The 115,343-nt window shown below is 71.4% G+C and carries 84 protein-coding genes and 1 riboswitch (1 of these 85 only partly in view); of the genes, 24 read left to right on the top strand and 60 right to left on the bottom strand.

Translation table 11 applies throughout. From position 1 onward, the window contains the following. From ABT170_RS22220 to ABT170_RS22250, 7 genes are all read right to left on the bottom strand, one after another. Positions 1 to 280, bottom strand: partial view of a potassium-transporting ATPase subunit C gene (locus ABT170_RS22220; RefSeq protein WP_329946896.1) — the start only. 389 nt of this gene lie to the left of the window's left edge; only the first 280 of its 669 coding nucleotides appear in the window; it begins with the start codon at positions 278 to 280; the stop codon falls past the left edge of the window. Positions 281 to 286: 6 nt separating this feature from the next. Next, a complete protein-coding gene (gene kdpB, locus ABT170_RS22225) occupies positions 287 to 2,389 on the bottom strand; it encodes a potassium-transporting ATPase subunit KdpB (RefSeq protein ID WP_351870191.1) in 2,103 nt (700 codons plus the stop codon). A 35-nt stretch (positions 2,390 to 2,424) separates the two neighbouring features. Continuing rightward, entirely contained in the window at positions 2,425 to 4,089 is a 1,665-nt protein-coding gene (gene kdpA / locus ABT170_RS22230) for a potassium-transporting ATPase subunit KdpA (protein ID WP_329946895.1), read from the bottom strand. Between the two features lie 7 nt (positions 4,090 to 4,096). Then, positions 4,097 to 4,186, bottom strand: a complete 90-nt coding sequence (gene kdpF / locus ABT170_RS22235; RefSeq protein ID WP_037823947.1) for a K(+)-transporting ATPase subunit F — start codon at positions 4,184 to 4,186, stop codon at positions 4,097 to 4,099. 433 nt (positions 4,187 to 4,619) lie between these two features. Beyond that, positions 4,620 to 5,393 carry a DUF3710 domain-containing protein gene (locus ABT170_RS22240; RefSeq protein WP_266924704.1) on the bottom strand — a complete coding sequence of 258 codons (774 nt, stop codon included), beginning with the start codon at positions 5,391 to 5,393 and terminating at the stop codon, positions 4,620 to 4,622. A 1-nt stretch (position 5,394) separates the two neighbouring features. Continuing rightward, a complete protein-coding gene (gene dut, locus ABT170_RS22245; protein ID WP_266924702.1) occupies positions 5,395 to 5,922 on the bottom strand; it encodes a dUTP diphosphatase in 528 nt (175 codons plus the stop codon). After that, entirely contained in the window at positions 5,922 to 6,506 is a 585-nt protein-coding gene (locus tag ABT170_RS22250) for a PaaI family thioesterase (RefSeq protein ID WP_329946894.1), read from the bottom strand. Before ABT170_RS22250 ends, dut begins: the two co-directional genes overlap by 1 nt. A 58-nt stretch (positions 6,507 to 6,564) precedes the next feature. Between ABT170_RS22250 and ABT170_RS22255 the strand changes: the two genes are divergently transcribed. Further along, positions 6,565 to 7,023 (top strand): DUF3093 domain-containing protein, encoded by a 459-nt coding sequence (locus ABT170_RS22255; RefSeq protein ID WP_329946893.1) that lies wholly within the window; start codon positions 6,565 to 6,567, stop codon positions 7,021 to 7,023. A 212-nt stretch (positions 7,024 to 7,235) separates the two neighbouring features. Here the strand turns inward: ABT170_RS22255 and ABT170_RS22260 are convergent, their stop codons facing one another. From ABT170_RS22260 to ABT170_RS22275, 4 genes are all read right to left on the bottom strand, one after another. After that, positions 7,236 to 8,180, bottom strand: a complete 945-nt coding sequence (locus tag ABT170_RS22260) for a hypothetical protein (protein ID WP_329946892.1) — start codon at positions 8,178 to 8,180, stop codon at positions 7,236 to 7,238. Between the two features lie 13 nt (positions 8,181 to 8,193). After that, the gene (locus ABT170_RS22265; protein WP_003965732.1) at positions 8,194 to 8,490 is read right to left on the bottom strand and encodes a DUF4193 domain-containing protein; all 297 of its coding nucleotides are present in this window, start codon (positions 8,488 to 8,490) and stop codon (positions 8,194 to 8,196) included. A gap of 405 nt (positions 8,491 to 8,895) precedes the next feature. After that, complete coding sequence (locus ABT170_RS22270; protein WP_266924695.1) at positions 8,896 to 10,140, bottom strand: sensor histidine kinase; 1,245 nt, start codon at positions 10,138 to 10,140, stop codon at positions 8,896 to 8,898. A 5-nt stretch (positions 10,141 to 10,145) separates the two neighbouring features. Next, complete coding sequence (locus ABT170_RS22275; RefSeq protein WP_073721987.1) at positions 10,146 to 10,799, bottom strand: response regulator transcription factor; 654 nt, start codon at positions 10,797 to 10,799, stop codon at positions 10,146 to 10,148. A 373-nt stretch (positions 10,800 to 11,172) separates the two neighbouring features. Here ABT170_RS22275 and fliE point away from each other — a divergent pair, with 373 nt between their 5' ends. Beyond that, entirely contained in the window at positions 11,173 to 11,346 is a 174-nt protein-coding gene (gene fliE, locus ABT170_RS22280) for a flagellar hook-basal body complex protein FliE (RefSeq protein WP_176740391.1), read from the top strand. Positions 11,347 to 11,447: 101 nt separating this feature from the next. Here fliE and ABT170_RS22285 read toward each other — a convergent pair whose 3' ends face one another. Then, positions 11,448 to 12,266, bottom strand: a complete 819-nt coding sequence (locus ABT170_RS22285) for an inositol monophosphatase family protein (RefSeq protein WP_329946891.1) — start codon at positions 12,264 to 12,266, stop codon at positions 11,448 to 11,450. A 118-nt stretch (positions 12,267 to 12,384) separates the two neighbouring features. Next, positions 12,385 to 13,512, bottom strand: coding sequence for a ferrochelatase (locus tag ABT170_RS22290; RefSeq protein WP_329946890.1), 1,128 nt, complete (start codon positions 13,510 to 13,512; stop codon positions 12,385 to 12,387). A gap of 137 nt (positions 13,513 to 13,649) precedes the next feature. On the opposite strand from ABT170_RS22290, the gene ABT170_RS22295 reads away from it, so the two are divergent. Beyond that, positions 13,650 to 14,897, top strand: coding sequence for an MFS transporter (locus ABT170_RS22295; protein ID WP_329946889.1), 1,248 nt, complete (start codon positions 13,650 to 13,652; stop codon positions 14,895 to 14,897). Further along, entirely contained in the window at positions 14,854 to 16,176 is a 1,323-nt protein-coding gene (locus ABT170_RS22300) for a D-arabinono-1,4-lactone oxidase (protein WP_329946888.1), read from the top strand. The genes ABT170_RS22295 and ABT170_RS22300 overlap by 44 nt, the downstream gene beginning before the upstream one ends. Before the next feature lie 82 nt (positions 16,177 to 16,258). On the opposite strand, the gene ABT170_RS22305 is transcribed toward ABT170_RS22300, so the two are convergent. Further along, entirely contained in the window at positions 16,259 to 17,422 is a 1,164-nt protein-coding gene (locus tag ABT170_RS22305; RefSeq protein ID WP_351870064.1) for a hypothetical protein, read from the bottom strand. A 495-nt stretch (positions 17,423 to 17,917) separates the two neighbouring features. Between ABT170_RS22305 and sepH the strand changes: the two genes are divergently transcribed. Beyond that, a complete protein-coding gene (sepH, locus tag ABT170_RS22310; RefSeq protein WP_329946886.1) occupies positions 17,918 to 18,982 on the top strand; it encodes a septation protein SepH in 1,065 nt (354 codons plus the stop codon). Positions 18,983 to 19,055: 73 nt separating this feature from the next. Here sepH and ABT170_RS22315 read toward each other — a convergent pair whose 3' ends face one another. Beyond that, positions 19,056 to 19,886, bottom strand: coding sequence for a sulfurtransferase (locus tag ABT170_RS22315; RefSeq protein WP_329946885.1), 831 nt, complete (start codon positions 19,884 to 19,886; stop codon positions 19,056 to 19,058). Between the two features lie 238 nt (positions 19,887 to 20,124). Between ABT170_RS22315 and ABT170_RS22320 the strand changes: the two genes are divergently transcribed. Next, on the top strand, positions 20,125 to 20,901 hold the full coding sequence (locus ABT170_RS22320; protein ID WP_329946884.1) for a VOC family protein: 777 nt from the start codon (positions 20,125 to 20,127) through the stop codon (positions 20,899 to 20,901). A gap of 244 nt (positions 20,902 to 21,145) precedes the next feature. Then, positions 21,146 to 22,444 (top strand): erythromycin esterase family protein, encoded by a 1,299-nt coding sequence (locus ABT170_RS22325; protein WP_351870069.1) that lies wholly within the window; start codon positions 21,146 to 21,148, stop codon positions 22,442 to 22,444. A gap of 30 nt (positions 22,445 to 22,474) precedes the next feature. Here ABT170_RS22325 and ABT170_RS22330 read toward each other — a convergent pair whose 3' ends face one another. The 4 genes from ABT170_RS22330 to ABT170_RS22345 form a co-directional block, all read right to left on the bottom strand. Then, positions 22,475 to 23,125 carry a thymidine kinase gene (locus ABT170_RS22330; RefSeq protein ID WP_329946882.1) on the bottom strand — a complete coding sequence of 217 codons (651 nt, stop codon included), beginning with the start codon at positions 23,123 to 23,125 and terminating at the stop codon, positions 22,475 to 22,477. Between the two features lie 68 nt (positions 23,126 to 23,193). Beyond that, positions 23,194 to 24,381: an alkaline phosphatase family protein gene (locus ABT170_RS22335; RefSeq protein ID WP_329946881.1), complete on the bottom strand. Its 1,188-nt coding sequence runs from the start codon at positions 24,379 to 24,381 to the stop codon at positions 23,194 to 23,196. Continuing rightward, positions 24,381 to 24,977: a DUF5998 family protein gene (locus ABT170_RS22340; protein ID WP_266924671.1), complete on the bottom strand. Its 597-nt coding sequence runs from the start codon at positions 24,975 to 24,977 to the stop codon at positions 24,381 to 24,383. Before ABT170_RS22340 ends, ABT170_RS22335 begins: the two co-directional genes overlap by 1 nt. Positions 24,978 to 25,071: 94 nt before the next feature. Further along, complete coding sequence (locus tag ABT170_RS22345) at positions 25,072 to 28,062, bottom strand: bifunctional acetate--CoA ligase family protein/GNAT family N-acetyltransferase (protein WP_351870073.1); 2,991 nt, start codon at positions 28,060 to 28,062, stop codon at positions 25,072 to 25,074. Positions 28,063 to 28,222: 160 nt separating this feature from the next. Here ABT170_RS22345 and ABT170_RS22350 point away from each other — a divergent pair, with 160 nt between their 5' ends. Continuing rightward, positions 28,223 to 28,504 carry an HPr family phosphocarrier protein gene (locus tag ABT170_RS22350; RefSeq protein ID WP_329946879.1) on the top strand — a complete coding sequence of 94 codons (282 nt, stop codon included), beginning with the start codon at positions 28,223 to 28,225 and terminating at the stop codon, positions 28,502 to 28,504. A gap of 179 nt (positions 28,505 to 28,683) precedes the next feature. On the opposite strand, the gene ABT170_RS22355 is transcribed toward ABT170_RS22350, so the two are convergent. The 4 genes from ABT170_RS22355 to ABT170_RS22370 form a co-directional block, all read right to left on the bottom strand. Further along, a complete protein-coding gene (locus ABT170_RS22355) occupies positions 28,684 to 29,391 on the bottom strand; it encodes a GntR family transcriptional regulator (RefSeq protein ID WP_351870076.1) in 708 nt (235 codons plus the stop codon). A 240-nt stretch (positions 29,392 to 29,631) separates the two neighbouring features. Beyond that, positions 29,632 to 30,450 carry a M23 family metallopeptidase gene (locus tag ABT170_RS22360; RefSeq protein ID WP_329946877.1) on the bottom strand — a complete coding sequence of 273 codons (819 nt, stop codon included), beginning with the start codon at positions 30,448 to 30,450 and terminating at the stop codon, positions 29,632 to 29,634. Positions 30,451 to 30,463: 13 nt separating this feature from the next. Further along, positions 30,464 to 30,631, bottom strand: a riboswitch (cyclic di-AMP (ydaO/yuaA leader). A gap of 246 nt (positions 30,632 to 30,877) precedes the next feature. Next, complete coding sequence (locus tag ABT170_RS22365) at positions 30,878 to 32,260, bottom strand: M16 family metallopeptidase (protein WP_329946917.1); 1,383 nt, start codon at positions 32,258 to 32,260, stop codon at positions 30,878 to 30,880. A 26-nt stretch (positions 32,261 to 32,286) separates the two neighbouring features. Continuing rightward, positions 32,287 to 33,654 (bottom strand): M16 family metallopeptidase, encoded by a 1,368-nt coding sequence (locus tag ABT170_RS22370; protein ID WP_329946876.1) that lies wholly within the window; start codon positions 33,652 to 33,654, stop codon positions 32,287 to 32,289. A 259-nt stretch (positions 33,655 to 33,913) separates the two neighbouring features. Here ABT170_RS22370 and ABT170_RS22375 point away from each other — a divergent pair, with 259 nt between their 5' ends. Next, positions 33,914 to 36,364, top strand: coding sequence for a DNA gyrase/topoisomerase IV subunit A (locus ABT170_RS22375; protein ID WP_351870080.1), 2,451 nt, complete (start codon positions 33,914 to 33,916; stop codon positions 36,362 to 36,364). Between the two features lie 72 nt (positions 36,365 to 36,436). Here ABT170_RS22375 and ABT170_RS22380 read toward each other — a convergent pair whose 3' ends face one another. After that, a complete protein-coding gene (locus ABT170_RS22380) occupies positions 36,437 to 37,645 on the bottom strand; it encodes a CobW family GTP-binding protein (protein WP_351870083.1) in 1,209 nt (402 codons plus the stop codon). Positions 37,646 to 37,668: 23 nt separating this feature from the next. Further along, on the bottom strand, positions 37,669 to 38,823 hold the full coding sequence (locus ABT170_RS22385; protein WP_502970554.1) for a citrate synthase/methylcitrate synthase: 1,155 nt from the start codon (positions 38,821 to 38,823) through the stop codon (positions 37,669 to 37,671). 225 nt (positions 38,824 to 39,048) lie between these two features. Here ABT170_RS22385 and ABT170_RS22390 point away from each other — a divergent pair, with 225 nt between their 5' ends. The 3 genes from ABT170_RS22390 to ABT170_RS22400 all read left to right on the top strand — a co-directional run bounded on the left by ABT170_RS22390 (position 39,049) and on the right by ABT170_RS22400 (position 43,980). After that, positions 39,049 to 40,395, top strand: a complete 1,347-nt coding sequence (locus ABT170_RS22390; protein ID WP_351870194.1) for a citrate/2-methylcitrate synthase — start codon at positions 39,049 to 39,051, stop codon at positions 40,393 to 40,395. Between the two features lie 194 nt (positions 40,396 to 40,589). Next, on the top strand, positions 40,590 to 42,263 hold the full coding sequence (locus ABT170_RS22395) for a sensor histidine kinase (protein ID WP_329946872.1): 1,674 nt from the start codon (positions 40,590 to 40,592) through the stop codon (positions 42,261 to 42,263). Between the two features lie 214 nt (positions 42,264 to 42,477). Next, positions 42,478 to 43,980 (top strand): alpha/beta hydrolase, encoded by a 1,503-nt coding sequence (locus tag ABT170_RS22400; protein WP_329946871.1) that lies wholly within the window; start codon positions 42,478 to 42,480, stop codon positions 43,978 to 43,980. Positions 43,981 to 44,139: 159 nt separating this feature from the next. Here the strand turns inward: ABT170_RS22400 and ABT170_RS22405 are convergent, their stop codons facing one another. Further along, a complete protein-coding gene (locus ABT170_RS22405) occupies positions 44,140 to 46,272 on the bottom strand; it encodes a DNA gyrase/topoisomerase IV subunit B (protein ID WP_266924651.1) in 2,133 nt (710 codons plus the stop codon). A 443-nt stretch (positions 46,273 to 46,715) separates the two neighbouring features. Between ABT170_RS22405 and ABT170_RS22410 the strand changes: the two genes are divergently transcribed. Next, a complete protein-coding gene (locus ABT170_RS22410) occupies positions 46,716 to 46,949 on the top strand; it encodes a DUF7455 domain-containing protein (RefSeq protein ID WP_073721947.1) in 234 nt (77 codons plus the stop codon). 105 nt (positions 46,950 to 47,054) lie between these two features. Here ABT170_RS22410 and ABT170_RS22415 read toward each other — a convergent pair whose 3' ends face one another. The 6 genes from ABT170_RS22415 to ABT170_RS22440 form a co-directional block, all read right to left on the bottom strand. Next, the gene (locus ABT170_RS22415; RefSeq protein WP_329946870.1) at positions 47,055 to 47,885 is read right to left on the bottom strand and encodes a serine protease; all 831 of its coding nucleotides are present in this window, start codon (positions 47,883 to 47,885) and stop codon (positions 47,055 to 47,057) included. Between the two features lie 144 nt (positions 47,886 to 48,029). Next, complete coding sequence (locus tag ABT170_RS22420) at positions 48,030 to 49,577, bottom strand: RNA polymerase sigma factor (protein ID WP_329946869.1); 1,548 nt, start codon at positions 49,575 to 49,577, stop codon at positions 48,030 to 48,032. 323 nt (positions 49,578 to 49,900) lie between these two features. Next, positions 49,901 to 50,788 carry a FadR/GntR family transcriptional regulator gene (locus ABT170_RS22425; RefSeq protein ID WP_329946868.1) on the bottom strand — a complete coding sequence of 296 codons (888 nt, stop codon included), beginning with the start codon at positions 50,786 to 50,788 and terminating at the stop codon, positions 49,901 to 49,903. A gap of 160 nt (positions 50,789 to 50,948) precedes the next feature. Then, complete coding sequence (locus tag ABT170_RS22430) at positions 50,949 to 52,685, bottom strand: ATP-binding cassette domain-containing protein (protein WP_351870094.1); 1,737 nt, start codon at positions 52,683 to 52,685, stop codon at positions 50,949 to 50,951. 238 nt (positions 52,686 to 52,923) lie between these two features. Then, positions 52,924 to 53,697 carry an NUDIX hydrolase gene (locus ABT170_RS22435; protein ID WP_351870097.1) on the bottom strand — a complete coding sequence of 258 codons (774 nt, stop codon included), beginning with the start codon at positions 53,695 to 53,697 and terminating at the stop codon, positions 52,924 to 52,926. Positions 53,698 to 53,838: 141 nt separating this feature from the next. Next, positions 53,839 to 55,281, bottom strand: coding sequence for a DUF4192 domain-containing protein (locus tag ABT170_RS22440; RefSeq protein ID WP_351870100.1), 1,443 nt, complete (start codon positions 55,279 to 55,281; stop codon positions 53,839 to 53,841). Positions 55,282 to 55,570: 289 nt separating this feature from the next. Between ABT170_RS22440 and ABT170_RS22445 the strand changes: the two genes are divergently transcribed. Further along, positions 55,571 to 56,227: an isochorismatase family protein gene (locus ABT170_RS22445; RefSeq protein ID WP_351870103.1), complete on the top strand. Its 657-nt coding sequence runs from the start codon at positions 55,571 to 55,573 to the stop codon at positions 56,225 to 56,227. A 118-nt stretch (positions 56,228 to 56,345) separates the two neighbouring features. Then, positions 56,346 to 57,263, top strand: a complete 918-nt coding sequence (argB, locus tag ABT170_RS22450; RefSeq protein WP_329946863.1) for an acetylglutamate kinase — start codon at positions 56,346 to 56,348, stop codon at positions 57,261 to 57,263. A 245-nt stretch (positions 57,264 to 57,508) separates the two neighbouring features. On the opposite strand, the gene ABT170_RS22455 is transcribed toward argB, so the two are convergent. Beyond that, a complete protein-coding gene (locus ABT170_RS22455; RefSeq protein WP_329946862.1) occupies positions 57,509 to 58,030 on the bottom strand; it encodes a GNAT family N-acetyltransferase in 522 nt (173 codons plus the stop codon). A 375-nt stretch (positions 58,031 to 58,405) separates the two neighbouring features. Between ABT170_RS22455 and ABT170_RS22460 the strand changes: the two genes are divergently transcribed. Beyond that, positions 58,406 to 58,858, top strand: coding sequence for a hypothetical protein (locus tag ABT170_RS22460; RefSeq protein ID WP_329946861.1), 453 nt, complete (start codon positions 58,406 to 58,408; stop codon positions 58,856 to 58,858). Between the two features lie 243 nt (positions 58,859 to 59,101). On the opposite strand, the gene ABT170_RS22465 is transcribed toward ABT170_RS22460, so the two are convergent. Together ABT170_RS22465 and ABT170_RS22470 are read right to left on the bottom strand one after the other, a co-directional pair. Beyond that, positions 59,102 to 60,670 (bottom strand): amidohydrolase, encoded by a 1,569-nt coding sequence (locus ABT170_RS22465; RefSeq protein ID WP_329946860.1) that lies wholly within the window; start codon positions 60,668 to 60,670, stop codon positions 59,102 to 59,104. 139 nt (positions 60,671 to 60,809) lie between these two features. Further along, positions 60,810 to 61,022, bottom strand: coding sequence for an MbtH family protein (locus tag ABT170_RS22470; protein ID WP_329946859.1), 213 nt, complete (start codon positions 61,020 to 61,022; stop codon positions 60,810 to 60,812). A gap of 266 nt (positions 61,023 to 61,288) precedes the next feature. Between ABT170_RS22470 and ABT170_RS22475 the strand changes: the two genes are divergently transcribed. After that, a complete protein-coding gene (locus tag ABT170_RS22475) occupies positions 61,289 to 62,407 on the top strand; it encodes an alpha/beta hydrolase-fold protein (protein ID WP_351870109.1) in 1,119 nt (372 codons plus the stop codon). Positions 62,408 to 62,553: 146 nt separating this feature from the next. Here ABT170_RS22475 and ABT170_RS22480 read toward each other — a convergent pair whose 3' ends face one another. The 8 genes from ABT170_RS22480 to ABT170_RS22515 form a co-directional block, all read right to left on the bottom strand. After that, complete coding sequence (locus ABT170_RS22480) at positions 62,554 to 64,254, bottom strand: ABC transporter ATP-binding protein (protein WP_351870112.1); 1,701 nt, start codon at positions 64,252 to 64,254, stop codon at positions 62,554 to 62,556. Then, positions 64,241 to 75,196, bottom strand: a complete 10,956-nt coding sequence (locus ABT170_RS22485) for a non-ribosomal peptide synthetase (RefSeq protein ID WP_351870115.1) — start codon at positions 75,194 to 75,196, stop codon at positions 64,241 to 64,243. The genes ABT170_RS22480 and ABT170_RS22485 overlap by 14 nt, the downstream gene beginning before the upstream one ends. 58 nt (positions 75,197 to 75,254) lie before the next feature. Beyond that, a complete protein-coding gene (locus ABT170_RS22490) occupies positions 75,255 to 77,042 on the bottom strand; it encodes an ABC transporter ATP-binding protein (RefSeq protein WP_351870118.1) in 1,788 nt (595 codons plus the stop codon). Between the two features lie 97 nt (positions 77,043 to 77,139). Next, positions 77,140 to 78,189 (bottom strand): iron-siderophore ABC transporter substrate-binding protein, encoded by a 1,050-nt coding sequence (locus ABT170_RS22495; RefSeq protein WP_329946854.1) that lies wholly within the window; start codon positions 78,187 to 78,189, stop codon positions 77,140 to 77,142. A gap of 224 nt (positions 78,190 to 78,413) precedes the next feature. Beyond that, positions 78,414 to 79,277, bottom strand: coding sequence for an ABC transporter ATP-binding protein (locus ABT170_RS22500; RefSeq protein WP_351870121.1), 864 nt, complete (start codon positions 79,275 to 79,277; stop codon positions 78,414 to 78,416). A 38-nt stretch (positions 79,278 to 79,315) separates the two neighbouring features. Then, entirely contained in the window at positions 79,316 to 80,350 is a 1,035-nt protein-coding gene (locus tag ABT170_RS22505) for a FecCD family ABC transporter permease (protein ID WP_329946852.1), read from the bottom strand. Between the two features lie 203 nt (positions 80,351 to 80,553). Beyond that, positions 80,554 to 81,612, bottom strand: coding sequence for a FecCD family ABC transporter permease (locus tag ABT170_RS22510; protein WP_329946851.1), 1,059 nt, complete (start codon positions 81,610 to 81,612; stop codon positions 80,554 to 80,556). Positions 81,613 to 81,712: 100 nt separating this feature from the next. Then, positions 81,713 to 83,059, bottom strand: a complete 1,347-nt coding sequence (locus ABT170_RS22515) for a lysine N(6)-hydroxylase/L-ornithine N(5)-oxygenase family protein (protein WP_351870126.1) — start codon at positions 83,057 to 83,059, stop codon at positions 81,713 to 81,715. Positions 83,060 to 83,319: 260 nt separating this feature from the next. On the opposite strand from ABT170_RS22515, the gene ABT170_RS22520 reads away from it, so the two are divergent. Continuing rightward, positions 83,320 to 84,270 carry a methionyl-tRNA formyltransferase gene (locus ABT170_RS22520; protein ID WP_351870129.1) on the top strand — a complete coding sequence of 317 codons (951 nt, stop codon included), beginning with the start codon at positions 83,320 to 83,322 and terminating at the stop codon, positions 84,268 to 84,270. A gap of 201 nt (positions 84,271 to 84,471) precedes the next feature. Here ABT170_RS22520 and ABT170_RS22525 read toward each other — a convergent pair whose 3' ends face one another. Beyond that, entirely contained in the window at positions 84,472 to 86,631 is a 2,160-nt protein-coding gene (locus ABT170_RS22525; RefSeq protein WP_329946848.1) for a RecQ family ATP-dependent DNA helicase, read from the bottom strand. Positions 86,632 to 86,945: 314 nt separating this feature from the next. On the opposite strand from ABT170_RS22525, the gene ABT170_RS22530 reads away from it, so the two are divergent. Next, positions 86,946 to 87,587, top strand: coding sequence for a hypothetical protein (locus ABT170_RS22530; protein WP_329946847.1), 642 nt, complete (start codon positions 86,946 to 86,948; stop codon positions 87,585 to 87,587). A gap of 67 nt (positions 87,588 to 87,654) precedes the next feature. On the opposite strand, the gene ABT170_RS22535 is transcribed toward ABT170_RS22530, so the two are convergent. From ABT170_RS22535 to ABT170_RS22560, 6 genes are all read right to left on the bottom strand, one after another. Beyond that, positions 87,655 to 88,287: a hypothetical protein gene (locus ABT170_RS22535; RefSeq protein ID WP_329946846.1), complete on the bottom strand. Its 633-nt coding sequence runs from the start codon at positions 88,285 to 88,287 to the stop codon at positions 87,655 to 87,657. Positions 88,288 to 88,345: 58 nt separating this feature from the next. Further along, positions 88,346 to 89,056, bottom strand: a complete 711-nt coding sequence (gene rnhB, locus ABT170_RS22540; RefSeq protein WP_266924604.1) for a ribonuclease HII — start codon at positions 89,054 to 89,056, stop codon at positions 88,346 to 88,348. Between the two features lie 253 nt (positions 89,057 to 89,309). Further along, positions 89,310 to 90,977 carry a DUF4153 domain-containing protein gene (locus tag ABT170_RS22545; RefSeq protein WP_351870133.1) on the bottom strand — a complete coding sequence of 556 codons (1,668 nt, stop codon included), beginning with the start codon at positions 90,975 to 90,977 and terminating at the stop codon, positions 89,310 to 89,312. Between the two features lie 375 nt (positions 90,978 to 91,352). Further along, positions 91,353 to 92,276, bottom strand: coding sequence for an ADP-ribosylglycohydrolase family protein (locus ABT170_RS22550; protein WP_351870136.1), 924 nt, complete (start codon positions 92,274 to 92,276; stop codon positions 91,353 to 91,355). Positions 92,277 to 92,288: 12 nt separating this feature from the next. Beyond that, positions 92,289 to 92,948 (bottom strand): histidine phosphatase family protein, encoded by a 660-nt coding sequence (locus tag ABT170_RS22555; protein WP_266924598.1) that lies wholly within the window; start codon positions 92,946 to 92,948, stop codon positions 92,289 to 92,291. Next, positions 92,887 to 94,584: an ABC-F family ATP-binding cassette domain-containing protein gene (locus tag ABT170_RS22560; protein WP_351870139.1), complete on the bottom strand. Its 1,698-nt coding sequence runs from the start codon at positions 94,582 to 94,584 to the stop codon at positions 92,887 to 92,889. The genes ABT170_RS22555 and ABT170_RS22560 overlap by 62 nt, the downstream gene beginning before the upstream one ends. Positions 94,585 to 94,672: 88 nt before the next feature. On the opposite strand from ABT170_RS22560, the gene ABT170_RS22565 reads away from it, so the two are divergent. After that, positions 94,673 to 95,353, top strand: a complete 681-nt coding sequence (locus ABT170_RS22565) for a TetR/AcrR family transcriptional regulator (protein ID WP_351870142.1) — start codon at positions 94,673 to 94,675, stop codon at positions 95,351 to 95,353. Between the two features lie 57 nt (positions 95,354 to 95,410). On the opposite strand, the gene ABT170_RS22570 is transcribed toward ABT170_RS22565, so the two are convergent. Further along, on the bottom strand, positions 95,411 to 96,016 hold the full coding sequence (locus ABT170_RS22570; RefSeq protein WP_351870145.1) for a YdbC family protein: 606 nt from the start codon (positions 96,014 to 96,016) through the stop codon (positions 95,411 to 95,413). 234 nt (positions 96,017 to 96,250) lie between these two features. On the opposite strand from ABT170_RS22570, the gene ABT170_RS22575 reads away from it, so the two are divergent. Both ABT170_RS22575 and ABT170_RS22580 read left to right on the top strand, forming a co-directional pair. After that, on the top strand, positions 96,251 to 96,787 hold the full coding sequence (locus ABT170_RS22575; protein WP_329946839.1) for a TerD family protein: 537 nt from the start codon (positions 96,251 to 96,253) through the stop codon (positions 96,785 to 96,787). A gap of 45 nt (positions 96,788 to 96,832) precedes the next feature. Beyond that, positions 96,833 to 97,396: a dihydrofolate reductase family protein gene (locus ABT170_RS22580; protein WP_329946838.1), complete on the top strand. Its 564-nt coding sequence runs from the start codon at positions 96,833 to 96,835 to the stop codon at positions 97,394 to 97,396. Positions 97,397 to 97,454: 58 nt separating this feature from the next. Here ABT170_RS22580 and ABT170_RS22585 read toward each other — a convergent pair whose 3' ends face one another. Together ABT170_RS22585 and nrdR are read right to left on the bottom strand one after the other, a co-directional pair. Next, a complete protein-coding gene (locus ABT170_RS22585; RefSeq protein ID WP_351870149.1) occupies positions 97,455 to 100,352 on the bottom strand; it encodes a vitamin B12-dependent ribonucleotide reductase in 2,898 nt (965 codons plus the stop codon). 165 nt (positions 100,353 to 100,517) lie between these two features. Beyond that, positions 100,518 to 101,030, bottom strand: a complete 513-nt coding sequence (nrdR, locus tag ABT170_RS22590) for a transcriptional regulator NrdR (protein ID WP_329946836.1) — start codon at positions 101,028 to 101,030, stop codon at positions 100,518 to 100,520. Positions 101,031 to 101,530: 500 nt separating this feature from the next. Between nrdR and lexA the strand changes: the two genes are divergently transcribed. After that, a complete protein-coding gene (gene lexA, locus ABT170_RS22595) occupies positions 101,531 to 102,328 on the top strand; it encodes a transcriptional repressor LexA (protein WP_266924586.1) in 798 nt (265 codons plus the stop codon). Between the two features lie 76 nt (positions 102,329 to 102,404). On the opposite strand, the gene ABT170_RS22600 is transcribed toward lexA, so the two are convergent. From ABT170_RS22600 to ABT170_RS22620, 5 genes are all read right to left on the bottom strand, one after another. Then, positions 102,405 to 104,375: an ATP-dependent DNA helicase gene (locus ABT170_RS22600; RefSeq protein ID WP_329946835.1), complete on the bottom strand. Its 1,971-nt coding sequence runs from the start codon at positions 104,373 to 104,375 to the stop codon at positions 102,405 to 102,407. 38 nt (positions 104,376 to 104,413) lie between these two features. Beyond that, positions 104,414 to 106,285 (bottom strand): IucA/IucC family protein, encoded by a 1,872-nt coding sequence (locus ABT170_RS22605; protein ID WP_329946834.1) that lies wholly within the window; start codon positions 106,283 to 106,285, stop codon positions 104,414 to 104,416. Positions 106,286 to 106,345: 60 nt separating this feature from the next. Then, complete coding sequence (locus tag ABT170_RS22610; protein ID WP_351870153.1) at positions 106,346 to 107,035, bottom strand: GNAT family N-acetyltransferase; 690 nt, start codon at positions 107,033 to 107,035, stop codon at positions 106,346 to 106,348. Between the two features lie 82 nt (positions 107,036 to 107,117). After that, complete coding sequence (locus ABT170_RS22615; RefSeq protein ID WP_329946832.1) at positions 107,118 to 109,007, bottom strand: IucA/IucC family protein; 1,890 nt, start codon at positions 109,005 to 109,007, stop codon at positions 107,118 to 107,120. A 29-nt stretch (positions 109,008 to 109,036) separates the two neighbouring features. After that, positions 109,037 to 110,428 carry a diaminobutyrate--2-oxoglutarate transaminase family protein gene (locus ABT170_RS22620; protein ID WP_351870156.1) on the bottom strand — a complete coding sequence of 464 codons (1,392 nt, stop codon included), beginning with the start codon at positions 110,426 to 110,428 and terminating at the stop codon, positions 109,037 to 109,039. Between the two features lie 325 nt (positions 110,429 to 110,753). Between ABT170_RS22620 and ABT170_RS22625 the strand changes: the two genes are divergently transcribed. After that, a complete protein-coding gene (locus tag ABT170_RS22625) occupies positions 110,754 to 111,974 on the top strand; it encodes a trypsin-like serine peptidase (protein ID WP_329946829.1) in 1,221 nt (406 codons plus the stop codon). Positions 111,975 to 112,148: 174 nt separating this feature from the next. Here ABT170_RS22625 and hflX read toward each other — a convergent pair whose 3' ends face one another. After that, positions 112,149 to 113,669: a GTPase HflX gene (gene hflX / locus ABT170_RS22630; RefSeq protein WP_329946828.1), complete on the bottom strand. Its 1,521-nt coding sequence runs from the start codon at positions 113,667 to 113,669 to the stop codon at positions 112,149 to 112,151. A 171-nt stretch (positions 113,670 to 113,840) separates the two neighbouring features. Continuing rightward, on the bottom strand, positions 113,841 to 115,292 hold the full coding sequence (locus ABT170_RS22635) for a M1 family metallopeptidase (protein WP_351870160.1): 1,452 nt from the start codon (positions 115,290 to 115,292) through the stop codon (positions 113,841 to 113,843). Positions 115,293 to 115,343: the final 51 nt, after the last annotated feature.

Below are 115,343 nucleotides of genomic sequence, written 5' to 3' on the forward strand. Positions count from 1 at the left end.
CCAGGCCGTTGGAGGGGCGGGGCTGGAACCAGGTGAGGTCGGGTGCGGGGGTCTCCTGTCCGTCCTTGAGGGGGAGGTCGTAGCGCTGGCCGATGAGGGCCGAGCCGACGACCTTGCCGTCCGCGGTGATCTCGGAGCCGTTGGCCTTGGCGGGGAAGAGGGCCTGGGCGGCGCCGGTGACGGCGAGGGGGTAGAGGACGCCGCAGACCAGGGTGAGGACGAGGAGTGCGCGCAGTCCGGCCCAGAGGTGCCGGGCGGTGTTTCCTGCGGTGCTGTTCATGGCGGTTCAGCCGATTCCGGGGATGAGGGAGAGGAGCAGGTCGATGATCTTGATGCCGATGAACGGGGCGATCAGTCCGCCGAGTCCGTAGATCCCGAGGTTGCGGCGGAGCATGCTGTCGGCGCTGGAGGGCCGGTAGCTGACGCCCTTCAGGGCGAGCGGGACCAGCGCGATGATGATCAGCGCGTTGAAGATCACGGCGGACAGGATCGCGGACCTCGGGGAGGAGAGGTCCATGATGTTGAGCTTGTCCAGGCCGGGATAGACGACGGCGAACATGGCCGGGATGATCGCGAAGTACTTCGCGACGTCGTTGGCGATGGAGAACGTGGTGAGCGCGCCGCGGGTGATCAGGAGCTGCTTCCCGATCTCGACGATCTCGATCAGTTTGGTGGGGTTGGAGTCCAGGTCCACCATGTTCCCGGCCTCCTTCGCGGCCGAGGTCCCGGTGTTCATCGCGACGCCGACGTCGGCCTGGGCGAGGGCGGGGGCGTCGTTCGTCCCGTCCCCGGTCATCGCGACGAGTTTGCCGCCGGCCTGTTCCCGTTTGATGAGGGCCATCTTGTCCTCGGGGGTGGCCTCGGCGAGGAAGTCGTCGACCCCGGCCTCCTGGGCGATGGCCTTCGCGGTCAGCGGGTTGTCGCCCGTGATCATGACCGTACGGATGCCCATCCGGCGCAGCTCGTCGAACCGCTCCCGCATGCCCTCCTTGACGACGTCCTTGAGGTGGATGACACCCAGCACCCGGGCACCGTCGGTGTCCTCCCGAGCCACCAGCAGCGGCGTGCCACCGGCCTGGGAGATCCGGTCGGTGAGTGCCTGCGTGTCCTGCGGGACACTGCCGCCGCGCTCCTTCACCCAGGCCAGGACCGAACCGGTCGCGCCCTTGCGTACCTTGCGCCCGTCGACATCGACCCCGGACATGCGGGTCTGGGCGGTGAAGGCGACCCATTGGGCGTGGGCGAGTTCGCCCTGGTGGCGTTCGCGGAGCCCGTACTTCTCCTTGGCGAGGACGACGACGGAGCGGCCCTCGGGGGTTTCGTCGGCCAGGGAGGAGAGCTGTGCGGCGTCGGCGAGTTCGGCCTCCGTGACACCCTTGACGGGGACGAACTCGGCGGCCTGCCGGTTGCCCAAGGTGATCGTGCCGGTCTTGTCCAGGAGCAGGGTCGACACATCGCCGGCCGCCTCGACCGCCCGCCCGGACATCGCGAGGACATTGCGCTGGACCAGGCGGTCCATGCCCGCGATCCCGATCGCGGAGAGCAGCGCCCCGATCGTGGTCGGGATGAGGCAGACCAGCAGCGCGGCCAGCACGATCATCGACTGCTCGCTGCCCGCGTAGATCGCGAACGGCTGGAGCGTCACCACGGCCAGCAGGAACACGATGGTCAGGGAGGCGAGGAGGATGTTGAGGGCGATCTCGTTGGGTGTCTTCTGCCGGGCCGCCCCTTCGACCAGGGCGATCATCCGGTCGATGAACGTCTCACCGGGTTTGGTGGTGATCTTCACGACGATCCGGTCGGAGAGCACCTTCGTGCCACCGGTCACCGCACTGCGGTCACCGCCGGACTCCCGGATGACCGGGGCCGACTCGCCCGTGATCGCGGACTCGTCGACCGAGGCGACACCTTCGACGACGTCGCCGTCGCCGGGGATGATGTCACCTGCCTCGCAGACCACCAGGTCACCGATACGCAGCTCGGTCCCGGGGACCCGCTCCTCGTTCGTTCCGATGACCCGCCGGGCGACCGTGTCGGTCTTCGCCCGGCGCAGCGTGTCGGCCTGCGCCTTCCCACGCCCCTCCGCGACCGCTTCGGCCAGGTTCGCGAAGACGGTCGTGAGCCACAGCCACACGGTGATGGCCCAGCCGAACCAGTCCGTCGGGTCCAGCACCGCGAGCACGGTGGTCAGCACCGAACCGATCAGCACCACGAACATCACCGGGGACTTCACCATCACCCGGGGATCCAGTTTCCGCACCGCGTCGGGGAAGGACCTGAGGAGCTGCTTGGGGTCGAACAGGCCCCCGCCGACACGCCCTTCGGGCCGGTGCCCGGTCGGCACGTCGCTGTGGGGCGCACGGTCGGGACCGGCGTTGACGGTGGACATGGAGCGGTGCTCCTCGGGCTTCTTCACATTGATGTTCATGACGCCAGCCCCTCGGCGAGCGGACCCAGCGCCAGGGCCGGGAAGTAGGTCAGTCCGGTGATGATCAGGATCGTGCCGACCAGCAGACCGCTGAACATCGGCTTGTGCGTGCCGAGCGTCCCCACGGTCGCCGGGACGGGCTTCTGCTCGGCCAGCGAACCGGCCAGGGCCAGGACGAAGACCATCGGCAGGAACCGGCCCAGCAGCATCGCGATCCCGATCGTGCTGTTGAACCACTGCGTGTCCGCGTTCAGCCCGGCGAACGCCGAACCGTTGTTGTTCGCACCCGAGGTGTAGGCGTACAGAATCTCCGAGAAACCGTGCGCCCCCGAGTTCGTCATCGAATTCCCCGGCGTCGGCAGAGCCATCGCGACGGCGGTGAAACCCAGCACGAGCGCCGGAGTGATCAGGATGTAACAGGCCGCCAGCTTGATCTGACGCGTCCCGATCTTCTTGCCCAGATACTCCGGCGTACGGCCGACCATCAGACCCGCGATGAACACCGCGATGACCGCCATGACCAGCATGCCGTAGAGCCCCGAACCGACACCGCCGGGCGCGATCTCACCCAGCTGCATGCCCAGCATCGTGATCCCGCCGCCGAACCCCGTGTACGAGGAATGGAACGAGTTCACCGCACCCGTCGACGTCAACGTGGTGGCGACCGCGAAGAGCGACGAACCGCCGATTCCGAACCGGTTCTCCTTGCCCTCCATCGCCCCGCCGGCGATATCGAACGCCGGCCCGTTGTGGGCGAACTCGGTCCACATCATCAGACCGCTGAAACCGAGCCAGATGACACCCATCGTGGCGAGGATCGCGTATCCCTGCTTCACACTCCCGACCATCCTGCCGAACGTCCGCGTCAAGGCGAACGGGATCACCAGGATCAGGAAGATCTCGAAGAGGTTCGACACCGGGCTGGGGTTCTCGAAGGGATGGGACGAGTTCGCGTTGAAGTAACCGCCACCGTTCGTGCCCAGCTCCTTGATGACCTCCTGCGAGGCCACCGCCCCGCCGTTCCACTCCTGCGACCCGCCCATGAACTGGCCGACCTCATGAATGCCGGAGAAGTTCTGGATCGCACCACAGGCGACCAGCACCAGCGCACCCACCACCGCGACCGGGACCAGGATCCGCACCGTGCCACGCACCAGATCGGACCAGAAATTGCCCAGCTCCCCCGTCCGGACACGGGCGAAACCCCGCACGAGCGCCACCGCGACGGCCATACCGACCGCCGCCGACACGAAGTTCTGCACCGCCAGACCACCGGTCTGCACGACATGGCCCATGGCCTGCTCGCCGTAGTACGACTGCCAGTTGGTATTCGCGACGAACGACGCCGCCGTATTGAACGCCTGATCCGGATCGATCGAAGAGAATCCCAGCGAACCGGGCAGGGACCCCTGCACCCGCTGCATCAGGTACAGGAAGAGAACACTCACCGCCGAGAACGCCAGAACTCCGCGCAGATACGCCGGCCAGCGCATCTCGGTGGTGGGATCGGCACCGATGACCCTGTATATCCACCTCTCCACCCGCAGATGCTTCGGAGAGGAATACACACGGGCCATGTGGTCACCGAGCGGACGGTACGCCAGGCCCAGCGCCACAACGAGCGCGAGCAACTGGAGCACACCAGAAAGAACGGGGCTCATACCGGGCTCAGAACCTCTCCGGATACAGAAGGGCGAGGACGAGATAGCCCAGCAGGGCGACGGCCACGATCAGACCGACAACATTCTCGGCAGTCACAGCTTCGTCACCCCCCGCGCGACCAGAGCCACCAACGCGAACACCGCGATCGTGGTGACGACGAAGGCCACATCGGCCATCGTGTGCTCCTAGATGAGGTACGGATTTTCGGACCTCTTGAGCAAACATCCGCCAGGAGCCCCCGCCGCCTGCGTTGATGCCTTCCTTACGGGAAGACGCACGCCCTTGATGCCGCTCATACGTGCCCGATACGCGCCCCATACGCGCGCCCCTCGGACACGGGCCGACCGCGTGGATCCGGCACGGCCGAAGCCCGGCCGAAACCCGCCCCAGGCCCGGCGGGAGCGCGGCGGAAGAGGTACAGGGGCGCGCCGGGACAGGCCGGGGCGCGGCAGAGGCAGCGAAAAGGCCGGTGGGCCGCACCCGGAAAAGGGGTGCGGCCCACCGGCCGGTGTCTGCTGCGAGCGCTTCTCTAGCGGACCTCGGTGATCTCGGGTCCACGCTGGAGCTGGCCCATACCGCCGGAGAACTTCGAGTTCTCCTGCTCCTCCTGCTGGACGCCCTCGGGCACCATCTGGGCGTCGTTGGGGAGCTTGAGGACGATGGGGTCGCGCGGGGCCATCGGGCCCTCCCCGCGGACGACCACGGTGTCCCGGAAGATCGTCTCCAGCAGCCCGGCGGCCTCCGGCTGCACGGCGCCCTGGCCGGAGATCACACCGCGCAGGAACCAGCGGGGTCCGTCGACGCCGACGAAGCGCACCAGCTGCACGCCGTTCGTCCCGTCCGGGAGCTGTACGGGGACCTGGGCGCGCAGCTCCCAGCCCAGCGGGCCCTCGACCTCGTCGATGATCCCGCCCTGCTGGGTGATGCCCGAGGCGATCTCCTCGCGGACCTCGCCCCAGATGCCCTCCTTCTTGGGGGCGGCGAAGGCCTGCAGCTGGACCGCGCTGTCGCGCAGGACGACGGTGGCGGCGACGATCGCGTCCCCGGCCACCTCGACCCGCAGCTCCATGCCCTCGACACCGGGGACGAAGATGCCGCCCAGGTCGACCCGGCCCTCGCCGGGCTGGGAGACCTCCTCGATGTCCCACGGCCCGTCCGGCCTGGGGGCCGGCGGAAGGTTCGTCCGGCGAGCACCGGTCGTGGCCTCATCGGCACCGTCGAGCTCGTCGGCGACCTGTCCGGCCTCGCGCGCTTCGTCCGCCGTGTCCTCGGCGGAACCACTCTTCTTGCGACGTCCGAACACGTCAATGTCCTTCCCGGTCGGATACGACCGATGCGTAGCTGTTCCCACCGTGGGTGATGTCGCCCCTGACGCCGTCCACAGCGGCGTGACCGCCGGTGGACCCGAAGCCCCCTTCGGCCCGCGCCGATCCGGGAAGCTCCGCCACCTCGTGGAAGCGCACCTTCTCGACCTGCTGGACGACCAGTTGGGCAATCCGGTCGAAGCGCTCGAACCGCACCGTCTCGCGCGGGTCGAGATTGACCACGATCACCTTGATCTCCCCACGGTACCCGGCATCAACCGTCCCTGGGGCATTCACCAGAGCTACTCCGCAGCGGGCCGCGAGGCCCGAGCGGGGGTGGACGAACGCGGCGTACCCGTCGGGCAGGGCGATCGACACTCCGGTGGGCAGCACGGTCCGCTCGCCGGGGGCGAGTTCCGCGGCCTCGGTGGTGACCAGATCGGCCCCCGCGTCGCCCGGATGTCCGTACGACGGAAGGGGCACGTCCGGGTCGACCCGGCGGATGAGTACGTCGACGGGGTGCCGCATCAGGGGTTCACCTCGAAGGCCCGTACGCGCCTGACCTGGTCGGGGTCGTCCATCGCCGCGCGGATCTCGGCCGGACGGCCGTTCTCGATGAAGTGGTCGACCTTGACCTCGATGAACAGGGCGTCGGCACGGACCGCGACGGGCCCGTCCGGGCCGCCGATCCGGCCGGTGGCGCTGGAGTAGATCTTCCGGCCGTGCACGGCGGTGATCCGGGCGTCGAGGTGCAGCACGGTGCCCACCGGGACCGGCCGCACGAAGTCGGTCTCCAGCCGTCCGGTCACCGCGATCACCCGCAGGAGCCAGTTCAGCGAGCCGAGGGTCTCGTCCAGCGCCGTGGTCAGGATGCCGCCGTGCGCGAGGCCAGGAGCTCCCTGGTGGGCCGCCTGCACGGTGAACTCCGCGGTCACGCTCACACCGTCGCCGGCCCGTGCCTGGAGGTGCAGGCCGTGCGGCTGTCCCCCGCCGCAGCCGAAACAGTGTTCGTAGTGCGCGCCGAGGAGCTCGCCGGGGGCGGGCGCGTCGGGGTGCCGGACCGGCGCCACCGCGTCGGCCGGGGGTGTCAGAGCTGCAGATGTTCCACTCACAGGCGCAGACCTTACCCGCGCGGACTGTCCCGGGTCGCGCCGTGCCAAGCTTGGCTTCATGCAGCCTTCCGCACCGCCCTTCGACGAACGTCTCACCGCTCCCCGTTCCTGGTGGTTCATCGCCTTCGGCGTCGGGATCGCCTGTGCGCTGATGCTCCTGCCGCTCGGCACCCTGCCCCTGCTCGGCGGTCTGGTCGGCGGCACCGCCGCCACGGCGGTCGTGGTGAGTTCGTACGGTTCCGTACGGATCCGCGTGGTGGCGGGTGCCCTGGTCGCGGGCGACGCCCGGATCCCGCTGTCGGCGCTCGGCGAGCCCGAGGTGCTGGACGCGGAGGAGGCGCGCGCCTGGCGCACGCACAAGGCGGACGCGCGGGCGTTCATGCTGCTGCGCAGCTATGTCCCGACGGCTGTACGGGTGGAGGTCACGGACCCGGCCGACCCGACCCCGTACGTGTACGTCTCCACCCGGGACCCGCGCGGCCTGGCGGCGGCGCTCACGGCGGTACGGGCGGGCTGAGCGCCCCTCGCCGGGGGCCGGTCCTCGACTCCCCGGGGCTTCGGGGGCCCAAGGGCTGTCCCGCAATTCCTGGTGGATCAGCGCGCGGCGTCGGATGCGGTGCATCGCAAGGCGGAGAGGCGCCCGCATACTGAATGTATTCGGGCGTTTCGACAACGCGGCGAGGTGCCGTGGCTGTCGTCGTGCGCCCGCCAGGAATTGCGGGACAGCCCTTAGCCCTCGATCTCCTTGGGCAGCACGGCCGGGATCGCGGGCTGCTCCAGAGGGGGCAGCCCGGTGAGCCGGTCCCAGGCGACCTGGTCCTTGCGCAGGTCGTTCCTGACCCGCTCGGCGAGCTTCCTGGTGTCGCGGCGGTTCATCACGGCACCGACCGCGGCGCCGATCATGAACGGAATCAGGTTCGGCAGATCGCGTGCCATGCGCTTCATGATCTGCTGGCGCAGCTCGCGCTTCATCTGGCCGCCCAGCGCGGCGTTGAGGGTGGTGGGCCGGGAGACGTCGATGCCGCGCTCCTCCGTCCAGGACGTGAGGTAGGCGGTGGAGCGCTGGGCGAGATTGCCCTGCGGGCGCCTGCCGTAGACCTCGTGGAGCTCGGCGACGAGCTTCATCTCGATCGCGGCGACGCCGGTGATCTCCGCGGCCAGCTCGGCCAGCATGGCGGGCGGTACGGGCAGCATGGCCGCCGCCCCGATGCCCGCGCCGACGGTCGCGGTGGCCCTGCTGGCGCCCGCGATGAGCTTGTCCGCGAGCTCCTCGGGACCCAGGCCCGGGAATTGTCCGCGCAAGGTGGCGAGGTCGCGCACCGGAACGCGGGGAGCCGTGTCGATGATCCGGTCGGCCAGCATGCCGGCCGCGGCCCTGGCTCTCTCCCCGCCCTTTCGTACGCCCCGTTTCAGTGTGTTCAGACGGCCTGCCCCGGTCGTGGGCTCCGCCCCTCCCGCCTGCTCGCCGCTGTCCGGCACACCTGCCGCCCCTGCCGCTTCGAGCGAGGCCGAACGGCCCCGCTCGTCGTCGGAGGTGCCGGAATGGTCCGGCAGGGCGGCGGAACGCTCGGCAGACGCGTGAACGCCTTCTGCCGGGCCTGTGCCGCCCTGTTCCGTCTCCGGACCGTGCCCGCGCCTCAGGCGCCGCTTCCGGAACGGTGTGTCGCCTGCCACGGCCGACGCGACCTCAGTCGCAGTCGCGGCAGATCGGCTGGCCGTTCTTCTCGCGGGCCAGCTGACTCCGGTGGTGCACGAGGAAGCAGCTCATGCACGTGAACTCGTCGGCCTGCTTGGGCAGGACCCGCACGGCCAGTTCCTCGTTGGAGAGGTCCGCGCCGGGCAGCTCCAGTCCTTCTGCGGCGTCGAACTCGTCGACGTCGACGGCGGATGCCGTCTTGTCGCTCCGACGAGCCTTGAGCTCTTCGAGGCTGTCCTGGTCCACGTCGTCGTCGGTCTTGCGTGGGGTGTCGTAATCCGTTGCCATGTCGCTCTCCCCCTCATGGGTGTCTGCGGTGTCTCAGCGCACGTAACGCGTGAGAGGCCGGACTTGTGCCCGACCTGAGGCGGAGATTTTGCCTCACATCAAGGTCTGTTACTCAATCGACACCCAACCGGACGCCTCGGCGGCGGTCGGCTTGGGTGGCGATGGGGACCGTACACGGTCCACATGGTGCAGTTCACGGGCGCCACCCCGTGTACTTCCCGTGATATCGGCCCCCGAAAACCCGGACGATTACCGGCTTTCCGGAGGAGGCCTGATCACGGAGAGTTGATGGCTTGAAATTCGCTCCTGTGATCGATCACACACGGATCGACCAGGAACGGGTCCTGAAAATTCCGCCCAAAGCGAACATGGAGATTCGGTGCGGGCGTCACACCGTGCAGCCTTTCAGACCGGCAGGGTGACGCGCATCACGAGACCGCCGCCCTCGCGGGGCTCCGCGATGATACGGCCTCCGTGGGCCCGAGCGACGCTCCTGGCGATCGACAGGCCGAGACCGACCCCCTTGTCGCTGCCCGTGCGCTCCGTACGCAGCCGCCTGAAGGGCTCGAAGAGGTTGTCGATCTCGTAGGCCGGCACCACAGGACCTGTGTTCGAGACGACCAGGAGAGCCTGTCCGGGCTGGAGCTCGGTGGTGACCTCCACCCAGCCCTCCTCGGCCACGTTGTAGCGCACGGCGTTCTGGACGAGGTTCAGCGCGATCCGCTCCAGCAGGACGCCATTGCCCTGGACGACGGCCTCGGCCCGCTCCCCGCGGATCGTCACGCCCTTCGCGGCGGCCTCCGCACGCGCCTGGTCGATGGCCCGCTCGGCGACCTCCGCGAGGTCGACCGGTTTGCGCTCGACGATCTGGTTGTCGCTGCGGGCGAGCAGCAGCAGTCCCTCGACCAGCTGCTCACTGCGTTCGTTGGTGGCCAGGAGCGTCTTGCCCAGCTGCTGGAGCTCCGGCGGGGCCTCCGGGTCGGAGAGATGGACCTCCAGCAGCGTGCGGTTGATCGCCAGCGGCGTGCGCAGCTCGTGCGAGGCGTTGCCGACGAACCGCTGCTGGGCGGTGAAGGCCCGCTCCAGGCGGTCCAGCATGTCGTCGAAGGTGTCGGCGAGCTCCTTGAGCTCGTCGTCCGGGCCGTCGAGCTCGATCCGGCGGGACAGGTCCGTGCCCGCCACCCTGCGGGCGGTACGGGTGATCCGGCCCAGCGGGGACAGGACGCGGCCGGCCATGGCGTAACCGAAGGCGAACGCGATGACGCTCAGGCCGACCAGAGTCAGCAGCGAACGGTTGAGCAGGGTGTCCAGCGCCTGCTGGCGCTGCTCCACGTTGCACGCCTTGAGCGCGGCGTTGGCCTGGTCGGCGGAGAGTCCCGGGGTGAGCGCCGGGCAGGCGTTGTTGGTCAGCTGGATCTTGCTGTCGGGCAGCAGCTTGAAGGGCAGCTCGGTGCCCACGTGCAGGGCCTGCGCGGCCAGCATGTAGATGATCGACAGCAGCAGGATGCCCGCGATCAGGAACATTCCGCCGTACAGCAGGGTGAGCCGTATCCGGATGGTCGGGCGCAGCCACGGGTACGGGGGCTCCTGCTGCTTGGGCTCCCAGGTGGGCTTCGGAGGCGCCGTGAGCGGCGCCGGGGAGGCGGCCACGGCCCTCAGATCCGGTATCCGGAGCCGGGCACCGTGACGATGACGGGCGGCTCGCCGAGCTTGCGCCGCAGGGTCATGACGGTCACCCGCACCACGTTGGTGAACGGGTCGGTGTTCTCGTCCCAGGCCTTCTCCAGCAGCTGCTCGGCCGAGACGACGGCGCCCTCGCTGCGCATCAGGACCTCCAGCACCGCGAACTCCTTCGGGGCCAGCTGGATCTCCTGCTCGTCCCGGAAGACCTCGCGGCGGTTCGGGTCGAGCTTGATGCCCGCCCGCTCCAGGACCGGCGGCAGTGCCACCGTCGTACGCCGCCCCAGGGCCCGCACCCGGGCGGTGAGCTCGCTGAAGGCGAAGGGCTTGGGCAGATAGTCGTCCGCACCCAGCTCCAGGCCCTCGACGCGGTCGCTGACGTCCCCGGAGGCGGTGAGCATGAGCACCCGGGTGGGCATGCCGAGCTCGACGATCCTGCGGCAGACGTCGTCACCGTGGACCAGCGGGAGGTCCCGGTCCAGCACCACGACGTCGTAGTCATTGACCCCGACGCGCTCCAGGGCCGCCGCGCCGTCGTAGACGACGTCGACGGCCATGGCCTCCCGGCGGAGTCCGGTGGCCACCGCATCGGCGAGCAGCTGCTCGTCCTCGACGACGAGTACGCGCACGGCGCATTCCTTCCTTAGGTCCTTCGACAGGTCAACACAGCGGGCGGCCCGGGTCGGGGCCGCCCGGGTTCCACGGTCAGCCGCGCCGACTGTGCGCATCCATCCTGCCCGCAACGCGCATAAACCGGCGGTAAGACGACGCACCGCGGCCCGCTGCTCCACGGAATGGGCCGGATTCCCGGCGCAGTTGAGGTTTCTCTGAGACTTCGCATGGGGAGGAGGGGTTCACACCCGCGATCACGCCATGCACGTGGCATGCCACAGCCCGCTCCGTTTCACCGGCGAAATGGCGTGATCACCCGCTCCTTCGGCTCCGGCCGGAGGATTCCCGGGCACACCCCCGTGCCACCGACCCACGATGAGGGGGCGCTTTATGGACGCTTTCACCGCAGGTCTGCTGCAACGCATCAAGACGACCGAGTCCGACCTCACGAAGGCTCGCGAGACGGGCGACGACTTCCTCGCGGATGTCGAGCAGGGCGAGCTGGACGACCTGCACCGCCTGGCCGCCGAGCACGGCGTCGAAATCGGCGCCACAAGCGTCTGAGTCGCTGCGAGAGGGCCCCGGTGCCGTGATCGGCGCCGGGGCCCTCTGCTGCGTCCGAACGCCCGCTGACGCCCCCACCAGGGGCTTCGGCGGGCGTTGCGTCAGTCGTGCCAGGCGCCCAGCTCTTCGAGCAGCGCCTGGAGCGGCTCGAAGACGCCGGGGGCGGCGGCCACGGTCAGGTCCCCGTCCGCGGGCCGTCCGGGGCGTCCGCCGGTGAGCGCGCCCGCCTCCCGGGCGATGAGGTCACCCGCCGCCAGGTCCCACGGGTGGAGCCCGCGCTCGTAGTAGCCGTCGAGCCGCCCGGCGGCGACATCGCAGAGGTCGACGGCGGCCGAACCGCTGCGCCGGATGTCCCGCAGCCGGGGGATGAGGCGCTGGGCGATGTCCGCCTGGTGCGTACGGACGGCCGTGACGTAGTTGAAGCCGGTCGACACGAGGGCCTGGTCCAGCGGCGCGGCGGGCCGGCAGCGCAGCGCGGTGGCGTTCGCGGACGCATCGCCCGTCACCGTCGCACCGCCGCCCAGCACCGCCCGGTAGGTCTCCCGGCGCATCGGTGCCTCGACGACGCCCACGACCCGCTCGCCGTCGCGTTCGGCGGCGATGGACACGGCCCAGGTGGGCAGGCCGTAGAGGTAGTTCACCGTGCCGTCGAGCGGGTCGATGACCCAGCGGATCCCACTGCTTCCGGCGGAGCTGGCGCCCTCCTCGCCGAGAAAGCCGTCCTCGGGGCGGCGGTCGGACAGGAAGCCGGTGATCAGCTTCTCGGCGGCGATGTCCATCTCGGTGACGACGTCGATGGGGCTGGACTTCGTCGCGGCCACACCCAGGTCGGCCGGGCGGCCGTCGCGCAGCAGGGCTCCGGCGCGGCGGGCCGCCTCCAGGGCGAGGTCGAGCAGTTCGGACAGGGTGGGGTCGGTCACGGCGCTCCCGGGGACTCGGTTCGGACGGGCGGCTCGGTACGGACGCGAGGGCGTGCGGGCGTACGGACGCGGGGGCGGGCAGGCGTACCGGCGCGGCCGGCTGACCCGCCGGTACGCCTCACGCGTACGGGCTGTCGGCACCCGCGGCGGCCGGCCCGGGGACCCTGGCCGGGCAGCAGCCGGCCGGGCACAGGTCGTGGGACGGGCCGAGCGCGCCCAGCGCGCAGCGCTCCGGACGGCTCCCCCGTTCGGCGGCGGCGCGCTCCAGGACCAGTTCGCGTACGGCGGCGGCGAACCGCGGATCGGCGCCGACCGTCGCGGAGCGGCGCACCGGCAGGCCGAGCTCGGCGGCCTTCGCGGTGGCCTCCGTGTCGAGGTCGTACAGGACCTCCATGTGGTCCGAGACGAAGCCGATCGGGGCCATCACGACCGCCGGGACGCCCTCGCCGTGGAGTGCCTCCAGGTGGTCGCAGATGTCGGGCTCCAGCCACGGGATGTGCGGGGCGCCGCTGCGCGACTGGTAGACGAGCTGCCAGGGGTACTCGATGCCGGTCTCCTCGCGCACCGCCTCGACGATCACCCGGGCGACGTCGAGGTGCTCGGCGACATAGGCGCCACCGGAGCCGTGCGCCTCGGGGGGCCCGGAGGTGTCGGCCGCGGAGTCCGGGATCGAGTGGGTGGTGAAGGCCAGATGGGCACCTGCCGCGACATCCGCGGGGAGGTCGGCCAGGGAGGCCAGCACGCCGTCCACCATGGGCCGTACGAACCCGGGGTGGTTGAAGTAGTGCCGCAGCTTGTCCACGCGCGGAACCTCCAGCCCCTCGGCCTCCAGGGCAGCGAGCGACTCGGCGAGGTTCTCGCGGTACTGGCGGCAGCCCGAGTAGGAGGCGTAGGCGCTGGTGGCGAGGACCGCGATCCGGCGGCGGCCGTCGGCGACCATCTCGCGCAGCGTGTCGGTGAGGTACGGCGCCCAGTTGCGGTTGCCCCAGTGGACCGGCAGGTCCAGGCCGTGGTCGGCGAAGTCCTTGCGCAGGGCGTCGAGCAGCGCCCTGTTCTGCGCGTTGATCGGGCTGACGCCGTCGAACAGGAAGTAGTGCTTGCCGACTTCCTTGAGCCGTTCCTCGGGGATGCCGCGGCCGCGGGTCACGTTCGCCAGGAACGGGACCACATCGTCCGGGCCCTCGGGACCGCCGAAGGAGAGCAGCAGCAGGGCGTCGTAGGGAGCGGGATCGCGCAGATCGGACATGCCCCCGATCCTGCCACCCGGCCGGGACGGCGCGGCACCCGACATCCGTCCGTCGACCGGGCCCCTTCCGTACCGGACGGAAAGCCATAAGCTGTATCGGCCATCTTCACGCATGACAGGCTCGACCGGAGTGTCCGTTGCCCAGCCCCTACCGCGCCATCTTCGCCGCCCCCGGCTCCAAGGGATTCTCCACCGCCGGATTCTTCGGCCGGATGCCGCTGTCCATGATGGGCATCGGCGTCGTGACCATGGTCTCTCAGCTCACCGGCCGCTACGGGCTGGCGGGCGCGCTCTCGGCCACGCTGGCCATGGCGGCGGCGGTCTTCGGGCCGCAGATCTCCCGGCTGGTCGACCGGTACGGGCAGCGGCGGGTGCTGCGCCCGGTCACCCTGGTCGCGGTGGCGGCGGTCGCCGGACTGCTGATCTGCGCCCAGCAACGGCTGCCGGACTGGACCCTGTTCGTCTTCGCCGCGGGCGCGGGCTGTGTGCCCAGCGTGGGGTCGATGGTCCGGGCCCGCTGGGCGGAGATCTACCGCGGCTCGGCCCGTGATCTGCACACCGCGTACTCGTGGGAGTCGATCGTCGACGAGGTGTGCTTCATCTTCGGGCCGATCATCTCGATCGGGCTCTCCACCGCGTGGTTCCCCGAGGCGGGACCGCTGCTGGCCGCCGGGTTCCTGGTGATCGGCGTCTTCTGGCTGACCGCGCAGCGCGCCACCGAGCCGGTGCCGCACCCCAAGTCGCAGCACACCGGCGGCTCGGCGCTGCGCTCACCCGGCCTCCAGGTCCTGGTGATCACCTTCGTGGCGACGGGCGCGATCTTCGGGGCCGTCGACGTGGTGACCGTGGCCTTCGCCGAGGAGCGCGGTCACAAGGCGGCGGCCAGTCTCGTGCTGGCGGTCTACGCGCTGGGTTCGTGCCTGGCGGGAGCCGTGTTCGGGCTGCTGCACCTGAAGGGGAAGTCCTCCACCAGGTGGCTGGTGGGAGTCTGCGCGATGGCCATGAGTATGATCCCCCTCCAACTGGCCGGGAACCTTCCGTTTCTGGCCGTGGCGCTCTTTGTCGCGGGCCTCGCCGTCGCACCGACGATGGTCACCACCATGGCCCTCGTCGAACAGCACGTACCGCGCACCAAGCTGACCGAGGGCATGACCTGGACCAGTACCGGGCTCGCGGTCGGTGTGGCGCTCGGCTCCTCGGCCGCGGGCTGGGTGGTCGACGCGTCGGGGGCAGAGGCGGCGTACGTGGTGCCCGCCGTGGCGGGAGCGCTCGCGGCCGCGGTGGCGTTCCTGGGGTATCGCCGGCTTGCCAAGCCGGTACCTACGGAAGGGCGCGGGGCAGATGACGGACACCTACGCACGGACGACGGCGAACACGTGGCGTAATTGGGCGGGCAATGTCACCGCCCGACCTGTACGGGCCGTGTCCCCCGCCTCCGTCGACGAGCTCGCCGAGGCCCTTCGCAGGGCCCGTGAGGACGGTCTGCGGGTGAAGCCCGTCGGCACCGGGCACTCGTTCACCGCCGCGGCGGCCACCGACGGGGTGCTGATCCGCCCGGAGCTGCTCACCGGGATCCGGGAGATCGACCGTACGGCGATGACGGTGACGGTCGAGGCGGGCACCCCCCTCAAGCGGCTCAACGCCGCTCTCGCCCGTGAGGGCCTGTCGCTCACGAACATGGGCGACATCATGGAGCAGACGGTCGCCGGGGCCACCTCCACCGGAACCCATGGCACCGGCCGCGACTCGGCTTCCATATCCGCGCAGATCCGGGGCCTCGAACTGGTCACCGCCGACGGCACGGTGCTGCGGTGCTCGGCCGGGGAGAACCCGGATGTGTTCGCCGCCGCCCGGCTGGGACTGGGCGCCCTCGGTGTGATCACCGCGATCACCTTCGCCGTGGAGCCGGTCTTCCTGCTGACCGCCCGTGAGGAGCCGATGACCTTCGACAGGGTCACCGCGGACTTCGACCGGCTGGTGACCGAGAACGAGCACTTCGAGTTCTACTGGTTCCCGCACACCGGCAACTGCAACACCAAGCGCAACAACCGCAGCGCGGGCCCCGCCGCTCCGCCCGGCAAGGTCAGCGGCTGGATCGACGACGAACTGCTGTCCAACGGGATCTTCCAGGTCGCCTGCGCGCTCGGCCGGGCGGTCCCGGCGACCATCCCGTCGATCGCCAGGCTCTCCAGCCGGGCCCTGTCCGCCCGGACGTACACCGACATCCCGTACAAGGTCTTCACCAGCCCCCGCCGGGTGCGCTTCGTGGAGATGGAATACGCCCTTCCGCGCGAGGCCGCCGTCGAGGCGCTGCGCGAGCTGAAGGCGATGGTGGACCGCTCGCCGCTGCGGATCAGCTTCCCGGTCGAGGTGCGTACCGCGCCCGCCGACGACATCACCCTCTCCACGGCCTCGGGCCGGGACAGCGCCTACATCGCGGTGCACCTGTACCGGGGCACGCCGTACCAGGCGTACTTCACCGCCGTCGAACGGATCATGACCGCGCACGCCGGCCGCCCGCACTGGGGCAAGATCCACACCCGGGACGCCGAGTACCTGGCCGGGGTCTACCCGCGGTTCGGCGAGTTCACCGCGGTACGCGACCGGCTCGACCCGGACCGCCTGTTCGGCAACGACTACCTGCGCCGCGTCCTGGGCGACTGACTGCGCCGCTGCCCCCGGGTCCGTACGGACCCGGGGGCAGCGGCGGGTACCGGCGTCCTCCCGGTGACGGCGCTCTGCGGTCTCAGCGTCCCGCGCCGTCCGTACCGGGCGTGGCCTGTCCCTGCTGTCCCTGGACAGCGCCCTGGCCACCCTCGCCGCCCTGGCCTCCCTGGTCGACCGGCGGCGCGGGGACGTCCCCGCCGTCGTCGGACGGCGTCGGGGTGGGCGCGGGCGTCGGCGCGGTCCCGCCGTCGCCGGAGCCCGAGGGCTTCGGGGCCGGCTCGGCGGTCGAGCCCTGGTCCCGGTCCTTGTCCGGGTTCGCGCTCCGGCCGTCCTCGCCGTCCGTGCCCGGCGTGGTGCCGGTCCCGCTGCCGGGGCCCTGCCGGTCCCCGTCCGACTCCTGTCCGGTGCCTTCGGAGGGGGCCGGGCCGGAGGGAGCGGAGCCGTTGTCCCCACCGCGTACGACGGAGCCGACGGTCGTCCCGCGGCCGCCGCTCAGGTCGTTGCCCGAGATCATCTCGAACGCGGTGATGCCGGCCATCGACACGGCGAAGACGACGGCGGCGGCGAGGACCGGGCGCTTCCAGCCGCGCAGCCGGGTGCCGTGCGTGGTCGCCCCGGAGAACGCGTCGTCCGGTCCGTCCGGGGCGGCCTCCGTCGCTCCGCCGGCCTGCGGGACGAGCTGGGTCCGGGCCGGATCGGAACCGTCCGGTCCGCGGCTGCCCGGCACCTGCCGCAGCATCCGGGTGCGCTCGGGGTCGAGGTCCAGCAGCTGCGTACGGTCCGGGTCCGCGCCGCCGGAACCGGTGGAAGGGCCGGCGGAGGTGGTGGAAGGGTCCGTGCCCCCGGCACCGGTCCACAGCGCGCGCGTACGGTCCGGGTCGAGCCCCGCCGCGGGCAGCACGGTCGTGGCGTCGTCAGCCCGCCGGTCCGTCGCACGCGTCTCCCGCGCCGGCGTCGTCTCCCTGGTCTGTACGGTCACCTGACGGCCCGCCGGATGCGTGACCTGGACGGTGACCTCGCGGATCTGCTCACCCGTGCGGCGGAAGAAGTGCTGGAAGACCGATCCCCCGCAGGTGGCGACGACACTCATCACACCGGCACCGAGAATCGTTCCGTACACACCCAGCTGCGAGGCCAGCACCGCGGCCGCGACGGCCGCCACGGCACTCCCGGCGACCTGCGGCAGACTCAGATCTATACGCCTTTCCTTGGGTTCTGTGTCACTTTCCGGCTTCTGAACCATTACCAGCCCCTGCTTGACATCTCTCCCACCATGCACCAGGAAGGGACAAATGAGCGAAGTGGATAGTTCCGTTTCTGGCGATTCTGTGAAGCAGGACACGCATCGGGGGCATTTCGCAAGTAACTGGGTAACTCAACTCCCGTGCCGCACGAGAAGTTCGGCGGCGCGCCGGTCCACACCAGCTGGCCCAAATGGAGTACTGTGACGAGCCCTGGGGCGGACTCCCGCATGGGTATCCGCAGCTACGGAGGGGGCCGACGGCGGCACTCGAACCGGCGGTGCCGAGGCGGCACGCGGGCGCCTGCTACGCGAAGTGATCCTTTGGGTTACTTTGGGTCGCAACAGGTAACCGTGTCATGCAGGCGTTCCAGGGCGACCGCCCGACACGCCGGGCAACTTGGCAAGGTTGTGACAGGCTGCACCCGGGCAGGTCACACTCGACTAGCGGAAGCAGCGACGCACGTGACGTCGGCAGGCACCACCCGGGAGGTTCCCATGCCCGAACTGCGTGTCGTGGCCGTCTCGAACGACGGCACACGACTGGTGCTCAAAGCTGCGGACAGCACGGAGTACACGCTTCCGATCGATGAGCGGCTGCGCGCCGCCGTACGCAACGACCGCGCACGGCTCGGCCAGATCGAGATCGAGGTGGAGAGCCACCTCCGCCCCCGCGACATCCAGGCCCGGATACGTGCCGGTGCCTCCGCGGAGGAGGTCGCTCAATTCGCCGGCATCCCCGTCGACCGTGTGCGCCGCTTCGAGGGCCCTGTGCTCGCGGAGCGCGCCTTCATGGCCGAGCGGGCCCGGAAGACTCCTGTGCGCCGTCCCGGCGAGAACACCGGCCCCCAGCTCGGCGAGGCGGTGCAGGAGCGGCTCCTGCTGCGCGGCGCCGACAAGGAAACCGTCCAGTGGGACTCCTGGCGCCGTGACGACGGCACCTGGGAGGTCCTCCTGGTCTACCGGGTCGCGGGCGAGCCGCACTCGGCGAGCTGGACGTACGACCCGCCCAGACGACTGGTCCAGGCCGTCGACGACGAGGCACGCTCGCTGATCGGCGAGAGCGAGGACGTCGCCGCGCCGGAACCGAGCTTCCCGTTCGTGCCCCGGATCGCCCGGCTGCCGCGCGACCGGCCGCTGGACCGTGCCCTGGACCGCCAGATCCAGATGGAGCGCCCGGCCCCGCCGGCCCCCGAGCCGGAGGAGTACATCGGCACCGCCTCGGCCGGTGAGCGCGACTCGCTGACCAGCCTGCTGGAGGCGGTGCCGAGCTTCCGCGGCGACATGGTCGTACCGGAACGTCCCGCACCGCCCGAGCCGCCCGCGATCGAGCCCGCCACGCAGGAGCCCGAGGCCGACGAGCCCCCGGCCGCCGCGTCCGCGGGCGCCGGCTCCGCGTACGCGGACGTGCTGATGCCGCGGGCGGTGGCCGGTCATCGGGACCGGCTGACCGGGACGACGGACCGCCAGGCGGAGGCGGACGGGGTCCGCCCGGGGCGCCGGGCCGCGGTGCCCAGCTGGGACGAGATCGTCTTCGGCACCCGCCGCAAGAAGCAGGACTGACCGAGAAGTGACCAACAGGAGAAGGGCCCGTACGCGGTCGCGTACGGGCCCTTCTCCGTCCCGGCTGCCCGGCTTACCGGGGCTCGGGTCCCGTCGCGACGGGCCGGGACTCGTCACGGGACCACTCGGACCAGGAGCCCGGGTAGAGAACACCCCGGAAACCGGCGATCTCCAGGGCCAGCACCTCGTGCGCCCCCGAGACGCCCGAGCCGCAGTAGACACCGACGCCCCCGGCACTCCCGGCGGCCCCCAGCCCCGAGAAGCGGGCGGCCAGCTCCCCGGCGGGCAGAAAGCGCCCGTCCCCTCCGACGTTCTCCGAGGTCGGCGCCGAGACCGCGCCCGGGATATGGCCGCCCACCCGGTCGATCGGCTCCACATCACCCCGGTAGCGCTCGGCGGCCCGCGCGTCGAGCAGCAGACCGGAACGGGCGAAGGCCGCCGCGCCGTCCGCGTCGAGCGTCTCCAGCGCACCGGGCTCCGGCCGGAAATCGCCCTCGGCGGGAGCCGGGATCCGGGTGGAGAGCTCGCCGGTCCACGCCGCGAGACCTCCGTCCAGGACGCGGACGTCCGGGTGCCCCGTCCAGCGCAGCAGCCACCAGGCGCGGGCGGCGGCCCAGCCCTGACCGCCGTCGTAGACCACGACAGGGGTGTCCCGGGAGACCCCCGCGCGGCGCATCGTGGCGCCGAACGTCTCCGGATCCGGCAGCGGATGACGGCCGCCGCCGCCCGGCGGCCCCGCGAGTTCCGCGTCGAGATCGACGAAGACCGCGCCGGGGATGTGCCCGGCCTCGTAGTCCGGGCGGCCGTGCGGGCCGCCCAGCTGCCAGCGGACGTCCAGGAGTACCGGCGGGCGGGGCCCCGCCGACTCGCTCGCGCATTCGGATGCGGTGATGATGGGCTTCATGGGTGCCATCCTCGCGCAGGGGCCGGCCCACCCGTAACCATGCCCGGACGGACGAACGCCGGCAAACCGGCCACCCTCCGTCGAGAACCGGGACCGCCCGGCGCGGCCGGGGCGCCTCACGAGCCAGGTGGTGCGAGCATCTGCACGGGGCGAAGACACCGCGGTCCGTACCCGCCGGACGGAGCACCGGCACCCGCCCCTGAACGGCCATCACAGAGGTCCGAGGAGAGAGAAGACCATGACCGAGGCTGTTGCCCGGCGCACGCCCGGAACACCTTGCTGGGTGAGTCTGATCGTGCACGGCCTGACCGCTACCCAGGAGTTCTACGGAGCGCTGTTCGACTGGGAGTTCCGGCCGGGCCCGGATCAGCTGGGCCCCTATGTGCGCGGTCTGCTCGACGGCAAGGAGGTCGCGGGCATCGGCCAGCTGCCGCCCGACCGGCATCTGCCGATCGCCTGGACGACCTATCTCGCCACCGACGACGCGGATCTCACGTCGGAGACGATCCGCTCCTGCGGCGGCACGGTGGCGGTCGGTCCGCTCGACGCGGGCGACGCGGGCCGCCTCGCCATCGCCTCCGACCCGAGCGGGGCGGTGTTCGGCATCTGGCAGGCCACCGAACACGTCGGCACCCGGACGGCGGGCACCCCGGGCACACCCGTGTGGAACGAGCTGGTGACCCGGGAGACCTCCATGGTCGGCAAGTTCTACCAGGCGGTCTTCGGGTACGAGACGGAGGCGGTCGTCTCCGCCGACTTCGACTACCAGACCCTGCACCTGGACGGCCGCCCGGTGGCCGCGCTGCACGGGGTGGGGCACGCCCTGCCACGCGACCGGGGGCCGCACTGGATGACGTACTTCGAGGTCTCCGACACCGATCGGTCCGCCGCACGGGTCGTGGAGCTGGGGGGCCACATCCTCCAGCCGCCCCGGGAGGGGTCGAGCGGCAGGATCGCGACGGTCTCGGACCCGGAGGGTGCCGTGTTCACGATCGTACGGTCGTCCGAACGCTGACCCGGGGCGGGCCCGACGCGGGGGTGGCACCGAGGATCCGCGTTCGGCCGGGGCGGACGGTGTCCGTCCGGGCAGACCGGACGGCTGTGGGATTTCGGCTGCCGCCACGATCCCCGCCCACCGAGCGAGCGGTTCCGTCACTGGGCGCGGTTCATCGTGAACGGCGCCCATCACCTCGTGGACACCGGTGATCCACCCGCGCGCCCACGCGCTCGGAGTTCCCCTTCACGGAAGAGCGACCCACATGCCTGCCGCAACCGACCGCACGCCGTTCGCCGACTGGCTCCACAGCCACGCGACCCGGCTCGGCCACCTCGACCCGGAAGCGCCCCTGGACGACCTGGAACCGCTGCGCGACATCCTCGGCGGTGCCCGCGTGGTCGCCCTCGGCGAGCACTCCCACTTCATCGGCGAGTTCGACCTGCTGCGCCGGCGCGTCCTGCGGTTCCTGGTCGAACGCTGCGGCTTCACCGCCCTGGCCTTCGAGTACGGCTTCAGCGAAGGCTTCCCGCTCGATGCCTGGGCCCACGGCCGGGGTACGGACGACGACCTCGCCGCCCACCTCGCGGCAGCGGTTCCCATCGGGCTCCAGGAGCCACTGCGCTACCTGCGCCGGCACAACCGCACCGCCGCACGGCCGGTCCGCTTCGCGGGCATCGACATTCCGGCGGCCGGCGGGTCGCTGCTCCCCGCCCTGGTCCCCGTCGCCGACTACCTGGGCCGGATCGACCCCGAATCCCTGCCGGCGGTCCGGGCCGCGATGACGATCGCCGAATCGTTCGCCGGTGACTCCGCGGCCGTGGCCGCGCCCGCGTGGGCCGCGCTGGCCACGGCCGAACAGGACGCCCTCAGCGCGCTCCTGGCGCGCCTGCTCATCCGGTTCCGCTCCCTGGAACCGCTGTACGTCTCCCGCGGGGACCGGCAGAGCTACGACATCGCCCTGCGGTGCCTCGAAGGCGCCGGCCACGCCGACTACACCTTCCGCGCCATGGCCGCCCTCTTCAACGGAGACGGTCTCACCGCCGACACCTCTGCCCGCGACCTCTACATGGCCGAATCGCTCCTGTGGCACCTGAAGCGGCTCGGACCCACGGCCCGCGTCGTGCTGGCGGCCCACAACGCCCACATCCAGAGGACACCGATAGCCTTCGACGGCCGTCTCACGGGGCTCCCCATGGGGCAGCACCTGCACAACGCCCTCGGCGACGCCTACTTCGCCCTCGCGCTGACCAGCGTCACCGGGCACACAGCCCGGATGGACCGCGACGAGAAGGCCCGTTTCGGTTTCACCATCGCCGACACCCCGCTGGAGGCGCCGGAGCCCGGCAGCATCGAAGCGGCCTTCGCGAGCAGCGGTCCGGGACTCGGCTTCGCCGATCTCCGCCGGGCCCGGACCGAAGGCGTCAGCGGCCCCGACCGCATCCGGATGCAGAGCGTCTACGTGCACACCCCCGTCCTCGACGCGTTCGACGGCGTCCTCAGCACTCCGGCCTCCACCGTGGCCGATGTCGCCGGGAGCTGGGGCCCGCGGGACGTCGAGTAGGGCACGGCGGCCAGGCCCGTGCGCCGGTCCTCAGTCGGAGGCCACCGGCAGGACGTCCGGCGAGAGCGCGCCCGCACGGGCGGAACCGCTCGTCATACGACGACGATGGTGACGCCGGCAGAGCACCTCGTAACCGACCTCCGCGGCGGGGCTGCTCACATCACCGACGACGACCTGTTCGCCCTCCACCACCATCTCGCCCCCCAGCGTGCGGGCGTTGTGCGTCGCACGCGCCCCGCACCAGCACATCGCCTCGACCTGCAACGTCTCGACGCGGTCCGCCAGCTCGATCAGCCGCCGTGAGCCGGGGAAGAGCTTCGTGCGGAAGTCGGTGGTGATACCGAAGGAGAAGACGTCCAGCCCCAACTCATCCACGACCCGCGCCAGTTGATCGATCTGCACCGGCTCCAGGAACTGCGCCTCGTCCACGATCAGGTAGTCGACCCTGCCGCCCTGCGAGACCCGGTCGACGACATGGGCGTACAGGTCCATGCCCCGCACCGCCTCGACCGCCTCGGTCACCAGCCCGAGCCGTGACGAGAGCTTCCCCTCCCCCGCGCGGTCGTCCCGGGTGAAGTTCAAGCCCTGCAACCCCCTCGCCGACCGGTTGTGCCCGATCTGGAGGGCCAGCGTGCTCTTTCCGCAGTCCATCGTTCCGGAGAAGAACACAAGCTCGGGCATGAGAGGTCGAGCACCTTTCGGACGGGCGGCCGTGGGACGGGAAATCCGGGGCGGGAGGGAAAACGCGGTTACGAGCGTACTTCGAGGAGCGGGACGAGCTGTTCGACGGGGGTCATCGAGCCGTGCATCCCCACCATCGCGGACTCGTGCGGCTCGTTCGCCGACGCCGTGATGACCACGTCGTCGTGGGCGGCGGCGACCACATCGCCGATGCGGCCGTACACCCGCTCGTCGACGCGCGGCCCGAACCAGCCGGCCGCGATCGCCTCGTCCCGGCCCGCCACCCAGAACTGCTCACCGAGCACTTCGCGCCATACGGTCAGCACGTCGGCCTCGGCCCCGGGGACCGCGTACGCGTGGCGGGCCCGGCCTTCGCCTGCGAGCAGGGCGACTCCGGCGCCCAGTTCCCAGTCCTCGTCGAAATCGATCCGGGACTGTTCGTCGAAGGGGATGTCGATCATGCCGTGGTCGGCGGTGATGTACAGCGCCGAGCGGGGCGGGAGCTGCTCGGCCAGGCGCCGGGCGAGCCCGTCGACATACATCAGCTGGCCGCGCCAGGCGTCGGAGTCGACACCGAACCGGTGCCCCGCGCCGTCGAGCTCGCTGTAGTAGGTGTAGACGAGCGAGCGGTCCCCTGCGGCGAGCCGCTGGGCCGCCACGTCCATCCGCTCCTCGCCGGTGAGCCGGCCGAGGAAGGAGCCGCCGCTGAGCGCGACCTTGGTGAGCGGGGTGTGCTCGAACGCGGGCGCGGAGACCTGGGCGGTACGCACACCCGCGGCGTCGGCGAGCCGGAAGACGGTGGGGTACGGCTGCCAGACCTTCGGCTCGGTCCACGGCCTCCAGCGGAGCTGGTTCATCAGCTCGCCCGTCTCGGGGTTGCGCGCGCTGTAGCCGGGAAGGCCGTGCTCACCGGGCGGCAGCCCCGTACCGACCGAGGCGAGCGAGGTGGCGGTGGTCGCCGGGAAGCCCGCGGTGAGGGGACGGCCGGTGCCACCGCGGGAGGTCGGCAGCAGGGAGTGCAGGAAGGGTGCCTCGTCCGGGTGCGCCTTGATCTGCTCCCAGCCGAGGCCGTCGATCAGGAACACGCAGTTGCGGTCGGCCGGTGTCAGCTCCGGGATCGACGCGACCAGACCGGGTACGCCCTGTCCGGCGGCCAGGGTCGGCAGCAGATCGGCGAGCGACCCGCTGCCGTATTCGGGCACGGGCGCGCTGTCGACGGGGAGCAGGACCGGCTCCTGCCAGGCCGGCTGTGCCATCAGCGGCCGGTCGCCGCGATGGCGGCCGTCGCCTCGGACAGCGACTGGGCGAAGGCGAGGGTCTGGCGGACGGTGTCCGGGCCGTCACCGGCCTCGCTGACCCGCAGGCTCAGATCGTCGGCGGTGGAACTGCCGGTGTAGCCGTGGTCCGCCTCGCAGTTGGGGTCGCCGCAGGCGGCGGGCTCCAGGTCGATGCGGGAGACGGCACCCCAGCCGATCGTGAGGACGACCTCACGGGGCAGCGTGCCCGGGACGTACTTCTCCGGGTTGGCCACCACCCGGCTGACCACGACCGAGGAGATCCGGTCGAGCTTGACCGACTCGGTGGACGTCGTGGCGTACGGCGTCGGGGAGCTTGTGTCGGCGGCCTGCTCGTCGGTGTGGCTGACGATGAACCGGTTCTCCGTCAGAACGAGGACCGTGACATGACGGCGCACCTCGTTGGAGTCGAAGGTGGTCTCCTGGTGCACCAGATACGAAGCGACCGGCTCTCCGCCGACGGCGGCCTCCACCGCCTCGGCCACGAGGGCCGGGTAATAGCCGCTGCGCTCGATCGCCGCGCGCAGCCCCTGGGTCGTCGTACCGGTCTTTGCCATACGGACCATCCTACGGGGGCCCGATGACTGCCGGGGACGCTGTGGGCGGGTCGGGACGGGGCCGGCGGCGGGCCGGGGCGAGCGGCCCGCCGGGTCAGTAGCTGGGCAGGCGGCGCGGGCCGAGATCGGTACGGGCGGGGGGCGGGGCGATGCGGACGCTCGCGCCGAGCACGGTCAGCCCGTGGGTGGCGACCACGACCGGTTCGAGCGCCACGGAGACCACTTCCGGGTGGTCGTCGACCAGGCGGGACACCCGCAGCAGCAGCTCTTCGAGCGCCGCCGTGTCCACGGGTGCCGAGCCGCGCCAGCCGAACAGCACCGGGGCGGCCCGGATGGACCGGATCAGCTCGGCCGCGTCGCGGTCGGTGGCCGGTACGAGCCGGTGGGCGGTGTCTCCGAGCAGTTCGGAGGGCGCGCCCGCCAGGCCGAAGGAGAGGACTGCCCCGGCGGCGGCGTCGATCGAGGCCCGCACGACGGTGTCCACGCCGCGCGGCGCCATGGCCTGGACGACGGGCTGGAGTTCGGCGGGCCCGCCGAGCAGGTCGGTCATCTCGCCGTACGCCCGCCGCAGCGCGCTCTCGCCCGCGAGGTCCAGGCGGACGCCTCCGAGATCGGCACGATGGCGCAGATGGGGAGCGGTCGTCTTCAGCGCCACGGGGTAGCCGAGCCGGGCCGCGGCGGCGACGGCGGAGTCCGCGTCGCGGGCCGGAAGCGTCGGCCGGACGGTGATGCCGTAGCGGCCGAGCAGTTCGCGGGCCTCGTCATGGGTGAGCGGCCGGCCGCGCGGGTCGGGGTCGGGGCCGAGCAGTGTGCCGATCAGTGCGGCGGCGCCGGGTTCGTCGATGGTGTCGTCGAGGAACTCGGGCACCTTTCCGGGTACGGCGGCCTGGCGCCGCCACTGCGCGTACTTCACGGCTTCGGCGAGCGCGCGTACGGCTCGTTCCGCGGCGGGGTAGGCGGGGATGCGGCCGGTCCGGGGGCGGCCGGGAGCCGAGCCCGAGGCGGGCACGGGGGCCGCGGCGGAGGGGGCGGGGGCCGTGGAGGGCGTGGGGGCCGCCGAACGCGGTGCCGCCGTGGCGCCGGGGGTGCGCGGTGCGGCGCCGGGGCCGGCCGTGGCGCCGGGAGCGGTCTGCGTGCCGGGGGCGGGCGGGCCGTTCACGGGGCGCGCGGTGCCGCCGCCGGAGGCCGTCGCCCCGGTGCGCGGCCGGGTCACCGTGCCGGTGGCGGCGGCCAGGGCCTCGGCCAGCCCGCCGATCTCCACATGCACCACGGCCACCGGCTTGGCGGGGCCGTCGGCCGCGGCCCGGTGCAGGGCCGCGGCCAGGACCTCGCCGTCGCCCGTCTCGGCCTCGCCGTTCTCCCCGACCCAGGGGATCGCGGTCACGATCACCGCGTCGCACGCCCCGTCGGCGAGCGCCTCGGCCAGCGCCTCCCGGAAGTCCTGCGGGCCCGCCGCCGTGGTGAGGTCCCGGGGCGGGCGCGGGCGCAGCCCCTCGGCGAGGCAGGCGTCGTACGTGAGCAGGCCGAGGGACTCGGAGTTCCCGAGGATCGCGACCCGGGGGCCGGCCGGGAGCGGCTGGTCGGCCAGGAGCAGGCCCGCGTCGACCATCTCCGTCACCGTGTCGACCCGGATGACGCCCGCCTGCCGCATCAGCGCGGAGACCGTGGCGTCGGGGATGCGGCTGACCGGCACGGCGTGGCCGGGCGGTGTGGAGCCGCTGTGCCGGGCGCCCTTCACGACGACGACGGGTTTCACGGCCGCGGTCCGCCGGGCGAGCCGGGTGAACTTGCGGGGGTTGCCGATGGATTCGAGGTAGAGCAGGGCGACATCGGTGTCCTGGTCCTCGTACCAGTACTGGAGGAAGTCGTTGCCGGAGACGTCGGCCCGGTTCCCCGCGGAGATGAAGGTGGAGAGCCCCGCGCCGCGCCGGTGGAGGCCGGAGAGCAGGGCGATCCCGATGGCTCCGGACTGCGTGAACAGGCCGATGCGGCCGGGGGCGGGCGACTCGGGGGCGAGGGAGGCGTTCAGCCGGACGGCCTCGGCGGTGTTGATGACGCCGAACGCGTTCGGGCCGATGATGCGCATGCCGTACGAGCGGGCCTGCCGGACCAGTTCGCGCTGGAGCTCACGGCCCTCGGCGCCCAGTTCGGCGTATCCGGCGGAGAGCACGACGAGCCCCTGGACGCCCCTCTCGCCGCAGTCGGCCACCGCCTCGGGCACCCGGTGGGCGGGGACGGCGATGACGGCCAGGTCGACCCGCTCGCCGATCTCGCCGACGGAACGGTGCGCGGGGACGCCGTCCAGCGTCGTCAGGCTGTCGTCGAAGGCCTTGTTGACCGCGTAGGCGCGCCCGGTGAAGCCGGAGCGGAGGAGATTGCGCAGGACGGTGCGGCCCACCCCGCCGGGGGTGCGGCCGGTGCCGATGACGGCGACGGAGCCGGGGGCCAGCAGCCGCTGCACCGAGCGCGACTCGGCCCGCTGTTCACGGCCGCGCTGGACGGCGAGGGACTCGGCGGTGGGTTCGAGGTCGAGGGTGAGGTGGACGGAGCCGTCCTCGAAGCTGCGCTGCTGGGTGTACCCGGCGTCCCGGAACACCTTGATCATTTTGTTGTTGGCGGGAAGCACCTCGGCGGCGAAGCGGCGGATGCCCCGCTCGCGGGCGACCGCGGCGATGTGTTCGAGGAGCGCCGAGGCCACCCCGCGGCCCTGGTGGGCGTCCTGGACGAGGAAGGCGACCTCGGCCTCGTCGGCGGGAGCGGAGGCGGGCCGCCCCTGCTCGTTGATCCGGTCGTAGCGGACGGTCGCGATGAACTCACCGCCGATCGTGACGGCGAGGCCCACCCGGTCGACGTAGTCGTGATGGGTGAAGCGGTGCACGTCCCTGTCGGAGAGACGCGGGTACGGGGCGAAGAAGCGGTAGTACTTCGACTCGTCGGAGACCTGCTCGTAGAAGCTGACCAGCCGCTCGGCGTCGTCGGTGGTGATGGGCCTGATGCGCGCGGTGCCACCGTCGCGGAGCACCACGTCCGCTTCCCAGTGGTCGGGGTACACGTGATGCGGACTCTGCTCCGGCTTCGGGTGCATGGCCAAAGCCTACGGCCGGCACACCGGTCGCGGAGGGGGCGGGGCCGGGGCAGTCTGGGGAGGCCGACCGGTGGCGCGGCCGGAACGGAGGTCGGGCACAGCACCGCGCACTGCATGAGAGACTGGTCTAGACAACCATTGATTCGTGAAGGGCAGAACCATGGCTGAGCGCCGCGTAAACGTCGGTTGGGCCGAGGGCCTGCACGCCCGCCCCGCTTCCATCTTCGTCCGTGCCGCCACGGCTTCCGGCATCCCGGTGACGATCGCCAAGGCCGACGGCAACCCGGTGAACGCCGCCTCCATGCTCGCCGTGCTCGGCCTGGGCGCGCAGGGCGGCGAGGAGATCGTGCTCGCTTCCGACGCGGACGACGCGGAGGCCGCCCTGGACCGTCTGGCGAAGCTGGTCGCCGAGGGTCTTGAGGAGCTGCCCGAGACGGTCTGATTCCCGCACGGATCAGACCGGGGTTTCTTCCCCGACCGAGCCGCGGTATCCCGACGGGGAACCGCGGCTCTTTCATTCCCATCGGCAAGCGATTACCGCACGGCATGACTCCCCGACCTGATTCGGGCAACGGAAACAAAGCCCTGCGGAATTACTTCGCTTTGTATACGGCGTAATTGTTAATTCCGGGCACTCGCGATGTTTACGCCGTGTTGCGGATCGCTCACCCGGTCCCGGCCCGGAGCGCCGGCTCCCCGGCGGGCGGTGCGGCGCGGCCGGTGCGCGGAGATGGCCCGCTCGGCGTGCTGGGCGGCCAGCGCCCTGGCCCGTTCGGCGTCGCCGCGCGCCACGGCGTCCACGATGGCGCCGTGTTCGGCCCAGGAGTCGGCGGGGCGGACGGGCCGCTCGACCGCGTACATCCAGGCGGTCTTGTGGCGCAGCTGGGTGAGAAGGGCGATGAGGCCGGGGCTGCCGGAGGCCTGCGCGAGGGTCTCGTGGAACCAGCCGCCCAGGGGGCGCAGATCCTCGCCCTCGCCCCTGCGGGCCCGCTCCTGGCCCAGCCTGACCAGGCCGCGCAGCACCTTGAGATGGGCCTCGGTGCGCCGCTGGGCGGCACGTGCGGCCCCCAGGGGCTCCAGGAGCATCCGGAGCTCCAGCAGGTCGGCGGCCTCCTGTTCGGTGGGCTCGGCCACACACGCGCCGGCGTGCCGGCGGGTGACGACGAAACCTTCGGACTCCAGGGTGCGCAGCGCCTCGCGGACCGGGACCCGGGAGACTCCGTAGCGCCGCGCGAGCACCTCCTCGGTGAGGCGGCTGCCGCGCTCGAAGACACCGGAGACGATGTCGTCACGGATTGCCGTGCATACCGAATGCGCGGGAATGCGCATGTCCGAACCTCCGCCATATTCCCCGCGAAGAACGCGGCCGGCCGACGCCTGTTCCGTGACTCTATGACAATCGGCCGGAATTTCCGATGGCGCAGGGAAATCCGGGGGATATCTTTCGGTCACCGGGCACCTCGGCGGAGGGTCCGGTGACCCCGCGGCTCCGGCGGCTCCCACGGCTCCGGTCCGGGAAACGCGGAAGGCCCCGGCGGAGCCGGGGCCTTCCGCGGGGTGCGGAGACGGTCAGACGTCGAGGCCGTGGGCGCGCAGGTAGGCGACCGGGTCCATGTCGGAGCCGTACTCGGGCGTGGTACGCGCCTCGAAGTGCAGGTGCGGGCCTGTGGAGTTGCCGGTGGAGCCGGAGAGGCCGATCCGCTGGCCGGAGGTGACGCTCTGGCCGACGGAGACGCCGATCGAGGAGAGGTGGCCGTACTGGGTGTACGTGCCGTCCGTCATCCGGAGCACGATGTTGTTGCCGTACGCGCCGCCCCAGCCGGCCTCGACGACCGTACCGGCGCCGACGGCGACGACGGAGGAGCCGGAGGCCGCGTGGAAGTCCACGCCGGAGTGGCTGCCGGAGGACCAGAGCGAACCGCTGGACTGGTAGCCGGTGCTGATGTACGAGCCGGCGACCGGGAGGTGGAAGGAGTTCAGCCGGGCGCGTTCGGCGGCGCGGGCGGCGCGCGCCCTGTCCTCGCGGGCTTCCTCGGCGCGGGCCTCGGCCTTGCGTTCGGCCTCCGCCTTCGCCCTGGCCTTGGCGGCGGCCTTGGCCTCGGCTTCCGCGAGGGCCCTGGCCTTCGCCTCGGCGGCGACCTCGGCCTGGTGCTCCTGGACCTTCGCCTGGGCGTCGATCTGCTGGGCGAGCGTGGCGTCGATCGCGATGACCGCGGTCAGGCCGGTGTCGCCGACGGGGCGGGCCTCGGAGTCCGCGGCGAGGGCCGGGGAGGCCATACCGCCGATGACGCCGGTGGTGGCCAGAGCCGCGACGCCGGCGACCTGGGCGCGCTTGCGCGTCAGGCGGCTCGGGGCACGGTGCTTCCCGGTGGCACGGGTGAACGCCATGGAGGGGCTGATCCTTTCCTTCCTTCTCGCCTACCGGGTTAGCTGACGGGTTCGGAGCAGGAAGGTCTCCTACGGACACCTGGGCCTCGTACGGGGCACGGGCGTCCGATTCACCCCAGGGACTTCGTGGGTCCCCGGCTCCCCAGGCTCGCGCCTGACGGGGACTCGGCGATGGCTGCCCGGCGCCGCGGGCGCGGCATACGGATGACGGACAGCGGAGCCGACGCTAAGCGGCACAACTTTCCCGCACCAAACGGACAGCGGGTTTTGTCGCTCATCCCACAGGACAGAAGGGCAATTTCCCTGACAAAGGGAATTAAGGGGGCAAAAGGGAAGACCCCGGCGCGACGAGTCGCACCGGGGTCCCCTGTGCCCCGGTATGCGACAGCGGGAGCATCGAGCGCCCGCTGACCGCGTACCCGGAGAGTCAGCCGCTGACGACCGAGACCTCACCGATGCCGAGGGCCTTCACGGGCTCCTCGATCTGCGCCGCGTCCCCCACCAGGATCGTCACCAGGCGGTCCACCGGGAACGCGTTGACCACGGCGGCGGTCGCCTCCACCGTGCCCGTCTCGGCGAGACGGGCGTAGAGGTGGGCCTGGAAGTCGTCCGGGAGGTGCTGCTCGACCTGGTCGGCCAGGGTGCCCGCGACCGACGCCGCGGTCTCGAACTTCAGCGGCGCGACCCCCACGAGGTTCTGCACGGCCGTCTCGCGCTCGGCATCCGTCAGCCCGTCGGCCGCCAGGGTCCGCAGCACCGTCCAGAGGTCCGCCAGCGCCGGTCCGGTGGACTCGGTGTCCACCGAGCCGCTGATCGCCAGCATCGCGGCGCCCGCCGGCCCGGAGGCCGAGCCCGGAGCCGTCGAGCGCAGGACCTGGCCGAAGGCGCGGACACCGTAGGTGTAGCCCTTCTCCTCACGCAGCACCCGGTCCAGCCGGGAGGTGAGGGTGCCGCCCAGGCAGTAGGTGCCGAGCACCTGGGCCGGCCAGACGCTGTCGTGCCGGTCGGCGCCGATCCGGCCGATGAGCAGCTGTGTCTGCACCGCGCCGGGACGGTCCACGATGACGACACGGCCGGTGTCGTCTGCGGTGATCGGCGGCACCGGACGGGACTGGCCGGCGTTTCCGGACCAGTCGCCGAGGGTGTCGGCGAGCAGCGCGTCCACGTCGACCCCGGTGAGATCGCCGACGATCACGGCCGTCGCGGTGGACGGGCGGACATGGGCGTCGTAGAAGCCGCGCACGGCCGCCGCGTCGATCCGCCGCACCGTCTCCTCGGTGCCCAGGCGTGGGCGTGACATGCGCGCGGTCGCCGGGAACAGCTCCTTGGAGAGCTGCTTGGCGGCGCGCCGCGCGGGGTTGGCCTGCTCGTGCGGGATCTCGTCGAGCCGGTTGCCGACGAGGCGCTCGATCTCGCTCTCGGCGAAGGCCGGGGCCCGCAGCGCTTCGGCGACCAGGCCCAGCGCCTTGGCCAGCCGGGAGGCGGGAACCTCCAGGGAGACCCGGACGCCGGGGTGGTCGGCGTGCGCGTCGAGCGTGGCACCGCAGCGCTCCAGCTCGGCGGCGAACTCCTCGGCGCTGCGCTTGTCCGTGCCCTCGGACAGTGCCCGGGACATGATCGTGGCCACGCCGTCGAGCCCCTCGGGCTCGGCGTCCAGCGGGGCGTCCAGGAAGATCTCCACGGCGACGACCTGCTGGCCGGGGCGGTGGCAGCGCAGCACGGTCAGCCCGTTGGGCAGGGAACCGCGCTCGGGGGCGGGAAACGCCCAGGGCCGGGCCACGCCGGGGGCGGGCTGCGGGTGGTACTCCATGGCTACTCCAGTCGCGGCGGCGTCGCTCACTTGTCCGCCCCCTCGGGCGCGTCGGTGCCTTCGGTGTCGTCGTCGGCCTCGTCGGCCGCCGGCTCCAGCGGCTCGTAGACCAGCACCGCCCGGTTGTCGGGGCGCAGCGCCGCCTCGGCGGCCGCCCGGACCTCCTCGGCGGTGACGTCCAGCACCCGCTGCACGGCGGTCAGGGCGAGCTGCGGGTCGCCGAACAGGACGGCGTACCGGCACAGTTCATCGGCGCGGCCGGCGACCGTACCGAGCCGGTCCAGCCACTCGCGCTCCAACTGGGCCTGGGCCCGTTCCATTTCCTCGGGCGTGGGGCCCTCGGCGGCGAACCGCGCCAGCTCCTCGTCCACCGCCGCCTCGATCTGCGGCACCTCGACGCCGCCGGACGTCTTGACGTCCAGCCAGCCCAGCGAGGGCGCTCCGGAGAGCCTCAGCAGCCCGAATCCGGCGGCCACGGCCGTACGGTCGCGGCGGACCAGACGGTTGTGCAGCCGGGACGACTCACCGCCGCCCAGCACGGTCAGCGCCAGATCCGCGGCGTCGCAGGCCCGGGTGCCGTCGTGCGGCAGCCGGTAGGCCGCCATCAGCGCACGCGCCGGGACCTCTTCCTGAACCACCTCGCGCAGCTGCTCCCCGATCACCTCGGGCAGCGTGCCGTCGCGCGGCGGCTGCTTGCCGTCGTGGGCGGGGATGGAGCCGAAGTACTTCTCGATCCAGGCCAGCGTCTGCTCGGGGTCGATGTCGCCGACCACCGAGAGCACCGCGTTGTTCGGGGCGTAGTACGTGCGGAAGAACGTACGCGCGTCATCGAGGGTCGCGGCGTCCAGATCGGCCATCGAGCCGATCGGGGTGTGGTGGTACGGGTGACCCTCCGGGTACGCGAGGGCGGTCAGCCGCTCGAACGCGGTGCCGTAGGGCACGTTGTCGTAGCGCTGGCGCCGCTCGTTCTTCACGACGTCGCGCTGGTTCTCCATGGACTCCTCGTCGAGTGCGGCGAGGAGGGAGCCCATCCGGTCGGCTTCCAGCCAGAGAGCCAGCTCCACCTGATGGGTGGGCATGGTCTCGAAGTAGTTCGTCCGCTCGAAGCTGGTCGTCCCGTTGAGCGAGCCACCGGCCCCCTGTACGAGCTCGAAGTGCCCGTTCCCCTTGACCTGGCCCGAGCCCTGGAACATCAGGTGCTCGAAAAGGTGAGCCAGGCCGGTGCGTCCCTTGACCTCGTGGCGCGAACCGACGTCGTACCAGAGACAGACCGCGGCGACCGGGGTCAGATGGTCCTCCGAGAGCACCACACGCAGACCGTTGGCCAGGCGGTGCTCGGTCGCTGTCAAGCCGCCGGAGCCGGCCTGTGCTGTGGCCGTGTGACCCATGGGCATGTACGTCCCTTCGATCGCGATACTGGATTTCCTGCCAGAGCTGCCACTGTAAGCAAGCGCACCGACACCTGGCGAAGTTCCCGTTCCGTCGATGTTGCTGTAGATGCTGCCGCAACCGGGGCCCGTGGCGGGTCCCGTGGGGCCCCTTCGGACCGCTTCGGACGGGTCGAGGTCGGCGTTGTCAGTGCGGCGGTCCACAATGGTCCGCGTCAGAACCTCAGGTTGCCCGATCAGAATCCGTGAAGGAGTCGCAGCCGCGATGGCCCGCCGTAGCACGAAGACCCCGCCGCCGGACGACTTCGAGGAGAAGATCCTCGACATCGACGTCGTCGACGAAATGCAGGGCTCCTTCCTCGAGTACGCGTACTCGGTGATCTACTCCAGGGCCCTGCCCGACGCCCGCGACGGTATGAAGCCGGTGCACCGCCGCATCGTGTCCCAGATGAACGAGATGGGACTGCGCCCCGACCGCGGCTATGTGAAGTGCGCCCGTGTGGTCGGCGAAGTCATGGGTAAGTTGCACCCGCACGGCGACGCGTCGATCTACGACGCGCTGGTGCGGATGGCACAGCCGTTCTCGATGCGGCTCCCCCTCGTCGACGGACACGGCAACTTCGGCTCGCTCGGCAATGACGACCCGCCGGCCGCGATGCGGTACACCGAGTGCCGGATGGCCGACGCCACGTCGTTGATGACCGAAGCCATCGACGAGGACACCGTCGATTTTCAGTCGAACTACGACGGCCAGGAGCGGGAGCCGGTCGTCCTCCCCGCCGCCTATCCGAACCTCCTGGTCAACGGGGTGTCCGGAATCGCGGTCGGCATGGCCACCAACATGCCCCCGCACAACCTGGGCGAGGTCATCGCCGCCGCCCGCCACCTGATCAAGCACCCGGGCGCCGACGTGGAAACGCTCATGCGCTTCGTCCCCGGCCCCGACCTGCCCACCGGTGGCCGGATCGTCGGGCTCGGCGGCATCAAGGACGCGTACACCGCAGGCCGCGGCACGTTCAAGATCCGGGCGACGGTCGCCGTGGAGGACGTGACGGCGCGCCGCAAGGGCCTGGTCGTCACCGAACTGCCCTTCACCGTCGGCCCGGAGAAGGTGATCGCCAAGATCAAGGACCTGGTCTCCGCGAAGAAGCTCCAGGGCATCGCGGACGTCAAGGACCTCACCGACCGGGCGCACGGACTGCGCCTGGTGATCGAGGTGAAGAACGGCTTCGTGCCGGAAGCCGTGCTGGAGCAGCTCTACAAGCTGACGCCGATGGAGGAGTCCTTCGGCATCAACAACGTGGCGCTCGTCGACGGCCAGCCGCTCACCCTGGGCCTCAAGGAACTGCTGGAGGTCTATCTCGACCACCGCTTCGAGGTCGTGCGCCGGCGCAGCGAGTTCCGCCGGACCAAGCGCCGCGACCGGCTGCACCTGGTCGAGGGGCTGCTCGTCGCGCTGCTCGACATCGACGAGGTCATCCGGATCATCCGGGACAGCGACAACTCGGCGCAGGCGAAGGAGCGGCTCATGGAGCGCTTCTCACTGAGCGAGATCCAGACCCAGTACATCCTGGACACCCCGCTGCGCCGGCTCACCCGGTTCGACCGGATCGAGCTGGAGAGCGAGCGCGACCGGCTCAGCGAGGAGATCGCCGCGCTGACCGCGATCCTGGAGTCCGACGCGGAGCTGCGCAAGCTGGTCTCCTCCGAGCTGGCCGCGGTGGCGAAGAAGTTCGGCACCGACCGGCGCACGGTGCTGCTGGAGTCGGCGGGTTCGCAGATCGCGTCCGTACCGCTGGAGGTCGCGGACGACCCGTGCCGGGTGCTGCTGTCCTCGACCGGCCTGCTGGCCCGCACGGCCAACGGCGACCCGATCGTGGTGGCCGAGGACGCCAAGCGTGCCAAGCACGACGTGATCCTGTCGGCCGTCCCGGCCACGGCCCGCGGCGATGTGGGGGCGGTGACGTCCACCGGGCGCCTGCTGCGGATCGCGGTGATCGATCTGCCCCAGCTGCCGGACACCCACGCGGCCCCCAATCTCTCGGGCGGGGCACAGATCTCGGAGTTCCTGACCCTGGAGACGGGCGAGGAGCTGATCTGCCTCACCACCCTGGACGAGTCCTCACCGGGCCTGGCGATCGGCACACTCCAAGGCGTGGTGAAGCGGGTGGTGCCCGACTACCCGGCCAACAAGGACGAGTTGGAGGTCATCTCCCTCAAGGACGGTGACCGGATCGTGGGCGCGACGGAGCTGCGTACGGGCGAGGAGGACCTGGTCTTCATCACCTCCGACGCGCAGCTGCTGCGCTACCCGGCCGCGCAGGTGCGCCCACAGGGCCGGCCCGCCGGAGGGATGGCGGGAGTGAAGCTCACGGCCGGGGCGGAGGTGCTCTCGTTCACGGCCGTGGATCCCGCGGCGGACGCGCTGGTGTTCACGGTCGCCGGCTCGCACGGCACCCTGGACGATTCGGAGCTGACGTCGAAGCTCACCCCGTTCGACCAGTACCCGCGCAAGGGCCGGGCGACCGGTGGGGTGCGCTGCCAGCGGTTCCTGAAGGGCGAGGACGTCCTGGTGTTCGCCTGGGCGGGTGCGGTCCCGGCACGGGCGGCCCAGAAGAACGGTGCTCCGGCACAGCTGCCCGCTCCGGATCCGCGACGCGACGGTTCGGGTACACCGCTGCTCCAGCCGGTGGCGGTGATCGCCGGACCCGTGTGACGGCGAGGCGGCCGGCCCTCGCGCCGAGCGCTTCTCCCGTCATCCGCGACGGCGTGGATCACGGGAGAGCGCTCAGGGCGCCTCGGCCGGCCGCTGCACGTATCTCAGGACGCCCCACATGCTGCGCTCGTGCTGCTCACGGTCCTCGTGAGGCCGGTCCTCGTCGTGCGGGGCGTCTTCGTGCGGAGCCTCGTCGTACGGGGCGTCCTCGGGCCGGGCGCCGTGCGGCGCGTTCCGCGCGGCGTCCGGCGATGTGGCGGTGTGGGGCTTCCCCGTGCTGTCGGGCGTTCGCGTCCGGCAGTCCGCGAGTTGCCCGTACAGCGCCCCGGCGTCGATGCCCGAACCGATCAGGACCAGCTGCGTGAGCCGTGGCTCCGCCCGCGACCAGGGCTGGGGGACGAAGCGCAGAAACCGGCCCACCGCGTGCAGGGCGTACTTGTTCGCCCGGTCCCCCGCGCCGAAGTCGGCGAACCCCTTGATCCGGTACAGGCCCTCGGGCCTGGAGTCGAGGAACTCCAGGAACCGGCGGGGGTCCATCGGCTCCCGGGAGGTGAAGGCGACGCTCTCGTACGCCGCGTGCAGGTGGCCCGCGTGCCCGTCCTCCCCCTCCTGGCACTCGTCCAGGAACAGGTCCTCGAAGGTGAGCTGACGGGCCCCGTCCTCGTGGTCCGGCCTCAGCACGGGGTCGAAGAGCAGCTCGGGATCGATGCGGCCGTGCACGGCGGAGATGACGGCGGCCCGGCTGCCGAGTTCCGCGACGCCTGCGCGCAGCCGGGCGTGCTCCGCCTCGTCCACCCGGTCGGTCTTGTTGAGCACCACGAGATCGGCGACGGCGAGATGGCGGTCGATCTCGGGATGGCGCTCCCGGGTCCGCCCGAACTCGGCGGCGTCGACGACCTCGACCAGTCCCCCGTACCGGATGTGCGGGTTGTCGCTGGCCAGCAGCATCCGCACGAGCTCCTGGGGTTCGGCGAGGCCGCTCGCCTCGATGACGATCACATCGAGGCGGGCGGAGGGCCGGGTCAGCGTCTCCAGGAAGGTGTCGAGTTCGCTCGCGTCGACGGCGCAGCACAGGCAGCCGTTGCCGAGCGAGACCGTCGAGCCGACCTGGCCCGCGACGGTCATGGCGTCGATCTCGATGGCCCCGAAATCGTTGACGATCACACCGATCCGGTTCCCCGCCCGGTTGCGGAGCAGATGGTTGAGCAGCGTCGTCTTGCCGGATCCCAGGAAACCCGCCAGGACGACGACCGGAATCTGCGGGCTGCGGGTCGGGCTCAACGGGGGCCTTCCTCGGAATGTCGTCAGGGTGCCGGGACCGGCTGCGGCGGGGGCGTGCCGACGTAGCGGGCCGCCGGGCGGATGATCTTCGAGTCCTCCGCCTGCTCCAGGATATTGGCGCTCCACCCGACCACACGCGCCGCGCAGAAGGTGGGGGTGAACATCTCGCGCGGCAGCCCGCACAGCTCCATGACGACGCCCGCGTAGAACTCCACGTTGGTGTGCAGCTCACGTCCGGGCTTGAGCTCGGCGAGGATGGCCTCCACCTGGCGTTCCACCTCGACGGCGAAGTCGACGAGCGGGCCGCCGAAGCTCTGGGCGATGCCCCGCAGCATGTGCGAGCGCGGGTCCTCGGTGCGGTAGACGGGGTGCCCGAAGCCCATGATGCGTGCCCCCGAGAGCACCTGCTCACGGATCCAGCCGTCGATGCGGTCCGGGGTGCCGATCGCGTCCAGCGTGTCCAGGGCCCGGCTGGGCGCCCCACCGTGCAGCGGTCCGGAGAGCGCGCCGACGGCGGCGACCAGGCAGGCGGCCACGTCGGCGCCGGTGGAGGCGACGACCCGGCCGGTGAAGGTCGAGGCGTTGAACCCGTGGTCGACGGTGGAGATGAGGTACTGCTCGACGGCCCTGACGTTCGCGGCGTCCGGTTCCGAGCCGGTCAGCATGTACAGGTAGTTCGCGGCGTACGGCAGGTCCTCGCGCGGCTCCACGGGTTCGAGGCCCTGGCCGAGCCGGTACAGCGCGGTGAGCACGGTCGGTACGGCCGCACAGGCGGCGAGCGCGTCGTCGCGGCGGCGGCCCGCCCCGATGTCGTACACCGGGCGGAATCCCGCCGAGGCGCCCAGCAGCGAGAGTGCGGTGCGCAGTCCGGCGAGCGGGCCCGAGACGGCGCCCGCGCGGGCGATGGTGGGCAGTGCCTCGCGCACCTCGGCGGGCAGCCGGCGCAGGGCCGCTGTGCGCGCGGCGAAGTCCGCGCCGGCGGCCCGGTCGGGCAGCTCCCCGTGGAACATCAGGTACCAGACGTCCTCGAAGCTGCGGGTCTGCGCCAGCTCGATCGCCGAGTACTGCCGGTAGTGGTAGAAGCCCTCGCGGCCTCGGACATCTCCGAGGGCGGTGTCGGTGACGACGACGCCCGCGAGGCCACGGGGTACGTCGAGCGGAGCGGTGCTCCGGGTCATGGCCGTCATCTCTGGGTCACTCCTCCGTGGCTTTGAATATTGATTCGACTGTCCATGCTTGACTTAAACTCTGTCAATATTGATTGAATCAATATGTAAGGCATGGTGGACTTGATCGATGCATGGATACATCGACGCATGGATACGGTGGGCGCCATGACGGATCAAGCAGCGCAGGCCCCCGGAAACGATCAAGGTCACGGCTCCTCCGGCTCCGGCTCCGGCATGGACGGTGCGGGCGGTGACCGGCGGCTCACCACACGGGAGACGGCCAAGCTGCTGGGGGTGAAGCCCGAGACGGTCTACGCGTACGTCAGCAGGGGGCAGCTGAGCAGCCGACGCGTCCCCGGAGGGCGCGGCAGCACGTTCGACGCCGCCGAGGTCGAGGCGCTGATCCGGCGTACGGGGCGCCGCGAGCCCGCACCGGCCGACAGCGACCTCGTCTTCCGTACCGGCATCACCCTCATCGAGCGGGACCGGTACTACTTCCGCGGCGTCGACGCGACCGGGCTCGCCCGGCGGTACGGCTACGAGGAGGTCGCCGAGTGGCTGTGGACGGGTGAGCTCCGGCCGGGGGTCCGCTTCACCGCGCCCGACGCGGCTCTCGCGGCGGCGCGCCGGGCGGTCGACGCCCTGCCCCCGCACATCGGCTCGACGGACCGGCTGCGGGTGGCGGTGATCGCGGCTGCCGCCGCCGATCCGCTGCGGTTCGACCTCTCGCCGCAGGCGGTGCTCAGCAGTGCCCGCAGCCTGATTCCGACCCTGGTGGGCGCGCTGCCGGTGGCGGGAACCGGGAGCCGTCCCGCGGCGGGAGCGGCCCAGGCCGCCGCCGGCACCGGGCGTGGCGACGGCTCACCCGGTGCGGACGGCACCGGGCCCGCGGCTGACGGCACCGGTCCGCTCGCCCGGCAGCTGTGGCCCAGGCTCACCGCCCAGCCCGCCGACGAGGCGTCGCTCGCCGTACTCGACACCGCCCTGACCCTGCTGATCGATCACGATCTGGCCGCGTCGACGCTGGCCGCCCGGGTCGCCGCGTCCGCCCACGCCCATCCGTACGCCGTGGTCTCGGCCGGGCTCGGCGTGCTGGAGGGGCCGCTGCACGGCGCCGCGAGCGGCCTGGCCCACCAGATGCTGACCGAAGTCGTGGCCCGGGGCAGCGCGGCCCCCGTCGTCGCCGACCATCTGCGGGCCGGCCGCCGGGTGCCGGGCCTGGGGCACCGGCTGTACACGGGTGAGGACCCCCGCGCCCGTACGCTGTTCGCCCTGCTGGAGGAGGTGCCGGGGGCCGCCGGAGTACTGGCGGCGGCCCGCGACGTGGTGAGCACGACCGCCCGCCACACCCCCCTGCACGCCAATATCGACCTGGCCCTGGCCGTCCTCACCGTCGCCGGCGGCATGCCCGCGGAGGCGGGCGAGACGGTGTTCGCGGTCTCCCGGACGGCGGGCTGGATCGCGCACGCGCTGGAGGAGTACGCGGAGCGGCCGCTGCGGATGCGGCCCATCGGGCAGTACCGGGGCCCCCTCCCGCCTCAGCCCCTGCCCGAGCCGGTGCGGTCGCCGGGCCCTGCGTAGTCGTCCCGAGCGGGCGGCAGCAAGGCACCGCCGCGCGGTGGCCCGGCCCCGTCCGACAGCCCGGCCCCGTCCGGTCGCCAGGCCCCGCGCGGTGACCCGGAACGGCACACGGGGAAGCCCCGGCGGGGATCCGCTCCGCCCGGCCGTCCGCCGGGGGTTCCGGAAGGCCCGGAACCCCCTCTACCGTTCGTACGATGACCACCCCGCCGGCCACCGCCAGGGGCCGGCGCCGGTTCGGCCGGCCCCGGCGGGTCTTCTCCCAGGTGCTGCTGATGCAGTTGACCATCATCACCGGCGTCACGGTGCTGGTCACCGGCCTGTTCCTGGCTCCGCTCAGCGCCCAGCTCGATGACCAGGCGATGCACCGGGCCCTCGCCATCGCCCAGAGCACGGCGGCCCAGCCCGGGATCACGACGGGGCTCCTCACCACGGCCCCCTCCCCGGACGGATCCGTGCAGGCCGCCGCCGAACGGATCCGGCGGGCGACCGGCGCCGAGTACGTCGTGATCATGAACGGCCGGGGGGTGCGCTGGTCGCACACCGAGGTCCACCGGATCGGCAAGGTCGTCTCCACCGACCCCGGCGAGGCACTCGCGGGCCGGGAGGTCATGGAGATCGACAGCGGCACGCTCGGCCGCTCGGCCCGAGGCAAGGTGCCGCTGCGCGACGCCTCCGGCCGCGTCGTCGGCGCGGTCTCGGTCGGTATCGCGTACGACAGCGTCCGCGCCCGGCTGCTCGCGACGATCCCCGGGCTGCTCGCCTACGCCGGCGGGGCGCTGGCGGTCGGCGCGCTGGCCGCCTGTCTGATCTCCCGCCGCCTTCAACGGCAGACCCATGACCTGGCGTTCTCCGATATCTCCGCGCTTCTGACGGAACGCGAGGCGATGCTTCACAGCATCCGCGAAGGAGTCGTCGCGCTCGACCGGACCGGGCGCATCCGGCTGCTGAACGACGAGGCGCAGCGCCTGCTGGGCCTGGGTCCGGACGCCGCCGGACACCCTCTCGACGAGGCGCTGGGCGATGGCCGGACCACGGATGTGCTGGCCGGCCGGGTGGTCGGTGACGACCTGCTGACCGTACGGGGCAGCCGGGTACTGCTCGCCAATCGGATGGCCACCGACGACGGAGGCGCCGTGGTGACCCTGCGCGACCGCACCGAGCTCGAACATCTCGGCCGCGAGCTCGACTCCACCCGTGGCCTGATCGACGCGCTGCGCGCCCAGGACCACGAGCACGCGAACCGCCTGCACACCCTTCTCGGGCTCCTGGAACTGGAGATGCATCAGGACGCCGTGGAGTTCCTCACGGAGGTCGTCGGGGTGCACCGGGCGACGGCCGAACAGGTCACCGGGAAGGTGCACGATCCCCTGCTGGCCGCTCTGCTGGTCGGCAAGGCCACGGTCGCCGCCGAGCGCGGCGTCTCGTTGCGCATGGCGCCCGGCCCGCCGCTGCCGGACCGGCTGGTGGATCCGCGGGGCCTGGTCACGATGGTCGGCAACCTCGTCGACAACGCCCTGGACGCGGCGGCCGGCTCCGCCGGGGCGCGGGTCGAGGTGGGCCTGCGGACCGAGGGCCGCACGGTGGTCCTGCGGGTCCACGACAGCGGACCCGGGGTGCCGCCCGCCCAGTACGGGTCGATCTTCACCGAGGGCTGGTCGACGAAGGAGCTCCCGGCACACGGCAGACGCGGTCTAGGGCTCGCGCTCGTGCGCCGGCTGGCCGAGCGCCAGGGCGGCAGCGTGGCCGTCGGCGAGTCCGCGGAGGGCGGCGCGGTGTTCACGGTCGTGCTGCCGGAGGCCCTGGGCGAACCGGACCCGCTCCATGGCCCGTCCCCCGTACGACCGGCGACGGCAGGAGAGAACCCGTGATCCACGTCCTGGTCGTGGACGACGATGTCCGGGCCCCGCAGATCAACGCGGCCCGAGGCGCCCGGCTTCCGGGTGGCCGCGCGGCCCCACTCGGCGGCCGGCCTGAACCACGCCCGGTCCAGGAGGACTTGAGGGTTCGTCGGGAGCCCCGTTGTTACGTTCCCACCATGTGCCCGTAGAAGTGCCATCACGCGGGGCCGGAACAGTGACCCGCATGAACACGAGCATGCGCGTGAACATCAGCCCGCACACGAAACGGCGGGCTCTCTCCGTATTCCTGGCCATGTCGGCCTCCGCGGCACTGGCCGTCCCCGGCGCGGCGGCCGTCCAGAAGTCGTCCACGGCCGCCACCACCACGGCCCCCGGGATCAGTTGGGGCGCCTGCCCCAAGGGCGATCCGCCCTACCCCGACCCCAGTCCCCAGGCACAGTGCGCGACGGTCGAGGTGCCGGTGGACTGGTCGAAGCCGAAGGGACCGAAGACCGGGATCTTTGTCGCCCGGTACCCGGCCACCGATCCCGCGCGCCGGATCGGTGTCCTGATGTCGAACCCCGGCGGTCCCGGGATGCCCGGGGCCGATGACGCGCTGTACGCGGACGATCCCATCGGGGGCTACTCCCCCGCCATGCTCCGGCGCTTCGACATGATCGGCTTCGACCCGCGCGGCATCGGGCGCAGCGGGGGCGCCCGCTGTGACGAGTCGATTCTCGACTCGATCCCGGACCGCCCGCGCGACGCGGCCGAGTTCGAGCGGCTGCGCACGCTCAACGGCCGGCTCGCGGCCAGTTGCCTCCAAGGGACAGGGCCGCTCGCCGCCCACATGGACACCGAGAGCGTGGCCCGCGACGTGGACGCGATCCGTGCGGCCCTCGGCGAACGCCGGATCAGCTTCCTCGGGCACTCCTACGGCACGTCCATCGGCGAGTACTACGCGCGCCTGTTCCCGGGCAACCTCCGCGCGCTGGCCCTCGACAGCGCGACGGACCCGGACCGGCCGAGTGCCGAGCGCTACCTCACCGACGGCAGCGTCTCGATCAACAACACCCTGAAGCGGGTCGCGGACTGGTGCGAGAAGGACGCTTCCTGTGCGCTGAAGGGCCAGGACCTGGCGGCCGTGACGGACCGGCTGTTCGCCCGCGCCGCCGCGGGCACGCTCCACGATCCGGGCCCCGACGGACCGACGCGGACGAAGGTCGGTGCCGACCGGCTGTCCGGCTTCCTCACCGATCAGCTCAGTGCGTGGATGCCGAAGGAGACGGCGGATCAGCTGGCCGCCCTGCACACCGGCAAGGGAGAGGTCCGCTGGCTGGACGGCGGCAGCCACGACCTCGCCGCACGGCTCGTGCTGTGCCGGGACAACGACTTCCGGATCCGCGACTACGCCCAGTACCGGGCCATCCGCGAGCGGGTCGCGAAGGCCGCCCCGCACGTCGGCTACAACGCCCAGGCCCTGGACTTCGTCCTCGCCTGCCAGGGCTGGACCATGCCGCCGAAGCCCCGGCCCGCCCGCGCGGAGGGCGGCCTCCCGCCGGTCCTCGTGCTCAACGCCACCCATGACATGGCGACCCCCTTGGCCGGCGCGCGCCGCATGGCGGCGTCCTTCCCGAAGGCTTCCCTGTTCACCATGGACGTCGTGGGCCACTGGCTCTACCGCCGGGGCGCCACCGAGAAGGCGATGCGGGTGACCGACGCCTACCTGACCAGCCGCAAGGGCTGAACCGGAAGGACCCGACAGGGGCCGGAGACGGAGGTCCACGCACCGTCCCCGGCCCCTGTCCGGCGGTCCTGGACCGTTCCGGCCCCGGGGTCGGTGCGTGGACCTCCGTCTCCGCCCGGCGATCCCGGCCGACTCGTCCACCCACAGGTGGACGAGCCCTCAGGCGTCGATGCGCGAGCGGTCCAGGGTCGCCGCCGAGCTGGTGATGAATTCCTTGCGGGGCGCGACCTCGTTGCCCATCAGCAGATCGAAGACGTGCTCGGAGGACTCAAGGTCCCCGATGTTGATCCGGCGCAGCGTGCGGTGGCGGGGATCCATCGTGGTCTCCGCCAACTGGTCGGCGTCCATCTCGCCGAGACCCTTGTAGCGCTGGATCGAATCCTTGAACCGGACGTTCTTGCGCTGGAGCTCCAGCAGTGTCTGGCGCAGCTCGCCGTCGGAGTACGTGTAGATGTACTTGTCCTGCCCCTTCTTGGGCTGGACGAGTTCGATCCGGTGCAGCGGGGGCACCGCGGCGAAGACCCGTCCCGCCTCGACCATCGGCCGCATGTACCGCTGGAACAGGGTCAGCAGCAGACACCGGATGTGGGCACCGTCGACATCGGCGTCCACCAGCAGAACGATCTTGCCGTAGCGGGCGGAGTCGATGTCGAAGGTCCGTCCGGACCCCGCTCCTATGACCTGGATGATGGCGCCGCACTCGGCGTTCTTGAGCATGTCCGAGACGGATGACTTCTGGACGTTGAGGATCTTGCCCCGGATCGGCAGCAGGGCCTGGAATTCGCTGTTCCGGGCCAGCTTGGCCGTACCGAGGGCCGAGTCGCCCTCGACGATGAAGAGCTCGCTGCGGTCCACGTCGTCGCTGCGGCAGTCGGCGAGCTTGGCGGGCAGCGACGAGGACTCCAGCGCGGTCTTGCGGCGCTGCGCGTCCTTGTGCTGGCGGGCCGCGATGCGCGTACGGGCGGCTGCCACCGCCTTCTCCAGCACCGACCTGGCCTGGGCCTTGGCGTCCCGCTTGGTCGAGGTCAGGAAGGCCTTGAGCTCCTTGGCCACCACATTGGCGACGATCCGGTTGGCCGCCGAGGTGCCGAGCACCTCCTTCGTCTGCCCTTCGAACTGCGGCTCCGCGAGCCGTACGGTGACGACCGCGGTGAGGCCCTCCAGCGCGTCGTCCTTGACGACGTCGTCCTCGGCCACGCGCAGCAGTTTGGCGGAGCGCAGCACCTCGTTGACCGTCTTGGTGAGGGAGCGCTCGAATCCGGTCACATGCGTGCCGCCCTTGGGGGTGGCGATGATGTTGACGAAGGACTTGATGTTGGTGTCGTAGCCGGTGCCCCAGCGCAGCGCGATGTCCACCCCCAGTTCCCGGGTGACCTCGGTCGGGGTCATGTGGCCGCGGTCGTCCAGGACCGGGACGGTCTCCTTGAACGTACCCGTGCCGGTCAGGCGCTGGACGTCGCAGACGGCCTTGTCCTGGGCCAGGTACTCGCAGAATTCGCTGATCCCGCCGTCGAAGCGGAATGTCTCCTCCGTCTTGCCCTCACCGTCGATCCCCCGCTCGTCGCGCACGACGATCGTGAGGCCGGGGACGAGGAACGCCGTCTGGCGGGCCCGCTGGTAGAGGGTCTCCAGGTTGAGCTTGGCGTCCTTGAGGAAGATCTGCCGGTCGGCCCAGTACCTCACCCGGGTGCCGGTACGGGTCTTCGGAACCCGCTTCCCCTTGCGCAGACCGTTGGCCGGATCGAACGGGCTGTCCGGCCCCTGCTCGGTGAACATGCCGGGGACCCCGCGCCGGAAGCTGATGGAGTGGGTCGCGCTGTTGCGGTCGACCTCGACGTCCAGCCGGGCGGAGAGGGCGTTGACGACGGAGGCGCCCACACCGTGCAGACCGCCCGAGGCGGCGTAGGAGCCGCCGCCGAACTTGCCGCCGGCGTGCAGCTTGGTCATGACGACTTCGATGCCGGAGAGACCGGTCTTGGGCTCCACGTCGACCGGGATGCCACGACCGTTGTCGCGGACCTCGACGGACGAGTCGTCGTGGAGGATCACCTCGATGTTGTCGCAGTAGCCGCCGAGGGCCTCGTCGACGGAGTTGTCGATGATCTCCCAGAGGCAGTGCATGAGGCCGCGGCTGTCGGTGGACCCGATGTACATCCCGGGGCGCTTGCGGACCGCCTCGAGCCCTTCGAGTACGAGAAGGTGCCGCGCGGTGTAGTTGGAGCTGTCCCTGTCTACGACGCCGCCTGCTCCGGTCAGCAGCGCAGTGGACGGCACGGACGTATCGGCGGTCACGCGGTTCGCTCCTCGCTGAATTTCATTTGGGCCCCAAGTGGGTAACGGGCTCGGCTTCGGTTGCCGCTGAGAGCCTACCGAGGCCTGGTAGAGCGGTTGTAACGCCACCCTCGGGGAATCCTCATGCTAGTCGAGCCGCTTCCAGGCTCGCATGAATGTTCGATCATTCGTTGGAGTGACGTGCACATCACGTTCCCTTCGAGGCATGAACCATTTAGGCTCCGGGCACGTCCTCATGAACAACCGGCAAGCCAGCCGGCGGACCGACCAAGACAAGCAACGCGAAACCGTAGCGCTACGCAATACGGCACATTCGCCGCCAACCGGCAACAGTCAGCCATCCTGAGAAGAAGTTTCGAAGAAAAGCCACGAGCGGGAACGTTTTCGGCCTGGTTGGATGTTGACCCTGGTACGACAGCTCGTCGAGCTAGAGAAGAGGCGACGTGACTACTGTTCTGACCCCCGCGAGCCCGCTGACCGCAGCAGACCGCTGTGACCGTTGCGGCGCCCAGGCATATCTGCGCGTCGTCCTGATCAGTGGCGGTGAACTGCTCTTCTGCGCCCACCATGGTCGCAAGTTCGAGCCGGAACTCAAGAAGATCGCCGCGGAAATACAGGATGAGACGGATCGGCTCACCGCCGTACAGGCCAGTGCCGCCGAAGAGGAACAACACTGACACCTCGCATCCACGACGAGCCAGGGGCCGGTCCCGGACCGACCGACGGGCGGCTCCCCCGATGAGGGGGAACCGCCCGTTCTCGCCGTTTCGCGCCGCTGCCGGTCAGATCCGGCCGGCCGCCCAGCGCATGGCCGCGGAAACCCGGGTGTAGACACCCGGGCTGTCGGCGCGCCCGCAGCCGCTGCCCCAGGAGACCAGGCCGACAAGCCGTCCACGGGCCACCAGAGGCCCGCCGCTGTCCCCCTGGCAGGCATCGTGCCCGCCCTCCGGATCGCCCGCGCAGACCATCGCTGAGGCGTCGTACGTACCCTCCGGGCCGCCCGGGTAGGCACGCTCGCACATGCTGTCCGGCAGAAGCTCGACCTCGGCGGAGCGCAGGGCCTGCGCGTAGGCGCCGCTGCCGCTCATGTCGCCCCACCCGTGGACGACGGCACCGGTACCGGCCGCGTAGACGCTGTCACCCTCCGGAGCCATCCCGATCACGCTGCCCTTCGGCAACGGGGTCGCCAGAGTGAGCACCGCCAGGTCACCCGCGTTGGAGTCCCGGTCGTAGCCGGGATTGACCCATGACGCCCGTACGGCGATCTCCTGACCGCCGGAGTCGCGCAGCCGGTCCCGGCCCGAGATGATCCGCAGATCGCCCACGTCGGCCACGTCCCCGCCGAGCACCTCACCGCTCAGGCAGTGGGCCGCCGTCAGCACCTTCGTCGGAGCCACCGCCACCCCGCCGCAGAACTGGCCTGCGCGCGTTCCCCCGAACCGGTCACGGCTCGACACGGCCACGACCCAGGGGCTGTCCGCCACGGAGGCGGGCTGTCCGCCGATGATGATGCCGCCCACGGCAGCCGAGGCGGGGGTTCCTGGCGGCACCACGGCCGCCACGGCGGTCAGGGCGAGTACCCCGGGCAGGGCACGGACGACGGTACGGAACATGAAGGCTCCTGACGCTGCGGTGATCAAGGTCCACCCAGCGTCATGCACCGCTCCCGGGCCCGCATCCGCGCACAGGCCGAGGGCCCGGCTCCCCCATGGGGTCCGGGCCCTCGGCCTGTGTGTCCGGCTCCGTGCGTCCGCGGCCTAGTCGAGGTAGTCGCGCAGCACCTGGGAACGCGAGGGGTGACGAAGCTTCGACATCGTCTTCGACTCGATCTGACGGATGCGCTCACGCGTCACGCCGTAGACCTTGCCGATCTCGTCCAGCGTCTTCGGCTGGCCGTCGGTCAGACCGAAACGCATCGAGACCACGCCGGCCTCACGCTCCGAGAGGGTGTCGAGCACCGAGTGCAGCTGCTCCTGGAGGAGCGTGAAGCTGACCGCGTCGGCCGGAACGACCGCCTCGGAGTCCTCGATCAGGTCACCGAACTCGCTGTCACCGTCCTCACCCAGCGGGGTGTGGAGGGAGATCGGCTCGCGACCGTACTTCTGGACCTCGATGACCTTCTCGGGGGTCATGTCGAGCTCCTTGGCCAGCTCCTCCGGGGTGGGCTCACGGCCCAGGTCCTGGAGCATCTGGCGCTGGACGCGCGCGAGCTTGTTGATGACCTCGACCATGTGCACCGGGATACGGATGGTGCGGGCCTGGTCCGCCATGGCACGGGTGATCGCCTGACGGATCCACCAGGTGGCGTACGTGGAGAACTTGTAGCCCTTGGTGTAGTCGAACTTCTCGACGGCACGGATCAGGCCGAGGTTGCCCTCCTGGATCAGGTCCAGGAAGAGCATGCCGCGGCCGGTGTAGCGCTTGGCCAGCGAGACCACGAGCCGGAGGTTGGCCTCCAGCAGGTGGTTCTTGGCGCGGCGCCCGTCCTCGGCGATGATCTCCAGCTCGCGCTTGAGCTTCGGCGCGAGCTTGTCCGAGTTCGCCAGCTTGTCCTCGGCGAAGAGACCCGCCTCGATGCGCTTGGCGAGCTCGACCTCCTGCTCGGCGTTGAGGAGCGGGACCTTTCCGATCTGCTTCAGGTAGTCCTTGACCGGGTCGGCCGTGGCGCCGGCGACGGCGACCTGCTGAGCAGGCGCGTCGTCCTCGTCGTCGTCGGAGAGGACGAAGCCCTTGTTCTCGCCCTCGCCCTCCTCTTCCTCACCCTTGCCGGCCTTGACTTCCTCGGCCGCCTCGTCACCGTCGAGGAGCTCGTCGTCCTGCTTGCCGGACTTCTTCGTCGCTGTCTTCTTGGCCGCGGTCTTCTTCGCGGCGGTCTTCTTGGCAGCGGTCTTCTTGGCTGCCGTCTTCTTCGCGGGAGCGGCCGCTGTGGCGTCGTCGGCCACCGCGTCCGCACTCTCGGCCGTCTGGGCGGCGGAGGCCGCGACGGTCCTCGTCACGGTCGTCTTGGCCGCGACGGTCTTGGTGGCGGTGCGCTTGACCGGGCTCTTCGCTGCGACGCTCTTGCGGGCGCGCTTCGGCGACTCCGCGGCACTGACCATCAGCGTCACACCCTCTTCCTCGAGGATCTGGTTGAGGCTGCGCAGAACATTCTTCCACTGGGTTGGCGGAATCTGGTCAGCCTCGAAGGCCCGACGCACGTCATCGCCGGCGATCTGCCCATCAGCCTTTCCCCGCTCGATGAGCGCCATCACAGACTCGGACTCGGCGATCTCCGGCGGGAGCGTACGGGATGTGCTGGCCGACACGAACAACCTCTCGGAACGATGGAAACGGCTTCCGGCCCGGCCCTGGAGAGGGCTGGAACCGACGACCGTCGACTGGGGATGTCGCCGACGGCGCGGGTTTGGCCTCAGAACTGCACAGCGCGCTGAATGGCTGCTGTATTCCTTCTGCGGCGGTCACCTCTTAAGTCATCGCACTGTTTCGAGGAGTGTTACGCCCAATCCGCGTGGCCCGAGTCACACCTCATTTGCGACGAACAGTGCCAGGGGTGACATCCCCCCACAATTGTGCCGCCGGACCGAGGGGTCCGGCGGCACAGGGTCCATGCACCCCGGCCGTGCTGCGATCAGTGCTCGCGCGGCGCGGGAACCACCCGCTCCACCTCGGGGTGAACGACGAGCAGTTGGCGCATGGCCGTCTCGGCGGCCGCGGAATCGCCGGAGGCGAGGGCTTCGACGATCCGGGCGTGGTGGGCGAGCGACGCCTCGGCCGGGCGGTCACAGCCAGTGACGGGTCCGCCGGAGACATGCAGGGCCGCCGAGACGATGCCGGAGAGGTGCTCCAGCATCCGGTTGCCCGCGGCCTGGATGAGCAGGGAGTGGAATTCCGCGTCCGCCCGGGAGAACGTGATCGCGTCCCCCTGTCCCAGCGCGTGGCCCATGATCTCGACCATGTCGCCGAGCCGCTGCTGGATGTCCTCACGTCCGTGCCCGGCCGCCAGCCGGGCCGCGAGCGGCTCGATCGTCCAGCGGAGCTCGGCCAGCTCGCGACGCTGGTCGTCACGCTGGGGACCGAAGGCCCTCCATTCGATGATGTCGGGGTCCAGCAGATTCCAGTCACTGACCGGACGCACCCGCGTACCGACATTGGGGCGCGCGCTGACCAGGCCCTTGGCCTCCAGCACGCGAAGGGACTCACGCACGACAGTACGGGAGACCTCGAAACGCTGACCGATCTCCTCGGGAACGAGCGGGCGATCGGCGCCGAGATCCCCGGAAACGATCATCTGGCCCAGCTGCTGAACGAGTTGGCCGTGCAGTCCGCGTCCTCGGCTGGCAGCCCCGCGTCGGCTCGCCCGCCCCAGCTCGGAATCGGGTCCGCCCCACGAGCGGATCGCGGCGCGCTCGCCGGCCGGCGCCTCCGCGTAGGGGTAGCGGTCGAGTTCGCCCGAGCCGGCGAGGCCGGAGTCGGCGGAGCGGGCGGCGGTCATCATGGTGTGCGCAAGGGTACTCACGCATCCTTTGTCGGCGCGGCGCGCCCGCCTCTTGAGGTCTTTGGTGAAAAGCACACGAAAGGGTGATCGGCACCCGCCCCGCAATTGACGACATAATTCCACAAGAGGGGCATATCCAAGGGAGTTGCGGGGTTTGAGCCGCCCGCCGGAGGCATCGTGGTCACCAACGCGCCCTGCCTCGAAGGCTGGTGAACAGATACGCGCAGATCAGGGCCGACAGCGACAGGGCGAGAGCCGTCCCCACGGGCTGTGCCACCACCCGCACGACCGCCAGGACCCATCTGTCCGCCTCGTGCGGCAGTTGCCACCCGGCCAGCTCCCTCAGCCTTCCCGGGAGCCCCGCGGCCGACCGTGCCGCCGGTCCCTCCAGCGCCTTGCGGACGAGCGGCACGATGAGCACCGGAACGGCCAGCACCGCGGCGACTCCGGCACCCGCCACCCTGAAGATCCCTGCGGCCAGCAGGCCGGCCCAGGCGCAGCCGACGGTGAGACCTGCCCAACTCGCCGCGAGCGGGGCGAGGTTCGCCGGGTCTTTGATCAGTTCCTGTCCGTACACGAGGCGAATGGCCTGGGCGTCGCACAGCACCACGAGCAGCGCGAGCAGGAGGGCGGCCCCGGCCGTGACGGCCAGCTTCGCGAGAAGCAGTCCGAGGCGCCGGGGAACCGTCCCGCGGCCCGCGGCCAGCGCCGGGTAGCGGAATTCGTCCCCGAAGGAGAGGGCTCCGATCAGACCGGCACCGAGCACGGCCGGGGGCAACGGCAGCAGAGCGGGCCACGCGGCCAGCAGGTGCGGCGGCGGTGTCCCGTCAGTGCGGGCGAGCAGGACGGCGAGTCCGGCAGACGCCAGCAGAACGGTGGCCATGATCATGGCCGTTGTCCTGACGCCCAGCAGGCGGCGCAGTTCGTAGCGCAGCGGGCGCAGCGGTCCCGGGGCGGGGCGCACCGGGATCGGCGGGGGCAGTTCGGAGAGGGCGACGGACGAGGCCTGCCGCGGCACGGCTCCCGCGTCGTCGGTGGCGACAGGTCCGGTGTCGCCGGTCTCGTCGGCGAGTTGATGAACAGGGACACCGTGCCTGAACGCCGTGTCCCCGATCTCGGCGCAGCTGCTGCCGTACACCGACAGACGGCTGCTCGCCTCGGTCACGACTTCGACGGAGCGCCGCCCCGCACGCGCCTCGCGGGTGACGACCGCGGCCAGCCGGGCCGCGTGCGGAGTCCGGACGGCGACGCGTGGGCGCAGCCGGGTGCGGGAGAAGTCGGCGACGTCCTGGTCCGCGACGAGCCGCCCGCCGTCGATGGTGACGACACGGTCGGCGGTACGGGCCGCCTCCTTGGGGTCGCTGACGGCGCACAGGACCGTTCCGCCCTGGGCGGCGTGGGCGCGCAACAGCCCGTACAGCCAGCTGTTCTCCCGGGGCGAGAGGCCTTCGGCGGGTTCGTCGAGGAGCAGTGTGTGCGGGTCCCCCAGAAGCGCGGAGGCGAGAGCGAGGCGACGGTCCATGCCCACCGAGAGGGCGCCGATGCGCAGACCCCCCAGTCCGGTGAGGCCGACGACTTCGAGCACGTCGTCGGCGCGGGCGGCGGACACACCCGCGGCCGCGCAGAGCATGCGGAGCTGCCCGCGGGCCGTACGGGCCGGGTGGCCGGGAACGTCCCCGAGAAGGACGCCCACCTCGCGCGCCGGGTGGGCGATGCGGTGCAACGGGCGCCCGCGGAAGTAGGTGACGCCTCGCCCGGCGTCGAGTTCGAGCATCAGGCGCAGCGCCGTGGTCTTCCCGGAGCCCGGAGCGCCGAGCAGGGCGGTGACGCGGCCGGGCCGGGCCTCGAAGGTCAGATCGCCCACGGCGGGCGGGGCGTCGCGGCGGGGTTTGCTGGTGAGTCCGATGGCCTGGAGCATCGCTTCTCTCGCGTTTCTCGCGGAAGGTGAGACCGCTCGGCGGCAGGTGGGTACCGCAGCAACATAACGCGACAATTGCGACTTTTGGCGCAGCAGTGGACCGGCGGGTGTTCCGCGGGGCCGGGCCACGCGCCCCCGCCCCGGGCGCGACGTCGTCAGGCCGCGCGTTCCGGCACCGGGCGCGACTTCGCGCGCGGGCCTCCGGTCCCGCGCCGCGCCGTACCTCGGGCTTCGGGCCTCAGACCTCGGGCCTCAGCATCGGCGGGTTGAGCACGGTGGCGGCGCCGGCCCGGAACAGCTGCGCGGGACGGCCGCCCTGCCTCGTGGTGGTACCCCCGGAAGGCACCAGGAAGCCGGGCGTGCCGGTCACCTTGCGGTGGAAGTTCCGGGGGTCGAGCACCACGCCCCACACCGCCTCGTACACCCGGCGCAGCTCGCCGACCGTGAACTCCGGCGGGCAGAAAGCCGTGGCCAGCGAGGAGTACTCGATCTTGGAACGGGCCCTCTCCACCCCGTCCGCGAGGATCCGCGCATGGTCGAACGCCAGCGGCGCCGGCTGCTCGCCGTCCCGGCCCGGGTCGCTGTCCGGCCGGAGCAGATCCCCGACCGGGGCCCAGCGCGCGCTGTTGGCGTCGCCACCCGCGCGGGGCGCGGGAAGGTCCGGCGCGAGCGCGAGGTGTGCCACGCTCACGACCCGCATCCGGGGGTCACGCGCCGGATCCCCGTAGGTCGCCAACTGCTCGAGGTGCGCGCCGTTGCCCACCGCCTGAGTCGCCTGAGTCACCGGATCATGTGCGCAGAGCCCGGTCTCCTCGGCGAGTTCACGCGCCGCGGCCGCTCCGAGATCCTCATCGGCCCGGACGAATCCGCCGGGCAGCGCCCACCGGCCCTGGAACGGCGGCTCCCCTCGGCGTACGACCAGCGCGCAGAGCGCGTGGCGGCGCACCGTGAGCACGACCAGGTCGACGGTGACAGCGAAGGGCGGGAAGGTCGACGGGTCGTAGGGCGGCATGCCGCGATCATAGTCGTCTGCCTGACGATAAACACTCCATTCGGCATCCTCGCGATCCATGGAATCCGTCGAATCCGACGGATCCGGCCGGACCGGGGCCGGGGCGGGTGCGCCCGTGGCCTTGCTCCGCCGCCGCGTCGGTCATCGGCCGCTCCCGGTCCCCCGCCCCCCGTACCGGCCGGCCTCCCGCTGCCCGCGCCGGGCGGCGGCACCTCCCGGACGGACGGCACCGGGTGCGCCCTTCCTCCGCTTCGTGTCGGGGGTCCGCCGCGGCGGACGGGCCGGCCGGGGCGCCGGCTCCGCTCGCGGCCGTGCGCGGCATTCGCGCGGGGGACCCTGAGCGCTCCCTGACCACCCGTCAGCGCTGCCGGTCTCTCCTTCCTCGGTTTCACCGCCCCGGAGGTCTCCGGCCGGGACGCCACCGTCCGAGGAGCCGCCGGCCGGGACGCCACCGTCCGCGGCGGAGTCGTCCTCGCCGCGCAGACAGCGGCGCAGCGTCTCCGGGTCCAGGCCCTCGTTGCATGCCTGGTGCAGCAGTTGGGCGAAGGTGTAGTCGGGGTCGGCACGGAGGGCCAGCCCCAGGGCGACCCGCGCACCCGGTTCGTCACCGGTCGACCAGGAGACCCAGCCCGCCAGGGCGAGCGGAGCGGCGGCGTGTTCCACGTACGGGCCGACACAGCGGCGGGAGAGCGCCCGCCACAGCCTCAGCGCGGAGTCCGCTTCGGGGCCCTCCATCCACTCCGCCGCCTTGTCCCGGGTCTCCCGGTCCTGGAGCCCGAGGATCACGGCAGCCGCTTCGTCGTGGCTGATCAGTTGGTCGTCGCTCCTGTCGGCGGCCGACGGCACGGACGGCGGCATCTGCCGGAGACGCCGCATGAGCACCCGCGCGAGCTCCAGGGTCTCCCCGGCCACCTCGACCCGCCCCTCCTTGTCCAGGAGCCGGGACACCAGCGAAGCCCCCGCAGTGTCCAATGCGTGGCACTGCGCGGGGGCGGCCGGAGACCGCCATGGCGAGAGCCGCTCCTCCATGTCCCGCAGCGATCCCCGCACTTGGATTCCGGCGTACGCGGCCGCGGCCGCCATGACCGTGGTGCCGGGCATCGCCAGGGGGTTTCCCTGCTCGGGGCAGCACCGGGCGTCGGGACAGCAGTAGGACCAATAACGGCCGTCGGAAATGCAGAGGGCTTCCAGAACGGGGACGTCGAGGGCTCCGCAGGCGGTGCGCAGGCACTGGGCCAGGGGCCTCAGACGCTCCATGGTCCCGTGGGCGCTCTCGCCCTCGGCAGGATCCTGGCAGAGGAAGACGACGATCGCGTCGGGCCGGGAACCGCGCCGCTCGCTCCCCGCGATCAGCGACTCCGCCAATTGGCCCGCGACGGGCGCCCATTCCTGCGGAGCCCGCGGAATACCCAGCCTGAGCCTGCCGCCGAAGCGGCCCCGGCCGCCGTGCAGCGCCACCATGACCACGCTGTCGTTCGGATGGAATCCCATGAGGTACGGAAGGGCGTCGGCGAGCTCGGCGGGACCGCGCAGAGTGATCTGCTGCTCGTCGGCCGGTCCGGTGGATTCGTGGTGCTTGTTCATGGCATGACCGTCCCGCGATCCGCGGAATTCCGCGACCCCTGTGGATAACTGTTGTCCACAGGGCCGCACCGACGTTGGCGGTTTGTCATAGCCATCGGGTTGCATGGGGGTCGGTGCCGCACCCCCATCGGCATCCCCTTGCGCGGGAGGGCAGTTGGCCTGCCCGGCGGAATCCGGGGGACCGGGAGGAGCGCGCCATGATTGCGAGAATTTAGGTTAGGCTAAGCTAATAACAACTCGGCAGTTCTGACCCGGCGGTGCGTGCGTCATCGGGGAAGGGGAGTCACCCATGCGCCTACCCGCCATCGACGCCTATCCCATGCCGGAGCGCGGCGCTCTTCCCCTGTCGCAGGTCTCCTGGAGGATCGATCCGGCGCGCGCCGCGCTGCTGGTCCTCGACATGCAGAGCCACTTCGTCGAAGCGTTTCCCGCGGGGCGGTCGCCCGTGCTGGAGCTCGTCGACAACATCGCGGCGCTGCGGGAACTCGCCGGGACACTGGGCATGCCGGTCATCTTCAGCGCGGAGCCGGCCGGACAGGAGCCGGGGCAGCGCGGGCTGGTCGCCGACATGTGGGGTCCGGGCATCGGGGACGAGCCCGATGCCGCCGCTATCGTCGGGCCCCTCACTCCACGCCCCGGTGAGCATCTGCTGTCGAATGTGCGTCACAACGCCTTCCTGCGCAGCCATCTCGGCAGACTGCTGCGCGCGAACGGCCGCGACCAGCTGATCATCTGCGGGGTGTACGCGCACCTCGGTGTCCTGCTGACCGCCGCGGACGCCTTCATGAACGACATCCAGCCGTTCGTCGTCGCCGACGCGGTGGCCGACTTCTCCGCCGAGGAACACTCGCTGGCGCTTCGCTGGGCCGCGCGCAGCGGCATGGTCTGCATGACGGACGGCCTGCTGCGCGGCCTGCTCCTGCACAGGGAACCGAAGAACGCGTGACCACTTCGCGCGCTCAAGGCGCCGGACGCGCGGGGCGGACAGCCGGACTCACAGCCGGACGCGCGGGACGCACAGCCGAACGCGCGGGACAGACGGGTACCGACGAGAGACGGAGACCATGACCCATCGGGCCGCAGCAGTTGTCACGCAGCGCGCGGACGCGGAGCCGGCCGGAGGGCCGCGCATCCGGCCGGAGGAACCGCCGGGCGGTGTGGTCGTCGTCAAGTTCGGCGGCAACGCCATGGTGGACGCCGCCCTGCAGCGGACGTTCGCCCAGGACGTCGTGGAGCTGTGGCGCGCGGGGCTGCGCCCCGTCGTCGTGCACGGGGGCGGGCCGCAGATCAGCGCGATGCTCGACCGTCTCGGGCTGGAGACCCGGTTCGAGGCGGGCCTGCGGGTGACTACTCCGGAGATCATGGAGGTCGTGCGCATGGTGCTGACCGGCCGGGTCCAGCGGGAACTGGTCGGACACATCAACGCCCACGGACCCTTCGCCGTGGGCATGACCGGCGAGGACGCGCACACGATGACTGCGGTGCGGCGGTGGGCCAGGGTGGACGACCGGCCCGTGGACATCGGCCTCGTGGGTGACATCGTGGAGGTGAACCCGGGGGTGGTCCGCGCGCTCCTGGAGCAGGGCCACATCCCCGTCGTCTCCCCCGTCGCCCGCGGCGAGGACGGCCAGGTCTACAACGTCAACGCCGATCTCGCGGCGTCGGCTCTCGCCGTGGCCCTCGGCGCCCGGCGACTGGTGGTGCTCACCGATGTGGAGGGGCTGTACGCGGACTGGCCGCACAGCACCGAGGTGATCGGGCGCCTGACGGCCGACACCCTGGACGGGATGCTGCCGGAACTGGCGAGCGGGATGCTGCCCAAGATGGAGGGCTGCCTGCGGGCCGTACGCGGCGGCGTGCACAGGGCTCATGTGCTCGACGGACGCGTGCCGCACGCGGTGCGGGCCGTCTTCGGCGGGACCAGCCCCGGCACCACGGTGGTTCCCGGTGACAGTCCCGACACCGGCCGGAGCACTGCCTGACACCCCCACGGGGGACGGACGCGTCGGCCCCGGCACCGGGGCACCGACGACGGCGGAAAGCGGCGCCGGCGGAAAGCGGCGCCGGCGAAGACCGGCACCGGCAGGAGACCACGCCTGCCGGAAGCCGGTGCCGACGGAAACCGGTGCCGGCGGAAACGGCGCCTACCGGAATCGATGGCGACGGAGCCCGGTGCCGATGCCTGCCGGCCCCGGCGGAAGCCGGTGCGAACGCACCGCGCCGTACGTCACAGCGGCCTCGCGAGGATCCGCGCGTCGCGCCGGGGGTCCAGGGACTCCACCCAGGACGGCGGCGCCAGATCCACGGCCGCGGGCGCGAATCCGTACCGGAGGAACAGCCCGCCGCCCCCGGTCGTCGCCGTGAACAGCGCACCGAGCGACCGGGCGTGCGCCATGGCCAGCACGGCCCGCAGGAGCCCGGCCCCCACCCCATGCCCCTGTCTGTGCCCGGCCACGCAGAAGTTGTACAGAACACCGGCGGAACCCCGGCCCTCCCCCGGGCCGGCCGGGTACACACGCAGGCCCACGCAGCCTTCCAGGGGCCCCTCGGGGGCCACCGCCACGAGGAACTCGGCCGCACGGGCGGCGTACAGCGGGAGGGGCCGCTCCCTCAGCGCCCCCGAGAGCACGAAAGGCCGGGACAACGCGGCGAGCGCGGCAGCGTCGTCCTCATGGGCTGAGCGTACGGAGGATGCCGGCGCGAGGCGCGTGTGCGGCTGCGGGGCAGGGCGCGGCAGGGCCGTGAACAAGGCTTTCCTTCCTCGGTTTCCACGATCGAAGAAATGGCTCATCGCCGTGACACCGCAACGAACAAGCGAGATAAGGCTAGCCTTACCTTAGTCGCTCGTCCAGTACAGAACTCACCGCGCGGCACCGTCACTTCGGGCCCCGTCTCCGACCGGAACCCGGTCGGCGCCGCGATGCGCGAATGCCCCGGCGTGCGCGAATCCGCCCCCATTTTGGCCGTAGCATGTCAAAAATCATGACGGTGTGCCTTGTTGTCTCCAGGGGGCCGTGCCTCAATGGGGGAACCGCCTTCCTGACGACACGTCAGGGCGGTTCCGCCATGCGGCGCGGCACGGCGATCGCGCGCCGGCAGTCCCCCCACACGAAGGGCAACCACCATGCACGGCACTCGCCTCGGTATCGGTTCCGTCCTTGCTGCGGGCATGCTCGCGCTGGCCCCCACAGCCAGCGCGGTCACCCCCACCACCGCCACCATCACGTTCGACTGCGGTTCCTACGGTTCGGGCAGCGCGTCCCTCACCGCCACCCAGAGCGGTACGGCCGCGACCATCAACCTCTCGACGTCCGCCATCACCGCCCCCATCAACGTCGGGGCGAACTCCGTCAAGTCGACGCTCACACTCACCAACAAGGGTGCGGGGTCGGTGACGTTCACCGGCAGCTCCAACCCTGCCATTCCGGCCGGAAGCCCCGTTTCCACGGGTCTGCTGAACGGGACCGTGGCCTCCGGGGACAGCCTGGAGGCCAAATCCCTCAAGGTCGTGGTCTTCGGCATCAGCGTGACGTGCAACGCGACCTCGGCCCAGGCACCGGGACCCTTCGTGTTCTGAGCCGGCCCCCCGGCGACGTGCCGGGACTGAACAGCGACAGCGACACCGCCGGCCGGTGTCCCCGTTCTCGACGGGGGCACCGGCCGGCGCCCGCACGAGACGGCACGAGACGGCACGGCGTGAGACGACATGGCACGGCACAACTCGACGCGACACGGGGTGTGTTGCGCTGCGAGTCGGAAGAGGGAGCGAAGAGGGAGCGGGGCCGGTACGGAAGTCCCCGGGAACCGGCCCCGTCGCCGATCAGCCCCCGGTCTCGCTGCCGCCGACGTACGTCGCCACCACCTCGATGTCCCCGATGCGTGACACATCGACGCGCCGGGGGTCGTCCCCGAGCACGACCAGGTCGGCGAACTTGCCCGGGGTGAGGCTTCCCAGGCTGTCCTCCCAGTGGCAGGCGAAGGCCCCGGCGACGGTGTAGGCCCGCAGTGCCTCGTCGACGGTGATTCCCTCGTCCGGGCCGATCACCCGGCCGGACACAGAGGTGCGCTCGACCATGAACTGGACGGCCCTCAGCGGGGATCCGTCCGTGACGGGGCGGTCGGAGCTGCCGACGAGGGGGATGCCGTGGTCCAGGAACCCCCTGCCGCGATAGAGCCACGGTGCCCGCTCGCGGCCCATGACCGCCGCGTAGTCGTCGCCGAAGTACCGGAGGAAGTTGGGCTGGACGACCGCGCTGACGCCGAGCTGCGCGAAGCGCGGAAGCTGGTCGGGGCGGATCAGGCCCGCGTGCTCGATGCGATGCCGGGCGCCGGGGCGCGGCCGGAGGCGCTGGGCCCGCTCCAGGGCGTCCAGGGCGAGGTCCGCCGCGCGGTCACCGATCGCGTGGACGGCGAGCTGCCACCCGGCGAGGTGGCCGTCCACGATCATGTCCGCGAGCACGCCGGGGTCGTCCTGCAACTGCCCCGCGTGGTCCAGCCCTTCGTACGGGCCGGAGAGCGCGGCGGTCCGGGCCATCATGCCGCCGTCGGTGTAGATCTTCAGCGCGCCCACGGAGAGACGGTCGTCGCCGAACCCGGTGCGCAGGCCGAGGTCCAGGGCCCGGGGTATGCCGTCGGACCCGTGCGCGGAGACCGGGCGAAGCCGTTCCGCCGACACCATCAGCTGCACCCGCAGCGGCAGCGATCCCTCCTCGCGGGCGAGTTGGTAGGCGCCCAGCTCGACCGGACTGTGGCCGAAGAGGGTGCCGCCGATACCCGCCTCGGCACACGCGGTGACCCCCTCGGCCAGACAGGTCCGGGCAGCACGCCCGATCGCCCCGGCCAGCTCCCGCTGGGAGTGGGGCAGGCGCAGCGCGCGGGCGGCGCCCATCGCCCCCTCGGCGAGGAAGCCGTTCTCGTGCGGGACGCCGTCCGGCAGCAGGTCCAGTACGGCGGAGTTGACGACGCAGCCGTGCCCGGAGTCGTGCAGCATGAACACCTTGCGCCCGTGGCTGACCGTGTCGAGTTCGGCGGCGGTCAGATGGCGGCCCAGGGCTCGCTGGTCGTATCCGGCGAGGCTCAGCCAGTCGCCCGGCGAGCCGGTCCGGGTGGCGGCCTCCGCCACGATCGCGAGCACATCGTCGATCCGCGTGCGTCCCGCGATGCTCAAGGTCGTCTCCTTGAGCCCGGTCCAGGCCAGGTGCACATGGGAGTCGATGAACCCGGGCAGCACGGTGGCTCCCTGGAGGTCGACCACCTCCCGGGCGGGCAGGGAGGTCACCGCCTCGTCCAGACCCACGATCCGGCCCCGCCAGATGCCCAGGTCATGGGCGACGGGACGGTCCGGGTCCATGGTGAGGAAGCGCGCGTTCGTCAGTCTGGTGCAGAGCATCAGCGGTGTCCCTCCGAGATGTCGCCCGGGATGACCGCGGGCGGGGCCGGGCCCGGGGAACGGCCGCCTTCCGTGGCGTACCGCCGTCCTCGTCATCCCTGCCGGGGCAGGCCCCTCGCGGTGCGGTGCGCCGTGAAGGTCAGGCGTCCATGGACGCCGCGAGCGAACGGGGGCGCAGGTCGGTCCAGTTGGTCTCGATGAAGTCCAGGCACGCCTCCCGGGTGTTCTCGTCGAAAGCGGTCGTCCAGCCCCCGGGCACCTCGGCGAAGGACGGCCAGAGCGAGTGCTGTCCCTCGTCGTTCACCAGGACCAGGAAGCGGCCTTCGGGGTCGTCGAAAGGGTTGGTGCTCATGCTGTCGGTGCCTCCTCGGGCCGACGGGCCGGTGGTGGCCGCGTCATGAGTGCGTGTCAGATCGTCGTGGCGGCGGATTGAGCCGGCACACCGGGAGTGAATTAGGTTAGGCTCCCCTAATTAAAAGTGAGCTTAGCCCTTCCCTTTCCCTCTCACAAGGAGACGTTCATGCGCCCGGTGACCGAACCGGTCCGCGCCGAGGACGGCACGGACCACCCCGCGAGCGGACCCCTCGGGACCGTGGACGGCTACCTCGCCGTCCGGCCATGACCGGTCCCGCATCCGGCCGCGCGGCCGGCGGAAAGAACCCCTTCGTCAGGTTCGCCACGCACGGCGAACCCGGAACCGACGCGTTCTGGGCGGCGGCGCGGACACCCGCGTCGATACCTGCCGACGACGGCGGCGCCGGCTGGTCCACCCTGTTCCTGTGGCGCGGGTCCGCGGCGGTCATCGACTTCGAGAGCTGGTCGGAGCCCGTCCCCCTGCTCCGGTGGGAGGACACGGACTGCTGGTACGCCGAGGTGCGCATGCCCGCGCGGCTGCGGGTGACCTACCGGTTCGTCGCGGACGGCGCGGCGTACGCGGATCCGTTCAACCCGGTCGGCGCGGGCGGTGACCGGTCCATCGCCGCGACCCCGGACGCCCCGGCCCAGCCGCACTGGCCCGTCCTCGGCGCCGAGGACGTCCTCCCCGTCCCGGCCGCCCGGCTCCGCTGGAACAGCGAACGGCTCGGCGGGCGGCGTACCGTGCGGATCCACCCGGCGGGCGGCGGCGGACCGGTGGTCCTGCTGCTCGACGGGGACGACTGGCTGTATCTGCACCCGGCCATGACCGCGTTCGACTCGGCCGTCGCCAGTGGGGAGATGCCCCCCGTCACGCTCGTCTTCCTTCCCGCCAAGGACCGGGCGGCCGAGTTCGGGTGCCGGCCGGAGCTGTGGGAGGCGGTCCGCGACGAACTGCTCCCGCTGGTGGCGGAGTCCGGCGTACCCGCCGACCCGGACCGGCTGGTGGTCGCAGGGCAGAGTCTCGGCGGGCTGAGCGCGCTGTACGCGGCGCTGGAGTTCCCGGACCTGGTGTCCCGGATCGCCTGTCAGTCCGCGTCGCTCTGGTGGACGCCCGGGGCCATGGAGTCGGCCGACCCCCTGGGCGGGCCGGTGGGCGGAGCCGTCGCCGCGCGCCTTCGGGAACACCCGGGGCTGTCCGGGCTGCGGGCCGCGTTCGACGTGGGGGAACACGAGACGCGGATGCTGCCCCACTGCGAGCTGGCCGAGACGCTGGCCGAGCGGGCCGGTGCGACGGTGCGGGTATCACGGTCGGCCTCGGACCACGACCGGGCCGGCTGGCGGCACGCCCTTCTCAGGGATGTCGCCTGGGCACTCGCCTGAGCACCTCCGAAGGCACCGAGGCCGCCGGGGATGCCGGGGACACCGAAGGCGCCGGGAAAACCGGGCACCGGGGGCGCCGGGGACGTATCACCGCGTCCCCGGCGCCCTTCCTGCCCCGACCGCCCACGGGCCTCCGTGACGAGAGGTCACCGCGTCACGGCCAGGCAGTAGTCCTCGTCGGTGGCCAGGAGATTGCGGTGGGTGTCCTGCGCGGTGATGACCCCGTCGTCCAGGACGAGCACACGGTCGGCGGCGTCCAGCAGGGCCGGGCTGCTGGTGATCACGACGGTGGTGCGGCCTCGGCGCAGCTTCGCGATGTTGCGCGCGATGAGCTGTTCGGTGACCGCGTCGACGGCCGTCGTCGGGTCGTGCAGGACCAGCACCTCGCTGTCGGCGGCGAGGGCGCGGGCCAGGGACAGCCGCTGGCGCTGCCCTCCGGAGAGGTTCGCGCCGCGGTCGCGGACGCCGTAGTCGAGTCCTTCGCGGTGGAGCGCGACGACATCCGTGAGCATGGACGCCTCGACGGCCTCGGGGACCGTCCGGCTGGTGCCCGAGGGGTCGATGTTCGTACGGAGGGTTCCCGCGAAGATCTCGCCGTCGTACGGGTTCACCAGCAGGTGTTCGCGGACCGCCTCGACCGACAGGTCCCCGATCGCCTGCCCGCCGATCCGTACCGTGCCCTCGTACGCATGGGGCGGGACGTTCACGGCCAGGATCGACGCGAGGTCGGCCGCCGCGCGAGGCCGGTAGACGGCGATCGCCACGAACTCGCCCGCGGGCACCTCGAACTTCAGCTCGTGCAGGGACCCGTACCGTACGCAGTCGACCACGAGGTCGCCGCCCGCGGCCGGGCGCTCCGGGCCCGGGGCCGTCACCGGCGGCGCGGACAGCACCAGCGACATCCGTTCGGCCGACGCGCGCGCGATCATCACGTACTTCGGCATCTCCGAGAACATCTTCAGCGGTTCCATGATGAACTGCGCGAGGCCCACGGCCATGACCAGTTCGCCGATGGTGATCCCGCCGCCGAACGCCAGCCAGCCCGCCGTCAGGGTCACCGCCGCGGCGAGGACCGCGTTGAGGGCCAGCGCGGTACCGGCGTAGGCGCCGTTCACCCTGGCCACGGTGATCGCCTGGTGCTTCGCCTCCGTGCTGACCTTCCGGTAGGAGAGGAACGCCGCGTGGTTGCCGCCGAAGCCGTGCAGCGGGCGCAGGCCGGTGATCAGGTCGGCGACCTTCGCGCCCGCCCGCGCCACCCGGGCCTGCTGTTCGCGGGTACTGGCACCGATGCGCTTGGACATCACGGCCAGGATCGACAGGATCGCGACGGTTCCCACGATGACCAGCAGGCCGAGCCTGATGTCGGCCAGCCCCAGCGCGACGGCCGCGACAAGCACCGCGACCAGTGAGCTGATCAGCAGCGGCACCACCTCGATGATGTCGGCGGTCTGGTCGGCGTCCTCGGTGGCGATGGTCAGCACCTCGCCGGACTTCAGATCGACGTCCCCGGCCACCGGCTGGAGTCCGCAGGCCGCCACCTGCACCCGCCAGCGGTGCGCCTCGGTCGTGTTGGCCTTCTGAAGGATGCGCATGCCGAACCGCCACGACAGCGACACCGTCGTGATGATCACGGCCAGCGCGCCGATCGACACGGCGAGCGCGCCCAGGCTCCGGTCCTGCATCGTGTGCTCGACGATCAGGCCGAGCGCGATGGGGAAGGCGGTCTCCGCCGCCTGGTACATGCCCATGAGGACGGTGCCCCAGGCCATGGCACCGACGTTGCGGCGCAGTGCGGTCCGCAGGATCCGGGACCCCGCGCGGGGCCTCTGCGTGTCAGGAGTGGTCATCAAGGTGACGGGCAATCGCTTCCGGGGTTCGCAGGGTGTACAGGTCACGGATGGTGACCACAGGACCGTACTCGCGGCGGAGCAGCCCGATCAGCCGCACCGCCAGCATGGAGTGCCCTCCGAGGGACACGAAGTCGCTCACCGCGCTCACCTCGTCGTCGTCCAGGTCGAGCGCTTCGGCGAAGAGCTCGCACAGCGCCGTCTCGGTCTCCGTCTCCGGGCCGCGTTCACCCGCCGTGGTCAGCGCGCCCAGCGGTCTCGCCTCCGGCAGCGCCTTGGTGTCGGCCTTCCCGTTCACCGTCAGCGGGATGCTGTCGACCTGGGCGTAGTGCGTCGGGCGCAGGAAGTCCGGCAGCCCGGCGCCCACCTCGGCGGCGACCTCGGCCAGGCCGGAGCCGTCCAGCACGAGATACGCGGCCAGCCGGTGGGCGCCGTCGACCTGGGGGTCGGGCTGGGCGACCGCGGCGGCGAACCGTACCGCCGGGTGCGCCGCGAACGCGGCCTCGACCTCGCCCGGCTCGACCCGGTGGCCCCGGATCTTGACCTGCTGGTCGGTGCGGCCCAGGTACGTCAGATTGCCGTCGGGCCGCCGGACCACCAGGTCCCCGGTGCGGTACATCCGTTCGCCGGGTGCGCCGAACGGGCACGCCACGAACCGGTGCGCGGTCTGGGCGCTCTGCCCGAGATAGCCGCGGGCGATGCCGATGCCCGACACATACAGCTCACCGGGCGCTCCCTCCGGCAGGGGCCGCAGCCAGGGATCCAGGACGTACACCTCGGTGTTGTCGATCGGGACGCCCACCACCGGGTCCTGGCATTCGAACGTGCCGACGCCGAGGGTGTTGATGGTGTACTCGGTGGGTCCGTACAGGTTGTAGCCGACCGTCCCCGCGGTGTCCGCCAGCCGCTGCCACAGCGTCGGGGTGACCGCCTCGCCGCCCAGCAGTACCAGCGCGGGCCGCCGCTCCGGGTGGTCGAGCAGTCCCTCGGCCACCAGTTGCTGCGCATAGGTCGGCGTCACGTTGATGACGTCGATCCCGTGCTCCAGGCAGTACTCGACCAGCCGGGGCGCGTCGCGGCGCAGCTCCTCGTCGCAGATGTGCACCTCATGGCCGTCGGCGAGCCACAGCAGTTCCTCCCACGACATGTCGAACGCGAACGACACCGTGTGGGCGATCCGGAAGACCCGGTTGCCGTGCTCCGCGAGGACCGGCTCGAAGATCCGGCGCTGATGGTTGATCAGCATGTTGGTGAGGCCGGCGTACTCGGTCACCACACCCTTGGGCTTCCCGGTCGAGCCGGAGGTGTAGATCGTGTACGCGGGGTGGCGCAGGCGGTCCGGGTCGTCCGCCGCGAAGGTCACGTACGGCTCGGACCCGGGCAACGGGCGGTCCAGCTCGATCAGTTCGCCGGTCAGCCGGGGCGACACGGCGCTCACCGTGAGGATCACCTCCGGGCGGGCGTCCGCGACGATCGTGGCGATCCGCTCGTCCGGGTGGTCCAGCTCCAGCGGTACGTAGGCGGCGCCGACGCGCAGCACGGCGAACAGTGCCACGATCGAGTCCAGGGAACGCGGGACCGCCAGGCCCACCGCCTGCTCGGGGCCGATGCCCCGCCCGGCGAGCACACCCGCCACCGCGCGGCTGCGGTCGCGGAGTTCGCCGAACGTCATGGCCGAACCGTGGGCGACCAGCGCGACCCGCCGCGGATCACGGTCCGCGGCCCGGTCGAACCGGTCGACGACGGTGTCCGTGCCCACGTCCGTACGTTCCGCGGGCGCGGGATCCGCGCCGAGGCCCGGCAGCGCGCCCACCGGTCCCCTCGCCCCGGCCAGGTCCTTCAGTACGCGCACATAGCCGTCCAGGAGACGGCGGGCGCCGCCGGTGTCGCCGTCGCGGTGCTCCAGCTTGACCGTCAGCCGGTCGCCGGGGGTGACGACCCAGGTGAACGGGTAGTGCGTGGAGTCGTCGGCCTTCACCGAGGTGATGCCGTGCCGGGCGTTCATCTCGGCGAACGCGTCCATGTCCAGGAAGTTCTGGAGGACGAACAGGTTGTCGAACAGGGTGTCGTGCCCGCCGGCCCGCTGGATCTCGCCGAGTCCCAGGTGCTCATGCTCCATCGCCTCGACCCTGGCCGCCTGGACCGCCGACAGATAGTCGCGGACCGTGTCGTGCGGCCGCGCCCGGGTCCACATGGGCACGGTGTTGAGCAGCACGCCGACGATGTCGGACAGGCCCTCGCCGTCCCGGCCCGAGACGGTCACGCCGAACACGGCGTCCGCGCGGCCCGTGTGTGCGCCGAGGAGAAGGCCGAACGCGCCGGTCAGCACCGTGTTCAGTGTGACGCCGTGCACCCTGGCCGTTTCCCGCAGCAGTTCGGACAGGTCGGCGGAGAGCGTGTGCACGAGCGCGTGCGGCAGTGCGTCCGGGAGGGACGGCCGCGGTCCGGCGAGCAGGGTCGGACCGCTGAGGCCGGCCAGGTGCTCCGCCCAGAAGCGCTCCGATACGGCGGGGTCCCTGGCGGCGAGCGTCCGGGCGTGGTCCTCGAAGCTCGGCAGGGCCGGCGACGCGGTGGGTGTCCCTCCCGCGAGGACGGTCTCATAGGCGTCGAACAGGTCCCGCAGCAGGATCTCGCGGGACCAGCCGTCCAGCAGCAGCAGGTGGTAGCTCAGCAGCAGCCCGTCCCGGTGGCCGGGCAGCCGCACCACGGTGAGCCGGATCAGGGGCGGCTCCCCCGGGTCGAATCCCGTGTCGCGGTCCCGGGCGCGCAGGGCGTCGACCTCCGCGTCCGTCGACAGGGCGACGGTACGGACATCGACCCGCCGGCCGGCCTTGAGGACCTGTACCGGGTTTCCGTCGTCGTCGGTGGTGAAGCCGGCGCCCATGACCGGGTGCCGCGCGATCACGTACGCCATCGCCGCGGTGAGCGCGTCGGTGTCCAGGCGCCGGTCGAAGGCGAAGTAGGACTGCGCGACATAGTGTCCGGCCGTACCCGCCATCTGGGCCTGGAAGAAGAGGCCCCGCTGGAGCGGGGTGACCGGTGCGGTGCGCTCGGCGGTCGCGGACACGTCCGCGATGTGCTCCAGTGCGTCGAGCCAGTGCCCGGTGATCTCGTCGGACACGCCCTCGGCGAGGGTGAAGGCCGCGTGCAGGCTTCCGGTGGCCCCGTCGGTCCACGCGTTGACCTCGACGGCGTACGGGCTGCCCTGGTCCCCGCCGGTGAGGCGCGGCACCTCGGACTCGCCGCCCCGGCCGAGGTAGTTGAACAGCACCTGCGGGCGGGCGCTCAGCAGCGGGGCCGTCTGCGGGTTGAGGTATCTGAGCGCGCCGTAGGCGACGTGACCACGCTCGTCCGGCTGGCGTTCGGCGACCTCGCGCGCCGCCGCGACGGGGTCGGTGTGCGGGGTGAGCCGTACGGGCGCGATGGAGGTGAACCAGCCGACCGTGCGGGTGTAGTCGTGGTGTTCGAGGGCGGGAACCCGGCCGTGCCGCTCCAGCTCGATCGCCAGATCGGTGGGCTCCGGCTGGATCCGTGTCAGCGCGGCGCGCAGCGCGCCGCACAGCAGCTCGGTGAGCCCCACGCCGAGTGCGGCGGGGGCGGTGCGCGTCACCCGGTCGCTCGCCCCGGGCGCGAGGACGACGGTGGCCTCGCGGAGCCGTTCGGCCGGGGGCAGCGGCGCGGGGGCCTGGAGTGTGGTGATCCAGTTCCCCAGGCTCTCGGTCTCGTGGGCGGACCGTGCCGCGAGCGCCTCGGCGTACTCGGCGTAGGACGTGGTCGGCGGTGCCAGGTCCGCCCCGCCCATGGCGGTGGCCAGGTCGTCGAGGAGGACGAGCCAGGACACCGCGTCGACGGCGAGGTGGTGCGCGGTGACCACCAGGGTGCGGCTCGCCTCCAGCCATGAGAAGGCGATGACGTCCCCGGACTCGGGATCGAGCCGTCCGGCGGCTTCGTCCGCCGCCGCTGTCGCGTCGGCCGCGTCGGTGGCGACGACGGTGATCTCGTCGGCCGGATCGGTGCGCAGCGCCCACACCCCGTGCTCGGCGCGCAGCCGCAGCCGGAGGGCCGGGTGCGCCGCCACGACGGCGTTCGCGGCGCGCACTGCGTCGGCGAGCCCGGTGCCCTCGGCGGCGACCAGTGTTCTGGCCTGGGCGAACCGGGCGAGCGATCCGCCCAGTTCGCGCTGGCGCAGGATGATCGGTGTCGGGGTCAGCGGGCCGTCCGCACGGCGGGACGGCGCGGGCGCGGCGGCCTGCGGGGTGCGCGTCCCCAGGTGCTCGGCGAGAGCGCGCGGTGTCCTGAAGAGGAACACGTCCCGGGGTGCGACGGGCAGGCCGAGCGCCCGGGCCCGGTTGACCACGGTGATGGCGACGATGCTGTCGCCCCCGGCCCGGAAGAAGTCGGTGTCGGCGTCCGGGGCGGAGCCGGGCAGCGTCTCGGCGAAGACGCCGACCAGGGCGGCGAGGGCAGAATCGCTCGGGGCGGCCGGGGGGCCGTCCTGTGCGGTGGCGGCACGCGCGGCCAGCGCCTTCCGGTCGAGCTTGCCGTTGACCGTCAGCGGCAGGGCGTCGACGGGCAGCACCCGGCCCGGCACCATGTGCGCGGGCAGCCTCGCGGCCAGCAGTCCGGTGACGTCGGCGGGCACGTCGCCCACCACGTGCGCGACGAGGTGGTCGCCGCTGTCCGCCACGGTGACGGCCGCGTCGACCACGCCGGCGAGCTCCCTGACCGCGGCCTCCACCTCACCGAGCTCGATACGGAATCCCTTGAGCTGCACCTGGTCGTCGGCGCGGCCGGTGAACTCCAGCTCGCCGTCGAGCGTGCGGCGGGCGAGGTCGCCCGTGTGGTACATCCGGGAGCCGTCGCCGGCGAACGGATTCGCCACGAACCGGCCCGCGGTGAGCCCCGGCCGGCCCAGGTAGCCGAGGGACACCTGGTCACCGGCGACGTAGATGGCCCCCACCCGGCCGGGCGGCACCGGCCGGAGCCGGTCGTCGAGCAGATGGGTGACCAGTCCGGGGATCGGACCGCCGATCGGGCTGACGTCGTCGCCCCGTACGAAGTCCTCGTCCGTCAGCACCCGGTGGGTGACATGGACGGTGGTCTCGGTGATGCCGTACATGTTGACGAGCTCGGGCGAGGCCGTACCGTGCCGTTCGGTCCAGCCGCGCAGCCGCCCGAGGTCCAGCGGCTCGCCCCCGAAGATGATCCGGCGCAGCGCCGTGACCGGCCCGTCGGCGTGCCGGTCGGCCTCGATGAACTGGTAGAAGGCCGACGGGGTCTGGTTGAGCACGGTCACCGAGCGCTCGCGGACCAGCCGGTGGAAGTCGACCGGGGAGCGGGTCAGCGCGTACTCCGGCACCAGCAGCTCGCCGCCGTGTGCCAGTGCGCCCCACAGCTCCCAGACCGCGAAGTCGAAGGAGAAGGAGTGGAACTGGACCCATACGTCGTGCGGGCCGAAGTCCATGTCCGGCCCGGTGTTCGCGAGCAGCGTCACCACACCGGAGTGCGGGACGACGACGCCCTTGGGCCTGCCGGTCGATCCGGAGGTGTAGATCACGTACGCGGCGTCGTGCGGGCCGGGTCCGGGGACGGGACGGGCGGTGGCCGGCGGCTCGCCGGGGCCCGTGCCGGACGTCCTCGGCCGGTCCCCCCGCTGTTCGTCCGCCGGCTCCTCCCCCTGTACGAGCACCCGGGCCGGTACGCCCGCACGGGCCAGCAGGGCCGTGAAGCGGTCCTGCTGCTCCCGGTCCACGAGGACGACCTGTGGAGCGGAGTCGGCGAGGATGTACTCCAGCCGTTCGTCCGGGTAGGCCGGGTCCAGTGGTACGTACGCGGCGCCCGCGGTGACGGCCGCGACCAGGGCGACGACCTGTTCGAGGGAGCGCGGCACCGCGACGGCGACCCGCCTGCCCGGTCCGGCACCCGCCGCGCGCAGGGCCGCGGCCAGCTCGTCCCTGGCGTCCGCGAGTTCGCCGTACGTCAGTGAGCGGCTGCCGCCGTCGAGTGCGCACTGGGTGACGGCGGTGGCGGCCGGGTCTCGCGTCGCGGCTGCGTCGAACAGCTGGTCCAGGGTCGTCGGGGTGGTCCGGGCCGGCCGCCGGCCGTCCTCGGGTGCCAGGTCGTCGACCGGGGCGTCCGGCCGGGTGAGCAGTCCGGTGAGGGTCCGGGTGAAGGTCCGCAGGATCTCCTGGGCGCCCGCCTCGCGCAGCAGTTCGCCGTCGTGGATCAGGGTGAAGCGCGGGCGGCCGTCCTGTCCGCGCTCCACCACCAGGGTCAACGGGTAGTGCGGAGCGCCCTCGTTGACGATGCCGGTGACGGCCAGGGTGTCGCCGGGCCGCCGCAGAGCGTCCACGTCCGTCGCGACGTCGAAGACGACCAGGGTGTCGAACAGCGCTCCCACCCCGGCCTGCCGGCCGATCCGCGCCAGCGAGACATGCTGGTGCGGCAGCACCGCGCCCTGGTGTTCCCGCACCGCGTCGAGCAGGTCGCGTGCGGTGCTGGTCCCGGTCCACCGTGCGCGCACGGGGATCGTGTTGATGAACAGGCCCACCATGTCGCCGATGCCTGGCACGTCCGCGTCGCGCCCGGACACGGTGGAGCCGAAGACGACGTCCCTGCCGCGCAGGATGCCGCCCAGGGTCACCGCCCAGGCGCTGTGCACGGCCACGCTCAGCGGCACGCCCGCGGTGCGGACGGCCGCGTCGATGTCGATGCCCTCGTCCCCGGGTACGACGGAGATGTCGGCGAACCGGTCGGAGGGGGTGTGCCCCTCGGCGACCAGCGAGGGGCCGGGCAGACCGGCGAGTTCGCCGCGCCACACCCCGTCGCTCTCCTCGGCGTCGCGTCCGGCCAGCCACTCCACGTAGTCGGAGAAGCCGCCGAGCGGGTACACGCTCCCCGGCGCGTGGTACTCGGCCAGCAGCGAGCGAAGCATCGGCGGCACCGACCAGCCGTCGGCGATGATGTGGTGCACGGTCTGCACCAGGACGTTCCGGCCGGAACCGGCGCGGATGAGCGTGCAGCGCATCAGCGGGCCGGTGGCCAGGTCGAAGCCGGCGCGGCGGTCCCGCTCGGCGTGGTCGCGGATCTCCTCGTCGGTGATACCGGGGCGGTCCAGCGTGGTGAAGGGGACCTCCGCACCGCTTTCCAGGACGGAGACCACCCGGCCGTCGGCGAGGGCGACGAACCGTGCGGCCAGGTTCGGGTACAGCGTGAGCAGCCGGGTGGCGGCCGTCGCGAGGCGGTCGGCGTCCACCTCGCCCTCCAGCGTGAGCAGTTGCTGTTCGACGTAGCTGCCCGCCGAGTCGTCGTCGAAGACCGAGTGGAAGTACAGGCCCTCCTGCAGCGGCGTCAACGGCAGGATGTTCCGCAGCGCCGGGCCGTCCAGGCCGTCGACATCGGACTGGGTGAGCGGCACCAGGGCGAAGTCGCTGGGCGAGTGGCCGCCCTCGTCGAGCGCGGCCAGGCCGGCCAGGGCCGTCAGGAAGTAGCCGCCGAGGGTCGCGATGTCCTCGTCGGTGAACAGCCCGTCGGGCCAGGAGACGGTGGTGACCAGTTCGTACGCGCCGGTCGGGGCGGGTTCGGCGATCGCGTTGAACTCCAGGGCGCGCGGCAGGCGCATCCTCGGGTCGCGCTTCTCGCCCAACTGCCCGGTGGTCCCCGCGAGCTGCCAGTCCCCGGGGGCGCCCGCGTCGAAGCGGCCCAGGTAGTTGAACAGCACCTGCGGCGCGGGCGCGTCGAACACCGTGCCGGCCAGATAGCGCAGGGCGCCGTAGGAAATGCCGTTGCCCGGCACCCGCGCGAGGTCCTCCTTGACCGCCTTGAGGGCGGCGGCGAGGTACTCGGGAGCGGTGGGATCGGCCGCCGCACCGGGGTCGACGGTCACCGGGAACAGGGTGGTGAACCAGCCCACCGTCCGGGAGAGGTCCGGTTCGAATCCGGCGGCGCGCGCCACGGAGCGGCCCTCGCGGCCGTGGCCCTCCAGTTCGATGTGGGCGAACGTCTGGTCCTGGCCCAGGTCGCGGCGCCACCGGGCGAGGGTGACGGCCAGCGCGGTCAGCAGCACGTCGTTGACGCCCGCGTGGAACTTCGCGGGTATCGCGCCGAGCAGTGCCGCCGTGACCTCGGGGCCGGCCGTGAAGCTCCGCTGCCGCTCCCGGGCGACGGTGTCGGCGCCGGAGAGCGCACGCCTGCCGACCGGTCCGTCCGCTCCCGGCAGGGGGCGGAGGAAGTACGCGCGGTCGGCGTCGAACTCCGTACGTCCCAGAAGCTGTGTCCAGCGCCGGAACGACGTGCCCACCGGGGGCAGTTCGACCGGTGCGCCGGAGGAGACCTGGCGCCAGGCGGTGGCCAGGTCCTCCATCAGGACCCGCCAGGACACACCGTCGACGACGACGTGGTGGACGACCACGACCAGCTGCCGTGCCTCGCGGCGCCACACGGCCCGCAGCATCGCACCGCCCGCCGGGTCGAGCCCCCCGGTGGCGAGCGCGACGCACTCCTCCAGCGGACGGTCGCTCTCCTGCCATCCGGCGGCGGTGTGCTCCGCCCCGGGTATGTCGAAGCTCCAGCGGTCGCCGCGCACCAGCCGGGCGCGCAGCATGTCGTGCCGCGCGGTCACGGCGTCGAGAATCGTGCCGAGCGCGTCGGCGGTCAGGTCCGCCGGGGTGTTGAGCACCACCGACTGGACGAAGCCGTCGATCTCGCCCGTGGTCTCGCCGAGCCACTGCACGATGGGCGATCCCACGACGGGACCGGTCGCGGCATCGCCGTGGTCCACGGTGGAGATGTCCTCACGGCTCGCCACCGCCGCCAGTGCTCCGACGACGCTGTTGGTGAAGATCTGGCGCGCCGTGACATACAGCCCCGCCTCGCGCAGCGCGCTCAGCAGTGAGATCGCCAGAATGCTGTCCCCGCCGAGCTGGAAGAAGTCCTGGTCCGCGCCGACCCGGTCCAGCCGCAGCACCGTCGCGACCGCCCGGCACACCACGCGCTCGTTCTCGGTGGCGGGTGTGAGGATCGCGCCCGTCCCGACCACGGGCTCCGGCAGCGCCCGCCGGTCGGTCTTGCCGTTCGCGGTGAGCGGGAACTCCCTCATCACGACGATGTGGGCGGGCACCATGTACTCCACCAGGTGCAGGGCGGCCCATGCCCTGACCTCGTCCGCCCGCAGCTCCTCGCTCCCGGCGGCCGGGATCACGTACCCCACCAGATAGGTGCCGCCCGCCGAGTTCTTCCTGGCCACGACGCAGACGTGCCGTACGCCGGGGTGCTCCGCGAGACCGGCCTCGACATCCTCGATCTCCAGCCGCATGCCGCGGATCTTGATCTGGTTGTCGGCCCTGCCGAGGAAGTCCAGCGAGCCGTCCGGGAGGTACCGCGCGAGGTCACCGGTGCGGTAGAGCCGTGATCCGTCCGCGGCGAACGGATTGGCCACGAACCGGGACGCCGTCAGGCCGGGCGCGTTGACGTAGCCGCGTGCCAGGAGGAGCCCGCCCACGTACAGCTCACCGCCGACCCCGACCGGGACCGGGCGCAGTTCGCCGTCCAGCACGTACAGCTGGGTGTTGGGGTTGGCCCTGCCGATGGACGTGGACAGACGCTCGGCCGCGCCCCGGTAGATGACGTGGGACACACCGATCGTCGTCTCGGCGGGGCCGTAGCCGTGGTACATGGGGATGTCGAGCCGGGCGCGGAAGCGCTCGTACAGTTCCGGGGTCAGCACCTCGCCGCCGCACCACACGTGCCGCAGGCTGTCCAGACGCCCGGAGTCGCCCGCGATCTCCAGCAGCACGTCCAGCATGGACGACACCAGGTAGGTGAAGGTGACGCGCTGCTCGGCGATGACGCTCAGCAGGTGATGCGGGTCGCGTTCGCCGCCGGGCCGCAGGACCACCAGCCTGCCGCCGGTCACCAGCGGCAGGAAGATCTCGTTGAGGGAGATGTCGAAGGACAACGGAGCCTTGAACAAGGACGCGTCGTCGTGGCCGAATCCCAGGATCTCCCCGGCCTGCCACAGCAGCCGTTCGCTGATCGCCTCGTGGCGGATCATCGCGCCCTTGGGCCGCCCGGTCGAACCGGACGTGAAGATGACGTACGCCAGGTCCGGGCCGCGGACGGCTTCCCCGGTCCCCCGGCCGGGCTCGGCGGCGAACCTCCAGTCGCCGAGGTCGACGGCGACGGCTTCGGGCTCGCCCGCCGCGTGTTCGCCCGAGTCGTTGAGCTGGAGCACGACCCGGGCGTCCTCGGCGACGACGGCCCGGCGCGCGGCGGGCCACTGCGGATCGAGCGGCACGAACGCGCACCCGGCCCGGAGCACTCCGAGCAGTCCGATCACCATGTCCGCCGAGCGGTCCAGCGAGATGCCGACGACCTGCTCGGAGGTGAGGCCCCGCCCGGCCAGGTGGTGGGCCAACTGGCCCGAGAGTTCGTCCGCCTGACGGTAGGTCAGCGTTCGGTGCTCGTCGACGACGGCGATGGCGTCCGGTCTGTTCCGCGCCTGCTCGCGGAACATCTCCACGACGGTCGGGCGGACCCGGTCGGCGCCGGTGTCGTTCCACTGGGCCAGGGCGGCGATCCGCAGCGCGGCGCTGTCCGGGCCGATGGTGCCGAGGGGCCGGTCCGGGAAGTCGGCCAGGTCGTCGAGGGCGAGCTGCGCATCGGCCGGCACGACGCCCGCGGGGACGGTGATGCTCCGGCCGTCCGCGCCGGCCTCCCAGCCGTCGGTCCCGGAGCCGCCGTTGTCGACCCATCCGAGGACATCGGCGAACAGCGTGCCGGGGGCGAGATCCGCGCCCTCGGGGCTCCGGCCCGTCGCCCAGTACGCCAGAGCGATGGCACACGCCTCCGCGACGGTGCGGTCGCCGTAGTCACCGGTGCGCCGGCGTACGCCGTCCAGACGCGCGGGAGACAGCAGAACGAGACGAGCGTTCGGTTCCCTCATCGATGACTCAGCATCCCTTCCACGTACCAGAGTTGACCGAACCCGACTCAGGGAAGCCTCAGCTTCCCTCGCGCCAGGCCCGCCACAGTCGCGCGTACCGGCCGCCCAGGGCCACCAGTTCCTCGTGCGTTCCCTGCTCCACCACACGTCCCGCGTCCAGCACGGCGATCCGGTCCGCCGCCATCGCCTGGGTCAGCCGGTGGGCCACGAACAGCGTGGTCCGGCCCGCACAGGCGGCCAGCACGGCCCGCTCCAGCTCGGCGGCGCCCTCGCTGCCCGCCTCGGCGGTCGACTCGTCGAGCACCACCACCGGCGACCGGCCCAGCACCAGCCGGGCGAGCGCGAGCTGCGCGACCTTGGTGACGTCCAGACGCTCGCCGCCCTCGCCGACCAAGGTGTCCAGCCCGTCGGGCAGCGCCTCGGCCCACCCGTCGGCGCCGACCGTGCGCAACGCGTCCATCAGCCGGTCATCGCCCGCCTCCGGCGCGGCGAGCCGCAGGTCGTCGGCGATCGGACCGGAGAACACATGTGTCTCCTGCGTCAGAATGCTCACCAGCGCCCGTGCCCCGGCCTCGTCCAGGGTGGCCAGGTCGTGCGGGCCGATGCGCACCGAACCGGCCTGCGGAGTGCCGATCCCGGCGATCAGCGCGGCCAGGGTCGACTTGCCCGCGCCCGTCGCCCCGACCAGAGCGAGTGAACCGCCGGCCGGGATCGTGAGGCCGACGTCCCGCAGGACCGGCTCCTCGGCGTCCGGATAACTGAACGTCAGCCCCTCCACCGTCACCGCGTACGGCACGGTCTCCGCCGCCGCGACCGACCGGTCACCGACCAGCCGGTCCTCCGCGGGTTCCGCCATCACCCCGACGAGGCGGATCAGGCTCGCGCCGGACTTCTGCGCCTCGTCGAAGGTGAACATGATGGCGCCCAGCGGGGTGAACAGCCGGTGGAACATCAGCGGGGCCGCCGACACCTCCCCCAGACTGGCGGCATCGGCCTCCAGCAGGGCGTACCCCACCACGAGGATCAGGACCAGCCCGATGAACTCGGCGCGGTTCTCCCGGCCGACGAACCGGCCGAAGAAGCGGAACACCTCGATACCCAGCTCGCGCACCCGCCACGACTCACGGGTGACCGTCTCGCGGACGGCGCCCTCCAGGCGGTACGCCCGGACCGTGTCGATCCCGTTCAGACCGCTGATCAACGCCTGCGCGCGGTCGGCCTGGGCCGCCCGCTGCTTCCGGTAGAGCGGGGCGGAGCGCGGCAGGTACCAGCGCAGGGCCAGCGCGTACGCGGGCAGTGCGCCGGCGCCCGCCAGGCCGAGCCGCCAGTCCAGTCCGAACATGCCGACCGTCGCGATGACGACCAGCACCCCCGCGGAGAACACCGTGGGGATGGCGGTGCGGATGCCGTTGGACAGCACGGCCACATCGTCCCCGACCCGGGACAGCACATCGCCCCTGCCGACCTGTTCGACCCGGGCGCTGGGCATCCCCAGCACCGCCCGGACGGCGCCTTCCCGCAGCCGGGCGAGCAGTTCGGCGCCCAGCCGTCCGATCAGGTACGTGGACACCGCGGTGGCCGCCGCGCCGAGCAGCGCGGCCGTCACCATCAGCGCCCCGACCGTGACCAGGACCGAGCGGGGCTCGCCCCCGACCACTGCGTCGACCACCCGGCCCAGCAGCAGCACCGGGACCACCTGGAGGGCCGCGCCGGCCACCGTGGTCAGCACGGTGGCAGCCGTCAGCCGCGGCGTCCGGCGGCAGTGGGCCGAGACCCACCGGGTGGCCTCGCGTCCGGTCGCCGTGCGCAGGGTCGCCCGCGCCGCGCGGGTCTCGGTGGCGCTCACGCGGAGGCCGGTTCGTGCCGGTGACCGGACAGGGTGACCACCATCTCCATTCGACCGCGATCCGTTGGCGACCGGGGTCCGTGTTCGACCGGGATCTTTATTCGACCGACTTGACGAGCTCGTCGATCGCGTACGGCAGGGACAGCAGGGTGCCCTGGGACATGGCCGCACCGACCGCCGGGCCCTCACTGTCCAGCAGGTACGAGACCTTGCCGTCCTTGACCGCGGAGAGGTTGGTGAACAGCTCGAACTTCTTCAGCGCTTCCTGGTCCGCCTTGTCGTTGATGACGACGATACGGTCCACGTCGACCAGGTCGATGCGCTCGGGCGACAGCACGGTGGAGAACTCGCCGCCCGCGGCCTTGTCGACCTCCGTCGCGCCCTTGTAGCCGATGCCGGTCAGCAACTGCCCGCGCACGTCGGTGGTGGTGAAGGGAGCGACCGAGTCCTTGTACCAGGACAGCGCGACGGCGGTCTGGTCCGCGAACTCCGGGTGTGCCTGACGAGCCGCGTCGAGCTTGCCCTGGATGCCCTGGACCAGCTTGGTGCCCTCGTCCTCCTTGCCGAGCGCCTTGGCGATGTGGACGGCGTTGTCCTGCCACGGGGCGCTGAACGGCTCCTTCTCGGCCTTGGTACGGCCCACCGTCGGGGCGATCTTGGAGAGCTTCCCGTACGCGGCCTCGTCGATCTCGGAGTAGACCGCGATGATCAGGTCCGGCCGGAGGGCCGCGATCTTCTCGTAGTTGGGACCCGAGTCGCCGTTGTTCATGACGACCTCGGGACGGGTGTCGCCCCACTTGTCCTTCACCCAGGGCCACTGGGTGTTGATGTCGGGGGACTTGCCCGCCGGGTTGGGGTACTGGTCGACCATGCCGACCGGCTTGATACCGAACGCCAGGATCGCCTGGTCGTCCGTGTAGCCCACGGAGACGACCCGCTGGGGCGCCTTGGTGACCTTGGTGGACCCGAACGCGTGCTCCACGGTGACCGGGAACGCGCCGCCGGCCGCGGCCGGGGCGTCGTCGTTCGCCTTGTCCTCCGTGTCGGAACCGCACGCCGCGAGGAGGCCGACGCCGAGGGCCGTGGCGGACAGGACCGCAGCGAACCGCCGCCATGGCTTCACAAGTGTCGTTCTATGGAGGAGCATCCGGGTTCCCTTTGCTTTCGCGCTGTCCGCTGCGCCCTGTCTCGGGGCAGCCAAACCTTATCCTGCACAAGTGAGGTTAGCCTAGCCTTACTTGAATAATTCCTCCGCCGAGGACAGCCCGAGGGCGGGCGCCGCCAACTCCCGGGCCACGCCCTCCCCTTCACGGGGCCATGACTTCCCCGTACGGGGAGACGGCACGCCCGCCCGGAGACCGCGGGGAGGCCTCAGGCCATGCCCGCGGACACCGCACTCCTCGGCTGGACGTGGGTGCGGCCGATCGGCACGATGAGCGGCCCGCCGCCCACCGGGGTGTCGATCACCTCGGCCCGGAGCCCGAACGCCTCCCGCAGCAGCTCGGTGGTGATCACGTCACGCGGATGCCCCTGCTCCAGGATCCGCCCGTCGCGCATCACGATGAGGTTGTCGCTGTACCGCGCGGCCAGGTTGAGGTCGTGCAGCACCATGACCACGGTGCGACCCGACTCGTGCAGGTCGTCCACCAGGTCGAGCACATCGACCGCGTGCGCCAGGTCCAGATACGTGGTCGGCTCGTCCAGCAGCAGCAGATCGGTGCCCTGGGCCAGGGTCATCGAGATCCAGACGCGCTGGCGCTGCCCGCCGGAGAGCGAGTCCACCGGGCGGTCGGCCAGTTCGGACACCCCGGTCATCGCCAGCGCGCGCTCCACGACATCGGCGTCGTCCGAGGACCACTGCCGCAGCCAGCTCTGGTGCGGATGGCGCCCCCTGGCCACCAGGTCGGCAACGGTCAGCCCCTCGGGGGCGACCGGCGCCTGCGGCAGCAGACCGAGCTTCTTCGCCACATCCCTGGTCCTGAGCCCGGCGATGTCCTCGCCGTCCAGCACGACCGCTCCCCCGGCCGGCTTGAGCAGCCGCGTCAGGGTGCGCAACAGGGTCGACTTCCCGCACCCGTTGGGGCCGATGATCGTGGTGATCACCCCCGGCGGGATCTCCACGTCGAGATCGTCGATGACCGTCCGGCCGCCGTACCCGACCGTGACGCCCCTGGCTGCCAGCCGTGCGACGTCATTGACCCCGGACCCGTTCTCGGTGCTGCGCTGAGCGGCCACAAGCCCCCCTTATTAGGATTGCCTAACCTTTCTATCATCTATCTGACGTTCGCCCGCACCAAGAGATAGACAAGGAAAGGTCCTCCGATCGCGGCGGTGACCACACCGACCGGGAGGGAGATCGGCAGCGCGGTGCGCGCGACCAGGTCCGAACCGATCAGCAACAGCGCTCCCACCAGGCCGGAGGCCACCATCGGCGGTGTGGGGCACCTCGCCAGACGCATCGCCACCTGTGGTGCCACCAGCGCCACGAACGGCACCGGGCCCGCCCCGCTCACCGCCACCGCGGCGAGGAGTACCGCGCACAGCAGCAGGACCGCCCGCACCCGTGAGTACCGCACGCCCAGACCCGCCGCGACATCGTCGCCGAGGTGCATCGGCTTGAACTGGAACGCGGCTGCGGCCACGACGACCATGAGGACGAGCGAGCACCAGAACGCGACCCGGACCTCGTCCCACGACCGGTTGTCCAGCGAACCGACCAGCCACGCCTGCGCCTTGGCCACATCCTTGATGTCGGCCGAGACCAGCAGCCAGGCGGTGATGGCCTCCATCACGGCGCTCACCGAGATGCCGATGAGAATCAGCCGGAAGCCGTCGATCCCGCGCCGCCACGCCAGGAAGTACACCAGCAGACCCGTGCCGAGCCCGCCCACGAGCGCCGCCGCCGACAGGCCCACGGAGCTGACGACCGCCGCGGCGGTCCCGCCCGACACCGTCACCAGGAAGACCGCGACCGCGCTGGCCCCGCCGGTGATACCCAGAATGTCCGGGCTGGCCAGCGGATTGCGTACGACGGACTGGGTGACCGCGCCGGACACTCCCAGCGCGATCCCGACGACGAGACCGGCCAGGGCGCGCGGCATCCGCAGGTCCATGACCACGAACTCGTCGACCTGTTCGCCCCCGCCCAGAATCGTGGCGATCACCCGGGACAGACCGATGGGAAAGTCCCCGATGCTGATGGACAGACAGAACACCAGGAAGGTCGCCGCCGCCAGCACCAGCGTGACCAGGACGATCCAGGGGCGCCACACGAAGGACACCCGGCCGAGCCGCACACCGGGCGTCACCGCTCGCTTCACCTCTGCCCCGTTCCCACGCTCTGCCCCGTTCCCGCGCTCCGTTCCGCTGCCGCGCCCCGCCCCGTACGAACGCTCCGTCCCGCCCGAGGCCCCCACCCCGCCCGAAGTCCCCGTCCCGTCCTTGCGCTCCGCCGCCCTCATGCGCCCCTTCGCCTTCACGCGTCCCGGCCCGCTCGTGCGCCCCGGCCCGCTCATGCGCTCTTGAACTTTCCCCGCCACACCAGGAGCGCGAAGAACGGTGCGCCGAGAAGGGCGACGACGACACCCGCGTCCAGCTCCCCCGGCCGCACCACCACGCGCCCCACGATGTCGCAGACCAGCAGCACGACGGCCCCGAGCAGACCCGCGTACGGCACCAGCCAGCGGTAGTCCGGCCCGGTCAGGTACCGGGCGACATGGGCCACCATGAGCCCGAGGAACGCGATGGGTCCGCACGCGGCCGTCGCCGCGCCCGCCAGCAGCGTGATGGCGCAGATCCCGATGGTCCGGCTCAGCGCGATGTTCACGCCCAGGCCGCGTGCCACGTCGTCGCCCAGATTGAGCAGGTTGAGGGTGGGCAGCGCGGACAGGGCGAGCACCAGCCCGACCGCGATGAACGCGGTCACCGGCCAGATGACATCGAATCCGACACCGGCCACGGACCCCGAGTTCCAGAACCTCAGCGCGTTCAGCGACTTCTGGTCCGACAGGGCGATGGCCGTGGTCATCGCCGCGAGGAACACCGTGACCCCCTGCCCGGCCAGCGCGAGCGTCAGCGGATTGCCGGCGCCGCGGCCGATGCTCGCGAGGCCGAACACGACGATCCCGGCGACCGCGGCTCCCAGGAAGGCGAACCAGACGTACTGGAACGGGTTGCTCAGCCCGAACAGGGCGATGACGCTCACCACGGCGAACGAGGCGCCGGAGTTCACCCCCAGCAGGCCCGTGTCGGCGATCGGATTGCGCGTGTACCCCTGGATCAGCGCCCCGCCGACCCCCAGCGCGATGCCCGCCACGACCGCGAGCACCGTCCGGGGCACCCGCACGGTCTGCACGATGAGCCTGATCTCGGTCAGCTTCCGGTCCGGATCCGGCGCTCCGAACAGTCCCTGCCACACCTCGGCGGGGCTCAGCGCGCGAGCGCCCACGGCCAGCGACACCACCCCGGCGACCACGAGGATCACCACGAGCGCGCCCACACCCATGGCCCGCCGGCGGCGGGCCTCTGCTATGCCCCGGGGCGCGGGGCGCTCAACTGCGGTCGTGCACATGTCGACGTACGTTATCCCTTTGCTCCACCGGGGTCGCACCGCCCTCCGGGCGCCCCGCGCCCGGAGCCCGGTGCCACCGGACCTCCCCGCGGGACATCCCCTAACGGGCGGTTCCGTCCACGACCGGGCGGGCCTGGCCGGAGGCGGACTCGGCGCCCCGGCCGACCAGGGAGTCCAGGATCTCGCCGACCCGGATCGCGGTGTTGGACAGCAGGGACGACGTGATGCCGTGCGTGTGCTCCGTACCGCCCTGCAGATAGATCCCGCAGCGCAGGTCGTGGTCCGTCGTGATGCGGTAGTCGCGCTCGACGCGGACGCGGCCCTCGTCGTCGCGGAGGCAGCGGTCCGCGACCTCGCCGAGGAGGCGGAGGGGATCGACGGGGCTGTAGCCGGTGGCGCACACCACCACGTCGGCCTCCAGGTCGGTCTCCTCACCCGTGACGAGAGACCTCACCGTGGCATGGACCCTGTCCGGTGTCTCCTTGACGTCCACGAGCCGGGACACATTGAGGAAGCGCAGCCGCTCGGCGCCGAGGACCTTCTCCTGGTACATCTTCCGGTACAGGTCGTCGATCAAGTCGATGTCCACCACGGAGTAGTTGGTGTTTCCGTGATAGTCCATCAGCTGGGCCTTGACGTCGTCGGGCGCGGCGAAGTACTCGTCGACCGCCCCGGGGTCGAAGATCCGGTTGGCGAAGGCGCTGTCGTCCGCGGGGCTGTAGCCGTAGCGGGAGAAGACCGCGCAGATCTCGGCCTGCGGGAAGCAGCGGTGCAGATACGCGACGTTCTCCGCGGCGCTCTGGCCGGCGCCCACGACGACGAACCGGGAGGGCGAGGTGCCCTCCATTCCGCCTGCCTTCGAAAGCAGTTCGGAGTTGTGCCAGACGCGGTCGCCGCGCTCCACGCCTTCCGGCATGCGGGGACGCAGTCCGGTGCCGATGACGAGGTTGCGGGCGCGGTGGACCACGAGCCCCTCCGCCGAACGGACCGTCACATCCAGATGCTCCACGACTCCGTCGCGGACGACGGGCGTGACGCCGACGACCTCGTGGCCGTAGGAGACCATGTCGTCGACCTTGGCCGCGGCCCACTCGAAGTAGTCGTGGAACTCCACCCGCAGCGGGAAGAGGTTCTTGTGATTGATGAAGTCGATCAGGCGGCCCTTGCTCTGCAGATAGCAGAGGAAGCTGAATTCACTGGCCGGGTTCCGGAGCGTCACGAGGTCCTTGAGGAAGGACACCTGCATGGTCGCGTCGTCGATCAGCATGCCCCGGTGCCAGCCGAAGCGCGGCTGCTGCTCGAAGAAGTGGGCGGTGACCGTCTCCTGCCTGCCGACGCGTGCGTTGTGCTCGCTCAGCGCGATGGCCATGGCCACATTGGACGGCCCGAAGCCGATGCCTATGAGGTCGTAGACCGGTGCCGCGTCGCCAGGAAGAACCGGTGACATGTCACTCCCAATCGTAAGGAGAAGCCGCCTGTCAGACGCAGGCGTGGGGAAAGTACGACATACGAAAGACGGGCACGCCGACAGAACGACCCGCCAAAACTTAGGTGAGCCTAAGCTAATCTCACGCGACTGTCGATAGGGCAAGACGGAGAAATGGACAGCGAGAGCCGCCAACTGGGGCTCCAGGTGAGCGCGTTGCAAACTGAGGTAAGCCTTGCTTTACTTTCCATCGGTCAACCCCTGCTCTGAGGAGGAACCCCATGCGGGTCGCCATGTTCGGATACCAGACCTGGGGGCACCGGACCCTGCAAGCCCTTCTGGACTCCGATCACGACGTGGTTCTGGTCGTGACACACCCCCGGAGCGAGCACGCGTACGAGAAGATCTGGAGCGACTCCGTCGCCGATCTCGCCGAGGAGCACGGCGTTCCGGTAGTGGTCTGCAACCGCCCCGACGATGAGGTGTTCGAGCGTCTCAAGGAGGCCGAACCGGACATCATCGTGGCCAACAACTGGCGGACGTGGATACCCCCGCACATCTTCGGACTCCCGCGCCACGGCACGCTGAACGTCCACGACTCGCTGCTGCCGAAGTACGCCGGCTTCTCGCCGTTGATCTGGGCCCTGATCAACGGGGAGCCCGAAGTGGGCGTCACCGCGCACATGATGAACGACGAACTCGACGCCGGTGACATCGTGCGGCAGGAGGCGGTCCCGGTCGGTCCCACGGACACCGCGACCGACCTGTTCCACAAGACCGTCGACCTCATCGCCCCGGTCACCATCGGCGCCCTCGACCTGATCGCCACCGGGCAGACGGAGTTCACCCGGCAGGACCGCTCCGAAGCGAGCTTCTTCCACAAGCGCTCGGCCGAGGACATCCGGATCGACTGGACCTGGCCGGCGGACGTCCTGGAGCGCCTGGTCCGCGCGCAGTCCGCGCCGTACCCCAGCGCCTTCACCTTCCACAAGGGCAAGCGGCTCGAACTCCTCGCCGCGGTGGTGTCCCAGGGGCGCTACGGCGGTACGCCCGGCCGCATCTTCTACCGTGAGGGCGACGGTGTGGTGATCGTGGCCGGACCCGACGCCCGCACCGGCCGCAACCACGGCCTGGCCATCACACGCGTACGGACCGAGGACGGGCGGGAGTTGCCCGCGGCGGAGTACTTCACCTCCATGGGCGGCTATCTGACCAGCCGCCCCGACGCCTGAGCCGTCCCGGACGCCCGAGCCGCCCCTGACACTTGAACCGCCACTGACACCTGCCCGAGCCGCCCCGGCGGGCGGAATTCACCGGGGCGGAGTTCACGGTGCCGAACTCTCCGGGGCGGAGTTCACGATGCCGAACTCTCCGGGGCGGAGTTCACGGGGCGGAACTCACCGGTTGCCGATTTCACCCCGGCGGCGTTCGGCTCACCCGTTCGCGGCGAGGACCAGCGGAAGCACCTGCTCGCCGCCCGCCCGGCGCAGCAGCCGGGCGGCGACGGCGAGGGTCCAGCCGGAGTCCGTACGGTCGTCCACGAGCAGGACCGGGCCGGGAGACCCGGCGAGCGCACCGGCCAACTCCTCGGGAACCGCGAAGGCGCCGGACAACGCCCTCAGCCGCTGGGCGGAGTTGCTGCGCCGCGCCGCGTGCGCGCCGTCCGCCCCGGTGTACGCCAGGGTTCCCAGGAACGGGAGACGGCCGATGTCCGCGATTCCCCGCGCGAGGGAAGCCACCAGCTGCGGGCGGGTCAGGGACGGTACGGCGACGACTCCCACCGGCCGGGCGGTGGCGTCCTGAACACCGGGCGCCCAGCCGCCCGGGGAACGCGCCCAGTCGGCGAGCACCGCCACCGCGGCGCGCAGGACGTCGTCGGGGACCGGTCCGTCGGGCGCGTTCTCGGCCAGCAGCGGGCGCAGCCGGTTGCCCCAGCCGATGTCCGAGAGCCGGCCCAGGGCACGCCCGGTGGAGCACTGCTCCTTGGCGGGGATACGCCCCTTGAGCTCGATACCGAGGGCGGGCATCCCCGTCGGCCACATCCGGCGGGGCTCCACCTCCACGCCCGGACGGTCCAGTTCCCTCGTCGCCCCCGTCAGCGTCTCCGCCGATACGGAGGAATCGGCCCAGGCACCCGCGCAGTTGTCGCACCGGCCGCACGGGCTCGCCCCCTCGTCGTCCAGCTGCCGCCGCAGGAACTCCATCCGGCACAGGGACGTGCTCACGTAGTCGCGCATCGCCTGCTGCTCGGCCGCCCGCTGCCGCGCCACCCACGCGTAGCGCTCGGCCTCGTACACCCACTCGGCCCCGGTGGCCGTCCAGCCACCCTTCACCCGCTTGACCGCGCCGTCGACATCCAGCACCTTCAGCATGGTCTCCAGCCGGCTGCGCCGAAGATCCACCGCCGCCTCCAGGGCCGGAACCGACAGCGGCCTCCCCGCGTCGGTCAGGGCCGCGAGGGTCTGGCGGACCTGTGTCTCCGGCGGGAAGGCGGTGTCGGCGAAGTAGCGCCAGATGGCCTCGTCCTCCTTGCCCGGCAGCAGCAGCACATCGGCGTGGGCGACACCGCGGCCCGCGCGCCCCACCTGCTGGTAGTAGGCGATCGGCGAGGACGGCGAGCCGAGATGGACCACGAAGCCCAGGTCCGGCTTGTCGTAGCCCATGCCCAGCGCCGATGTCGCGACCAGCGCCTTGACCCGGTTCTCCTGGAGGTCGAGCTCGGCCTGCAGCCGGTCGGCGTTCTCCGTCTTCCCCGTGTACGAGGCCACGCGGAAGCCCCGCTGGCGCAGGAAGGCGGTGGCCTCCTCGGCCGCGGCGACGGTGAGGGTGTAGATGATCCCGGAGCCCGGCAGTTCGTCCAGGTGCTCGGCGAGCCAGCCGAGGCGGTGTGCCGCGTCCGGCAGCCGGACCACACCGAGCCGCAGGCTCTCCCGCTCCAGCGGGCCGCGCAGCACCAGGGCCTCTCCGGCACCGGTGCCCAGCTGCTCGGCGACATCCGCGGTGACGCGTGCGTTGGCGGTCGCGGTGGTGGCCAGGACCGGCACACCGGGGGCGAGCTCGGCGAGCATCGCCCGCAGCCTGCGGTAGTCGGGGCGGAAGTCGTGGCCCCAGTCGGAGATGCAGTGCGCCTCGTCCACCACCAGCAGACCGGTCGTGGCCGCGAGCTTGGGCAGCACCTGATCACGGAAGTCCACGGAATTGAGGCGCTCCGGGCTGACGAGGAGGACGTCGGTCTCGCCGCGCTCGACCTCCCCGTAGATCGTTTCCCACTCCTCCGGGTTGGCGGAGTTGATGGTCCGCGCCTGGATCCCGGCCCGCGCCGCCGACTCGACCTGGTTGCGCATCAGCGCCAGCAGCGGCGAGATGATCACTGTGGGGCCGGAGCCGCGACGGCGCAGCAGAGCGGTGGCGACGAAGTAGACCGCCGACTTGCCCCAGCCGGTGCGCTGCACCACCAGCGCCCTCCTGCGGTCCTCCACCAGAGCCGCCACGGCCTGCCACTGGTCCTCCCGCAGCCGCGCCGACCCTCCGGGGTCACCGACGAGCTCGGCGAGGATGGCATCGGCTTCGGCGCGGAGCTCCAGGTTGTCCATCCCCCCATGCAACCCGATGGCAAGGACAATGGACAATCGCCGCCTCCGGACGGCGGGCCGGAACGGGTGTTTCCGCTGGTCCTCGCGGTTCGGGCGGGAGAGATGGTCTCATCCGGGCGGTATCCGGGCAGGGATATCAGTGTCATTCCGGCTGATTCCCGTCAGCCTCAGCAATTGCTCGTTGCCGCCTGCGGATACGCCAGGAAGAATTGGAGTCGCTCCCCGCACGGTCTCTTCGCGGCCCGGAAGGGCTGTGCCGCGGCGCGCCCCCACCCACCCTGCCCGCACCGTGGGCGCGTAGCGAAGGGAGGACCGTGACCTTCGGATTCGCTCCGTCCGCAGACTCCGCGACAGCGGCGTCCTCGGTTTCCGCATACTCCGCCAACCACCTTGCCAGGATGCTCGAACCGGCCGAGTGGGCCTCCGCGGGCATCCCCCTCCTGCGCAGCCCGCGTGAGGTCGTCAGCGGCCTGCACGCCCGGCACCGTCCGACGCCTTCCACCGCCGTCGTCGCGGTTCTCGACCACGAGGAGCGGCTCACGGCCAGCGCCTCGTTCGTCCGCCGCACCACGGTGCCCGCGGACGGCTGGGACTTCCGCAACGCGCTGCTGGCCCATCTGCGCCGTGTCATTCCGCACGATCTGCGCCGCCGCACGCCGGTACGCACCGCCGTGCTCCTCTACTGCCGCGAGGGCGACGAGCGGTGGACCGAGGAGGACGGCGCGTGGATGTGGGGGCTTCGCGACGCCTGCACACTGCACGGCCTCCGGTGCGGCGCGTACATCACGCTGACCCGCGGCGGCTGGCAGGTGCTGGGGGAAGGCCGGGGCGGCCGTCGGCCCAGTTCACTGTCACGGCCGTCGGCGCTGACCGACACCGATGCCGGTCGGCACTCGGCACCGTCGAGCACCGGCGGCGGAGCGGCGGAGGCCCTGCGGCGCACCGCCGCCCGCTGAAACGATTACCCGATGTCCCGACTGCCGCGTGGGCGGCCGGGACACCGGACAACCGGGGACTGACGTCTCAGACGCCCGCGCCGAGCGCGGAGTTGATCGTCTGTGGGTCGCCGCAGACGATCAGCAGCGCCTCCGCGCGCTCCCGCGCCGCGAGCAGCGTGCGGGCGGCGGCGCCATCGGCGTCCCCGTTCACCGCGACCACGACCACGGGGCGGGCCTTGGCACGGGCGACCGCCGACGCGTCCCCGAAGAAGACGTCGTCACCGGCGTCGTGCTGGGCCCAGTAGGCGGCCTCTCCGAAGGAGAGCTCGTGTGCGGCCCACGGGTGCTGCTCACCGGTGGTGAGCACCAGGATGTCGCCCGGTGCCCGTCCGGTTTCGAGCAGCAGGTCGACGGCCCCCTCGGCCGCGTCGAGGGCGCCGCCGGCCGGAGCCGGGATCACCTGGAGCTGCGTTGCGGAACGATTCTCCGGCTTGGCCGGCACGGGCCGGGCGGAAGCGGGAGTGGGTGCGGGTTGCGTGCGCTGCGCCGGAGGCGCGGGCCGCGCGGGGCCCGGGACCGGACGTCCGGGACGCGGCGTGGCCGCGGAACGCGGACCTGGTACGGGACGGGGGGTCGGCGCGGTGCGGCCGGCGGCCGGAGTGACGCGGGGACCCTGGGCGCTCTCGTGAATCTGAGGCTCCTCGGGGATGAGAGGCATGAATGTGGTCGGTGAAACGCCGACACGGTCGGCATCGGAGGTGGGCGCGTGTGCGCGATCAGAAGTCGAAGCCGAGCTGGCCCCCGCTTTCCAGTTCAGCCGCCTCGGCGGAAAAACGGACCTTCTTCAGGTGCTGCCACCTGGGCAACGCGTCCAGGTACGCCCAGGAGAGGCGATGCTGGGGCGTCGGCCCCCGCTCCTCCAGTGCCGCCCTGTGTACGGGAGAGGGATACCCCGCGTTGGCGCCGAAGGCGAAGTCTGTGTACTCCTCGGATTCCGCGCCCAGTTCGGCCATCATCCGGTCGCGGTGGACCTTGGCGATGACCGAGGCCGCCGCGACCGCGATACAGGACTGGTCGCCCTTGATCACGGTTCGGACCTTCCAGGGCTGCCCCAGGTAGTCGTGCTTGCCGTCGAGGATGACGGCGTCGGGACGTACCGGCAGGCCTTCGAGGGCCCGCACCGCGGCGAGCCTGAGGGCGGCGGTCATGCCGAGTTCGTCGATCTCCTGCGGCGACGCGTGACCGAGTCCGTAGGCCGTGACCCACTTCTTGAGCAGCGGGGCCAGTTCGGCTCGGCGTCTGGGGGTGATCAACTTGGAGTCGGTGAGCCCTTCGGGCGGCTTCCGCAGGCCGGTGACCGCCGCGCAAACGGTGACGGGGCCGGCCCACGCTCCGCGTCCGACCTCGTCGACACCGGCGACGGTTCTGGCACCGGTGGTAGCGCGGAGCGAGCGCTCGACGGTGTGCGTGGGTGGTTCGTACGGCATGGCGCCAGCCAGCGTACGCCGACAGCAACGGCAGCAACACCCCGGGGCGCCCGGCATACCGCGGATACGCTCGCGGCCCGCCCCCGATCAGCGCGAACCGGCCACGGCCGAGGGCCCCGGAAGGCGTGCGGGCGGGCCCCCGCAGCGGCACGGAACCGCTCGGATCCGGCCCGATCGTGACCGGCAGGGTCGGGGTCCGGCCGCAGGGCGCCCGGTCCCGCCCACGTCCCGCCCGGCCCCGTGGATCAGTGGATCAGTACGGGTCGTAGGGGTCGTGGAGGTCCTCCTCGGTATAGCCGTCACGCTCGCTGCCGCTGCCCGGCGCGTAGCAGCCCCGTCCCTCGACGGTCGCTCTCCGGTTCTTCAGGATGTCCTTGGCCCGCGCCTCGCCCCAGCTGGTGGCGTACCAAGGCGCGTCCGTGGAGTCCAAGGTCCGCTGGATGTCCTGGAGCGCGCAGGAACGCAGCGGTTCCGGCAGCGTGTTGAGGGCCGGCACGGCGTCGGCCGAGAGGCCCTTGAGATAGGCGATGTCGATCGGCTTGTCCTGGCGGAAGCGCTGGACGTTCTGCTCCGCGATCACCCCGTCCGGTGAGAGCAGCCCGAAGGCGAGCACCCCGGCCGCGGCGCTGACCGCGACGGCCCTCGGCAGGAACCGGGCGCCGAACACGCCCGCCGCCAGAATCAGCACGAGCACCACGCCGAGCCAGAGTTCCACGGCGGCGACGGATATCCGGAGCCGGGTGAGGCCGAACTCGTCGACGTACAGGTCCATGCGGCGCAGCGCCGAGGCCACGACGACGAGCGTGAGCACGCACAGGGTGCCGAGCACGGACCGTACGAGGGTGCGGTCCCGGTTGCCGCCGCGCGGGGCCCAGCGCAGCGCCAGGGCGATCACCAGCAGGGTGAGCAGTGTGGCCCAGAGGAGCTGCCAGAAGCCCTGCCGGGCGTACTCGGCGCGGGTCAGCCCGGTCTCCTCCAGCACCTTGCCGTAGCCACCGAACAGGACGGCCAGCTGAAGGGCGATGAAGGCCGCGAACAGCAGATTGAGCACGATGAGCGGAAGTGCCCACTCCGCGCTGCCGCGGGGCTTGCCGGGGCGAACGGTGATCCCGTCCCAGCGCATCGGGGCAGCCGCGGTGTGGGCGGCGGCCAGGGCGCCCGTGAGACCGACCAGGAACAGGAAGAACCGCCACGGTCCGTCCGCGGCCGACACATCGGGGGCGAGGTCGCTCAGGAGGTCGGCGAACGCGGCGTCGGCGCCGGCGAAGAGAGCCCCGAACACGATCAGCAGCACGGCGGCCACCGCGGTGGTGCGTATCGCCGTGCCCCAGTGACCGCTCGACCCGGCGGTACGGTCGCGCAGTCCGCGCCAACCCCACAGGGCCCCGGGAACGATCGAGTCGGCCATCCCCAGCGAACCGGCCAGCACACCCGGCCAGCTCCGGCTGCCGTGGAGGGCGAGCGAGCCCAGCGCGAGGGCCGACACGACCGCGAGGAAGGTCGGCCAGCCCGCGTCCCGGAGGGCCGGGACGGTGAGGAGGGCGAGTCCGCCGACCGCCCAGGTCAGCGTCCATGGACGAGGACGGCGCCCCGCCGCCCTCGCGGCGAAGAACGCGGCCAGCGCCGCGGGCACCGCCACGATCAGGAGGTTCGCCCCGAGACCGTCGCCCAGCAGCGCCGCGCTGAGCAGCGCCGTGGCCAGAACCGCCCAGAGCGTGGCGGTCCGGACGGCGGCCGGCGGGGCCGGACGGAGCCGGGACAGCGACGAGGGCGCCGGCGGGCCGGGCGACCACGGGTGGCCCTCGTGCCGGCCGGTTCCCTGTCCGTGCCGTTCGTGCTGCGCCCGCGCACGGGCGGGCTCCCCGGACGGGGCGGACGCCTCGGAAGGCCGGCTGGACTCCTCGGACGGTCGATCTGACATGGGACCCCTCCCCCACCGGGGTTCACTCGCGCGGCGACTGGGCTGCGCGGCTGCCCCGGCGTCTCATTCGGCGCACGCCCGTCAAGATCGACAAGGGGCGGCGTGGCCGAAAGAGTAGCTGCGGACCGATGTCCTCGGGCTTCCCGCGTGATGCTGTGGCAGGACCGTGACAGTCGGCGCGGTGGGGCGGGTCGCGGGGCGACGGGGTGTTCTGCTCAAGGCTTTCCCGCGATCCCGGCGAATCGGCGCGCGGCGCCGGATGCGGTGCGCCGCACGGCGGAGGGACGTCCGCGTACCGGATGTACGCGGACGTCCGGCGACGCCGCGAGGTGCCGTAACCGTCGTCGCGCGCCCGCCGGGATGACGGGCCGGACTTCAGTGCGTGTGTCGAGAGTCGTGTGCCGGGCCGAGCCAGCGCGGGAACTCCTCCGTCCGCGCGAGCCAGGCGGCCGGGGGTGTTCCCGTCCCGCCCGCGGCGACGACTCCGCCCACGATGGCGCACGTCGTGTCGACGTCACCGCCGGCCTGGGCCGTCTCCCAGAACGCCTGCTCGAAGTCGCCGAGACTCCGTGCCGCCGACCAGAGCGCGAACGGCACGGTGTCGTGCGCGCTGGTGCGGCGTCCGTTGCCCAGGACGGCGGCGACCGTCCCGGAGTCGCGGTAGTCGAGCATGTCGCGCGCCCGGCGCAGGCCCGCGCCGACAGCGCTGCGGGGGACGAGGGCGATCACCCCGTCCAGCAGTCCCTCCGGCGTCGGCGGGCCGCCGGGGGCCGCGGCCAGTGAGGCGGCGGCGGCCACGGCCATCGCTCCCACCACGGCCTCACGGTGCTGGTGCGTGGTGTACGAGGAGATCTCGGCCTGGTGAGTGGCCTGTTCCGGATCGCCCGCGTACCAGGCTCCGAGGGGCGCGATCCGCATCGCCGATCCGTTGCCCCAGGACCCCTGGCCCTGGAACAGCGCGGACGCCAGCTCACGCCAGTCGCCGCCCTCCCGGACCAGCCTGAGCATCCGGTTCACGGCGGGACCGTAGCCCCGGTCGAAATCGTGGTGCACGGCGAAGGAGCGCGCGAGGGCGTCCTGGTCGATACGGCCGTGTTCCACGAGGACGGCCAGCACCGAGCAGGCCATTTCGGTGTCGTCGGTCCACTGCCACGGGCCCGGCGGCAGAGCGCGTTGTTTCAGCAGCGGATAGTTGGCGGGGACGAAGAACTGGGAGCCCAGGGCGTCTCCCACGGACAGCCCACGCAGGCTGGCCAGGGCGCGTTCGAAGCGCCGGTCGGAAGCAGAATCAGCGGTCATCGCCCTGCCACTCTATCCGGTGATGCCGTACGGCTCAGGGGTGCGCCAGCGTATGAATGGCCGGTCGAGGGTGTAGCGGCCGTCCGCGCCGAGCTGGAGGGTGCGCGTCTCGCCGTTCCCCGGGTTGGACAGGGACTCGAACTCCGCCACCGACCAGTGGAACCAGCGCATGCAGAACAGCCTCATGGTCAGCCCGTGGGTGACCAGCAGGACGTTCTCCGGGTGGTCCGGGTCCTCGAAACTCCGGTACAGACTCTCCAGGAACGCCCCGACCCGGTCGTACACATCGGCTCCGGACTCGCCCTGCGCGAACCGGTAGAAGAAGTGCCCGTAGGCGTCCCGGTAGGCCTTCTGCAGCCGCACGTCGTCCCGGTCCTGCCAGTTGCCCCAGTCCTGTTCGCGCAGCCGCGGCTCCTCCCGGACCCGCACCCGGCCGAGGTCCAGGCCGAGCGACCGGAAGGTCTCGTGCGTGCGCCGGTAGGGGGACACATAGACGCTCACCCGCTCGCCCTCGAACAGGTCACGCAGCCGGACCCCCGTCTCCCTGGCCTGCCGCAGCCCCGTGGCGGTGAGCCTCAGCGCGTGGTCGGGCTCCCGCTCGTACACCGTGTCATCGGCATTGCCCTCGGACTCGCCGTGCCGGACGAGGACAATGCGCTGCGGTCGTGCCATGGACCGACCCTAGATCGAGTCCGGCGCGATCGAGCAGTTGTCCGGACTCCATCCGGCGTATGTGACCAACGAAACGGCGGCGCAGCAGTCGGTCGTGGGAGACCACCACCAGTGCCCCGGGCCAGTGCTCCAGCGCGGTCTCCAGGTCCTGCACCAGCCCGAGGGCGAGGTGGTTGGCCGGTTCGTCGAGGAGCAGCAGGTCGGCGGGGCGGGCGAGCAGCCTGGCGAGCGCCAGTCGCCGGAGCTGGCCGGCCGAGAGCGAGCCGACGCGCACATGGAGGTCGCGGCGCCGGAACAGGCCGTACGACAGGAGCAGTTCGGCCTGATCGTCCGGGGCTCCCGGCAGCCCTCTGCCGAACGCCGCGAGCACCTGGTCCGCGGGGCGTCGCACCGGGATCTCCTGCGCGAGATACCCGATGCCGCCCCGGCGGACGACGGAGCCCGTGTCCGGAACCAGGACACCGGCCATGACCCGCAGCAGAGTCGACTTGCCCGAGCCGTTCCCGCCGTGGATCAGCAGCTTCTCCCCGGCCGACAGGGTGAACTCGTCGACGGCGAGCCGATCGCCGACACGGACACCCCGCAGGGACAGCAACTCCCCCAACGCCTCCCCGGCAGCGGGGCGGGCGGCGAAGCGCAACGTCTCCGGCGGTCTGGCCACAGGCTCGTCCTGGAGCCGTCGCAGCCTTTCCCGAGCCTGGCGGATCCGCCCGGACACCGATGACTGAACCCGCCCCGCCGCACGGTCGTACGCCATCTTGTTGCTGTCCTTGATCGCCCGGCCTGCCGCGACGCCATGTGCGGTGGTGCGCGTGTACTCCGCGAGCCGGGCACTCTCCTCGCACCAGCGCGCGTACGCCTGCTCCCACCGCCGGCGGGCGGCCTCCCGTTCCTCACGGAAGCCGGCGTAACCGCCGCCGTACCGCACGACCGATCTGCGGTCGGCGTCGATCTCCAGGATCGCGGTGGCGACCCGCTCCAGGAAGATCCGGTCGTGCGAGACCGCGACAACGGTGCCGGGGTGGGCCAGCAGCTCCGACTCCAGCCACTCCAGGGCCGCCTCGTCCAGGTGGTTGGTGGGCTCGTCCAGCAGCAGCACTTCCGGGGCCGCGGCGACCAGACAGGCGATGCCGAGCCGCGCCCGCTCCCCGCCGGAGAGACTGCCCAGGGTCCGTTCACGGCCGACATGGCCCAGCCCGACTCCCTGTATCGCTTTGTCGACGCGGGCATCCGCCTCGTACCCGCCGCGCAGTTCATAGGCGGTGAGAAGGTCCCCATAGGCCGCGAGGGCTTCACCACTCGCCACCCCGAGACCGGCCTCGGCCTCGCGCAGCCGCCGCTCCATCGTGCGCAGTTCCGCCAGGGCCACGTCGACCGCGTCCCCGACCGTGCGGGCGGGCGGCAGCCGCGGGACCTGGTCCAGAAGCCCGGCGCCGCGCCCGGACATCGTGACCACCTCGCCCGTATCGGGCCGTTCAAGACCGGCGAGCAGGCGCAGCAACGTGCTCTTCCCCGCACCGTTCTCCCCCACGATGCCGACGCGTTCACCGGGGCGGACGGAGAGCGAGACGCCTTCCAGCAGCACCCGGTCACCACGCGACACCGTGACATCGCGCAGCGAGATCTGAGTGGACACGGGCGCCTCCAGGCCGGGTAAATGCATTCATTGTCGCGTTAGCGAGAGTGTGGCACACTGGAGCCCACTAACGCAACGGGAGTAGCAATTGAGTGAGGAAGAGGCCGCCCCAGCGGCCGGCGCACATCCGGCACCCGGCACCCGGCGCCCCGGCGGACGCACCGCGCGCACCCGGGCCTCCGTCCGCGACGCCGTCCTCACCGGGCTGGCCGAACAAGGCTTCCCGGGGCTCTCCATCGAGTACGTCGCCGAACACTCGGGCGTGCACAGAACAACCCTCTACCGACGCTGGGGCAGCGTCGAAGGGCTGATCGTCGACGCTCTCGAACTCGCGGGCGAGGACGGCTGGACGCCGCCCGACACGGGCAGCCTGCGGGGGGATCTGCGCGCGCTTCTGCGCGAGACGGCCGATTCGTTCAGCGACCCCGCCGAGGCCGCCGCGCCGACCGCGTTCATCGCCGCCGCGTTCCAGTCACCGCGGGCCGCACAAGCACTGCACACCTTCTACGGCGAGCGGTTCTCGCGCTGCGAGGCCCTGGTGTCGCGGGCAGCCGAACGCGGCGAGATCCCCCACGGCACCGACGCCGGCGCGCTGGTGCGGGCGGCGTCCGCACCGCTGTTCCTGCGCCTGTTCATCACGCGCGAACCCGTCGACGCGGACATCGCGGACCGGGCGGCGGACGCCGCGCTCGCCGTGGCGCTGGCCGGGGTCTTCACGGCACCGACGCGACCGGGGCCCACCCCGGACCACACCTCGGACAGCCCCTGACCGGTCAACCGGCGCGAGCGACATGGCCGTTGGAGCCTCCGCCCGGGTGCGGGCCGTTCACACCGTCCAGGACGGTTCGAGCATCACCACGTCCCCTGCCAGCTCCGCGACATCCGTCTCGGTCTGCGCACGCGCCGACAGCCGTTCGGCGCCCTCCGCCCGGTACTTGCCGCGCTCGGCGCCGGAATTCCACATCGAAAGCACCAGGAACTCGTGCCCCGGCGCTTCCCCGAACACCCCGCGCAGCATCCCCGGCGACCCCGCCATCGCCGGATTCCACACCTGCTCCTGCATGAGCGCGAAGTGCTCGACCCGGTCCTCGTGCACCCGGCTGTGCGCCACCCTGACGACGTCCGCGTCCGCGAAGTGGGGTTCGAAACCGGTCTTCACGTCGAACCGGTGCTCGAAGAGCTTGACCTGCATGTCCCGTTGCGTTCCCGACTGCGCGGAAGCTATCCGGTCGTGGCCGCGGGCCATGAAGGAGTCGTAGAAGACACGGTTCTCCCAGAACGCGAACACATGGGCGACTTCGGGGTGCACTCGGCTCCACCCGCCGCTCTGTCCCCTGAACCCCGGCTCACCGAGCAGCCCCGCCCACTTTCGCTGCCCCCGCTCGAAGCCATGACGGTCGACCACGGTGCAGCGAATCCACTTGACCAGCACCGCGCCATCGTACGGCGCCGAACGTGGCACAGGTCACCCGCTCGGCGATGCCTGCCCGGAATCGGCGCATCCCGGATCCCTCGCGTATCCATCGGTTCACAGGTGTGTCGCCACCGCGGTACAGGTGGCCCGAATCCGTCGCCCGGTGTCAGGACAGTTGGTTCCATGGAGAGTTACGTACATGATCGGTTGATGAGAGCGGACCGTCGGTGCGGCGGCCAGGAGGGAAGCCCTGTGAGTACTCCCAACAAGGACATCGAGAAGGTCGAAGTACGGCTGAAATGGGACCCCAGCGAGAGCGGCGATCCGGCCAATGACCTCGACATCATCGCCGCCACGTACACGGTGGACGAGCCCTACGGCAGCCCCTCGTACCTGGTGCACTTCGACAGCCGCTCGCCGGACGGCACCATCGCGCTGAACCGGGACAGCAGGACCGGCCAGGGCCTCGGCTTCGACGAGGTCATGACCATCGAGCTGGACCGGCTGGCGCCGACGTACGGGCGGGTGGTGGTCGGGGTCGCCATCCAGCAGCGCAACGGCCACAAGACGTTCGGCGGGATACAGCGCACCGGGGTGCAGATCCGCGAGGGCTACACCACGCTCGCGGAGGACGACTTCTCCGGGGTCCCCGCGGCCACCGCGGCGGTGGTCGCCGAGTTCACCCGGGACAGCTCGGGAGTATGGGGGTTCCGCTCGGCCGTGCGTGGCTTCGAGGGGGACCCCGACTCGTTCGCCATGATGATGGGAAGCCAGACCCCGGGGACCTGATCCGGCGGCGGGAACCCCGATCCGATCACGTCGGCGAGGACCCGCATGGGCAAGATCATCCTGATGATGTCGGTATCCCTCGACGGCTTCTTCGAGGGACCCGGCCGCGACATCGGCTGGCACCTGGTCGATGACGAGGTCCATGGTTACTTCAACGACCGGCTGAGGACGATGGGGGCGTTCCTCGACGGCCGTGTCACCCATGAGCTGATGGCCGACTTCTGGCCAACAGCGGACGCCGACCCGTCGTGCCCCGCTCCCATGGCAGATTTCGCCGGGATCTGGCGGGACATGCCCAAGTACGTGTTCTCCAGGACGCTCGAACGGGCCGACTGGAACACCACCGTCGTACGGGAGGTCGTCGTCGAGGAGATCCTGGAGCTCAAGGAGCGGACGGAGGGGGACCTCGCGCTCGGCGGTGCCGGCCTCGCCGCTTCCTTCGGGCGGCTCGGCCTGATCGACGAGTACCACCTCTGCATTCATCCGGTCATCCTCGGAGAGGGAAATCCCCTGTTCCGTCCACCGGGGACCAGGACCGGTCTGCGGCTCGTCGAGACCAGGACGTTCGGCAATGGAGTCGTGCTCCTTCGCCATGAGCGCCTGAGCTGAACACCACGGAGGGGACCGCCCCGCGGGCCGGTCCCCTCCGTGAGCCGTCTACCAGCTGTCAGCTGCAACCGCTGGTCGAGCCGCAGCCCTCGCAGATGTAGCAGGAGCCGGCGCGCTGCATCTTCGTACCGCAGGAGAAGCAGAGCGGTGCGTCGGCGCTGATGCCGAGCTGCATCTCGACCAGTTCCGCCGAGGTGTGGGCCGTCTTCTGGGCGGGCTTCTCAGCGGTCTCCGCCGGAGCCGCCACCGCCTTCAGGGGCTCCACGTGCAGCGGAGCGGACTGGGCCAGTCCTTCGACGTCCAGGTCCCCGTCCTCCAGGGACGGCTCGTACGAACCGGTGTCGAGGTGGCGCTGACGCTCCTCGGCCGAGTGGATGCCGAGCGCCGAACGCGTCTCGAAGGGCAGGAAGTCGAGCGCCAGACGACGGAAGATGTAGTCGACGATCGACTGGGCCATCCGCACGTCCGGGTCGTCCGTCATACCGGCCGGCTCGAAGCGCATGTTCGTGAACTTCGAAACGTAGGTCTCCAGCGGAACGCCGTACTGCAGACCCACCGAGACGGCGATGGAGAAGGCGTCCATCATGCCCGCGAGGGTCGAGCCCTGCTTGGACATCTTGAGGAACACCTCACCGAGACCGTCGTCCGGGTAGGAATTGGCGGTCATGTAACCCTCGGCGCCGCCCACCGTGAAGGAGGTGGTGATCCCCGGGCGCCCCTTGGGCAGGCGCTTGCGGACAGGACGGTACTCGACGACCTTCTCCACCGCGGTGCGGATGGTGTCCTCGGCCTTGGCGGTGACCGCCGCCTTCTCCTTCTCCTTGGTCTTCGCGGAGAGGGGCTGGCCGACCTTGCAGTTGTCGCGGTAGATCGCGAGCGCCTTGACGCCCATCTTCCACGCCTCGAAGTAGACCTCTTCGACGTCCTCGACGGTGGCCGTCTCCGGCAGGTTCACGGTCTTGGAGAGCGCGCCGGAGATCCACGGCTGGATGGCCGCCATCATCCGGACGTGACCCATGGCGGAGATGGAACGCTCGCCCATCGCGCAGTCGAAGACCTCGTAGTGGTCGGTCTTCAGCCCGGGAGCGTCGATCACGTTGCCGTTGTCGGCGATGTGGGCGACGATCGCCTCGATCTGCTCCGGCTGGTAGCCGAGACGGCGCAGTGCCTGCGGCACGGTGCCGTTGACGATCTGCATCGAGCCGCCGCCGACCAGCTTCTTGAACTTGACCAGGGCGAGGTCGGGCTCCAGGCCCGTGGTGTCGCAGGACATCGCGAGACCGATGGTGCCGGTGGGCGCGATGACCGAGGCCTGCGCGTTACGGAAACCATTCTTCGCGCCCAGGCGGATCACGTCCTGCCAGGCCTCCGTGGCGGCTGCCCAGATCGGCGAGTCGAGGTCGTCCACGTGGACGGCCTTGGCGTTGGCGTCGGAGTGCTGCTTCATGACGCGCTGGTGCGGCTCCGCGTTGCGGGCGTAGCCGTCGTACGCGCCGACGACCGCGGCGAGCTCGGCGGAGCGCCGGTAGGAGGTGCCGGTCATCAGCGAGGTGATGGCGCCGGCGAGCGCACGGCCGCCGTCGCTGTCGTACGCGTGGCCGGTCGCCATCAGCAGGGCGCCGAGGTTGGCGTAGCCGATGCCGAGCTGCCGGTAGGCGCGGGTGTTCTCGCCGATCTTCTGGGTCGGGAAGTCCGCGAAGCAGATCGAGATGTCCATCGCGGTGATGACCAGCTCGACGACCTTGGCGAAGCGCTCGGACTCGAAGGACTGGTGGCCCTCGCCGTCGTCCTTGAGGAACTTCATCAGGTTCAGCGAAGCCAGGTTGCACGAGGTGTTGTCCAGGTGCATGTACTCGCTGCACGGGTTCGAGCCGTTGATCCGGCCGGACTCCGGGCAGGTGTGCCACTGGTTGATCGTGTCGTCGTACTGGATGCCGGGGTCGGCGCAGGCCCAGGCGGCCTCGGCCATCTTGCGGAAGAGGGACTTGGCCTCGACCTCTTCGATGACGTCGCCGGTCATCCGGGCACGCAGCCCGAACTTGCCGCCGGACTCGACGGCCTTCATGAACTCGTCGTTCACCCGGACCGAGTTGTTGGCGTTCTGGTACTGGACGGACGTGATGTCGTCGCCGCCCAGGTCCATGTCGAAGCCCGCGTCGCGCAGGGCGCGGATCTTCTCCTCCTCCTTCACCTTGGTCTCGATGAAGTTCTCGATGTCGGGGTGGTCGACGTCGAGGATGACCATCTTGGCCGCGCGGCGCGTGGCGCCACCGGACTTGATGGTTCCGGCGGACGCGTCGGCGCCGCGCATGAAGGAGACCGGACCGGAGGCGTTGCCGCCGGAGGAGAGCAGTTCCTTGGAGGAACGGATCCGGGAGAGGTTCAGGCCGGCGCCGGAGCCGCCCTTGAAGATCATGCCCTCTTCCTTGTACCAGTCGAGGATCGACTCCATGGAGTCGTCGACGGCCAGGATGAAGCAGGCGGAGACCTGCTGCGGCTGGGGCGTGCCGACGTTGAACCAGACCGGCGAGTTGAAGCTGAAGATCTGGTGCAGGAGGGCGTACGCCAGCTCGTGCTCGAAGATCTCGGCGTCCTCGGGAGAGGCGAAGTAGCTGTGCTCCTCGCCGGCCTTCCGGTACGTCTTCACGATCCGGTCGATCAGCTGTCGCAGACCGGTCTCGCGCTGCGGAGTGCCGACAGCCCCACGGAAGTACTTGCTGGTGACGATGTTGACCGCGTTCACCGACCAGAAGTCGGGGAACTCGACGCCACGCTGCTCGAAGTTGATCGAGCCGTCGCGCCAGTTGGTCATGACGACGTCACGATGCTCCCACGCCACCTCGTCGTACGGATGCACGCCGGGGGTGGTGTGGATGCGCTCGATACGCAGACCCTTGCTCGACTTGGTGCCCTTGGTGCGGGAACCTCGTGCCGGGCCGCTCGCCGTCTCTGTCATGCCGCCTCCCATATGTGGGCAAAAACGCCCTGAAGTGCCCAGTTCTTCCCGGGACACAGTGTGTGTCTGATGTTCCGGCCACCGCGTACGGCACTCCGGGAACAGGTCTTGTACTGCCCGGTCTCCGCCGGCAGGCCTCTGCCGGGCGGGACGGGCACGTGCCGCTCAGTCGGCGGCGATGGCGGGTGCCGGGACCTCGACGGTCTCCCGGCTCCCACAGTCCTCCACGAGGGGCCGCCGCTCGCGCAGTTCCGCGATGGCGGCCTCGAAGTCTTCGAGTGAGTCGAACGCCCGGTACACGGACGCGAAGCGCAGGTAGGCGACGAGGTCGAGTTCCCGCAGGGGGCCGAGTATGGCCAGACCCACGTCGTGGGTGGTCAGCTCGGCACTGCCGGTGGCGCGCACCGCCTCCTCGACCCGCTGGCCGAGCTTGGCGAGGGCGTCCTCTGTGACGGGCCGCCCCTGGCATGCCTTGCGGACGCCCGAGATGACCTTGGTGCGACTGAAGGGCTCGGTCACGCCACTGCGCTTGACCACCATCAGGGAGCAGGTCTCCACCGTCGTGAAACGGCGGGAGCAGTCCGGGCACTGACGGCGACGGCGGATCGACGTGCCGTCGTCGGTGGTGCGACTGTCGACGACCCGGCTGTCGGGGTGCCTGCAGAAGGGGCAGTGCATGGCTCCCAACCCTCCTTCACAGCACGACTGAATAGCCTCTTCAGGTCCGGTACGGACCCGTTGAAGCAGGTTCAAGCATAGGCGATGGCCATCAGCCCGATGACCGGGGACCACAACTTCTGGGCGGCCGGAGCAATCCAACCACTAGATCTAGGGTTTGGCCGCGTTTTCGCCCCTATCGCGTGTCGCACGGCGGGAGCGGTACGGGGGCGGGCGGGCCAGCCATGAGGGTACGGGAAACGCGCGGCCGCCGAGATCCCGGGGGCACCGGATGACACACTGGAACGGCACCCTCACGGACCGCCCCGCGCACCCCGGGGCGCGCTCGGGAACGCTACCGTGATGGACCGAATTGCCGGTCACTCCGCGTCCCGCGCATACACCTGACGGTAAGGCCACGACAGCCCTTTATTCGTTTTTCACTCGAACGTGTGTTTGGCGCAACCTTTCGAAAGCTACTACCGTTGTCCAACTAGGGAGAACATTCGAGAGGGGCCGACGTGACCACCACCGCAGACAGTGCCACCATCACTGCCCAGGACCACCGCTCCCAGAGCCGACTTGAGCCGGTGCATGCAATGAATGACTCAGTCATGAACACGGAGGGGCCGGAGCCCGCGCGCCCCGCGCGCTCATTGCCCGGCCGGCCCCCAGGAATCCGAGCGGACAGTTCGGGACTGACCGACCGGCAGCGGCGGGTGATCGAGGTCATTCGCGATTCCGTCCAGCGCCGGGGATATCCGCCCTCCATGCGGGAGATCGGTCAGGCAGTGGGCCTGTCCAGCACCTCGTCCGTCGCCCATCAGCTGATGGCCCTGGAGCGCAAGGGCTTCCTCCGGCGGGACCCGCACCGCCCGCGCGCCTACGAGGTCCGCGGCTCCGACCAGCCCAGCACCCAGCCCACGGACACGACGGGCAAGCCCGCCGCCTCGTACGTACCCCTGGTGGGCCGGATCGCCGCCGGTGGACCGATCCTCGCCGAGGAGTCCGTCGAGGACGTCTTCCCCCTCCCCCGCCAGCTGGTGGGTGACGGCGAGCTGTTCGTCCTGAAGGTCGTCGGTGACTCGATGATCGAAGCGGCGATCTGTGACGGCGACTGGGTGACCGTGCGCCGTCAGCCCGTCGCCGAGAACGGGGACATCGTGGCCGCGATGCTGGACGGCGAAGCGACCGTCAAGCGCTTCCGGCGCGAGGACGGCCATGTATGGCTGCTCCCGCACAACTCCGCGTACCAGCCGATCCCCGGCGACGAGGCGACCATTCTCGGCAAGGTCGTCGCGGTGCTGCGGCGGGTGTGAAACCCGCCGACCTCGACCGGGCCCCGGGATTCACTGCGCCGATCCCGGGGTCCTGCTCTGCCCGCCGTCGTCCCGGTCACCTGCCGTCCGTCCTGGCGACCGCATCGATCGCGGCCAGTGAGCGTCGCGCCTGGTTACGGTCCGTGGTGTACCAGAAATCGGGCAGTGAGGCGCGCAGATAGCTTCCGTACCGGGCATTGGCCAGCCTGGGGTCGAGCACGGCAACGACACCCTTGTCGCCCGTGGCCCGTACGAGCCGGCCGGCGCCCTGGGCCATCAGCAGAGCGGCATGCGTCGCCGCCACGGCCATGAACCCATTGCCACCCGCCTCCTCCACCGCCTTCTGGCGCGCGCTCATCAGCGGATCGTCGGGCCGCGGGAACGGGATCCGGTCCATGATCACAAGCTGACAGCTCGGCCCCGGCACATCGACGCCCTGCCAGAGCGAGAGCGTGCCGAAGAGACAGGTCTCCGGATCGGCGGCGAAGTTCTTGATCAGCTCACCGAGCGTCTCCTCGCCCTGCAACAGGATCGGCTTGTCCAGTCGGCCACGCAGCTCCTCGGCCGCCGCCTGGGCCGCACGCATCGAGGAGAACAGCCCCAGAGTGCGTCCGCCCGCCGCTTCCACCAGCTCGGCGAGCTCCTCCAGCATGTCCGTGCGCGACCCCTCCCGCCCCGGTGTGGCCAGATGCCGGGCGACATACAGAATGCCCTGCTTCGGGTAGTCGAAGGGTGACCCGACGTCCAGCCCCTTCCACTGCGGGAAGTCGTCGCCCGCCGTGCCTTCCGGGGCGAGTCCCAGCGACGCGCCCACCCCGTTGAAGTCCCCGCCCAGCTTCAGCGTGGCCGAGGTCAGGACCACGGAGCGCTCGGCGAACAGCTTCTCGCGCAGCAGACCGGAGACGGAGAGCGGGGCCACGCGCACGGATGCCCCGAAGCGGTCGTGCCGCTCGTACCAGACGACGTCGTACTCCGAGCCCTGGGTGATGCGCTCGGCGACGCTGTGGATCGAATCGACCGAGGCCATGGCCTGCTTACGGACGGCGTCCTCGTCCTGGACCGACTTGTCCCGGGTCGCGCCCAGGGCGGAGATCACCGTGCGCGCGGCGTCGCGCAGCGCCATCAGGGCGTAGCCGAGGTCCTCGGGCACCTCCTCCAGCCGGCCGGGCAGCGCCAGCTCCATCACCCGCTCGAAACCCTCCGACGCGGTCTGCAGCGCGTCGGCGGCCTTCTCGTTCACGAGCTTCGCGGCCCGGCGGACCGCGCGGTTCACCTGTCCCGGGGTGAGCTCACCGGTCGCCACGCCGGTGACCCGGGAGACCAGCTCATGGGCCTCGTCGACGATCAGCACCTCGTGCTGCGGGAGCACCGGGGCACCCTCGATGGCGTCGATGGCCAGCAGGGCGTGGTTGGTGACGACCACATCGGCGAGCTTGGCGCGCTCCCGGGCCATCTCCGCGAAGCACTCCGCGCCGTACGCGCACTTCGTCGCTCCCAGGCACTCGCGCGAGGAGACGGAGATCTGCGCCCAGGCGCGGTCCGAGACCCCGGGGGTGAGATCGTCCCGGTCGCCGGTCTCCGTCTCGTCGGACCAGTCACGCATCCGCAGCAGGTCCTGGCCGAGCTTGCTGGAGGGCGCCGCCGCCTCGAACTGGTCGAAGAGCCCCTCCTCCTCGTCCTGCGGGACCCCTTCGTGGAGCCGGTGCAGGCAGAGGTAGTTCGACCGCCCCTTGAGCATCGCGAACTGGGGCCGGCGGCGCAGCAGCGGGTGCAGCGCGTCGACCGTGCGCGGAAGGTCCCGCTCCACGAGCTGGCGCTGGAGCGCGAGCGTCGCGGTGGCCACCACGACACGCTCTCCGTGGGCCAGGGCGGGCACCAGATAGCCGAGGGACTTGCCCGTACCGGTGCCGGCCTGGACGAGCAGATGGGATTGGTCGTCCACGGCCTCGGCGACGGCGGCGGCCATCGTGGCCTGGCCGGGCCTTTCCGAACCGCCGACAGCGGTGACGGCGGCATGGAGGAGCTCGGGGAGAGATGGCTTCGTCATAGCCCGACCACCCTACGGCGCACCACTGACAACGGCGATCACTCCTGGCCGCACGCCGCGGGGTGGAGCGGGTTGGGAACGGTGCCGTGGATGGCCGCGTGCGGACGCTGGGGCCGGTCCCGGTAACCGTCCACATGCAGACGGTTACGGTTGAGGCAGAGGCGTTCGATCTGCGGGGTGAGCATGTCGAACGTCTCGAACCGGTCCTTGAGCTCGGGAAACCGCGCGTGATGGCGCAGGATCTCCGCGCGGACGAGTGACCAGAATTCATCCTCCGGCACACCGAGCTGTTCCTCGCACAGCGGCGACAGATAGCGGAAGACCCCGACGAAGAGGCCGGAGTGGATGAACTGGGTCAGGAAGGTGGGTTCCTCGGTCAGCAGGACCCGCCGTACGTCCTCGGGCATCGAGTCGTGCTCCGGCAGCGACTGGGCGCTCACGTTGACGTCATCGACGAAGTCCTTGATCGCCAGACGTACGGGGACGTCGTGGTCGTCGAAGACCACGATGGCGTTCTCGCCGTGCGGGGAGAACACCGTGCCGTAGCGGTAGAGGAAATGCAGCAGCGGCGGCACGAGGGCCGAGAAGAGACGGGTGAGCCACACGGTGGGTGTCAGTCCGGACCGGTCGACCAGTTCGGCCGTGAACGCGCGGCCGTGCGGGTCCGTGTGCAGCAGCGACGCCAGAGTGCGGGCCCGTTCGCCCGGTGCCAGACGGGGCGGCAGGGGCTCTCGCCAGATCGCCCCGAGGATTTCCTTGAACTGGTAGGGGACCTCGGGAAGATGGTCGTACAGCGGATGCTCCACGGCCACCGAGGCGACCTCACCGAGGAGGATGACCCGGCAGGTGTCGCGCAGGAACGGATCGGTCTCGCACAGGCCCTGCACCCATGCGGTGACGGCCGGAGCGGCGAGGGTGCGCTCGGTGGGCAGACCGCGCCAGACAAGGGTGTTGAGGATCGACAGCGGCAGCTTGACCGTGTGCCGGTCGGGCCGGCCGATGTTGGAGAACGTGCGGATGGACTGCTGCGGCAGACGCGCGTCGCCGTCCGCGTGCAGCGCGACGATGTCCCCGCAGGCGATGGCCGGCGCGAAGAGCGGGGCGATCCACTCGTTCCACTGCCAGGGGTGCACGGGAAGGTAGAGGTAACTCTCGGGGTCGAGTCCGCGTGAGGTGAGTTCGGCGGCGAAGGACGCGCGGACGGCGGCGTCGAGCTCCTCGGAGTACAGGCGCTCGGGCGTGGCCAGCCGGGTCACCCCGCGATATCCGGCGATCCGTGTGCTGACGGCGATCCATGGCAGTCGGACGGCTCTGCGGGCTTCCGGGGTGAACCCGGCGGCGTCCACGGTGGAGAATCCGAGCCGCCCCTTGTTGGCCACCAGCCACGGGTGCCCGGTCTGGTGCCCTTCGAGTTCGGCGTAGTCGAGGTCGGCCAGGCGTGCCGCGGTGAGCGCGGTGTGGTCGAGGCGGGCGTCGGCCGACAGCGTGGTGGTGAGCTCGCGGATGAGATGGCCCAGGGTGGCGCCGTCGAGCCGGAGGAGGCCGCGGGCGCGGGTGAGGAAGTGCAGAGGGTCGCTGAACGGCCGCGTCCGGGTGTCCGGGGCGCCGCACGCCCCGGTCCCGGACGGTTCCTCGCCCAGCCGGATCGACTCGGGTGTGATGCGCCAGCTGCCGTAGACACCGCGCCTGGCACGGAAGCTCAGGAAGCCGCCGTCGTCGAGCGGGACGGTGTAGGTGTCGTGGCCGCCGGGCCGTTGAACCGGTTCGATGATCTCTTCGTAGGCGAACTCGCCGAGCATCTTGGCAAGCAGCCGGGCTGCGGCCCGGTCCCAGACCGCCCGGTTCAGCTCGGGGGTCCTGAGCAGGCTCTGGGGCTCGGCTGATTCATGGCTCGCAGGGTATTTCGGCACGGGGACTCCTCCGGGTGGAACCGATGGGGTTCGAGCGGTGTGGGCAATACGGCGAGTTGTTCACAGCTGGGCACGGTGCGCTCGGTCGCGGACCATCAGTGCGGCGCGCTTGGCGGGGAGTTCCACTTCGGCGCAGAAGCGGAAGCCGGCGCTGAGGAACGCGGATACGGAGGGGGTGTTGCGCAGGTCCGGCTCCGCCACGACGCGTGCGCACAGGGGGAGGTTGTCGAGCACGAGGTCGGCGACGGCGCGGAGCAGTGTGCTGCCGACCCCCCGGCCCCGGTTGTTCACGCCTCCGATGAGGAGATGGATGCCGGTGTCATGGGGGCGGGCCGGGTAGTGGCGCGCCAGGGGGTCCAGGTCCGCTCGGTAGATCTCCCAGTAGCTCATGGGCGTACCCCCGAGCACGCCGAGACAGGGGATGCTGCGCCCGTCGCCTTCGAGCTGTGGCCGGATGTGGTCGGCGGTGACGGTGTCGGGTCCGGCGAGTTCCCAGAACGCGGCGACCGCAGGGTCGTTCATCCAGCGGCTGAGCACGGCGAGGTCGCGGTCCAGGCACACCGGTACCAGCCGGAACTCTCCGGCGGTGGTGGTGGCGGGGCGCCAGGAGGCCGGATCGCCGAGCAGGTCGAAGGCGGCTGCCCGGAGGCCGGCCGCCTTCGATTCGTCACGGAACAGGGCCAGGAGTTCCTCGGAGAGCCTGAGGTCGAGGGTGTCCTCGGCGCCGGTGTGCGCGTCTGCGGGGGGCACGGTGACGCTCTCCTCTCGTGGCTGCGGGCGGTCGGATCCCCGGACGCCCCGGGCAGCGGGTGCGCACCGGGGGATCGGCGGGTCAGGAGCTGAGCGGGTTGTCGATGGTGACGTACACGGACTGGGTGTCCACCGGCCCCTCCAGCTCGTCGAGGCCGTGCATCCGGGTCAGCAGGTTGGCCTTGCAGCGCAGTTGCCGGGTCTCCAGGAGGTACGTGGGCAGGGGCGAGCCCATCCCCGCGGCCCCGGTGAGGAACCGGCGGAAGGCGGCGAGGAGCACCTGTTCGTCCGCGAGGCGCTGTGCGCCGAAGGCTCCGATGAGGCCGAAGACGTTGTTGATGCCGAGGTAGTAGGCGAAGCGCTCGTCGGTGACGGGATCGGAGACGAAGGTGTCGCTGACGGCGCCGATGCCGGGAAGCCGGTGTTCCAGCTCGGCACGGTGGGACTCGCGGAAGTAGTAGCCCTGGTTGTCCCGGTAACGGCCGCCGATGGGCCAGCCGTCGTGGTCGAGCAGCACCAGCGTGTTCTGCTGATGGGCTTCCAGTGCCACCCCCGCGGTCGCGTCCAGCCAGAGGACGGGGCGTACGACACGGTCGAGATAGCGCAGGAACCACTCGGCGCAGACGGCTCCGGTCGTCCGGCCGGTGCGCGCGGCCAGTGCGGAGACGATCTCCGCGAGCCGGGAACTCATGTGGGTGCGGCCCGGCCAGGGGCGCTGCGCGGTGAGCGCGGCGATGCACACGGCGTCGTCGCCCGGTCCGAACGGGTTGTGGCGGAGCATGACGTCGAGGCCCGGTACGGGGCGGCCGTCCGGGCTGTCGACGGCGAGCCAGGCGGGGTCCCTGATGATGTCGAAGCCGGGGTGGGCCTGCTGCCACTGTGCGGCGAGTCCCGTGCCGAGCAGCCGGTGGACCTCCGCGCCCCGGTGGAGTTCCTTGCGGAGGTTCTCGCGGCGGGAGTTGGTGATGCGTACGCCGAGGGTGAGCTTGAGCATCACGTCCGCGCCGGGCCGGTAGACCGTACGGACGGAGGAGGTGGGGTGCCAGGGCTCGCCGTGCGGGCCGAGGTCGTGGAGCAGGCCCGCGTCGTGGAGCGCGGTCACATCGGGGCGGCGCCGCAGTTCGGCGGCCTGCCAGGGGTGCAGCGGGAGCGCCGCGGTGTTCTCGGGGACACGCAGTCCGTCGGTGTGGGGGGCCAGGAGTGCCTCGGCGGAGACCGCGCCGTCGTGGTCGGTCCAGGAGGATCCGGTGGCCAGCACCGAACGGTCCACGGCGATCCAGTGGAGCGGGAACGAGCCGTGCGACTCGGGTGAGTAGCGTCGGGACTCCGACTCGGAGAGGCCCTCGCGGCTCTTGGGCGTGGGGTGCATCGGGTGTCCCAGCAGCAGGGACTGTTCGGCGGTGAGGAAGGGTCCGGACCCGGCGGGGGCTTCGGGCGTACGCCGCCGCTGGGCGATGAAGCCGGCGGTGTGGCGTACCGAGTCGGCGACCCTGGCCACCAGATCGGTGCCGCCGTGGCGGTCGGCCTCCCGGCCGAGGAGTGCCGCGACGGTGACGGCGTCGGCGGGCGGGGCGCCCTCGGGCGCGCTCTCCAGGACCGGGGGGCCGAAGCGGTGCGCTCCGGTGGCGGACCAGTAGAGGACCGGGGCGAGCAGTGCCGTGCCGGTGGCGGGGAGGGGGATGCGGAGGGTGCCGAGGCCGGGGCGGGGCAGGTCGTTCTCCCGGGTCCAGCAGCGCAGGAGGTTCTCGGTGCCCGCCGCGTCCGCGGCCCGGAACGGGTCCGGGTGGTCCAACGGGTCCGCCGGTGCCGGGCCGCCGGGGGCGCCGGTGGGCAGGCGCCGGTCTCTGCGGGGGACGGCCTTCTGGCGCGGCACCGTCGCCGCCTCGACCGTGCAGGGGCCTGCCGGTCCGTCCTGCCCTCGGTGCTGGGGGGAGAGAGGGCCGTCGGCCTCGGGTACGGGTGTGGGGTTCACGGCGGTCTTCCTTGTGGGGGTGTCCGGGGTCAGTGGATCGACCCGGCAGCGGCCCGACGGTTCGGCGAGCGCTCGGCGGCGCTCAGCGCGTCGGCGAGACGGTCGATGACCGCGGTCGCCTGTTCGTCGGTGAGGGTGAGGGGTGGGAGCAGTCGGACCACGGCGCCGTGGCGTCCGCCGAGTTCGACGATGAGGCCGCGGCGCAGGCATTCCTGCTGGACGGCACGGGCGAGGGCGGGGTCCGGCGGCGGCGGGGACGCGCTGTCGTCGGCCGCCGGGAGCGGTGCGGCCTCCGGGTCGACGAGTTCCACGCCGATCATCAGGCCGCGTCCCCGGACGTCGCCGATGCCCGGGTGGTCCGCGCCCAGCGACCGCAGACGCGAGAGCATGCTCTCGCCCAGGGTCGCGGCGCGCTGGGCGAGCCCGTTCTCCCGTACGTAGGAGAGGGTGGCCGCTCCCGCCGCCATGGCGAGTTGATTGCCCCGGAACGTACCCGCGTGGGCACCCGGCTGCCACAGGTCCAGCTCGGAGCGGTAGACGATCACGGCCAGCGGGAGGGAGCCCCCGATCGCCTTGGAGAGCACCATGACATCGGGCACGATGCCGCTGTGTTCGACGGCCCAGAAGGCCCCGGTCCGGCCGACTCCGGTCTGTACCTCGTCGGCGATCAGCGGGATGGACCGGTCCGCGGTGATCCGCCGCATCCGGCGCAGCCAGCTGTCGGGGGCGGGGTTCACTCCGCCCTCGCCCTGGACGGGTTCCAGGATCATCCCGGCCGGGGCGGGCACGCCGCCCTTCTGGTCGTCCAGGAGGTGTTCGGTCCAGTGCGCGGCGATGGCCGCGCCGCGCTCGCCGCCGATCCCGAAGGGGCAGCGGTAGTCCTGGGGGAAGGGCAGCCGTGTCACCCGGATGTCCTGGGCGCCGCCCGAGGCTTCGAGGGCCCCGGCGGTCATGCCGTGGTAGGCGCCGGTGAAGGCCAGCAGACCGCTGCGTCCGGTCGCGGCGCGGACGAGCTTGAACGCCGCCTCGACGGCGTCCGTGCCCGCGGGGCCGCAGAACTGGATGCGCGCGTTGTCGGCGAACCCCGGTGGCAGAGTGGCGAACAGCTCGGTCGTGAAGGCGTCCTTGACCGGGGTGGCGAGGTCGAGCACATGCAGCGGGGCGCCGGAGTCGATGACCTTCCTGATCGCCTCCAGCACCACCGGGTGGTTGTGCCCGAGCGCCAGCGTGCCCGCCCCGGAGAGACAGTCGAGATAGCGCCGTCCGTCCGCACCCTCGATGGTCAGACCGCGTGCCCGTACGGGCACGATCGGCAGGGAGCGCGCATACGTCCGGGCGGCCGACTCACGCAGCGACTGGCGCCGCAGAATGCCCTCGTGCGCGGAGGGAAGTGCCACCGGAGCTGGTTCGGTCACGGCCACGGCTGTTGGTCCTCCTGCTGTCACGGTTGCGTTGCACGTCGCCGCGTTTCCGCGGGGCGGACGCCACGGAGGAACGCTGCCTGGGTGTCCCCCGTACGTACCAACGACGCCGGTCGCCGGGGAGCACGGGTAAATCGGAAGATCCTTGCGGACGCGGAACCGCGGCCCTGCCGCGCGCCGTCCCCAACGGCACCGGCATAGTGGGGGCCGCACACAGGACGGGAGCGGTCGTTCCGACGCCCGGTGCCCGATGTACCTGAAGTGCCCGATGCAGCCGAAGTGAAGTACCGAGTCACGAGTGTCGAAGTCCCAGGGGGATCACCAGATGCGACCCATTCGCCCGATCGATGCCGCACGCCGCGGGAGGAGCGCACGCCGCACGCCCTCCCCCGTGCTCGCCGCCGCAGCCGTCGCCGTCGTCCTGGCGCTCACCGCCACCGCCTGCGGGCCGGAGGAGGACAACGCGAGCGTCACGCCGAGCAGTTCCGCGGGCCAGTCCGACAGCAAGGTCACGATTCCGGACGACCTGAAGAACCGGCTCAAGGAGCACGGGATCGATCCGGAGAAGTGGAGGGACGGCGAGTGGAAGAACTGGGACAAGGACAAATGGCTGCGTGAGGCCAAGGACTTCGTCAACCCGATCATCGAGGGCCTCTGGGACCCGGACCGGATGCGCGACGCCGACAAGTCCCCGGAGAAGCCGGTCGACAACGACATCTCCGGCGACGAGGGCGTGACGGACCCGACTCCCTCCCCGGTCGAGGCCGCCGCCCTGGCGACGCCGTACCACGACAGCGCCCCGGAGTCCGGGAAGCTGCTCTTCGACGGACCCGACGGATCGATGGTCTGCTCCGCGACCGTGGTGAAGGACCCCGCGAACCCCGGCAAGTCCAACATGGTGTGGACCGCGGGCCACTGTGTGCACGCGGGGAAGAAGGGCGGCTGGTACCGCAACATCGCCTTCGTCCCGGCGTACAACAACAGCGGGCTGTCGCTCACCGAGCTGGAGAGCGCCCCCAAGGAGAAGATCGCGCCGTACGGCGTCTGGTGGGGTCAGTGGGCCCAGACGTCCGAGCAGTGGATCGCCGAGGGCGCGTCGGTCGGCGGGCAGGGCGCTCCGTACGACTTCGCGGTGCTGCATGTGACGCCGGAGAAGGGCGCCTCGGGCAAGTCCCTTGAGGAGACGGTCGGTTCGGCGCTCCCGGTGGAGTTCAACGCCCCGGCCGTGCCGGAGATCGCGGACATGACGGCGACCGGCTACCCGGCCGCCCCGCCGTTCGACGGCCAGAAGCTGCTCCGGTGCGAGGACAGGCCGGGCCGTCTCTCCGTCGTCAAGGACGAACCGACGATGTACCGCATCGGCTGCACGATGACCGGCGGTTCCTCCGGCGGCGGCTGGGTCGCGGCGGGCAAGGACGGCAAGCCCGCCCTGGTCTCGAACACGTCGATCGGCCCGGTCACGGCCGGCTGGCTGGCCGGCCCGCGCCTGGGCAAGGAGGCCAAGGGCATCTACGAGGCGGTCAGCAAGAAGTACGCGGACCGGTAGCCGCAACGCGCGACCGGGCCCGGGTACGCGGCCCGGCCCCGCTCGCGCGACCGCCGGTATCGGCGGTCGGCGGTCCGGATTCCCGCGTGTCACGCCCGAAGGCCCGTGCCCGGGAGACCTCTCGGTTTCCCCGGCACGGGCCTTCGGTCCGTACGGTTGCGGCGGCGTGCGCCGTCAGTGCGCGGCGGGAACGAACACCGCGAGCTCCGCGGCCAGCTCCTCGTGCACCCTCGCCTTGAGCAGCGTGCCCTCGGAGGTGTGCTCCTCGGAGATCACCTCGCCCTCGGCGTGCACCCGTGAGACGAGGCCGCCCTGGATGTAGGGCACCAGCGCCTCCAGCTCGACCGACGGCCTCGGCAGCTCGTCGTCGATCAGCGCCAGCAGCTCGTCGATCCCGGCGCCGGTCCGTGCCGACACCGCGATCGCGTGCTTCTCCACACGCAGCAGACGCTGAAGGACCACCGGGTCCGCGGCGTCCGCCTTGTTGATCACGACGATCTCGCGCACATTCACCGCGCCGACGTCCCGGATCACCTCACGCACCGCGGCGAGCTGCTCCTCCGGCACCGGATGGGAGCCGTCCACCACATGCAGGATGAGATCGGACTCGCCGACCTCCTCCATGGTGGAGCGGAACGCCTCGACGAGGTGGTGCGGCAGATGCCGTACGAACCCGACGGTGTCGGCCAGGGTGTAGACACGGCCGCTCGGGGTCTCCGCCCGGCGCACGGTCGGGTCCAGGGTGGCGAACAGCGCGTTCTCCACCAGGACGCCCGCCCCGGTCAGCCGGTTGAGCAGCGAGGACTTGCCCGCGTTGGTGTATCCGGCGATCGCGACCGAGGGCACCTTGTGGCGCTTGCGCTCCTGCCGCTTGATCTCGCGGCCGGTCTTCATCTCCGCGATCTCCCGGCGCATCTTCGCCATCTTCTCGCGGATCCGGCGCCGGTCCGTCTCGATCTTGGTCTCACCGGGACCACGGGTGGCCATGCCGCCACCGCCGCTGGAACCGCCGCCGCCCATCTGACGGGAGAGCGACTGACCCCAGCCGCGCAGGCGCGGCAGCATGTACTGCATCTGAGCCAGCGAGACCTGCGCCTTGCCCTCACGGGACTTGGCGTGCTGGGCGAAGATGTCGAGGATCAGGGCGGTCCGGTCGACCACCTTGACCTTGACGACGTCCTCCAGGTGAATCAGCTGGCCGGGGCTGAGCTCACCGTCGCAGACGACGGTGTCGGCCCCCGTTTCGAGAACGATGTCGCGCAGCTCCAGCGCCTTGCCCGAGCCGATGTACGTGGCCGGGTCGGGCTTGTCGCGCCGCTGGTAGACGGCGTCGAGAACCTGGGCACCGGCGGTCTCGGCAAGAGCCGCGAGCTCCGCGAGGGAGATCTCCGCGTCGTGCACCGTCCCCGAGGTCCAGACACCGACGAGCACCACACGCTCCAGGCGCAGCTGCCGGTACTCGACCTCGGTGACGTCCTCAAGCTCGGTGGACAGACCCGCCACGCGGCGCAGTGCGGCACGCTCGGAGCGGTCCAGCTGATCGCCGTCGCGCGCTCCGTCGATCTCGTGGCTCCAGGCGACGTCCTCTTCCATCAGGGCGTCCGCCCGAAGGCTTTCGTTGAGGCTCTCGGTGGCGTTCTCCGTGGCGCTCTGCGCGTCCTGCGCGTCCTGGGGAAGGGAAGAAGAGGAGGTCATTGGATCCTTACGTCGATGGAAGTCCGTTACGTCAGTCACAACGCGTGACCTGTCCGGATGATTCCCGCTGCGGGAATTCCGGCAGGGCCGCGGTGCCGACCCGTTGATAGTGGCATGCCCCTGCCCGGAGCGTCACTCGGGTTTTCCGGTGCCGCGGCTGCCGCGGGCGGCTCACTGATCAGCGGGCTTCCGGCTGCGCCAGTCCGGATGCCCCGGCATCGGCGGCGTCTTCTCCGCGTAGAGCCAGGCCTCGAAGAACCCGCTCAGGTCCCGTCCCGCGATCCGGGACGCCAGCCGTGTGAAGTCCGCGGTGGTCGCCGACCGGTCCCGGTACCGGTGCACCCAGGTCCGCTCCAGCCGGCCGAAGGCCGCCTCGCCGATCTCCTGCCGCAGGGCGTAGAGGACAAGCGCGCTGCCGTCGTACACGACCGGACGGAACAGGCTGATCTTCTGCCCCGGGACCGGGGCGTCCGGGTGGGCCGGGGGACCTCCGGCCGCGCGCCACGCGTCGGACCGGGTGTACGCCTCGCGCATCCGGCGCTCCAGCGGCTGCTCGGCGTGCTCCTCCGCGTAGCGGGCCTCGTACCAGCTCGCATGGCCTTCGTTGAGCCACAGGTCGGACCAGGAGCGCGGCGAGACGCTGTCGCCGAACCACTGGTGGGCGAGCTCGTGGACCATGACGGAGTCGACGTACCACTCGGGGTAGGCGGGTTCGGTGAACAGCGACCGTTCGAAGAGGGAGAGCGTCTGTGTCTCCAGCTCGAACCCCGTCGACGCGTCGGCGATCAGCACGCCGTACGTCTCGAAGGGGTAGTCGCCGACCTGCTGTTCCATCCAGGCCAGCTGGTCGGGGGTCTTCTTCAGCCAGGGTTTCAGCTTCTCGCGGTCGGCCGTCGGCACGACGTCGCGCACCGGGAGGCCGCGCGGTCCGGTGCGCCGCACCACGGTGGATCCGCCGATGGAGACCTGGGCCAGTTCGGTGGCCATGGGGTGTTCGGTGCGGTAGGTCCAGGTCGTCGTCGCGCCGTGCCGGGTACGGCCCGCGGGCAGGCCGTTCGCGACGACGGTCAGTTCCTCGGGGGCGGTGACCCGGAAGGTGAAGTACGCCTTGTCGGCCGGATGGTCGTTGCCGGGGAAGACCCGGTGTGCGGCGTCGGCCTGGTTCGCCATCACCAGTCCGTCGCTGGTGCGGACCCAGCCGCCGTTGTTCTGGTCGCCGTCGGGATCGCTGGTGTGTCTCACGGTGATGCTGAGCGGAACACCTGCCGGGAGGCGGCCCGGTGCCCGGACGACCAGGTCCTCGCCCTTCGTGGCGAAGTCGGACTTCAGACCGTTGACCTCGACCTCGCTGACGGCACCGTGGGTGAAGTCGAGGTTGATCCGCTCCAGCGGCGCGGTGGTCCGGGCCGCGATCTCGGTGACGGCATCGAGAGGTTCGGTGTTGCTGCCGTGGTAGGTGAGGGCGATGTCGTACGAGAGCACGTCGTAACCGGGGTTGCCGAGCTCGGGGAAGAGCCGGTCGCCGATGCCGAGGGGCACGGGCGCGGGAAGGGTGGCGGCAACGAGGGTGGCCGATGCGGTGGCCAGCAGAGCGGCCCGCAGCCGGCGGGAGGTGAGCGGCATGGACTACGGCTACCAGCGACCGCACGCCGCGCGTGCGTGGCGCGCGCCGCA

The sequence above is a fragment of the Streptomyces sp. NPDC001787 genome, from assembly GCF_040297465.1.
In the GTDB taxonomy this organism is placed as follows: Bacteria; Actinomycetota; Actinomycetes; order Streptomycetales; family Streptomycetaceae; genus Streptomyces.

What these genes read in the sequence shown, in the direction of transcription:
- ABT170_RS22265 (WP_003965732.1), bottom strand. Translation starts at nt 8,490, where the DNA reads ATGGCAACGGATTACGACACCCCACGCAAGACCGACGACGACGTGGAC.
- nrdR (WP_329946836.1), bottom strand. Translation starts at nt 101,030, where the DNA reads ATGCACTGCCCCTTCTGCAGGCACCCCGACAGCCGGGTCGTCGACAGT.
- ABT170_RS22330 (WP_329946882.1), bottom strand. Translation starts at nt 23,125, where the DNA reads ATGCCCGAGCTTGTGTTCTTCTCCGGAACGATGGACTGCGGAAAGAGC.
- ABT170_RS22320 (WP_329946884.1), top strand. Translation starts at nt 20,125, where the DNA reads ATGACCGAGGCTGTTGCCCGGCGCACGCCCGGAACACCTTGCTGGGTG.
- ABT170_RS22625 (WP_329946829.1), top strand. Translation starts at nt 110,754, where the DNA reads ATGCGACCCATTCGCCCGATCGATGCCGCACGCCGCGGGAGGAGCGCA.
- ABT170_RS22400 (WP_329946871.1), top strand. Translation starts at nt 42,478, where the DNA reads ATGAACACGAGCATGCGCGTGAACATCAGCCCGCACACGAAACGGCGG.
- ABT170_RS22340 (WP_266924671.1), bottom strand. Translation starts at nt 24,977, where the DNA reads ATGGCAAAGACCGGTACGACGACCCAGGGGCTGCGCGCGGCGATCGAG.
- ABT170_RS22535 (WP_329946846.1), bottom strand. Translation starts at nt 88,287, where the DNA reads ATGCCTCTCATCCCCGAGGAGCCTCAGATTCACGAGAGCGCCCAGGGT.
- rnhB (WP_266924604.1), bottom strand. Translation starts at nt 89,056, where the DNA reads ATGCCGTACGAACCACCCACGCACACCGTCGAGCGCTCGCTCCGCGCT.
- sepH (WP_329946886.1), top strand. Translation starts at nt 17,918, where the DNA reads ATGCCCGAACTGCGTGTCGTGGCCGTCTCGAACGACGGCACACGACTG.
- ABT170_RS22635 (WP_351870160.1), bottom strand. Translation starts at nt 115,292, where the DNA reads ATGCCGCTCACCTCCCGCCGGCTGCGGGCCGCTCTGCTGGCCACCGCA.
- ABT170_RS22300 (WP_329946888.1), top strand. Translation starts at nt 14,854, where the DNA reads ATGACGGACACCTACGCACGGACGACGGCGAACACGTGGCGTAATTGG.
- hflX (WP_329946828.1), bottom strand. Translation starts at nt 113,669, where the DNA reads ATGACCTCCTCTTCTTCCCTTCCCCAGGACGCGCAGGACGCGCAGAGC.
- ABT170_RS22370 (WP_329946876.1), bottom strand. Translation starts at nt 33,654, where the DNA reads ATGCCCATGGGTCACACGGCCACAGCACAGGCCGGCTCCGGCGGCTTG.
- dut (WP_266924702.1), bottom strand. Translation starts at nt 5,922, where the DNA reads ATGCGGCACCCCGTCGACGTACTCATCCGCCGGGTCGACCCGGACGTG.
- kdpA (WP_329946895.1), bottom strand. Translation starts at nt 4,089, where the DNA reads ATGAGCCCCGTTCTTTCTGGTGTGCTCCAGTTGCTCGCGCTCGTTGTG.
- ABT170_RS22460 (WP_329946861.1), top strand. Translation starts at nt 58,406, where the DNA reads ATGCACGGCACTCGCCTCGGTATCGGTTCCGTCCTTGCTGCGGGCATG.
- ABT170_RS22600 (WP_329946835.1), bottom strand. Translation starts at nt 104,375, where the DNA reads ATGACGAAGCCATCTCTCCCCGAGCTCCTCCATGCCGCCGTCACCGCT.
- ABT170_RS22545 (WP_351870133.1), bottom strand. Translation starts at nt 90,977, where the DNA reads ATGTCAGATCGACCGTCCGAGGAGTCCAGCCGGCCTTCCGAGGCGTCC.
- ABT170_RS22485 (WP_351870115.1), bottom strand. Translation starts at nt 75,196, where the DNA reads ATGAGGGAACCGAACGCTCGTCTCGTTCTGCTGTCTCCCGCGCGTCTG.
- ABT170_RS22475 (WP_351870109.1), top strand. Translation starts at nt 61,289, where the DNA reads ATGACCGGTCCCGCATCCGGCCGCGCGGCCGGCGGAAAGAACCCCTTC.
- argB (WP_329946863.1), top strand. Translation starts at nt 56,346, where the DNA reads ATGACCCATCGGGCCGCAGCAGTTGTCACGCAGCGCGCGGACGCGGAG.
- ABT170_RS22290 (WP_329946890.1), bottom strand. Translation starts at nt 13,512, where the DNA reads ATGTCCGATCTGCGCGATCCCGCTCCCTACGACGCCCTGCTGCTGCTC.
- ABT170_RS22355 (WP_351870076.1), bottom strand. Translation starts at nt 29,391, where the DNA reads ATGCGCATTCCCGCGCATTCGGTATGCACGGCAATCCGTGACGACATC.
- ABT170_RS22415 (WP_329946870.1), bottom strand. Translation starts at nt 47,885, where the DNA reads ATGTTCCGTACCGTCGTCCGTGCCCTGCCCGGGGTACTCGCCCTGACC.
- ABT170_RS22255 (WP_329946893.1), top strand. Translation starts at nt 6,565, where the DNA reads ATGCAGCCTTCCGCACCGCCCTTCGACGAACGTCTCACCGCTCCCCGT.
- ABT170_RS22440 (WP_351870100.1), bottom strand. Translation starts at nt 55,281, where the DNA reads ATGAACAAGCACCACGAATCCACCGGACCGGCCGACGAGCAGCAGATC.
- ABT170_RS22555 (WP_266924598.1), bottom strand. Translation starts at nt 92,948, where the DNA reads ATGGCACGACCGCAGCGCATTGTCCTCGTCCGGCACGGCGAGTCCGAG.
- ABT170_RS22470 (WP_329946859.1), bottom strand. Translation starts at nt 61,022, where the DNA reads ATGAGCACCAACCCTTTCGACGACCCCGAAGGCCGCTTCCTGGTCCTG.
- ABT170_RS22365 (WP_329946917.1), bottom strand. Translation starts at nt 32,260, where the DNA reads ATGGAGTACCACCCGCAGCCCGCCCCCGGCGTGGCCCGGCCCTGGGCG.
- ABT170_RS22345 (WP_351870073.1), bottom strand. Translation starts at nt 28,062, where the DNA reads ATGCACCCGAAGCCGGAGCAGAGTCCGCATCACGTGTACCCCGACCAC.
- ABT170_RS22360 (WP_329946877.1), bottom strand. Translation starts at nt 30,450, where the DNA reads ATGGCGTTCACCCGTGCCACCGGGAAGCACCGTGCCCCGAGCCGCCTG.
- ABT170_RS22395 (WP_329946872.1), top strand. Translation starts at nt 40,590, where the DNA reads ATGACCACCCCGCCGGCCACCGCCAGGGGCCGGCGCCGGTTCGGCCGG.
- ABT170_RS22435 (WP_351870097.1), bottom strand. Translation starts at nt 53,697, where the DNA reads ATGCCGCCCTACGACCCGTCGACCTTCCCGCCCTTCGCTGTCACCGTC.
- ABT170_RS22385 (WP_502970554.1), bottom strand. Translation starts at nt 38,823, where the DNA reads ATGACCCGGAGCACCGCTCCGCTCGACGTACCCCGTGGCCTCGCGGGC.
- ABT170_RS22445 (WP_351870103.1), top strand. Translation starts at nt 55,571, where the DNA reads ATGCGCCTACCCGCCATCGACGCCTATCCCATGCCGGAGCGCGGCGCT.
- ABT170_RS22495 (WP_329946854.1), bottom strand. Translation starts at nt 78,189, where the DNA reads ATGCTCCTCCATAGAACGACACTTGTGAAGCCATGGCGGCGGTTCGCT.
- ABT170_RS22375 (WP_351870080.1), top strand. Translation starts at nt 33,914, where the DNA reads ATGGCCCGCCGTAGCACGAAGACCCCGCCGCCGGACGACTTCGAGGAG.
- ABT170_RS22580 (WP_329946838.1), top strand. Translation starts at nt 96,833, where the DNA reads ATGGGCAAGATCATCCTGATGATGTCGGTATCCCTCGACGGCTTCTTC.
- ABT170_RS22510 (WP_329946851.1), bottom strand. Translation starts at nt 81,612, where the DNA reads ATGTGCACGACCGCAGTTGAGCGCCCCGCGCCCCGGGGCATAGCAGAG.
- ABT170_RS22480 (WP_351870112.1), bottom strand. Translation starts at nt 64,254, where the DNA reads ATGACCACTCCTGACACGCAGAGGCCCCGCGCGGGGTCCCGGATCCTG.
- ABT170_RS22315 (WP_329946885.1), bottom strand. Translation starts at nt 19,886, where the DNA reads ATGAAGCCCATCATCACCGCATCCGAATGCGCGAGCGAGTCGGCGGGG.
- ABT170_RS22305 (WP_351870064.1), bottom strand. Translation starts at nt 17,422, where the DNA reads ATGGTTCAGAAGCCGGAAAGTGACACAGAACCCAAGGAAAGGCGTATA.
- ABT170_RS22550 (WP_351870136.1), bottom strand. Translation starts at nt 92,276, where the DNA reads ATGACCGCTGATTCTGCTTCCGACCGGCGCTTCGAACGCGCCCTGGCC.
- kdpB (WP_351870191.1), bottom strand. Translation starts at nt 2,389, where the DNA reads ATGTCCACCGTCAACGCCGGTCCCGACCGTGCGCCCCACAGCGACGTG.
- ABT170_RS22520 (WP_351870129.1), top strand. Translation starts at nt 83,320, where the DNA reads ATGCGGGTCGCCATGTTCGGATACCAGACCTGGGGGCACCGGACCCTG.
- ABT170_RS22525 (WP_329946848.1), bottom strand. Translation starts at nt 86,631, where the DNA reads ATGGACAACCTGGAGCTCCGCGCCGAAGCCGATGCCATCCTCGCCGAG.
- ABT170_RS22325 (WP_351870069.1), top strand. Translation starts at nt 21,146, where the DNA reads ATGCCTGCCGCAACCGACCGCACGCCGTTCGCCGACTGGCTCCACAGC.
- ABT170_RS22585 (WP_351870149.1), bottom strand. Translation starts at nt 100,352, where the DNA reads ATGACAGAGACGGCGAGCGGCCCGGCACGAGGTTCCCGCACCAAGGGC.
- ABT170_RS22350 (WP_329946879.1), top strand. Translation starts at nt 28,223, where the DNA reads ATGGCTGAGCGCCGCGTAAACGTCGGTTGGGCCGAGGGCCTGCACGCC.
- ABT170_RS22335 (WP_329946881.1), bottom strand. Translation starts at nt 24,381, where the DNA reads ATGGCACAGCCGGCCTGGCAGGAGCCGGTCCTGCTCCCCGTCGACAGC.
- ABT170_RS22465 (WP_329946860.1), bottom strand. Translation starts at nt 60,670, where the DNA reads ATGCTCTGCACCAGACTGACGAACGCGCGCTTCCTCACCATGGACCCG.
- ABT170_RS22515 (WP_351870126.1), bottom strand. Translation starts at nt 83,059, where the DNA reads ATGTCACCGGTTCTTCCTGGCGACGCGGCACCGGTCTACGACCTCATA.
- ABT170_RS22390 (WP_351870194.1), top strand. Translation starts at nt 39,049, where the DNA reads ATGGACGGTGCGGGCGGTGACCGGCGGCTCACCACACGGGAGACGGCC.
- ABT170_RS22430 (WP_351870094.1), bottom strand. Translation starts at nt 52,685, where the DNA reads ATGCTCCAGGCCATCGGACTCACCAGCAAACCCCGCCGCGACGCCCCG.
- fliE (WP_176740391.1), top strand. Translation starts at nt 11,173, where the DNA reads ATGGACGCTTTCACCGCAGGTCTGCTGCAACGCATCAAGACGACCGAG.